Raw genomic sequence first — 111,696 nt, forward strand, 5'->3', positions numbered from 1 at the left:
GCCACGGAGGACGAGAAGAAGTCCCAGCTCGACCGGCTCGCCGACTTCCAGCACCGCCACGCCGAAGACGCTCAGCAGGCGCTGAAGGCCCTGCGTGAGTCGGCGACCCGCGGCGGCAACCTGTTCGGGGTGCTGATGGATGCCGCGCGGGTCTGCTCGCTCGGGCAGATCACCGACGCGTTCTTCGAGGTCGGCGGTCAGTACCGGCGCAACGTCTGACGCGCCTTCGAACGAAAGGGCCGGGTCACGCGCGTTCGGCGGCCAGCTGCCAGGCCGGCGCGCGGATCCGGCCCTGTTCGTCCTGTTCCAGCTTGTCCAACGCGGTGAGGTCGCCGGCCTCGCCCGGCTGGATCGTGCGCGCTGCGTCGCGCAGCTCTTCCAGCGTGAGGGAAGTGGTGTAGAGCGCCGGGTCCAAACTGGTGATCCGCCAGCCGCGGCCGACGGTCTCCCGCAGGTTCCGTTCGCCGATCCGGAACGGCCCGGGGAAGCTCACGGGCACCGCTTCGGAAAAGCAGAGCAGGTGCAGCCGCGCCCCGGGGCGCGTGACCCGGACGAGCGCGGCGACGTAACTGCGCCGCTGCTCTTCGGTCAGGCAGTGGTAGAGCGCGCTGTCGAGGACGGTGTCGAATCGGCCCTCGAAGCCCTCCAGCCGGGTGGCGTCGGCGACCTCGAAGCTGATCTCCAGCCCTTTCGCCGCGGCCCGTGCCCGTGCTTCGCGAAGGGCCGTGGGGGCGCCGTCGACGCCGGTCACGTGGTGTCCGCGCGAGGCGAGGAACACGGCGTTCTCACCGAGCCCGCAGCCGACGTCGAGCACCTCACCGCGGAACCCGCCGGCCCCCTCGAGAGCGACGAGCGCCGGCTGCGGGGCTTTGATGTCCCACGGCACGGTGCCGCCCAACGGGCTCCGTCCCTGGTACACCTGCTCGAAGTCGGTGTTCTCGGCGCTCATGGCGGACCTCCTTTTCAACAAGTGCTGATTTTGATCGTGCCGACTGATCAGGTGAGGTGTCAACCGCGGTGGGAATAGGGCGTCGCCGCATCGGGTAGAACGAGGCATGGACTTCGGGATCTCCACATTCGTGACCGATGAAGGCATCCGCCCCGATGTGCTGGGTGAGGCGCTGGAGGAGCGGGGCTTCGACTCGCTCTTCCTCGCCGAGCACTCGCACATCCCCGTGAGCCGGGAGAGCCCTTACCCCGGTGGCGCTGACCTGCCCGAGAAGTACAAGCGCACGCTGGACCCGTTCATCGCGCTGACCGCGGCCGCGGTGAACACGTCGAACCTCGTGCTGGGCACGGGCATCGCGCTGCTGATCCAGCGCGATGTGATCCACACGGCCAAGGAGGTCGCCTCACTCGACCTGGTGTCGCGCGGCCGGGTGGCGTTCGGCGTCGGCGTGGGCTGGAACCGCGAGGAGATGGCCAACCACGGCACGGACCCGACCACTCGTGGCGCGCTGATCGACGAGCAGATCGAGGCGCTCAAGGCGATCTGGACTCAGGAAAAGGCCGAATATCACGGCAAGCACGTGGACTTCGACCCGATCTTCGCCTGGCCGAAACCCGTGCAGACGCCGCACCCGCCGATCTACGTCGGCGGCGAGAGCCCCGCTGCGCTGCGTCGCCTGGCCCGCCACGGTGACGCCTGGCTGCCGCGCCAGCAGACGCCGTCCGACGAGATCAAGCGCGTGCGCGAATGGCTCGCCGAGCAGGGCCGCACCGACGTGCCGTTCACCGTTTTCGGGGGCGGGCCCGACGCCGACGCGGTGAAGCGCTTCGCCGAAGCCGGCGTGGAGCGCTACACGTTCATGCTGCCGACGCTGCCCGAAGCCGAGACGCTGGCCGCGCTCGACGACCTTGCCCGGCTCGCGGCGGACCACCGGTGAACCGTGGTTCGATGATCTCATGAAGATCGGGATCTCCACATTCGTGACCGACGAAGGCATCCGCCCCGACGTGCTGGGTGAGGCGCTGGAGGAGCGGGGCTTCGACTCGCTGTTCCTGGCCGAGCACTCGCACATCCCCGTCAGCCGGGAGACCCCTTACCCCGGTGGCGGTGACCTGCCGCGGGAGTACTACCGCACGCTCGATCCGTTCCTCGCACTCACCGCCGCCGCGGTGAACACGTCGGACCTCGTGCTGGGCACCGGAGTCGCGTTGCTGATCCAGCGCGATGTGATCCACACGGCCAAGGAGGTCGCCTCACTCGACCTGGTGTCGCGGGGACGGCTGGCGCTGGGCGTCGGCGTGGGCTGGAACCGCGAGGAGATGGCCAACCACGGCACGGATCCGACCACGCGCGGTGAGCTGATCGACGAGCAGATCGAGGCGCTCAAGGCGATCTGGTCCCAGGACAAGGCCGAGTATCACGGCAAGCACGTGGACTTCGACCCGATCTTCGCCTGGCCCAAGCCGGTGCAGACGCCGCACCCGCCGATCTACGTCGGCGGGTCGAGCCCGGCGGCGCTGCGCCGGCTGGTCCGCCACGGCGACGCCTGGATGCCGATCGCGTTCACGGGCAGCGAGGAGATCCGCCGCGTGCGCGGGTGGCTCGCCGAGCAAGGCCGCCCCGACGTGCCCGTCACCGCTTTCGGCGGTGGCGCCGACGCCGAGCTCGTGAAGCGGTTCGCCGCGGCCGGTGTGGAGCGCTACACGGTGCAGCTGCCCACGCTGCCCGAAGCGGAGACCCTCGCGGCGCTCGACGAATTCGCGCGCGTCGCGGCGGACTACGGAACGGCGTCATGAGGTTCGGGATCTTCAGCTTCGTCACCGACGAGGGCATCCGGCCCGACGCGCTCGCGCGCGGGGTCGAGGAACGCGGGTTCGACTCGCTGTTCGTCGGGGAGCACTCGCACATCCCCGCCGACCGGCAGTCGCCGTACCCGGCGGGCGGGGAGCTCCCGCGGATGTACTACCGGATGTACGACCCGTTCGTGGCCCTCACAGCCGCCGCTTCGGTGACCTCGACGCTGCTGCTGGGCACCGGCGTCGCCCTGCTGGCGCAGCGCGACCCGATCCAGACGGCCAAGGAGGTCGCCTCGCTCGATCACCTCTCGGGCGGGCGCGTGGTGTTCGGCGTGGGCGCGGGCTGGAACCTCGAGGAGATGCGCGACCACGGCACCGATCCCGACGCGCGCGGCCGGCTGCTCGACGAGCGGCTGGACGCGATGAAGCAGCTGTGGACGGCGGAGGAAGCGACCTTCCACGGCGAGTTCACGCATTTCGACCGCGCCGTCGCGTACCCGAAGCCGGCGCAGAAGCCGCACCCGCCGATCTACGTCGGTGGAAACAGCCGGCACGCGGCGCGGCGGGCGGCCCGGCACGGCGGGGTGTGGATGCCGAACTCCGTGGTCGTGCCCGAGCGGGTCGGGAAACTCATGGCCCTGCGCGACGAGTTCGCCCCCGGTACGCCGGTGTCGATGTTCGCGGTGGGCAGCAAGAACGAGGCTCTGCTGGAGGCCTACGCCGAAGCCGGGGTGGAGCGCATCACGTTCCTGCTCGGCACGCGGCCCGAAGCGGAGACCCTGAGCAGGCTCGACGCCCTCGTCGAGGTCGTCGAAAAGTACCGGTGAAGGAGCGGAATTCGCGTGAGTGGTGTGCAGATCGGTCTTGCGGCTGCGTTGGAGCAGTTTTCGCCGCGGGAGTCGATTCGGTTGGCGAAGGCGGGCGAGGAGCGGGGCTTTTCGGGGCAGATGGCGGCGGATCACTTCCAGCCGTGGGTTCCGCAGCAGGGTGAGTCGTCGTTCGTGTGGAGCATGCTGGCGTCGCTGGCAGAGAACACCACCGGTGACCTGGGGCCCGGGGTGACGTGTCCGTCGTTCCGGTTGCACCCGGCGATGGTGGCGCAGGCCGCGGCGACGCTGGAGGCCACGTATCCGGGCCGCACGTGGCTGGGGATCGGTTCGGGTGAGGCGCTCAACGAGCACATCATCGGCGGCTACTGGCCCGAGGCACCCGAACGCGTGCGGCGGATGTTCGAGGCGCTGGAGGTGATCCGGAAGCTGTTCACGGGCAAGGACGTCAAGCACAACGGCGAGTTCTTCAAGCTGCACACCACCCGCCTGTGGACGCTGCCGGACACGCCGCCGCCGGTCTACATCGCCTCCGCCGGTCCGTACACCTCGCGCAAGACCGGGGAGCTGGCCGACGGGCTGATCACGCCGGGCGCCTCGATCGAGAAGCTCGCGGGGATCCTGGAGAACTTCAACGCGGGCGCGAAGAAGGCCGGCAAGAACGGCGACGAGATGCCGAAGCTGCTGCAGGTGCACCTGTCCTGGGCCGAGGACGACGAAACCGCGTGGGCCAACGCCATCGACCAGTGGCCCAACGGTGGCATGAAGTTCCCGAAGGCCGACGTGCGTTCGCCGTTCGACTTCGCGCAGATGGCCAAGCTGGTGCGTCGCGAAGACTTCGAGGGCCGCATGGTCGTCTCGTCGGACCCGGACGTGCACCGGGCGGCGCTGCAGAAGTACGTCGACGCCGGCTTCAACCGCATCTACATCCACAACGTCGGCCGCAACCAAGACCAGTTCCTCGACGTGTTCGGCAAGGAAGTCCTGCCGAAGCTGACTGCCTGACTGCCTCAGCCGAGTAGGGCCCGCGGCCTGCGGGCCCTACTTGTCCAGCAGCAGGTGGACCGACAGCTCGAGGCGGTGGGCGACGTCGGCGGCTGACGCCCGGCGCGTCACCCACGCCACGAGGTTGGCCATCCACACGTCGGCGACGACGTGGAAGATGTCGCGATCGGACTCCGTGGGCTCGGCGATGCCCATGGCCTGCGCGAACATGTCCTCCATGAGCCGGCCGACGAGCTCGACCTCGGCCGCGGCGGACGTGTCGGCGAACATGAACGCGCGCACCATCGCCTCGGTCAGGTGCGGGTCGCGCTGCATGAGCCGCGTGTTGCGCCCCAGCACGAACATCAGTCGCTCCGCGGGCGTCTCGCCCGGGATGGCGGCGCGTTCGAGCTTCTCCTGCGCCCGCTCGAACTGCCGCGCGAGGCCGGACACGAGCAGGTGGATCTTCGACGGGAAGTACCGGTAGAGCGTGCCCAATGCGACGTCGGCCCTCTCGGCGACGGCCCGCATCTGCACGGCGTCGTAGCCGCCCTTGGAGGCCAGCGCGAGCGTGGCGTCGATGATGCGGCGGCGGCGGTCGCGCTGCGCCGCGGAGCCGAGCTCGTCGCCGATCGTGCCCAGTCCGGTGCGCGCCTTCGCCGCCGGAGCCTTCGCCTTGCCCGGCATCGGCCTTCTCCTGTCTTGCGGAACTCGTTCCAGTTCTGCGTTCAGCGTACCTTCCCTGGCGAAACGTTCAACTACCGACCCACTGGCCGAAAAACTGTAACACGTTCTACACTCGCGAGTAGTCCCGTACCGCGAGGAGGCCCCGATGGCGGTCGCGCTCACCGGCGAACAGGCGGCGCTGGCCGCCGCGATCCACGACTGGGCCCGGGTACACGATCCGGTCGCGACCGTGCGCGCGGCCGAGGGGACCGGCGCCCAGCTGCCCGCGCGGTTCGCCGACCTGGGGTTGTTCGGGGTCGCGTTGCCGCCGTCGGTGGGTGGCGCCGGCGGCGCTGTCACGGATTTGGCGGCAGGGCTGGCTGCAGCGGCTTCGGCGCTGGTCCCGGGGCCGTTGCTGAGCACGGCGTTGGCCGGGCTGCTGCTCGGTGACGGGGACGTGGTTGAGGCGATCGCGGACGGTGGCGCTCGGGTGGCAGTGCTGCTCGAAGCGCCTTGTGTCGACGGGTTTCTGCAGGGTTCGTCGGGAGCGGTGCCGGGTGCGGATGCGGGCGCGTGGCTGCTGGTGCCGGTGCCGAGCGGTCACGTGCTGCTGCCGCCCGGCGCCGCGGGGGTGTGCGTGGAACCGTTGGCGCCCTTCGACTTCTCGCGTCCGCTCGCGCGGGTGCACTTCGACCGGGTGCCCGTCGCGGACGTGCTGGAGCTGCCGGACGTCTCGGATTTCGCGGCGACGCTGGCCGTGGGGGAGGCGGCGGGGGTCGCGCGGTGGTGCCTGACGACGGCGGTCGAGTACGCGCGGGTGCGGGAGCAGTTCGGGCAGGTGATCGGGGCGTTCCAAGCGGTGAAGCACCTGTGCGCCGAGATGCTGTGCCGCGCCGAGGCGGCGGAGGCACTGGCGTGGGACGCCGCGACCGCGGCTTTCGGCTCGCAGCACGCGGTCGCGGTGGCGAGCGCGGCGGCGGTGGCGCTCGACGCGGCCGTGGACAACGCCAAGGACTGCGTCCAGGTGCTGGGCGGCATCGGCTTCACGTGGGAGCACCCGGCGCACCTGTACTTGCGCCGCGCTCTTGCCTTGCGGCACTGGCTCGGCGGCTCGGCGCGGTGGCGGCAGCGCGCGGCCGACCTCGCGCTGGCGGGGCAGCGGCACACGCTCGACGTGGTCGTGGACGACTCACCGGAGCTCACCCGGCTCGTGGCGGAGATCGCCGCCCTGCCGGAAGACGGCCGTCGTGTCGCGCTGGCCGCCGCGGGACTGCTGGCGCCGCACTGGCCTGCGCCTTTCGGCCGGGACGCCGGAGCCGCCGAGCAGCTGCGCATCGACGCGGCCTTGGCGGAGGCCGGCGTGCGCCGGCCGGACCTCGTGATCGGCGCGTGGGCCGTCCCGACGATCCTCGAACACGGCACCGACGAGCAGCGCGCGCGGTTCACCGGCCCCACGCTGCGCGGCGAGCTGACGTGGTGCCAGCTGTTCAGCGAACCCGGCGCGGGCTCCGACCTGGCGTCGCTGCGCACCGCCGCCCGCCGCGTCGACGGCGGCTGGTGCCTCAACGGGCAGAAGGTGTGGACCTCGCTCGCGCACGAGGCCGACTGGGCCATCTGCCTGGCCCGCACCGACCCCGACGCGCCCAAGCACAAGGGCATCACGTACTTCCTCGTCGACATGCGCTCACCCGGCATCACCACGCGCCCGCTGCGCGAGATCACCGGCGCGAGCGTCTTCAACGAGGTCTTTCTCGACGACGTCTTCGTCCCGGACACCGACGTCGTCGCATCTCCGGGCGACGGCTGGCGCTTGGCCCGCACCACGCTGGCCGGCGAACGCGTGGCCCTCGGCAAGGGCTCCGCGGCGGGGGAGGGTGTGGAGGCTCTGGTGGGTGGCCTGATCGGCTTGGGCTCCGCGCTCGGCTCGTCCACCCGCGAACGGCTCGGGGCCCTCATCGGCTCCGGCAGCGCCTGCTCCGTCCTGGACCTGCGCGCCACCCTCCGCCGCCTCGACGGCCAAGGCCCCGGCGCGGAGTCCTCGGTCGCGAAGCTCCTGGGCGTCCGCCACCGGCAGTCCGTCGCGGAATTCGCCCTCGACCTCGCCCCGGACCTGCTCCCCGACTCCCCGCAGTCCCACGAGTTCCTCCTCACCCGCTGCCTCTCCATCGCCGGCGGCACCACCCAGGTGTTGCTCTCGGCGGTGGCCGAGCGGGTGCTGGGCCTCCCGCGCTGACCCGTTTGTCGTACCCCTGCCCTACGGTGCTGGGCGTGGAGTTCGGCGCACTGACCCAGGCCACCTACCTTCCCTCGGACCCGCCGCGGGAGGGTGTGCTGGCGTTGTGGGGCGACGAGGTCGCGGGGGACACCGCGATCGAGCTCGTGCTGCCCAACGACAAGAAGTTCGCACGCACCAAGGTGGACGCTCGCCTCGTTCCGCTGGCGCGCGCGATCCCGCGGCTGCTGGTGGTGCCCGACGACGTGAGCCCGGCGATCGCCGCGTGGTCGGCGGTGGTGAACGCCGGGGTCAACCTCGTGGCGCGCGGGCGGTTGCGGCCGGCGCTCACGGCCGGTGGTGTGGGGTCGTGGCGGGTGGGGCCGCTGGACGCGGCCGACGAGGAGCTGGTGCGGGGGCTCGCATCGGCGTTGCCGCCGGAGGCGCACGCGTTGCCGTTGTCCGGGGTGAAGCGGATCCGGCTGCATTCGCCGGAGTCGCTGGTCCGGGCGTTGTGGGACGCGGCGGCCGACGTGCTGGTGCGCAGCCCTGCCGCGTCCGTCGGGGCGGGTGTGCCGGAGTTCGCGGAGGCCGAGCCGACGCTGGTCGGGCCGGACGGGGCTGCGTGGCTCACCGAGCTGGACGCCCGCGGGCCCCACGGCGCGCAGCTGATCCTGCGGGTCGAAGCGCGCGAAGACGAGCAGTTCGCGGGCGTGCTGGCCGTGCGGTCCGCGCTGGAGCCGAGCCTGGTCGTCGAAGCCGCGACGCTCTGGGACGCGCCCGACGCCGTGCTGCACCGCCTCGGCGACCAAGTGGAAACCCAGCTGCTGCTCGGCCTGCGCCGTGGCGCGCGAGCGTGGCCGCCGCTCGGTCGCGTGCTCGCCGAAGCCGCGCCGACGGAACTGGCCCTGTCCGATGACGACGTCGTGGACCTGCTCGGCTCAGGCGGCCGCGAGCTGGGTAGCGCCGGCATCGAAGTGTTGTGGCCCAAGGATCTCTTCGCCGGCGAAGTCCGCGCCAAGGCGAGCGCGACGCAGGCGCCGGCCAGCGAGGCGGGCCCCGCGTTCCCCCTCAACGGCCTGCTGGAGTTCCGCTGGCGCCTGTCCCTCGGCGGCGACGAGCTGACCGACGAGGAGGTCGCCACGCTGGCCGAGGCCAAGCGGCCGCTCGTCCGCCTGCGCGGCCAGTGGGTGAAGCTCGACCCGCGCCTGCTCGCCCGGATGCGCGCCAAGCGCAACCGCAAGCTCACCGGCGCCGAGGCGCTGGCCGCGGCGCTCACGGGCGAGCTGGAGCTGGACGGCGAAACCGTGGAGTTCGCCGCGCAGCCCGCGCTCGCCGGGCTGGTCGACCGGCTCAAGGAACGCGACTCCGCGCCGGTCGGCCCGCCCGACGGACTCGCGGCGACCCTGCGGCCGTACCAGCTCGCGGGCGTCGGCTGGCTCGCGACGATGACGGGCCTCGGTCTCGGCGCGTGCCTCGCCGACGACATGGGCCTGGGCAAGACCATCCAGCTCATCGCGCTGCACCTGCACCGCCGCGCACTGAAAGCCGGGCCCACGCTGGTCGTCTGCCCGACGTCGCTGCTCGGCAACTGGGAACGCGAGTTCGCCAGGTTCGCGCCGGACGTGCGGGTACGCCGCTTCCACGGCGGCGGCCGCCACCTCGACGACCTGCTGCCCGACGAGGTCGTGCTCGCCACCTACGGCGTGGTCCGCCGCGACCGCGCGACACTGTCCGAAGTGGACTGGGGGCTCGTCGCCGCCGACGAGGCCCAGCACGTGAAGAACCCGTTGTCCGCCACGGCGAAAGAGCTGCGGAAGGTCCCGGCCGCCGCGCGCGTGGCGCTCACCGGCACGCCCGTGGAGAACCGGCTCACCGAGCTGTGGTCCTTGATGGACTGGACGACACCGGGTCTGCTCGGCCCGCTCGACCGCTTCCGCCGCACCGTCGCGCGGCCCATCGAGCGCGACCGCGACCAGACCGCCACGGAGCGGCTGGCCACGACCGTGCGCCCCTTTCTGTTGCGGCGCAAGAAAACCGACCCGGACATCGCGCCGGAGCTGCCGCGCAAGACCGAGACGGACCGGTTCGTGCCGCTCACGGCCGAGCAGACCACGCTGTACGAGGCCGTCGTGCGCGAGAACCTGGCCGAGATCCGCGCGTCGCAGGGTGTGCAGCGGCGTGGGCAGGTGCTGAAGCTGCTCACCGAGCTCAAGCAGATCTGCAACCACCCCGCGCAGTTCCTCAAGGAGAGCGGGGGTGTCCTCACCGGACGCTCCGGCAAGCTCGCCGCGTTCGAGGAGCTGCTCGACGTGGTCCTCGACGAGGGCGACAGCGTGCTCGTGTTCAGCCAGTACGTGCAGCTGTGCCGCCTGCTCGAACGCCGGCTCGCCGACCGCGGGCTGCCCGTCGCGCTGCTGTCGGGCGAGGTCGGGCCGAAGCGGCGCGACGAGCTGGTGGCGTCGTTCCAGTCCGGCGAGGTGCCGGTGTTCCTGTTGTCGCTCAAGGCGGGCGGCGTCGGGCTCAACCTGACGCGCGCGACGCACGTGATCCACTACGACCGCTGGTGGAACCCGGCCGTGGAGGACCAGGCGACCGACCGCGCGTACCGGATCGGGCAGGACCGGCCGGTGCAGGTCCACCGGCTGATCGCCGAGGGCACGCTGGAGGAGCGCATCGCCACGGTGCTCGAGGCGAAGCGCGGGCTGGCCGAGGCCGTGGTCGGCGCGGGGGAGGACTGGATCACGGAGTTGTCCGACGACCAGCTCGCCGACCTCGTGCGGCTCGGAGGTGGGTGATGCCGCCCCGAAGGACGTTCGGCAACACCTGGTGGGGCCGCGCCTGGGTGGAGGCGCTGGAGCAGCGCGCGAGCGTCGACCCGAACCGCCTGCCGCGCGGGCGCACGTACGCGCGCAAGGACACCGTGAGCGAGCTGCACGTCGGCGCCGGCGAGGTCACCGCGCGCGTGCGCGGGAGCCGGCCCGAGCCGTACCGCGTGACGATCCGGATGCGCGAGTTCTCGCCGCAGCAGTGGGACACGCTGCTCGACGTCGTCGGCCGCCGCCTCGGCCACACCGCCGCATTGCTCGACGGCGAGCTGCCCGAGGAGCTGGCCGCGCAAGCCCGTGAGGCGGGCGCCGACCTGCTCCCCGGACCGGGTGACCTTCGGCCGCGCTGCTCGTGCCCCGACTCGGCGAACCCGTGCAAACACGTCGCCGCCGTGTACTACGTCGTGGCCGACGAGGTCGACACCGACCCGTTCGTGCTCTTCAAACTCCGCGGCCGCCCCCGCGACGAGGTCCTCGCCCGGCTGCGCACGCTGCGCGCCCCCGACCGCCCGCAGCACAAGAAGGTCCACGACCCCGGCCTCACCCCGAAGCGCGCGTACGCCCGCCGCGTCACGTCAGTTCCCCGGTTGCCGCCGGTGCCCGACGTCGCCGGCCCGCCCGCCGTCCTCGACCTCGACCCGCCACCGAGCACGGGCTGGACCTCGGCCACTCTCGCCACCCTCGCCACTGACGCCGCCTCCCTCGCCCGCGACCTGCTCGTTTCGGGCGGCACCGCGGCCGAGCTGACGTTCGAGGAAGACCTGGCCCGCCGCGCCGCCGCCCGACCGCTCGACGAACTCCCCGCCCTGGCCCTGGCTGCCGGTGTCGCGCTGCCCGAACTCACCACCCGGGCGGGCGCCTGGCGCGAAGCCGGCCGCGGCGGCCTCGCCGCCCTGCGCGAAACGTGGTCACCGGGCCCGGGCCCGCTCGCGGACGCTCGCGCCTGCCTCTCGGACACCGGCCTCCCCGACCCCATCACGACCTGGCGCAACCGCGTGACCCAAGGCCCCCTGCAACTCCGCTACGGCCGCGACCACCGCTGGTACCGCTTCCTCCGCACCGGCCCGGCCTGGCAGCTTGACGGCCCGCCGTCCACGAGCGCCCTCGACGTCGCCTACCCGCCGGGCTGATCCGTCCGCAGCTCCACACAGCACCCACCGGGCGCGGGATCGATCAGCACCGCGTCGACACCGGGCACCTCCAGCCCCGCGACGATGCCGCCCAGGAACGCCTGGTTGATCCCGCACACCAGGTCCGGCGCCTTGCCCGCCAGCGGGTGGAATGGGCAGTTGCGCAGCCGTACGCAAGTCGGCGTCTCGCGGCGCGGCTCGAATCCCTGCCGGGCGAGGACGGTTTCGGTGAGCGTCAGGCCGCGTTCGGCGCCGAGGCGGCCGGGGCGCAGGGAGGCGCGTTCGGTGGTGCCCAGTTCCTCGCCCCGCTCACCGGCCACGCGCAGGGCGGCGACGCGGGCGGTTTCGCCCTCGGCTTCGGTGACGACGGCGTCGAGGAGGATGTCGGCGAGCACGCCGTGGCGGCGCGGCGGGATGGTGACGGCGAAGTCGGTGTCGGCGGGTTCGTAGACCTTCGGGGTGCGGCCGACCTTGCGGATGCCGCCGACGGCCTCGTAGCGCGAGCGAAGCAGGCCGGCGTCCACGAGCTTGTCGAGGTGGAACGCGGCGAGCTTGCGCGAGATCCCGACCGACGCGGCGGCCTCGTCGCGCGTGACGGGCCGCACCGAGCCGCGGATGAACGTGTACATCCCGCGGCGCAGGTCCTCCTCCAGCGCGGCCACGGCCTTGATCGCGGGAGCGGCGTGCTCAGTCGTCACGGGTCCACGATAACGCCCATGGAGGTGTCCGCAAGTATCAGTTCACCCTGTTGAACTGGTCACCTTGACCGAGACTGGCAATAAGACCAATACTCATGGACGAAAACCCGCCGAACCCCGAGGGGTCCCCATGCGCTCCGGCTCTGCTCTGCACGTCGTCCACGAACCCGACCCCGGCATCGACCTCGCCGCCGCCGCGCGCGCCGCCGGCGACTTCCTGCGGGCGCTCGGCGTCAGCCTGGACACGGAGAGCCTGCAGGGCACGCCCGAGCGCATGGCGCGCGCGTACGCGGAGTTGTTCACGCCACGCTCGTTCGACCTCACCACGTTCCCCAACGACGAGGGCTACGACGAGCTGGTGCTGGCCCGCGACATCCCCGTACGGTCGGTGTGCGAGCACCACCTGCTGCCGTTCACGGGCGTCGCGCACGTCGGCTACCTGCCGGGCGACCGCATCCTCGGCCTGTCGAAGCTTGCGCGCGTGGTCGAGCACTTCGCGTGCCGGCCGCAGGTGCAGGAGCGGCTCACGAAGCAGGTCGCCGGCTGGCTGGGCGAGCAGCTGAGCCCGAAGGGAGTCGGCGTGGTCATCGAAGCCGAGCACACGTGCATGACGTTGCGCGGCGTGCAGGCCACCGGCTCCAGCACAGTCACCTCGACACTGCTGGGCACGTTGCGGGAGGATGCTCGCTCCCGCCAGGAGTTCTTCGCACTCACGGGCGTCAACGCATAAAGGAGTTGTTTCCTTTGCCAGAGCAGGGTTTTGTCATCGTCGGCGCGGGCCTGGCCGGCGCCAAGGCCGCTGAGGCACTGCGGACCCAGGGGTTCGCCGGACGGGTGACGCTCATCGGCGACGAACCCGACCGGCCCTACGAGCGCCCGCCGCTGTCCAAGGACTTCCTCGCCGGCAAGGCCGAGCGCGACAGCGTGTTCGTGCACGAGGAGGGCTGGTACGCCGAGCACGACGTCGACCTGCGCCTGGGCGCCACGGCCACCGCCATCGACCGCGACAACCACGTGGTCCGCCTCGAGGGCGGCGAGACCGTGGGCTACGACAAACTCCTGCTGGCCACCGGCTCGAGTCCACGGCACCTGCCGATCCCGGGCGCCGACGCCGAGGGCGTGCACTACCTGCGCCGCCTCGCCGACTCCGCGAAGCTCAAGGAGACGCTCACCGCCGGCACGCGCCTGGCCGTGATCGGCGCGGGCTGGATCGGCCTTGAGGTCGCGGCCGCCGCGCGCGAGGCCGGGGCCGAGGTGACCGTGCTGGAGGTCGCGGAGCTGCCGCTGCTGGCCGTGCTGGGCCGCGAGGTCGCCACCGTCTTCGCCGACCTGCACCGCGCCCGCGGCGTCGATCTGCGCCTCGGCGTGCAGGTCGAGGCCATCACCACCGACGGCGGCAAGGCCACGGGCGTCCGTCTCGACGACGGCACCGAGGTCGCCGCCGACGCCGTGCTCGTCGCGGTCGGCGCCGCGCCCAACGTCGAGCTCGCGCAGGCCGCGGGCCTGGCCGTGGACAACGGCGTGGTGGTCGACTCGTCCCTGCGCACCACCGACCCAGACGTCTTCGCCGCCGGCGACATCGCCTCCGCGCTGCACCCGCTGCTCGGCAAGCACGTGCGCGTGGAGCACTGGGCCAACGCCCTCAACCAGCCCGCCGTCGCCGCCGCCGCGATGGCCGGCCAGGACGCCACCTACGACGAGCTCCCGTACTTCTACACAGACCAATACGACCTGGGCATGGAGTACCACGGCCACGTCGACCCGGGTGCCTACGACCGCGTCGTCTTCCGCGGCGACGTCGAGGCGCGCGAGTTCATCGCCTTCTGGCTCCGCGACGGCCACGTGCTGGCCGGCATGAACGTCAACGTCTGGGACGTCGGCGACCAGCTCAAGGCCCTCATCCGCGCCGAAGGCCCGATCGACGCCGACCGGCTCGCCGACCCGAACGCGCCGCTCGAACCCTGATCTACCGGTCCGCCGCGGCCCACGCCCGGTAGGTGTGGTCGAGGAACCGCTCCACGCCCCGGACCACGTGGGCGCTGCGGATCGAGGGGAAGATGTCGAACGCGTGCTGCGCGCCCGCGAGTTCGGCGTAGGCGACGGGTTGCTTGGACGTCGCGCGCAACCGCGCGACGAACTCGCGGGCCTCCTCGACGGGCACGAGCGAGTCGTTGCGGCCGTGGATCACGAAGAACGGCGGCGCCGAGTCGGAGACGCGGTCGAGCGGGGAGGCGGCCACGTAGTCGTCGAGGTAGGTCACCGGGTCGCGGTCGGGGGAGAAGATGCGGCGGGCCAGCAGGCTTTCGAGCCGGTGCTGGCTCTCGGCCGCGCCGCTGGTGGCCGCGATGTCGTAGACGCCGTAGTGCGGCACGCACGCCTGCACGCTGGTGTCGGCGCCGGGGAAGTCCGGTTGCAGGGCCGGGTCGTTCTGGCTCAAGGCCAGCAGCGCGGCGAGGTGCCCGCCCGCCGAACCGCCCGTCACGGCCACGAAGCCCGGATCCCCGCCGTACGAAGCGATGTTCGACCGGATCCACACCAGCGCGCGCTTCGCGGCCTCCACGTGCGCGGGCCAGCGGTGGGCGGGCGCGAGCGGGTAGTTGATCGCCACGCACACCCAGCCGCGGCGCGCGAGGTGGCGCATGAGGGGCTGGCCCTGCTCGTCCTTGGTGCCGATCGTCCAGGCGCCGCCGTGGATCTGCAGCAGCACGGGCGCGCCGGTCACCGGCTTCGCCGGCCGGAACACGTCGAGCAGGAACCGCTTGCCGCCCGGGGCGTACGGGATGTCCCGCTCGCGCACCACGTCCGGGTCATGGCCGCCGCGGAACGGCAGCGCGAGCTGCCCCCACGGCGTCGCCAGGTCGCGGGGGCTCGGCGGGTGCGCCAGCCGCTCGGAGTAGTCCGGGCCGAGGGCCTCGGTGAGCGCCGACTCGACCTCGCCGCGGGCTTTCTGCGCAGTGGCCACGAGCGCGCCCAGCCCGGCCGCCGACAGCGCGGCCAAGGCAACCCCGGCCTTCGACGACCGCCGCCCGTGCCGCGCGATGTGCTGCGCGGTGTCCAACGCGGTGAGCGCCAGCAGCTGCGGAGCCAGCTCGTCGGTGAGCCACGCGCTGAAGAACACCGGGATCGACGTGAGGCGGTGGCGCGGCGGGCGCAGGGCCACGGCGGTGAGGCCGAGCTGCGCGGCCCGGCGAGCGAGGAAGGCCGGTTTCACCTTCCCGATGCTACCGCCGCGACCCGCCCCGTCCGCGGTTCTGAATTACCCTGACGACATGCAGCGACTGAGCGGCCTGGATGCGAGTTTCCTCTACCTGGAGACCCCCGCGCAGGTCCTGCACGTCTGCGGGCTGCTCACGCTCGACGGGTCCACCATCCCCGGCGGCTACTCGTTCGCCGAGCTGCAGCGGCGGCTGGCCGAGCGCGTCGCGCTGATTCCGGAATTCCGCCGCAAACTGCACAATCCACTCTGGAACCTCAGCCACCCGGTTTGGGTCGAGGACGAGGACTTCGACCTCGACAACCACCTGCACCGCATCGGCGTGCCGGGCCCCGGCGACGACCGCGAGCTGGCCGAGCTGTGCGCCCACATCGCCGGCCAGCAGCTCGACCGCGCGCACCCGCTGTGGCAGTTCTACGTGATCGAGGGCTTGTCCAACGGTGGCATCGCGGTGCTCATCAAGATGCACCACGCGAGCATCGACGGCGTCGGCGGCGCCAGCCTGATCACCTACCTCGCGGGCCTCGAGCCGGAGGCACCGCTGCCGGAGATCCCGCGGGACAAGCAGCACAACAGCGGCCTGCCCACGCGCGTCGAGATCCTGCGCGAAAGCGTGGAAGGACTCGTGCATCGCCCGTTCGAGATGGCGAAGCTGCTGCCCGAGCTGGTGGAGCTCGTGCCCCGCTGGCTCGGCAAGACGTTGCGCGGCAAGGGGATGCCGGTCCCGTTCACCGCGCCCCGCACGTCGCTCAACGGCACGATCACCGGCCACCGCAGCGTCGCCTACGCCCAGGTCGACCTCGTCGACGTGAAGCGCGTGAAGAACGCCTTCGGCGTCACGGTCAACGACGTGGTGCTGGCACTCGTTTCCGGTGCGCTGCGGCAGTTCCTGCTCGGCCGCGGCGAGCTGCCGGAAGACCCGCTGGTGGCGACCGTGCCGGTGTCCGTGCACGAGCGCACCGAACGCGACCACGGCAGCAACAAGGTGTCCGCGTTCTTCGCCTCGCTGCCCACCCACCTGGGTGACCCGGCCGCGCGCGTGTTCTTCCTCGCCGAGGCCAACCGCCTGTCCAAGGACCACCACTACGACATCGACGCCGACATGCTCGCGGACTGGGCCCAGTTCTCCCCGGCCACGGCTTTCGGCCTCGGCGTGCGCGCCTACTCCTCGCTGCGGCTGGCCGAGCGCCACCCGGTGGTGCACAACCTGATCATCTCAAACGTGCCCGGCCCGCCGACGCCGCTCTACCTGCTCGGCGCCCGCGTCACCGGCCTGTACCCGCTCGGCCCCGTCTTCCACGGCGCCGGGCTCAACATCACCGTCTTCTCCTACGAGGGCAAGGTCGGCGTCGGCCTGCTCGGCGCCAAGGAGCTGGTGAAGGACCTGTGGCCGCTGGCCGAGGCCCTGCCCGAGGCGATGACGGAGCTGCTGAAGGCCTCGCCGGCTTAGTCGGGCATCCGTTCCGCCACCGCAGCAGATCGCGTGCTCGACGTCGATGTCCCCGCGCTCGGAAGCCCGCCAGCGCTCTTCGATCCGGGCACGGATCTCGGGATCAGGAGTCACAGCCGTACCGTCCTTGCCCTCGGGGTTCGGCGGTCAGCCTATCCGCCTCACGTCTTCCGGCGGCGTTTCGCGGGCTGCGCTGTGGTCTTCTTCTTGGCCACGTAAGGGATGTCGGCGAACTTGAGCGTGGCCTGCAGGCTGCGCACCGCCCGGTCGAGGCGCAGCAGCGCGACCTGTGACAGCGTGAACAGCTCGTCGACGTTCCACGCGCGGCCCGCGGCGGCGAGCACGACGGTGTCCGGCGCCTCGGTCAGCACGCGTCCGTCGTCCGATGTGGACACCTTCTCGGCCAGCTGTGCCAACGCTTCCGGCTCGTCGTGCAGCGCCTCGGCGGACACGAGCGCCTGGGTGTAGAGGTGGCTGGCGGCCGTCGCCCGGCCGAGCCACTTCACGTGGATCAGCTCGTTGCCCGGGCCCAGCAGGTCGCACAGCTCGAAGCGCGGGTGCAGCGGCGTGGTCGCGGTGTCGCGGTCGAGGCAGACGTACCCGTCGATCGTGGCGACCTGGCGGCAGTAGCGGTTCTCGTCGTCGGGCTCCCCGGTGGGTTTCCACGTGAGGTCCGGCCACTCGTACTTGCGCGCCAGCAGTTGCGAGACCTGCTCGCGCATCTGCTCCACGTACGTCTCGCCGATGCGGTACCAGCGGCCCTGGTGGAACACGTAGCGCGTGTGCCCGATCGTCGTCTCGAACACGAGCCACTTCGCGACCTGCACGGGTGACCCGGTCTCCTCCTCGCCGGCCTCGTCGGCGCACGTGACCACGCGCCCGGCGCGCAAGGCCTTCACCCGCTTGTCCTCGGGCAGCTGCGCGAGCCGGCCGGTGAGGTGGTCCAGCTCCAGCCGCGACTCGATGTGCAAGGGCCCACCCGAACCCAAGCCGGTGATGCGGAACGAGCCGGCGTTCTCGGCGTCGTTCACCGCGGTCGCGGGCCACGCCAGGCCGAGTGACGCGTCGGTGTCGCCGCCGAGCGCTTCGGCCAGGCGTGTCTCCAGCGTCGGGACGAGCCGGTGGTGGCGGTCGAGCGGCCGCGTCTGCGCCACGAACCGCAGCGCCGAGGACGCGTCGGGCTCGTCCACCACCGCACCGACGGCGTCGAGATCCGCGAGAAAAGCCTGTGGTTCCTTCGCAAGCGGCACGTAGAGCGAGTTGCCGACGCGGATCCGGTAGCGCTTACCCGTCACGCGCCCGTAGGTGAGGTCGGTCAGGTCCGCGGAGCCGGCCAGCCGGTTCACGAGGTCGCCGTAGGGCTCCAGTCGGAACGCGGAAAGCTCGCCACCGCCCGGGATCGAGATCTGCGTGGCGCGTGCCGAGACGTCGAGCGCGGCGCTCGACACCAGCCCGAGGTCGAACGGGTCGAGGCGGCGGATCCCGAACAGCAGCCCGAAACCCTGCTCCACGTACTCGTCGTTGAGCACCAGGTGCCCGGCGCCCCAGGACACCGCGTATGTCCAAGGTGGACGCGGCACGAGCAGCACGGCGAACGGCAGCGTGGAAGAGAGGTCGAGTTCGCTGCCGGTCAACGCGCTCGCGTGCGGAAGCCATTGCGGGATCTCGGTGTGGAACGCGCCGGCGACCAGCCGCGCGCGCGTGCCGGAGAGGTCCACCGTCGTGTCGGTGGTGACCTGCTCGGGCTTGAGTGACACCAACAGGTCGGACTCGGCGCCGGTGCCGTCGAGACGGAAGAGGGAGACGGGCCGGCTGGGTGCGGACGGGGCAGGCATGACCACCACCGAAGTGTGCTGACGCGTGCGAAGGTCGAGTCAGAATGCGTGATTTTCTTGTCCACCCGGTTAATCACGGAGAGCGAACGTGATGCGGAATGGTGAAGTTCACCTTACTCGGGGTTTCCCGCACTGGCGGATCGCGCAATGATAACGTGATGTGGCGCGGAGCTGGGGACGTTTACGGCATCGCGAAAGATCGGTTTCGGCCCAGCTCAGACGTCCAACGGGTAATCCATTGGTGTCGTATTACCCTACCTGGAATGGCCATTTTGGGAATTCGCTCACATAACTCGAACGGCCCTGTCGAAGGGGGTTCTCCTGGGCTGTTCGAGTCTGTTTCTCCGCATTTTCGTGACCCTGCGTGACGGCGAACGCCGGACGGTGCGTGGACGAATAGGCCGCCCGGGTTTCCCGCCCGCCGGAGGACGGTTCGCGCTGCCGCGTGTGTCCGTCTACGCTGGCCTAGTCGTTTTCCGATCGGCCCGTCCTGGGGGCAGCATGATGACAGTCCCGTCGTTCGCACACGGCGACCGTCTCACCCGTCGGGACCTGGAGGCGATCACGGATGAACGCCATCGATACGAACTGGTGGACGGGACGCTTCTGGTGAGCCCCTCCCCGCGTCCGCTGCACCAAAGGGTCGTCGCGCGCCTGCTCGCGGCGCTCAGCCCGGTGTGCCCCGCGGATTGCGAGGTGCTCCCCGCACCGGTCGACGTCGTGCTCGACGAGTTCACCGTGATGATCCCCGACGTGGTGGTCGGCCGGCGCGAGACCTTCACCGAGCGCGCGCTCGTGGGCGTGCCAGTGCTCGCGGTGGAGGTCGTTTCCCCGTCCAGCCGCTACATCGACCGCCACCTCAAGCCCGCCCGCCTCGCCGCGGCCGGCTGCCCGTTCTACTGGGTCATCGAGCCCAATGAGCCCACGCTCAGCTGTTTTCGCCTGGAGGGCACCGAATTCGTGCTCGACGCCGAGGCCACCGGCGACGAGACCGTGCACCTCGAGGTGCCCTACCGGATCTCCCTCAGCCCCGCGGACTTGGTTTCCAGGTACTGATCTTCACGCCGAGTCGGGTTCTTCTTCGCGCACCCGGGCGGTTTCCTCGTCGGCGATCGCCGCGTGCACCGACGTGCACGCCGCCATCAGCGCGGGCACGAACTGGTTTGCCGCGAGCACGCACGCCGTGTGCCCGGCGGGGATCTCGTACGTCGCCGCGCCCGGGATGCGCCGGGCCAGTGACCGCTGGTGCGCCGGCGCGATGAAGCCGTCGCGGCTGGTCACGACCACCGACGTCGGCACGCGCAGCCTGTGCAGCCACGGCGCGGAGTCGAAGCGGCCGATCTCGTCGAGCGCGACGGCGATGGCCCAGGGGCTCGTGGACCGGAACTCGGCGAGCGCCCACCGGTGGTCTTCCAGGCGCGCGAGCCGTTCGCGGCGCGGGTCGCCGGGTACGAGGCCGATCTTGGCCTGGTCGCGCATGAGCTGCAGCGTGCGCCCGAACAGGTCGAGCGCCACGCGCTGGCGCACGCCGCGGCGGAAGTAGCTCGCCGTCGAGCACAGGACGAGCCCGCTCACGCGCTCGCGCTGCTGGTAGGCGACCATCTGCCCGACCATGCCGCCCATCGAGTAGCCGGCGATCATGAACCGGTCGATGCCGAGCGCGTCGGCCACCGCCACGACGTCGTCGGCGCAGTCCTGCAGCGTGAACTGGTGGGAGCGAATGCCCTGCCCGTGCCAGCGCTGGTCGAACACGACCACGCGGTAGTGCGCGGAAAGCCGGTCCAGCACGGGGTACCAGGTCAGCAGGCCGGTGCAGGCCACGGAGTGCAGCAGGATGATCGCGGGCGCCTGGCGCGGGCCGACGTCGACCACCACGGTCTGGCCGCGGCCCGGCAGCGAAAGCGGCTCCGGGTCCGGCACCCCGGCCGTGGGCGGGATCGTGGCCAGCTTCCGGGTCGCCTGCCAGCCGACGTCGCCCAGCGCGCCTAGGAGAACCTGTTCCGCACCCACGTCGACTCGGCACCCCTCTTTGCTCGACGGCCTGTTCCGCTTCTGGCGTACCCGGTTGCCGAGGCCACCGGGGGTTGCCGATCCCGCCCCTTCAGGTTAAGACTAGAACGTGTTCCACTTGTGGCGGCCATCCGGAGGGAGGGACCGGCGTGGACTTCACCCCAGACGATACGCAGGCCGAGATCGCCGCGCTGACCGCAAGGGTGCTCGGCAAATCCGCCGACCCCGCCGAGCAGTGGCGCGCGCTGGCCGGCGCCGGGCTGCTCGCGCTCGCCCTGCCCGCGGACCTCGGGGGCGACGGGCTCGGGGTCGCGGAGGTCGCCGCCGTGCTGACCGAAGTCGGCCGCGCGGCCGCCGCAGTGCCCGCGTATCCCGTGCTGGCGCTGGGCGTGCTGCCCGTCGAGACGCTCGGCACGCCGCGCCAGCGCGCCCGGCTGCTGCCGCCCGTCGCGGCCGGCGACGAGGTGCTCACGGCAGCGTTGCACGAGCCGTCCGCGCCGCTCACGACCGTTCCCGGCACCGTCGCGGAGGCCGCCGACGGAGTGTGGCAGCTCACCGGCGTGAAGACGGGCGTGCCGTACGCCGCGGACGCCACGCGGATCCTCACCCCGGTCGCGCTGCCGGGTGGCACCGCCGTCGCGCTGGTCGACCCGCGCGCCGACGGCGTCGAGCTCGTCCGCACGCCCAGCTCCAGTGGCTCACCCGAGTACACCGTGCGGCTGGCCGGCGTGCGGCTCGCCGACACGGAGTTCCTGCGCGACCGCTCGCCCGGCCACGCCGTCGCCACGCTGCACCGGTTCGCGCTCGCGGGCGCGCTGGCGCTCGGTGACGGGCTGCTGGCCGGCGCGCTCGCCCTGACTTCGCGCCACGTCGCCGAACGCACGCAGTTCGGCCGTCCGCTGGCCGCGTTCCAGGCCGTGGCCCAGCAGATCGCCGACGTCTACGTGGCCGCCCGGACCGTGCACCTGGCCGCGACGTCGGCCGGGTGGCGGCTGGCGGCGGGCCTCGACGCCGACACGGAGCTCGACGTCGCCGCCTACTGGCTCACCGACCAGGCGCCCGCGGCGTTGGCGACGTGCCACCACCTGCACGGCGGCCTCGGCGTCGACCGCGAGTACCCGCTGCACCGCTACTCCTCGGCGGTGAAGGACCTCGGCCGGGCGCTCGGCGGCGCCGCGCACCGGCTGGGCCGGCTGGGGGAGCGGGTGGCCGGGTGAGCACGCACATCGAGCTGACCGCCGCGCAGCAGGCGTTGCGCACCGAGCTGCGGGAGTACTTCGCGGGCCTGCTGACGCCCGAGGAACGCCGGGCGCTGCTGCGGGAGCGCCACGGGCCGGTGTACCGCGAGGTCGTGCGGCGCCTGGGCCGCGACGGCAAGCTCGGCGTCGGCTGGCCGAAGCGCTACGGCGGCCAGGGGTTCGGCGAGATCGAGCAACACCTGTTCGTGGACGAGGCCGCACGCGCCGACGTGCAGCTGCCGTCGGTGACGCTGCAGACGGTGGGCCCGACGCTGCAGGAGTTCGGCACCGAGGAGCAGAAGACGCGGTTCCTGCCGCGGATCCTCGCGGGCGAGATCCACTTCGCCATCGGCTACACCGAACCCGAGGCGGGCACGGACCTGGCTTCGCTGCGGACCCGCGCGGTCCGTGAAGGCGACGAGTACGTGGTCAACGGCCAGAAGATCTTCACCACCGGCGGCCACGACGCGGACTACATCTGGCTCGCCGTGCGGACCTCGCCGGACGCACCCAAGCACAAGGGCATCTCGATCCTCGTCGTCGACACGCGCGACCCCGGCTACTCGTGGACGCCGATCATCACCTGCGACGGCGCCCACCACGTGAACGCCACCTACTACGAGAACGTCCGCGTGCCGGCGGACCTGCTGGTGGGCCGCGAGAACGAGGGCTGGCGGCTGATCACCACGCAGCTCAACCACGAGCGCGTGATGCTCGGCCCGGCCGGGCGGATCGGCGGGCTGCACGACCGGGTGTGGGCGTGGGCCGCCGCGCGCCGCACCCCGGACGGCCTGCCGTTGCTCGACCTGCCGGACGTGCGCGCGGTGCTGGCCGAGACGTTCGCGGTGGCGCGGGTGAACGAGCTGCTCAACTGGCAGGTTTCTTCGGGGACGGGCCCGGTCGCGGTGGCCGACGCTTCGGCGACGAAGGTGTTCGCCTCCGAGCGCATCCAGCGGATCGGGCGGCTGCTGGAAGAGCTCGTGGGGCGCCACGGCGACCTCGCCGACCCGGAGACGGCCGAGCTCGCCGAGTGGCTCGACGTGCTGGCCAAACGCAACCTGGTGCTGACGTTCGGCGGAGGCGTCGGCGAGATCCAGCGCGAGCTGATCGCCTCCGCCGGGCTGGGACTGCCGAGGGTGCCGCGATGACGACGATCGAGGAAGCCGCCGCGAAGATCGCCGCCGCGGGGCCGTGCGCGCCGCGGCTCGCGCGCGACCCGGTGAACCAGGCCATGGTGAACAACTGGGTGGAGGCGATCGGGGACGCCAATCCCGTCTACGTCGATCCCGCCGTCGCGTCGGCTTCCGTCCACAAGGGACTGGTGGCACCGCCGGCGATGGCGCAGGTGTGGACGATGGCGGGGCTGCACGGCGGGCGCGCGGACGACGACCCGATGGGCGCGATCATGGCGGTGCTCGACGAAGCCGGGTACACGTCCGTCGTCGCGACGAACTCCGACCAGACCTACCACCGCTATCTGCGGCCGGGGGAGCGCGTCGCGGCCACGACGGAGCTGCTGGACGTCGCCGGGCCGAAGCGCACGGCGTTGGGTGAGGGCTGGTTCGTGACCACGCGGACGTCGTGGACGGTGGACGGCGAGCCCGTGGCGGACATGGTGTTCCGGGTGCTGAAGTTCCGGCCGGTCCCGGCCGAACCGGCCGCGCCCGTGCTGCGGCCGGTGATCAGCCGGGACACGGAGTTCTTCTGGGCCGGTCTGTCCGACGGCGAGCTGCGCATCCAGCGGTGGGGCGACACGCTGCGGCACCCGCCGGGTCCGATGCCGCCCGACGGTTCGCTGGAGGCGACACCGGACTACGTCGTCGCGAGCGGGCGCGGCACGGTCTACAGCTACGTCGTGCACCACCACCCGCCGGTGCCGGGCAAGCGGCTGCCGTTCGTGGTGGCCCTGGTGGAGCTGGAGGAAGGCGTGCGCGTGATGGCGGAGCTGCTCGACGTGGCGCCGGACGAGGTGCGGGTCGGGCTGCCGGTGGTCGCCGCGTTCGTGCGGGTGGACGACGAGCTGACCTTGCCGGCGTGGCGGGTGGCGCGATGAGTGACGTGGTGCCGTCGTTGCGGATCGAGGCGACGACGACGTTCGTGGTCAGCACCGCGCTCGCGACCCGCGACTTCCAGGACGTGCACCACGACCGCGACGCCGCCGTCGCCCGGGGTTCGAAGGACATTTTCCTCAACATCCTCACCGACACCGGTCTCGTGCAACGGTTCGTGAGCGAGTGGGCCGGGCCTGAGGCGCTGATCCGCTCGATCAAGATCCGCCTCGGCGTGCCGTGTTACGCGGGGGACACGCTCACCTTTACCGGTCACGTTGTTTCCCGCTCCGGCGACGACGTCGAGCTCGCCGTGTCCGCCATCGGCAGCCTGGGCGAACACCTGACCGGCACGGTAACCCTCACTATGCCTGGTGGTGCGTCGTGACGTTGGCGGGCTCGGCGGCGATCGCCGGAATCGGGGCCACGGAGTTCTCGAAGGATTCGGGCCGCAGCGAACTCCGGTTGGCAGCCGAATGCGTGACGCACGCGCTGGCAGACGCCGGCCTGACGGCGTCCGAAGTGGACGGACTGGTGTCGTTCACGATGGACGGCACCGCGGAGATCGCGCTGGCCCGCGAGCTCGGCATCCCGGAGCTCAAGTTCTTCAGCCGCATCCACTACGGCGGCGGCGCCGCGGCCGCGACCGTGCAGCAGGCCGCGATGGCCGTGGCCACCGGTGTCGCCGACGTGGTGGTGGCGTACCGGGCCTTCAACGAACGCTCCGAACAGCGCTTCGGCCGAGTGTCGGCCGCCGCGGCGACGCAGGTGAACTCGTCCGGTGTGGACAACGCGTTCCACTACCCGATGGGCATCGCGACGCCGGCCGCCACCGTCGCCATGATCGCGCGCCGCTACCTGCACGACTACGGCGCCACGAGCGAGGACTTCGGCCGCGTCGCCGTGGTGGATCGCGCGCACGCCGCGACCAACCCGGCGGCGTGGTTCCACGGCCGGCCGATCACGCTCGCCGAGCACCAGGCGTCGCGCTGGGTCGCGGAACCGCTGCACCTGCTCGACTGCTGCCAGGAGAGCGACGGCGGGGTGGCGCTGGTCGTCACGAGCGTCGAGCGCGCGCTCGACCTACGCCACGCGCCGGCCGTGGTCGCGGCGGCGGCGCAGGGGAGCGGGCCGGACCAGTACGTGATGACCAGCTACTACCGCGACGACCTCGCTGCGCTGCCCGAGATGGGCGTGGTGGGCCGGCAGCTGTGGGCGCGGTCGGGACTCGGACCGTCCGATGTGGACGTCGCGGTGCTCTACGACCACTTCACCCCGTACGTGCTGATGCAGCTCGAGGAGCTGGGCTTCTGCGGCCGCGGCGAGGCGAAGGACTTCATCGCCGGCTACACCCTGACGCTGGACGGCGCGCTGCCGCTCAACCCGCACGGCGGGCAGCTCGGCGAGGCCTACATCCACGGCATGAACGGCATCGCCGAGGCCGTGCGCCAGATCCGCGGCACGGCCGTGAACCAGGTGCGCGACGCCGAGACTGTGCTGGTGACCGCGGGCACCGGCGTCCCGACCAGTGGACTGGTCTTGACTCGTCACTGAGCGCGACAAATACCCTGGCCCCGTACGGGTAGCTCTACGAGGGCGGTAACTCTTGTGGGGCAACGGCTTTCACCTCTTTGCTGGCTGGTGCTCACCCGCCGTGGAATGTCACCGTGGAGCGGAGATCAGCGACGCAGCGTGAAAGCAGGCACGACGATGTCCGGATCCACCGTCCTCGCGGGCTCGCCATGAGTGCACCGGTGCTCGTGGCGTGGTTGCTCACCGCGGTCTTCGCGGTGCTCGCGCTGCCGTGCGTGCTGCGGCTCGTGCGGCTCGACTACGCGCGCCTCGGCTCCGGCATGCGCAACGCCGACCTCGCCGAGCTGCTGCTCGTGGTGGCCATGGTGGCGATGATCTCGCCCGTCGGCGGCCCCATTCCCGCCGCGGGCTGGCAGGCGGTGTTCGTGCTCACGGCGGCCTGGTTCGGGTTCGCCTGGTGGCGCGGGCGCGGTCAGGCGCACGCGGCGCACGCTTCGGGCTGCGGCCACCACGCGCTGTCGGCGGCCGCGATGCTGTACATGGTGAGCGCGATGCCCCACGACGGCATGGTCCACGGCCCGTGGCTCACGATGTCCTCAATGGACGCCCGGCTCGCGGTGCCGCTGCTCGCCGTGCTGGGCGCGGTGTACTTCGTGGCCGACGCCGCACGGTCGGGAGTGGTCGCGGTGCGTACGCGCGGCGCGGCCGCACCCGGGCTGACCTCACGCACGGTGTGCCGCGCGGTGATGGGTGCGGGTATGGGGTACCTGCTGCTGGCTGCGGTGTAACGGACTGTTGCCGGCTCAGCCGATCCGGCGGACCTCGCCGTCGGGCGGTGGCGTGCCGAGGTCCGGCAGCTCGCGCGCCGGGTTCTCCTCGATCCACTTGCGCGTGGAGGCGACGTCACGGTCGAGGGCCTCGATCAGCTCTTCGCCGGAGTTGTACTTCTGCTGCTCACGCAGGTGCGCGCCGAGCCAGACGGTGAGCGTCTCGCCGTAGAGGTCGCCTTTGAAGTCGAGCAGGTGCGCTTCGACGAGCCGGTAGCCGTCGGCGCCGTAGTACGTGGGGCGGCGCCCGACCGACACGGCGGCGGCCACGTGCGTGCCGTCCGCGCGCTCGGCCCAGCCGGCCCAGACACCGTCGCCGACCTGCCCGCTCTGGTTGCGCAGCGCGATGTTCGCCGTGGGGAAGCCCAGCTCGCGGCCGCGCTGGTCACCCGGCTCCACCGGTCCGCGGACCACGAAGAAGGTGCCGCTGTGCTGACCGAGAGCGTGCTCGTCCGCCATCCGCCGTCCCGTCCCTGTTCCGGTGTCCTTTCCGACACCGTAATACTGGCGGTCGGCTCAGCGCGGCACGAGCACTGTGTCGGACAGCACAGGAGCGTCGTCACGCTCCGGAGCGGTCGTGGTCACCAGCAGCCGGTCGCTCTCGCGCCACACGCGCGTGCGCAGCGGTTCGCCCGGAAAGACCACGCCGGCGAACTTCGTCCCGAACGAGCGGATCCGCGTGGGATCGCCGTCGAGGAACGCGTCGGTGAGCGCCTTCGCGACCACGCCGTAGGTGCACAGGCCGTGCAGGATCGGGCGGTCGAACCCGGCGGCTTTCGCGAACGCGGGGTCGGCGTGCAGCGGGTTGCGGTCGCCGCACAGGCGGTACAAAAGCGCCTGCTGGGGCAGCGTCGGGGTGTCGAGCACGGCGTCGGGCTCGCGCTCGGGCCACGCGAGCTTGCGCGACGGCCCGCGCTCGCCACCGAACCCGCCTTCGCCGCGGGCGAAGATGCCGGAACGAGCCGTCCACAGTGGATCGCCCTGGGTGTCGGCCGCCGTGGTCTCCTGCACGAGAACCGCGGCCTTGCCCTTGTCGAACACGTCGGTGATGCGGGTGCGCGCCACCGCTTCGCCGTCGACGGGGATGGGCCGGTGCAGCTCGATCTCCTGCGTGCCGTGCAGCACCTTCGCGAGGTCGATGTCCACGCCCGGGAACTTGAGCGCCGGCGGGGTGAACGTGCGCAGGTTCACCGCGACCGTGGCGAACGTCGGGATCACGCGCAGGTCCTGCTCGTAGGTGTAGCGCAGCTCGCGCTCGTCGACCGGATCGGCGCCGGCGCCCAGCGCGAGGTGGTAGAGCAGCACGTCGGACGGCGTCCAGGCGAACCGCACCTCGCCGAGGTCGGCACCGATCGCGAGCGCGGGGTCGATGGGCACGGGCTCTCCTTGGTTTTCGGCTTATTCGTAGCTGACCGACACCTCGTCCGTGACGGGTAGCGACTGGCAGGCCAGCACGATCCCGTCGGCGAGGTCTTCGGCGTCGAGCACCTCGTTGTTCAGCATCTTCACCTCACCCGACACCAGTCGGCACGCGCAAGCGCTGCACTGGCCTTCGCGGCACGAGTAGGGCGCGTCGAGGCCTTCGGCGAGCAGGTGGTCGAGCAGCTTCCGCTGTCGGGGCCAGGCGACGGTGCGGGTTTCGCCGTCGAGATCGACGGTGAGCCGGGCCGTCTCGCCGCCGTCTGCTTCGAGCTCGGGTTCGACGGAGTGCTCGAAGGGGTTCCCGGTGAGCGAGTGGAACTTCTCGACGTGGACGCGCTCACGCGGCACGCCGAGCTCGGTCAGCGCGGTCCTGGCCGCGGCCATGAACGGCGCCGGCCCGCACACGTACGCGTCGTGGCCGCGGTAGGGCGCGGCGAGGGTTTCGAGCGTGCGCGAGGACGGCAGGCCCTGCAGGCATTCGAGCCAGTGCACGACGGTGAGCCGGTCCGGGTGCTGTGTCACTAGCTCGGCGAGCTGCCGGGCGAAGATGACGGACGCTTCGTCGCGGTTGGCATACACGAGCACGACCTGACCGGTGCCGTGCCGCAGCGCCGACTTGAGGATCGACATCACCGGCGTGATCCCGCTGCCTGCCGCGAACAGCAGGAAGTCGCCGTCCAGGGAGGACGGCACGAATACCCCGGCCGGCGGCAGCACGTCGATCTCCGCGCCGACCCGCAGCTCTTCGCACACCCAGCCGGAGCCAAAGCCCGTGCGCTTCACCGTGACCTGCACCCGGCCTTCGTGCGGCGCGCTCGACAGCGAGTAGCACCGCGCGACGGACCCCGTGCGGTCGCTGGGGATCCGCAGCGTGAGGAACTGGCCCGGCGCGTAGGCGAAGGTCGCTTGATGCTCTTCCGGGATGGCGAACACGATCGAGCGCGCGTCGGCGGTCTCAACGATCACCTCCGCGACGGTCAGTGTCACGACGTCAGCCACCGCGCACCACCTCGGCCGCGCTGCCGTCGCGGGACCGGTCGGCCACGGCGAGGCTCCCGTCACGCACGGCGTCGGTGATGCTGTCGGCCAGGTGCTCGCACGTGTCGAGCAACGCGGGATGCCGGCCGGCGGCCACGTGCGCGGCGAAAACGGGACAGCTGCGGGAAGCGTCGGTGGTCCACTGGATGCTCGTGTGCGTGAGGCTGTTCTTCTTCACCAGCACGCACGTTCCGCAGCTGCGGCACTCGTGCGGCCGCAGTCCGGCGGTGAGGAACTCCGTGACCTCGGCCGTCACACGCCTGCCTCTTCCGCCTCCGCGCGCTGCCGCGCCAGGTTCTCCGCCACCTCCGCGGTCCAAGCCTCGTTGGCCTTGCTGGTGTCGACCTCGAACTCGAAGCGGCGCGTCATGTCCTCGGTGACGTCGTCGGCGTTCACGTAGAACTGCTCGTACCAGCGGCGCAGCTGGTAGACGGGCCCGTCTTCCTCGCACAGCAACGGGTTGTCGATGCGGGTCTTGTTCTTCCAGATCTCCACGTCCTGCAGGAACCCGACGCCGATGCCCTTCGCCAGCCGCGCGGCGATCTTGTCGGCGTGCTCGTCGGAGATCCCGGGCAGCTTCTTGACCATGATCCCCCACTGCAGCACGAACGACGTCGGTGTGACGGGGTAGTGGCAGTTGATGAGCACGTTCTCGATCTCGAAGCCCTGGAACGAGTTCACCAGATGGTTGATCATGTATGACGGCCCGAAGTACGAGGCTTCCGAGTGCAGCAGGTTGTCCTCGCCGCCGTAGTTCGACGCCATGCCCATGTCGGGGCGGCCCTTGGTGTTGAGGAACTGCGTGGCGATGTGGCCTTCGAACACGTTCTTGAAGTACGTGGGGTAGGCGTAGTGGATGTAGAAGAAGTGCGCCATGTCCACGACGTTGTCGATGATCTCGCGGCAGTTGGCGTTCTCGATGAGGATCGAGTCCCAGGTCCAGTTGCTCCACTCGTCGCTGAACGCGCCCTCGACGCGGGGGATCACCGCGTCGTCGGGCGGCGGGTTGCCTTCGGGGTCGTGCCACACGAGCAGCTGCTTGTTCTCCTCCAGCACGCGCCAAGACCGTGTCCGCGCGCGAAGCGGAACCCGCCTGGCGTAGGGGATCGAGACGCATTTGCCGGCGCCGTTCCAGCGCCAGTCGTGGAACGGGCACGCGACCTCGTCGCCCTTCACCGAGCCCTGGGTGAGGTCGCCGCCCATGTGGCGGCAGTAGCCGTCGAGCACGTTGAGCCGGCCCGACGAGTCGGCGAAGACCACGAGCTTCGTGCCGAACGCTTCGATGGCGTGGGGTTTCCCGTCGCGGAAGGTGTCGGCGAGGCCGAGGCAGTGCCAGCCGCGCGCGAAGCGCGTGGGCGGCGTGCCGACGTCGATCGTGCGGACGGTCTCTCGCGGTGGTGACGTCACTGGCTGCCTCCCGTGCCGGTCCGATCTTCGGTCGCGAGCCGCTCGGCCGCAAGGTAGCCGAACACCATCGCGGGCCCGATCGTCGCGCCGGGCCCGGCGTAGGTGCGGCCCATCACGGCCGCGCTGGTGTTGCCCGCCGCGTAGAGCCCGGGGATGATCGAGCCGTCTTCGCGCAGCACGCGGGCGTGCTCGTCGGTGCGCAGCCCGCCCTTGGTGCCCAGGTCGCCGGGCACGATCTTCACAGCGTAGAACGGCGGTTTGGCCAGCGGGCCGAGGCTGGGGTTGGGGTGGTTGCGCGGGTCGCCGTAGTAGTGGTCGTAGGCGCTTCGCCCGCGGTGGAAGTCTTCGTCGACGCCGGTGCGGGCGAAGCCGTTGAAGCGTTCGACGGTGCTTCGCAGGTCTTCGGCAGGTACGTCGATGCTGGCGGCCAGCTCTTCGATCGTCGGTGCCTTCGCGACGATGCCGGCTTTGTACCAACGGCCGGGCAGGGGCTGGCGCGGGCCGATGCCGGTGAACAGGTAGCGGTCCTTGTAGCGCTGGTCGAACACGAGCCACGTGGGGATGTGCTCGGCGGGGCCGTCGCCTTCGCCGTACATCGCGTGGACGGCTTCGACGTAGGGCGCGGACTCGTTGACGAACCGGGCACCTCGCGCGTTGACCATGAGGGAGCCGGGCCGCGACCGCTCGGCGAGGGCGAACCACGGGCCGCCGGTGAGCGGGATCGACGGGCCCCACCACGCGTCGTTCATGAGGTCGGTGGCCGCGCCGAGCTTCAGGCCGGCCGTGATGCCGTCGCCGGTGTTGGCGGCGGCGCCCACGGTCCACTCGGTGCCGATCGGGGCGCGCTGGTACTTGGTGCGCATCTCCTCGTTGTGCTCGAAGCCGCCGCACGCGAGCAGCACGCCGAGGCGGGCGTGGAAGACGGTGCCGGTGGTTCGGACGCCGGTGACGCGGCCGTTTTCGGTGGTCAGCTCGACGAGCGGGGTGTCGAGAAGGACGTCGACGCCGGCACGCCTGAGCCCCAGGAAAAGCCCGGCCGCAAGCGCTTGCCCCATGGCGATCGGCTGCTGCCCGCGGAGCCTCCCCTCGAGCCAGCGCGCGCCGAGCTTGGCAACGCGGGCGAGGCCGCGGGGGTGGCGGGCGAGCAGGCTCAGCCAGCGGTAGTCCGACTGGGTGATCGGGACGCCGAGCGGCGGCGCGCTGTACGGCGGCTCCAGGTGAGCCAGGTCGTCGCCCAGGAGCTTCGCGTCGAGCGGCTTCGGTTCGACGGAGCGGCCTGCGGCGCGTCCGCCGGGGGCTTCGGGGTGGTAGTCGCTGTAGTCCGGCACCCAGCGGAACTCGAGTGGGGTGTGCCGCGTGATGAGCTCCAGGACCTCGGGCCCGTGCGCCAGGAACGCCTCGCGGTTGGCCTCGGGCACGACGTCGCCGACGATCGCGGCCAGGTACTCGCGGGCTTTGTCCGGGGTGTCGTCGATGCCGGCTGCCTTGAGCGCATGGTTGCCGGGGAGCCAGACGCCGCCGCCTGACCGGGCCGTCGACCCGCCGAAGCAGGCCGCCTTCTCCAGCACGACCACGCTGAGGCCCCGGCGGGCGGCGGCGAGCGCGGCGGTCATCCCGGCGGCGCCGCTGCCGGCGACCACCACGTCGTACTCGTTCGCCATGCCACCTCACATGTAACGTGTTATCGCGAGTTCCTGGCCTGTTCGGAGCAGCTTCTGTCACCATAGACGAGAACGTGTTCCAGTTCTAGGGTGGCCGACATGGACGAGCTCGTGGCAGACGTCGTCGTGATCGGAGCCGGCGCGGCCGGCGCGTGCGCGGCCATCGAGGCCGCCGACGCGGGGGCCGAGGTGCTGCTCCTCGACCGGTTTTCGGGTGGTGGTGCGAGCCGGGTGAGCGGTGGCGTCGTCTACGCCGGGGGCGGCACTTCGCAGCAGCTCGACGCCGGGATTTCCGACAGCGTCGACGCGATGTTCGAGTACCTCCGGCTGGAGACCGACGGGGTCGTGTCGTCGCGGACGTTGCGGCGGTTCTGCGAGACGAGCCCGGAGATGATCCGGTGGCTCGAGGGGCTGGGGGTGCCGTTCGAGGGGAGTTTGTGCCCGTACAAGACGTCGTATCCCAGCAACGCGCATTATCTGTACTACTCCGGGAGTGAGGCGTCGGGCGGGTTCCGGGACGCGGCCGCGCCGGCACCGCGCGGGCATCGCGTGAAGGGGCCGGGGACGTCGGGGAAGCTACTGATGGCGCGGTTGCTCGCGGCGGCGCGGGAGCGTGGGGTGCGGGTGGTGCCGCAGACCCGGGCGCGGAGTCTCGTCGTGGACGCTTCTGGTGCGGTCACGGGGGTTGTCGCGGACAGCTTGGCTCCTTCTTGGGCGCGGCGGCGGCATGCGGTGCTGGCTTCGTACGCCGCGAAGCCGGGGATTTATGTGCCACCGTTTCGACGCTCGTTGCACCGGCGCGTGGAGCGGCTGGAAGAGCGGTGTTCGCGTGAGGTGCGGATCGTGGCGCGCCGGGGTGTGGTGCTCGCGGCGGGCGGGTTCATCGCGAATCGTGAGCTGGTGCGGCAGCATGCACCGGCGTATCGCGGCGGGCTCGTGCTGGGAACTTCGGCCGACGACGGTTCGGGTATCGAGCTGGGCTTGTCGGTGGGCGGCCGGGTCGCGGAGATGGGCCGGATCTCGGCGTGGCGGTTCCTCACGCCGCCGGCCGCGTTCCTCGGTGGCCTGCTCGTGGACGTCGACGGGCGGCGGATCATCGACGAATCCCGTTACGGCGCGGCGATCGGCGAGCGGATGATCTCCGCGCACGGCGGACGGGGCTGGCTGCTCGTCGACGAGCCGGTGGTTGCCGAGGCTCGGCGGGACGGGCGCAAGCAGGGGCAGTGGTTCGCGTGGCTGCAGCTGCGGTACCTGCTCGGCCGCGGGCGCGTCACGGGTGCTTCCTTGGAGGAAGTCGCGCGGCGGGCCGGTGTCGACCCGGAGGGTTTGCGGGAGACGCATGCCGCGTATCGGCGAGGTCCGGATCCGCTGGGGAAGCCCGCGGAGTTCGCACGGCCGTTGGACACTCCGCCGTTTTCGCTGATCGACGTGTCGGTGAAGCCGAGCCTCGGCTACCCGTGCCCGATGCTGACGCTGGGCGGGCTCGTGGTCGACGAGGACACGGGCGAGGTGGCCGGCGTTCGCGGTCTGTACGCGGCAGGGCGGACGGCCGTGGGAATCTGTTCCAGGTCCTACGTGAGCGGTCTGTCGCTGGCCGACTGCGTGTTTTCCGGTCGCCGGGCGGGGAAGAGTAGCGCCTTGGAATCCGATCGCGTCGACAAAAACGAGAACGTGTTCTAGTCTTGGTCTCGTCGAACGAGAGGACGGCCGATGAGCGAGCTGGCTGCCGTGATCGCCGGAGTGCGTGACCTGCTTCCGGTGCTGCGGGAACGCGCGCAGGAGACCGAGGACGCGCGGCGCGTGCCGGTCGAGTCCGTCAAGGCGTTGCAGGAGACCGGGTTATTTCGCCTGCTGCAGCCGAAGCCGTACGGTGGGCTGGAAGCCGACCCGGTCACGTTCTACACCGCGGTGAAGCTCGTGGCGAGCGCGTGCGGGTCCACGGGCTGGGTCGCGTCCATCCTCGGCGTCCACCCGTGGCACCTGGCGCTGTTCGACGCACGGGCGCAGGAAGACGTGTGGGGCGAGGACCACGACGTGCGGATCTCGTCGTCGTACGCGCCGATGGGCAAGGCGACGGTGGTCGACGGCGGCTACCGGCTGTCGGGCCGCTGGAGCTTCTCGTCCGGCTGCGACCATTGCACGTGGGTGCTGCTGGGCGCGCCGGCATTCGCGGACGGCGCGTCGGTGGACTTCTGCACGTACCTGCTGCCTCTGTCCGACTATTCCCTTGTGGACGTGTGGGACACGGTGGGCCTGCGGGGGACGGGGTCCAATGATGTTGTGGTGGAGGACGTCTTCGTACCAGCGCACCGCGCACTGTCCTTTGTAGCCACGTCGAAGTGCCGCACGCCAGGCCAGGAGGTGAACCCGGGGCCGTTGTACAAGCTGCCCTACGGTTCGGTGCACCCGAGCACGATCACCGCACCGATCATCGGCATGGCGCAGGGCGCGTACGACGCGCACGTGGAGCACCAGGGACGTCGCGTGCGGGCGGCGTACGCGGGGGAGAAGGCGCAGGACGATCCGTTCGCCAAGATCCGCATCGCCGAGGCCGCCAGCGAGATCGACGCCGCGTGGCTGCAGCTCACGCACAACATCGACGAGCTGTACCAGCTGGCGCGTCGCGGCGAGAAGCTGCCGTTCTCCACGCGGCTGCGCGTGCGGCGCGACCAGGTCCGCGGCACCGAACGCGCGATCTCCGCGATCGACCGCCTTTTCGAGAACTCCGGCGGCCGCGCGCTGCAACGTGGCACCCCGATCCAGCGTTTCTGGCGCGACGCACACGCCGGCCGCGTCCACGCCGCCAACGACGCCGAGCGCGCGTACGTCATGTTCGGCACCGGCGCCTTCGGGCTGCCCGTCGAGAATGCGATGGTGTGATGGGCTCTGTTGTAACCGTCCCGAGTGGACTGTCGCTGCACTACCACGAAGCCGGCTCCGAGCACTCCGAAGCCGTGATCCTCCTCCACGGCGGCGGCCCGGGCGCCTCGGCGTGGTCCAACTTCGGACGCACCCTGCCTGAGTTCGGCAAGGTGTATCGCACGCTGGCCGTCGACCAGCCGGGTTTCGGGCAGTCGTCGAAGCCCACCGAGCACCCCCACTACTTCCGCCACAGCGCCGACGCCATCGTCGGCCTCATGGACACGCTCGGTATCTCGCGCGCCCACTTCGTCGGCAATTCCTTGGGCGCGGGCGCCGCCGTACGCCTGGCCCTGGACCACCCTTCGCGCGCCGGCCGCCTGGTTCTGATGGGCGCGGGCGGCCTGAGCGTGAACCTCTTCGCGCCCGACCCCACGGAGGGCGTGCGCCTGCTGGGCCGCTTCGCCGCTTCCCCCACGCGCGACCGCATGGCCGCGTTCCTGCGCATCATGGTCCACGACCAGTCCCTGATCACAGACGAGCTGATCGACGACCGCTTCGCCGCCGCTTCTTCACCGGAATCCCTGGCCGCCATGCGCTCGTTGGGTCAGTCGTTCGCATCGTCTGTCGAGGACGGCCTCCTCTGGCGCGACGCATACCGCTTACGCCAACGCGTCCTGCTCGTCTGGGGCCGCGAAGACCGCGTAAACCCTCTGGACGGCGCCCTCCTCGCCCTGAAAACCATTCCGCGCGCCCAGCTCCACGTCTTCGGCGGCTGCGGGCACTGGGCCCAGCTCGAAAAGATCGACGAGTTCAACCGCCTCACCCTCGACTTCCTGGGGAGCCCGTGATGGCGACCGATTCCCTGAGCCGCCTCCGCCTCGCCGCCGGTTTCCGTGGGACGCGTGACGGTGATTCGTCCACTGGCACACCTCGGCGTCGCCTTCGGCTTTCTGTGGAGCAAGTGATCGCGATGAGTTCGTTGCGCTACATCCGCTTGGCCGTCGACCTTCCCGGGCGTGCGTAATGGCCATCAGCTCCCTGGGCTACCTCCGCGTCGAAGCAACCGACGTCCCCGCCTGGCGCGTCTATGCGTTGAAGGTCCTGGGCTTGGTCGAAGGCACCGGCCCCAACCCCGACGCGTTGTATCTGCGCATGGACGACTTCCCCGCCCGCCTCGTCATCGTCCCGGGCCCCACCGACCGCCTCGCACAAGTCGGCTGGGAAGCCGCCAACGCCGAGGAACTCGACGACATCCGCACCCGCCTGGCCGCCGCTTCCGTGCCCTACAAGGAAGGCACGCCCGACGAACTGGCCGACCGCCGCGTCGCCGAACTGATCACCTTCGCCGACCCCTCCGGCACCACGCTGGAAGTCTTCCACGGCGTCGCTCTCCAACACCGCCGTGTCGTCAGCCCCTACGGCCACCACTTCGTCACCGGCTCCCAAGGCCTGGGCCACGTCGTCCTGTCCACCCACGACGACGCCGCCGCGCTCGCCTTCTACCGCGACATCCTCGGCTTCCGCCTCCGCGATTCCATGCGCCTGCCACCCCAGCTGGTCGGCCGCCCCGCCGACGGCCCACCCGCGTGGCTGCGCTTCTTCGGCTGCAACCCCCGCCACCACAGCCTCGCGTTCCTCCCGATGCCCACCCCCAGCGGCATCGTCCACCTCATGCTGGAAGTCGAATCCACCGACGACGTCGGCCTCTGCCTCGACCGCGCCCACCGCCGCTCGGTGCCACTGTCGGCCACCCTCGGCCGCCACGTCAACGACCTCATGCTCTCCTTCTACATGAAAACCCCCGGCGGCTTCGACCTCGAATACGGCTGCGAAGGCCGCCACGTCGACGACACCACCTGGCTCGCGCGCGAAAGCACCGCGGTGTCGTTGTGGGGCCACGACTTCAGCGTCGGTTCTCGATGACGACGGCGCTTCGCAGATGTCTCGGCGCGCGCCGGCGTCGCGGTGTCGTTGTGGGGCCGCGGCTTTTGCGTCGGTTCTCGATGACGACGTTGCTTCGCAGTTGTCTCCGCGCGCCGGCGTCGCGGTGTTTTGTGGCGACGGGACCTCGGTGTCGTTGTGGGCCTGCGGCTTCTGTGTCGGTTCCCGATGACCACGCTGCTTCGTAGTCTCTCCGCCCGCGCCCGCGCGCCTTGGCCTCGAAGCCACCGGCGACCTGGCGTCCTACCGCACCGTCGATGAGGCCTGGATGACCGCCGTACTCGATCCGTCTCGATTCCGTGCCGTGCTCGGGCACTTCTGCACCGGCGTCACCATCGTCACCGGGCGCGACGGGGCCACTCCCGTCGGGTTCGCGTGCCAGTCGTTCGCGGCGTTGTCGCTGGATCCGCCGCTGGCGTTGTTCTGCGTGGCCCGCACGTCGCGCACCTGGCCGGTCCTCGCCGCCACGGGTCGCTTCGCAATCAACGTCCTCGCCGAGCACCAGCGCGACCTCAGCGCCACTTTCGGCGCCCGCGGCGACGACAAGTTCGCCACTGTGGCCTGGCACCTCGCTCCGTCCGGCGCCCCGCTGATCCACGGCGCCCTCACGTGGATCGACTGCGCCCTCGAGACCGTGCACCCCGCCGGCGACCACCACGTCGTCATCGGCCGCGTGACCGCTCTCGGCGACACTTCCGACGCCCGGCCGCTGCTCTTCCACCGCGGCCAGTACACCGTCACGGAACCGGTCCCCGACCCGCTCGCGGCTCTCCTGCCCTGGGCCCGCCCGGACGACTGGCTGTAGCGCGCCCCGAGCCTCACTTCCAGCGGAAATGCACGAACACCCGCCCGAAGTTGTCCTTGTCCTTCTCCACCCGGTGGTAGAGCGCCTTGATCTCCTTCTGCTCCAAGAACCGCAGCACGTGCTTCTTCAGCTGCCCGGACCCCTTGCCCGGGATGATCTCCACGAGCGGCGCCTTCTTGGCCACCGCCTCGTCGATCACCGCCCGCAGCGCCCGGTCGATCTCGCCGCTGCGGTTGTAGATGTCGTGCAGGTCGAGTTTGAGCTTCATGCCGTCCAGCGTGCCACGCGCGCCCCGCGAGACGACCGGACCGAGCCTCCGGCGCACCCCTCATGGCGCCGGCGGCTCGGTCCGAAGAGGAGAGATCAGCAGGCGTTGATCTTCCAGGAGTCGGCCTTGTCGTTGGCGCCAGGGATGTCGGCGAGGTTCTTGTAGTCCTTGAACGGGCTGACCTTGAGGATCAGCTTGTCGCCCAGGACGCCGCGGTGGTTGTAGAGGCAGATGGTGCGGTTGCCGTTGTTGATGATCGACGACAGCTGGCTGCGCCGGTCACCCTTGGTCGCTTGCGGCGGGTTGTTGAAGCTCCCCGACGGGGTGGAGCTGTAGTTCAGGTGCCAGCGCTGGTTGTAGACGCCGGCGTTGTAGTCCTTGTCCTGGTAGAAGCAGTAGTAGTTCGCCGGGCAGGGCGCGGTCGCGGCGGAGGCCGGCGCTGCGGCGAGCACGGTGCCGGCGGCGACACCGGCGACGGCGGCCGCGATCGCGGCGGCGGGACGGATCTTCGACATGGCGGTTCTCTCCCCTTGAGCGGTCACTCCCGGAGCGGGCGACCGGATGGCTCAACCGTGGCGAGATCCGTCCTCGCGCCGTCATCACGCCGTCCTCACGCAGGTCAGCGCAGGTATGATCATGGTCCGGGGAGGGACGTGGATGGACTTCTGTGTGCTGGGGCCGTTGGAGATCTGGACGGCCGGGGGACGGTTGTCCCTCCCGGGAACCCGGCATCAGCGCGTGTTGGCGACGTTGCTGCTAACCCCCAACGCCGTCGTCCCCATGGCGAGGCTCATCGGGGCCACGTGGGAGGGCGAGCCGCCCGCCACGGCCACCAAGCAGGTGCAGAACTGTGTGTCGGCGCTACGCGAACGGCTCGGTGACGCCGAGCAGCGCCTCATCGTCACCGACGGTCCCGGCTACCGGATCACCGTCGCCGACGACCAGCTCGACCTGCTCCGCTTCACCAAGGGCATCGCCGACGCGAAGCGGTTCGCGGAGAAGGGCGCCCTGCGCGACGGTGTGCGCGAGATCCGCACCGCGCTCAAGCTCTGGCGCGGTCCCGCACTCGACGGGCTCGACACCCCGGCGCTGGTCAGCCGCGCTGCCCGGCTGGACGAGCAGCGCCTGGACGCGTTCGAGTCGTGCGTCGACTGGCAGTTCGCGCTCGGCCAGCACCGCGAGGTCGTCGACGAACTCGCCGAGGTCGTCGCCGAGCACCCGCTCCGCGAACGGCCGCACGCCCAGCTGATGCTCGCGCTCGATCGCTCCGGCCGGCAGGCAGACGCGCTCAAGGTGTTCCAGCGCCTGCGCACCGACCTCGCCGAAGAGCTGGGCATCGACCCCGGCCACGACGTCCGCGACCTGCACGAACGCATCCTCCGCGGCGAGAACCGCCCGGCCGGCGACGCGCCCGTCACAGCCGCACCCCCGGACGAGCTCGACCGCGCGGCAAAGGAGCTCGCCGCGGCGATCACCCGGCAGTGGACCGCCGAAGCCGAGATGCGCTCGCTCAAGCGGCCGGAGCCGGTGCCGTTGAACTGGTCGAGCACCGAGCGCGAGGTCGCCGCCGCCGCGTCAGCAGTGCTCGGCGCCCGCCCCGGCGAGGGCCCGGACCGCCTCGTGCTGAGCGGCGATCTGACCGACGTCGTCGCGAAATTCCGGCAGGTCCCGGCCCGGCAGCTCGTGGTACTCGGCGAGCCCGGCGCCGGAAAGTCCGTGCTGGCAATCCTCCTCACTCTCGGCTTGCTTACCGACCCGCCACCGGGCGAGCCGGTGCCGGTGCTGTTGCCGCTCGCCTCCTGGAACCCTCGCCGTGAGCACCTGCACACCTGGCTGGCGCGCAAGCTGGTCGAGGAATACCCGGGCCTCGCGAACACCGCCGCCTACGGCGAGGACGCCGGCCTGCGCCTGGTCCTCGAAGGCCGGATCGTCCCCGTCCTCGACGGCCTCGACGAAACCCCGCCCGGCCTCCACACCGCCGCCATCGACGCGCTCGACCAGGCCGTCGGCGCCGGCCGCCCGCTGGTGGTGACCTGCCGCAGCGCCGAGTACGAGCTCGCGGTCCGCCAAGCGGGCTCCTTCCTGACCCGGGCCGCGGTGGTCGAGATCGAGCCGGTCGAGATCGAGGACACGATCGCCTTCCTCACCGCACGCCGACGCTCCGGCGAGACCCGCTGGGACCCGCTCGTCCGCCGCCTGCGCCGCGAGCCGACCGGGCCGCTCGCCCAAGCCCTGCGCACGCCGCTCATGGTCGATCTCGCCAGGACCGCCTACGCGAACCCCGCCACCGACCCCGGCGAACTCTGCGACGCCACGCGATTCCCGGACCGCGCATCCGTCGAACGACACCTCCTCGACGCGTACCTCCCTGCCGTCTACACCCGCAAACCCGCACCTCTCGCTCAGCTCGCCCGCCCACACCGGCCGCGCGACTACGACCCCGAGGAGGCCGAGCGCTGGCTCACCTTCCTCGCGCGGCAGCTCGAGCGCGAACGCACCCGCGACCTCGCCTGGTGGCAGCTCGACCGCGCCGTGCCGAGCCTCGTCGTCGGCCTGTACCTCGGCTTGCCGCCCGCAGTGCTGTTCGCCCTCACCGGCTGGCTGGCCGCCGGCCCGGTGATCGGGGTGATCTACGGAGGCTCCTTCGCGATCGCGGGCTGCGTTACGCACAGCGTCGGGCGCCGGCCAGGACCGTTGCGAGTGGAACCGAGGTTCGCCGGCACCGCCGGCCGCTTCGCCCGCCGGTTCGCGGTGGGCGCCGTGATCGGCGTCTGCCTCGGCCTCGGCTGGTCGCTCCCGGCCTGGGTGATCAGCCTGCTCGCGCTCGTGTTCGGCCTGGCCATCGGCGTGCACGTCTGGCTGGGCACGCCGCTCGACGCGAACCGGGTGTCCAGTCCGGAGACCGTGCTGCGCCACGATCGTGCTGCGGCTCTCTCGTTCACGTTGTCATTCATGGTCTCCCTGGGTCTCTTCTACGGTTTGGCACTGGCTCTCACCCCCGCCGAGTCCACCTTCGAAGTGCTGAACGGGCACTACGACGTGGTGCTCGGGCTGACGGGCGGGGTGGCCGCCGGGCTGCTGGGCCGGTACCTCGTGGCGAACCTGGGTGGTGTCGCCTACGGAATCGCCGGAGCGGTCATCGGTGGACAGGTGTTCCTGCCTGCGACCAGCGCGGTGCAGGCAGTGGCAGGTGGCGGTCTGTTCGGCCTTTCGGTCGGCGTGAGTGTGTGTTTGGCCCGGGCGTGGGGCGCATTCGCGTTCACCCGGCTCTGGCTGGCGTCGCGGGGCCGGATTCCGTGGGGATTCATGGCTTTCCTCGCCGACGCGCACCGGCGCGGGGTGTTGCGTCAGGTCGGCGAGGTGTACCAGTTCCGGCACGCGAGGCTGCAGGAGCGGCTTGCCGACGCGGGATCCACAGCCGGTGGGCACCCAGTCATGAGTGACGAGTAAGGATCACTGGAGCAGCACCGTTCCATCATGCCCACGGTGATTCGCAGATGTCATCGATTCGAACACATGTTCGCACGATCGGGTGGTCACTCGGGTGAAGGGCGGCAATCGCCGCCTGGGGCGCGCTAACCTCGGATTCATCAAAGCAGCCGGACGCGGTGCGACTCCGCCCCGTCCTCATCGGCGCGGAAATCCTTCAGCAGCAACAATTTCTGCACTCGAGCAGCACATCTCGAGCAGGACACCGACACATTCACGTGAGAACGGATCAGCGATGTACCCAGCAGAGGTCGATTCGGCGGCGCGCAAGAAAGCTCGTCCCCGCTGGAGACCGGAGCGCCGCCTCACGGACGGCGAGCGAAGACCCAGGGCGTCACCCCAGGGTCTGCCACCAACCGTCCACAGCGGGCGGGTTCGCCACGTCGATCCGCTGGCCAGGCTTCGGCACGGCGAGGGCGAGGTCGTTCGCCTTGGCCTCGCGCCATACGCGGTCCGCGGGCTCGCCCCAGGGGTGCATGGCGAGGGAGAACGTCGCCCAGTGCGCGGGCACGAGCAGGCCGCCGCGAACGTCGATGTGCGCGGCGATGCCCTCTTCGGGCGTCATGTGGATGTCCGGCCAGTGCGGGGCGTACGCACCGACCTGGATGAGCGTGGCGTCGAACGGGCCGTACTCCTCGCCGATCTTGGCGAAGCCGTCGAAGTAGCCGGTGTCCCCGCTGTAGAACACCTTGTGCTGCGGCCCGGAGATCACCCACGACGTCCACAGGGTGCTGTCGTTGCCGATGCCGCGGCCGGAGAAGTGCTGGGCCGGCGTGGCCACGAACCGGATGCCGGCGACCTCGGCTTCTTCGTGCCAGTCGAGCTCCACGATCCGCGAAGCCGGCACGTGCCACCGCTCCAGGTGCGCGCCGACCCCCAGTGGCACGAGGAACGGCGCGTCGTGCGCCTCGAGCAGGGCGCGCACGGTGGCGAGGTCGAGGTGGTCGTAGTGGTCGTGCGAGATCACGATCGCGTCGACCCGGCCGACCGCGTCCAGTGGCACCGGTGCGGCGTGCAGGCGGCGCGGGCCCGCGAAAGCGGCGGGCGACACCCGGTCGCTCCACACCGGATCGCACAGCACGCGGGCGCCGTCGATCTCGACGAGCGTCGAGGCGTGGCCGAACCAGGTGAGGAACAGGCCTTCGGCGGAGTCGGCGGCGGCGTCGGCCACGAGCGGGATCTCCCCGGCGGGCTTGCGGCGGTCGCGGTCGTCGCCGAAGAGCAGCTCGCGCAGGATGCCGCCCGCGGCCGAGGGCGGAGGGGTCGAGCGCGTGGGTGAGGCATTGTGGAAGACGCCGTCGGCGTACTGCGGCGAGCGGCGCATCCTCTCGGCACGCGCGCCGGTGGCCTTCGCGCCGAAGGCCACCGGGAGGTCACCGAGTGCCGAGACAGTTTTCCTGAGCATGCCCCCGAGTCTACGAACGCTTCCTGAGAGGAGCCCCAGCTTCGTGGAGGTGGGTCAGCGCCTGCCGGTAGGACTCCACGAGGCTCGTCTGCAGGTAGGGAATGCCGAGCTCGGCGCAGTAGCCCTGCACGATCGGCTGCGCGCGTCGCAAGTGCACCGATGGCATGCTCGGGAAGAGGTGGTGCTCGATCTGGTAGTTGAGGCCGCCGAGGGCGACGTCCACGACGGTGCCACCACGGACGTTGCGCGACGTGAGCACCTGCTTGCGGAGGAAGTCGAGCTGGGGGCGGCCGGTCAGCGTTGGCATGCCCTTGTGGTTCGGCGCGAAGATCGATCCCATGTAGACACCCCACAGCCCCTGGTGGACGGCGAAGAAGACCAGAGCCAGGCCCGGCGGGAGGACCACGAACAACGCGGTGAGGTAGGCCGCGAAGTGCAGCGCCAGGAGAGTGGCCTCGAGGCCACGGCGGCGCAGGCCGGGTCGGGCGACCGCGCGGATGCCGGACCAGTGCAGGTTCAGGCCTTCGAGTGTGAGCAGCGGGAAGAACAGGAACGCCTGGTGCCGCCCGATGAACCGGGGCACGCCGCGGCTGGCGCGGGCCTGGTCTTGCGACCACACGAGGATGTCGGGGTCGACGTCGGGATCCAGCTCCTCGTGGTTGGGGTTCGCGTGGTGGCGGGTGTGCTTGTCCATCCACCAGCCGTAGCTCATGCCCACGCCCAGGTTGCCGGCGAGGAGCCCGGCGGCTTCGGTCGGGCGTCGCGTGCGGAACACCTGGCGGTGGGCAAGATCGTGGGAGAGCAGGGCGATCTGGCCGAACATGAAGGCCTGGAACGCGGCGACGGCGAGCTGCCACCACGAGTCTCCGAGGAGAGCGAAGGCGAGCCAGCCGCCGGCGAACAGCGTGGTCACCACGGCGATCCTGGCCGTGTAGTAGCCGGGGCGCCGCGCGAGCAGCCCCGCGTCGGTGATGCGGCGGGAGAGGCGGGCGAAGTCGCTGCCGGGACCGGCCGCGGCCGGGAGAACGAGATTGTCTGTGGTCACCTCGTCGAGTTTTTCGGGGAAGCCGGCCGAGCAGAACCCGGCAGACCCCAGAACCCGTGCGGGGGGTGGCCCCACCCCGCTAGGGGTGGACGCGCGAACGGTGGTGATGGGGTGCGCCGAATAGCTGCGCGGCCGCGTGTGCTCGTTTGAAGTACCGGTGCGCGGGATGGTCCCAGGTGATGGCGATGCCGCCGTGCAGCTGGATCATCTCGGCGGCGACCTCGGCGAACGCTTCGCTGCAGTGCACCTTCGCCACTGCCGCGAGCCGGGACGACGCCGGCGCAGCGTAGGCGGCGGAGCGCGCGGTCTCCACCAGCACGTGGAGGTCGGCCATCCGGTGCTTGAGCGCCTGGAAGCTCCCGATCGGGCGGCCGAACTGCACCCGGTGGCGCGTGTACTCCACGGTGAGCTCCAGCGCCCGTGACGCTGCCCCTACCTGTTCGGCGGCCAGTACGGCGCAGGCGACGTCGCGGACCCGTGCGAGGTCGACACGTCCTAGCGGACGCGCGCGGACGCGGTCGAGCGTCACGTTGGCGAGGTGGCGAGTCTCGTCCATCGTCGGCACGGGTTCGCAGCGGACGCCGGGGTGTGCGGGATCGACCTCGAAGAGAGCGGGGCCGTCAGGGGTCCTGGCGGCGGCCAGGAGGACGTCGGCTCCGGCGGCGTCGAGGACGTAGTGGGCGGTTCCGTCCACTGTGGACTCCTTGGCGGTGAAGGCGGGCTGCAGCGGGTCCCAGCGTCCGTCGGCGGTCCAGGCGAGAGCGCCGACGGTGCCCTCGGCCAAGGCCGGGAGCAGGCGGGCCAGGCCAGGGGCCTCGGTGTTGGTGGCGTTGGTGTTGGTGGTGGCGAGAAGGGAGGTGACGGCGAGGACGGAGGAACCGAGGAACGGCACGTCGGTGAGGTTGCGGCCGAGCTCTTCCGCGACGATCTGCACCTCGGTGAGGCCGATGGACTGGTCCGGATGGGCTCGGTCGGCCGAGTCGGTGGAACTGGACGGGCGGATCGGGCCGGCGCGGTGGGTTGGGTCGGCCGGATCGGCCGGCTGGGTCGTCGGTTCGGTGGCGAACCCGCCGAACCGCTCGGGCACCGTGAGGGCGGTGACGCCGACCTGAGCGCAGAGGGCGGGCCACGGCTCGGCCTCACGGTCGAGGAGCTTGCGGACGCTGGCACGGAGCTCGTCCTGCTCGGACGTGAACGTCACGGTGCGATCGCCGCCAGGACACGTCGGCGGTGTTCGGCTGGGGTGCCCCATGCGCCGACGAGGGCGCGGACGCGCGTGAGGCGCAGGCCGAGCGGGTGTTCGGCGGTGTAGCCGATGGCGCCGTGGACCTGGAGGGCCGTCCGGGCGGCGAGGTGGGCGGCGTCGCCGCAGGCGGTCTTGGCGGCGGAGACGTCGGCGGGATCGCCGGTGACTGCGGCGCCGTAGAGGAGGGGTGTCGCGAGTTCGAGGGCCGTGGCGACGTCGGCGAGGAGGTGCTGCACGGCCTGGTAGCGGCCGATCTCGCGGCCGAACTGGCGGCGGGTGAGGGCGTGGGTGACCGAGGCTTCGAGAAGCCACCGGCCGGCGCCGAGGATCTGGGCCGCGGTGAGAAGGGCTCCGAGGTCGAACGCGCGCGCCGGTGCGAGCGCAGGGCCGACGTCGGCGCCGGGCACGGGCTCGAACAGGCGGCGTGCTGCGTCGAGAGAGGAGAGGGCATCGCCGGGTGTGAAGCGGCGGAGGCGGGTGCCGTCGACGAAGTAGCGGGCGTCGGCGATGTCGGCGTCGAGGGCATAGGGAACGTAGGGAGGGAAGGCGAGCGATACGAGGGTTTCGCCGGCGGCCACCGAGGCCAGCACGTCGCTGTCGAGCAGCAGCGGCAGTACCGCGGCGTCGGTCCACGGGCCGGGCGGGCAGAAGCGGCCGAGCACCTCGAAGGCGACGACGGCATCCACGACGTTCGCGCCTGAGTCGCCGACGTTGGCTGGAGTGTGATCATCGGCTGAGCCGCTGTCGCGGGTCGGGGTGAGATCGCCGGGTGACCCGTTGTCGCGGGCGGAAGCGCTGAGCTTGAGCGAAGCGCCGGCGCTGGCCGAACCGTGGTCGGTTGCCGAGGAGCGAGCGGCGCGCGAGGCGACATGGTTGGCTGAACGGCCGTCGGTGGCTGAAGTGCGCTCGTCGGCCGAGCGGCCGAGGTCGGTTGAAGCGGTGTGGTGGGTCGAGTGCCTGTGGGCGGTTGAAGCGAGGTGGTCGGCTGAGTGGCTGTGCGCGGTTGAAGCGACGTTATCGGCGGGACGGTCGTTGGCGGCCGAAGCGCGATCGCTGGGCCGACGGGCGCTGGTGGCTGAAGTGCGATCGCTGGGTCGAGGGGCGCTGGTGGCTGAAGCGCGATCGCTGGGCGGAAGTGCGCCCGCGGCTAGCCCGCCGTGGTGGGTGGGGATGGTGAGGGATTGGAGGCCCTGGTCGGCGAGGCGGCGCCAGATCTTCAGGCCCGGGCCGGGGTTGCCGGTGGACCAGGCGCGGGTGGCGGCGTCGCAGTCGAGGGTGTTGAGCAGGGCCGTGAGGGAGGTGGCGAAGTCGCGGTGGTCGGGGGAGAGGGTGAACCTCATCGGTCTCCTCTCGGGAGGCCGAGCAGGCGCTCGGCGATGATGCCGCGCTGGATTTGGTCGGTGCCGCCGTAGAGGGGGCCGGCGAGGGAGAAGAGCCAGCCGTCGGGCCAGGGGCCGCGGAGTTCGGCGGACGGGCCGAGGAGGTCGAGAGCCGTTTCGTGGAGGGAGAGGTCGAGGTGTGACCAGAAGAGCTTGGTGACGCTGGCTTCCGGGCCGGGTGGGGTGCCGTCGGCGAGTCGGGTGACGGTCGCGAACGTGTGGAGCTGGTAGGCGCGGGCGCCGATCCAGGCGTCGGCGACGCGGGCGGCCGTGGCGTCGGGGCGGCCCGACGTGGACCACAGGTCGGCCAGACGTCGCGCGGCGGCGAGGAAGCGGCCGGGGCTGCGGAGGGAGAGGCCGCGTTCGTTGGCGGCGGTGGTCATGGCGACGCGCCAGCCGTCGCCGGGGGTGCCGATGATGTCGGCGTCCGGGACGAAGGCGTTGTCGAAGAAAATCTCGGCGAAGGCGGGCTCGCCGTCGAGCTGGGGGATGGGGCGCACGGTGACGCCGGGCGCGCGCAGGTCGGCCATGAGGTAGGTGAGGCCGCGGTGGCGCGCCGAGCCGGGTTCGCTGCGGAACAGGCCGAAGGCCCGGTCCGCGAAGGCCGCGCGGGAGCTCCAGGTCTTCTGGCCGTTGAGGAGCCAGCCGTCGTCGGTGCGGGTGGCGTTGCTGCGCAGGGAGGCGAGGTCGCTGCCGGCCTCCGGTTCGGACCACGCCTGCGCCCACACTTCTTGTGAGCGCGCCATTCTGGGCAGGATCCGGGCGAGCTGCTCGGGGGTGCCGTGGGAGAAGAGGGTGGGGGCGAGCATGAAGATGCCGTTCTGGTTCACCCTTGCGGGTGCGCCGGCGGCGTAGTACTCCTCCTCGAACAGGACCCACTCGAGCAGGCTCGCGTCGCGGCCGCCGAACTCGCGGGGCCAGGAGACGACGGACCACCGGGCGTCGGCGAGCTTCTCTTCCCAAGCCCGGTGTGCTGCGAAGCCCTCGGCGGTGTCGAACGAGGGCAAAGCCTCGCGGGGCACGTGGGTGGCCAGCCACTCGCGGGCCTCGTCGCGGAATGCCTCGGCGGCAGGCCCTAGTTCGAGATCCACCGGGCTCACGCTCGGCTTTCGGCCGCGCCGCCGGCAGGCTCGGGTCCGGGACCGACCGAGCTGCCGCGGGTCGCGGGGCGGCCGGCGGATGCGGGACCGGTGTTGCTCGCGGTGCCGTGATCTGTGGGGCGGTCGGCGGATGCGGGACCGGTGTTGCCTGTGGTGCCGTGATCTGTGGGGCAGCCAGAGGGTTCGGGATTGGTGTTACTTGGGTTGCGGCGATCCGTGAGGTGGCCGTCGGGTTCTGGGCTATCGAGGGCTGAGGTCGGGTGGTCGCCGGGTTCGGGGCTGCTGTTGCTTGTCGTACCGTGATCTGTCGCGTGGTCGGCGGACGCGGGGCTGGTGTTGCTTGTGCTGCCCTGATTTGTGAGGTGGTCGGCGGGTTCGGGACTGGGGACGCCCGAAGCGTGGCGGTCCGTGGCGTGGTGGGCGGCGGTGGTCGGCTCTGGATGGGGCGGCGGCGGTGCGGGGTGGCGCATGGAGCGGGCGGTGTGGCCGCCGAGGGAGTCGCCGGAGGTTTCGGCGTTGTGGGCGTGGGCGAGGTGGTGGAGGGCGAATGCGGAGTCCATGCCGTTGCGCAGGCCCATAAGGTCTTCGGCTTGGTTGACGGCTTTTTTGGCGAGCGCGAGGCCGAAGCGGGGCATCTCGGCGATCTGCGCGGCCAGTGAAAGGGTCTCGGATTCCAGGGAGTCGCGGGGGACGACGCGGTTGACCATGCCCCACGCCAGCGCTTGGTCGGCGGAGAAGCGTGCGCCCGTGAAGAGGACTTCCTTGGCGGTGCGCGGGCCCAGGACCCAAGGGTGGGCGAAGTACTCGACGCCGGGAATTCCCATGCGTACCACGGGGTCGGCGAAGAAGGCGTCGTCGGAGGCGACGATGAGGTCGCACGTCCAGGCGAGCATGAGGGCGCCGGCGATGCAGGCGCCCTGGACGGCGGCGATTGTGGGCTTCGGCAGGTCCCGCCAGCGGCGGCACATGCCGAGGTAGACCTCCGATTCGCGCGCGAAGCGCTGGTCGGCGCCGGGGGCGTCGACGTGGTCCCACCAGGTGACGGCGCGGCGGGGGAACGACAAGTCGGCATCACGGCCGGGGGAGCCGATGTCGTGGCCGGCGGAGAAGTGCTTGCCCGCGCCGGCCAGGACGATGACCTTCACCTCGAAGTCCTCGACGGCGCGGGTGAAGGCATCGTCGAGGGCGTAGGTCATCGCGGAGTTCTGGGCGTTGCGGTACTCCGGCCGGTTCATGGTCACGACGGCGGTCGGGCCGCGGCGCTCGTAGAGGACTTCAGGCATCGGTGTGTTCTCCCCGGTTGCGGTGCTCCGGCCGGTTGACGGTGAGAATGGCAGTCGGGTCATGGCGTTCGTGCTCGACTTCAGACATCGCTGTGTTCTCCCCGGTTGCGGTGGTCGGGCCGGTTCACGGTGAGAATGGCGGTCGGGTCATGGCGTTCGTGCTCGACTTCAGGCATCGGTGGGTTCTCACCCGTTGCGGTGGTCGGGCTGGTCCGTGATGACGAGGGTGATGGGGCCGCAGCGTTCGTGGGGAACTTCAGGCGTCGGTGCGCTCGCCGGGGTTCCAGCGCGGGCCGATTCGCGGAGTCGGTGGGGCCGCGGTGGTTGTGCGGCAGTTCGCGCATGCCTGCGCTGCGGCTGGATGCGGTCGGGTCTGCGCGGCGTGATGGCGGGGCCGCCACGTCCAGGAACTCAGGCATGTGGGCGCTCCTGCGGTGGGGACGGGCCGGCGGTCGCTTTGTCGACGGGGTCGGGCATGGGGGTCTCGCGGAGAAGGCGTTTGAGGACTTTGCCTGACGGGTTGCGCGGGAGCGCAGGGACGAACTCGACTGAGCGCGGCACCTTGTAATTGGCCAGATTCTCCTTGCAGTACGCCAAAACAGCCTCGGCGGTCAGACCGGCGCCGGGGTGGGGGACGATGTAGGCGCGGCCCACTTCGCCCAAACGGGTGTCGGGGAGGCCGACGACGGCGGAGTCGGCGATGGCGGGGTGGGTGGCGAGCACCTGTTCGACTTCGGCGGGGTAGACGTTGAAGCCGCCGCTGACGTAGATGTCCTTGAGGCGGTCGGTGATGCGGAGGTGGCCGTCGGCGGACAAGGACCCGACGTCGCCGGTGTGGAGCCAGCCGGCGGGGTCGATGGCGGCCGCGGTGGCGGCGGGGTCGTCGAGGTAGCCGAGCATGACGTTGGGGCCGCGCAGGAGAATCTCGTCGTGGTCGCCGAGGCGGATTTCGAAGCCGCCGGTGGGGCGGCCGGAGAAGTGGGAGACGACGTCGAGGGAATCGGTCGGGCTGCTCATGGTGGCGACGACGGCTTCGGTCAGGCCGTAGGCCGTCAGCACCGTGTCGAAGCCAAGGTCGGAGTGCATGCGGGCCACTAGAGGTGCCGGGACCGACGCCGCGCCCGTGACGGCCAGGCGCAACGAGGACAGGTCCCGGCGTGAACGGTCCGGGGCGTCGAGCAGCATCCGGTAGACGGTCGGGGCGGCGGGCAGCACGGTGATGCGTTCCTGCTCGATCAAGCGCAACGTCGAGGAAGCGTCGAAGACGCGCTGCGGAACGATCGTGGCGCCCGTCAAGACGCAGGCCAGGATGCCTGCCTTGTAGCCGAAACTGTGGAAGAACGGGTTCACCACCAGGTAGCGGTCCCCAGGAGACAACCCGGCGCACGACGCCCAAGCGGCCGCGACACCGAGGGCCTGACGGTGTGCGCTCATCGCGCCCTTGCTGCGGCCGGTGGTGCCGGAAGTGAAGAGGATGTCACTCACGTCGTCCGGGGTCACCGCTGCCGAACCGAAAGTACCGTCCACATCGGACCATTCGACGACGCCCGGCACCGGCGGCTCCGCGGCTTCGACCGGCACGCGCACCACCAGGGGTGGCAAGGAGTCCAACGCAGCGAGCCGCGAAGTCCCCAGGAAACGGCCCGTGATCACCAAACCCGAGAGCCGCGCCCGCGAGAGCACATCCAGGGTTTCCCGCGCGGTGAACCGGGTGCTCACCGGAACGAGTGTCGCGCCCGCGTAGAGAATGCCCAGGCCCGCCACGACCCAGTGCCACGTGTTGGGAGAGCACACCGCGACGCGCGCGCCGGTGCCCACGCCGTGCGAAGACAAGAAGCCCGCGAAAGCCCGCACGCGTGAGCGCAGGGCGGCCCACGTCAGCCGGACGTCGCCGTCGGCCACGGCTTCGCCCGTGGGGTCCCGCTCCGCGGCCGCGTCGAGCGCTGCGGGAACGGTCAGCGGCAGCGTCATCGCAGACCTCCCTAGCAAGTGCTTGGTAGGGTAACCTACGGACGAGCCCCGGGGCCAGAGAGGAGAACGCGGTGGACGAGTTCCGGATGCGGATCCGCTCCTGGCTGGCCGAGCACCTCGACCCCGCGCTCAAGGGTCTCGGCGGGCCGGGCCGGGAGCATGAAGCGTTCGAGGAACGCCGGGCCTGGGAACGGAAACTCGGCGCCGCCGGGTGGAACGGGTTGGGCTGGCCCCCAGGGCACGGCGGGCGCGGCGCGACGATCGAGCAGCAGGTCGCGTTCCACGAGGAGTACGCCTGCGCAGACGCGCCCGCGCGGGTGGGTCACCTCGGGCAGGAGCTGCTGGGGCCGGCGCTCATCGCGTTCGGCACCGAAGCCCAGCAACGCCGGTTCCTGCCGAAGATCCTCGCGGTCGACGAGCTGTGGTGCCAGGGCTACTCCGAACCCGGCGCCGGGTCCGATCTCGCCGCGGTCGCCACGAAAGCGCGACTCCGCAACGACGAATGGGTGATCACCGGCCAAAAAGTCTGGACGTCGCTGGCCCACGTCGCCGATTGGTGCTTCGCGCTCGTCCGCACCGAGCCGGACAGCAAGCGCCACCACGGGTTGTCCTTCTTGCTCATCCCGATGCACCAGGACGGCGTGGAAGTCCGGCCGATCCGCCAGCTCACCGGCACCGCCGAGTTCAACGAGGTCTTCTTCACCGAAGCCCGCACCGCCAAGGATCTCGTGATCGGCGCGCCCGGCGACGGCTGGCGGGTCGCGATGGGCGTGCTCGGGTTCGAACGCGGCGTCGCCACGCTCGGTCAGCAGGTCGGATTCCGGCGGGAGCTGGAGGCGATCACGGAACTCGCCGAAACGTCCGGCGTGGCAAGGGATCCGCACGTCGCCGAGGCCATCGCGCGGGCGTGGGTGGGCCTCGAGGTCATGCACGCGCACGCGCTGCGCGCCCCCGGCGGACCCGGCGCCGCCTCCGTTGCGAAGCTGGTCTGGGCCGGCTGGCACCGCAAGCTGGGCGAGCTGGCCATGCTCGTGCGCGGCGCCGCGGGCCTGGTCGCGACCGAAGACCGCTGGCAACGCTTGTTCCTCTTCTCCCGCGCCGACACGATCTACGGCGGCTCCGACGAGATCCAGCGCACCGTGATCGCCGAGCGCGTGCTCGGCCTGCCCCGGGAGGCGCGGCCGTGATCACCATCCCGAAGTACCCCAGTGGCAACAACCTGCTCAAGGACAAGGTCGTCGTGGTCACCGCGGCCGCCGGCACAGGCATCGGCTCGGCCGCCGCGAAACGCTGTCTCGAAGAAGGCGCGCACGTCCTCATCAGCGACCGCCACGAACGCCGCCTCAAGCAGACCGCGCAAGACCTCGGCGTCCCCGGCGTGCCCTGCGACGTCACCCGCGAAGAAGACGTGCAGCACCTCATCGACGCGGCCGTCGAGCACTACGGCCGCCTCGACGTGCTCGTCAACAACGCCGGCCTCGGCGGTACCGCCTCCATCCTCGACATGACCGACGACGAGTGGTCCCGCGTGCTCGACGTGACGCTCACCGGCACCTTCCGCGCCACGCGCGCCGCCCTGCGCCGGTTCGCGCAACAGGGCACCGGCGGCGCCATCGTCAACAACGCGAGTGTGCTCGGCTGGCGCGCGCAGGAGGGCCAAGCCCACTACGCCGCCGCCAAAGCCGGGGTGATGGCCCTGACACGTTGCGCCGCCGTGGACGCCGCGCCGTACGACGTGCGCGTGAACGCCGTCGCGCCCAGCCTCGCGATGCACGCCAACCTCGCGAAGGTGACCAGCGACGAGCTGCTCGCCGAGCTCACCGCGCGCGAGATCTCGGGGAGGGCGGCGCAGCCGTGGGAGGTCGCGAATGTGATGGTGTTCCTGGCCAGTGAGTACGCCTCGTACCTCACCGGCGAGGTGGTGTCGGTCAGTGCCCAGCACGCGTGAGGTGGAACGAGTGAAGAACGCCCCCGGATCCCGGCGAGCCGAGCTGCTCGCGCTCGCCGCGAAGCTGTTCGCCGAGCGCGGGTACGTGTCCACTACGGTCCGCGACATCGCCGACGCCGCGGGCATCCTGTCCGGCAGCCTCTACCACCACTTCGACTCGAAGGAGTCGATGGCCGACGAGATCCTGTCCGGCTTCCTCGACGAGCTGTTCGGGGCCTACGCGGAGATCGTCGCGGAGCGAAAAGGCCCGCGCGAGACGCTGGAAGCCGTGGTCGTCGCCTCGTTCGACTCGATCCACCGGCGTCCCGCCGAGGTCGCGATCTACCAGAACGAAGCCCAGCACCTCATGCAGCTGCCGCGCTTCGCGTACCTCAACGACCGCAACGCCGAGTTCCGCAAGCTCTGGAACGGCATCCTCACCGATGGCGTCGAGGCCGGCGTCTTCCGCCCCGACCTCGACGTGGAGCTCGTCTACCGCTTCATCCGCGACACGGTCTGGGTCGCCGTGCGCTGGTACAACCCCGAAGGCGCGCTGAGCGCTCACGACGTCGCCGACCAGTACCTCGGCATCCTGCTCGACGGCATCGCGAAACGGAGGCGCCGTGGCTGAGGCCTACGTGCTCGACGCCGTGCGCACGCCCGTCGGCCGGCGCGGCGGCGCGCTCGCCGCGGTGCACCCGGCCGACCTCGGCGCGCACGTGATCAAAGCGGTCGTCGATCGCACAGGCGTGGACCCCGCGCTGGTCGACGACGTGATCCTCGGCTGCGTCGACACGCTCGGGCCGCAGGCCGGCAACCTCGCGCGCACCGCGTGGCTCGCCGCCGGGTTCCCCGACCACGTGCCGGGAGTGACGGTCGACCGCCAGTGCGGTTCGAGCCAGCAGGCCGTGCACTTCGCTGCGCAGGCCGTGCTCAGCGGCACCGCCGACCTCGTGCTCGCGGGCGGGGTGCAGAACATGTCGGCCGTGCCGATCGGCTCGGCGATGCTCGCCGGGCGCGAGCTGGGGTTCCCCGACCCGTTCTCCGGTTCGAAAGGCTGGCAGGAGCGCTACGGCGCCGAGGACGTGTCGCAGTTCCGCAGCGCCGACCTCATCGCGCGCCACTGGGACCTCTCACGCGCGCAGCTGGAGAAGTTCGCGCTGCGCAGCCACGAACGCGCGGCCGCCGCCATCGACGAAGGGCGCTTCGACGCCGAACTCGTGGCCTACGGTGACTTTCGCGTGGACGAAGGTCCCCGCCGCGACACCAGCCTCGAGAAGATGGCCTCGCTGAAGCCACTCTCCGACGGCTCCCGCATCACGGCCGCCGTCTCCAGCCAGCTCTCCGACGGCGCGAGCGCGACGCTGCTGGCCTCGGAAGCGTTCGTGCGGGAGCACAAGCTCAAGCCCCGAGCGCGCATTCACCACCTTTCGGTGCGCGCCGCCGATCCGGTCTGGATGCTCACCGGACCGATCCCCGCGACCGCGCACGCGCTGCGCAAGACCGGCCTCACGATCGGTGAGATCGACCTGTTCGAGGTCAACGAGGCGTTCGCCAGCGTCGTGCTCGCGTGGCTCGACGAGACCGGCGCGGACCCGGACCGCGTGAACGTGAACGGCGGCGCCATCGCGCTCGGCCACCCGATCGGCGCGTCGGGCACGAAACTGTTCGCCACGCTCCTGCACGAGCTCGAACGCCGGGACGCGCGGTTCGGCCTGCAGACGATGTGCGAAGGCGGCGGCACCGCCAACGTCACCATCGTCGAACGGCTGTAGCCGCGTCTGAAAACCGAAGGGCCGGTCACCACACCGCCCAGCCGCTGGGACGGTGTGGTGACCGGTGGAAGGGGGCGGCCGCCGCGCGCGGCCACCCCCGGCTCTCACCGAGCGAAGTCCTCCGCGGCGTCGAACTCGTCGGCGAACTGCGCGTAGAACTCCTGGGTGTCAAACCTCTCGTCGGGGTAGAACCGCTCATCGGTGTCGAACTGCTCGTCGGGCCAGGTCTCGACGGGCTCGGGTGAGGCCAAGGACGGCGTGTACTCCGGCACCGGCAGCCGCCGGTCGAGCTCGGCTGTCCAGTCGAGCATCGCGCGCGGCTTGTCCCACGCCGTGATGCCCACGAGCTGCCCCGCGCGGATGAACCCGGTGATGCCGTCGGCGAGCGACACGGTGTCCTCGCCGAGCGAGGGCATGCCCGCCATCTGCAGCCGTACGTCGTAGAGCGTCGACCACGCCCGCGGCAGCGGCGCGAACGGCGTGGCCGCCGACCGGCCCGCGATCAGGTTCTCCGCGGCCGCGCGCGACGACTCCACGGCGTTGATCCAGTGCTCGACGCGGCGCGGCACCTCGTCGAAGCGCAGGTTGGGCCAGCGCGCGAGGTCACCCGCCACCACCACGTCGTCGGCGCCCTCGGCGAACAGCGTCGGCTCGCACAGGACACCGTCCTCGACGTCGAGGCCTGAGCCGCGCAGGTAGTCGACCGCGGGGACGCTGCCGATCGCGAGCACCACGCAGCTGGCCACGAGCAGCTTGTTGTTCGTCAGGTGCAGCCCGACGGTGTCGTCGGTGCTGATCCAGTGCCGCACCTCCGAGCCCATCGCCAGCTTCGTCCGGTGCTCCTTGTGCAGCTTCACCACCGCGTCGGAGATCCGGCTGCCGAAGCGGTGCAGCGGCGCCTTCGCGTGGCCGACGAGCGTGACGTCGCGGCCGAGGTGGCGCATGCTCGCGGCGAACTCGTTGCCGATCAGGCCGCCGCCGATCACCACGGCCGGCTTGTTGCTCGCGTGCAGGCAGTGCCGCACGGCCAGCGCGTCGTCGATCGTGCGCAGTACCCGCACGCGCGGGTCGTGGCGCGGCGAGCCGGGCAGGTGCCGCGGCACGACGCCGGTGGCCAGCACGAGCCCGTCGTACCAAAGCGATTCACCGCCGGGCAGGTGCACGACGCGCTCGACGGTGTCGAGGTGCGTCGCGCGCGTGCCGAGGCGCCAGTGGACGTCGAGGTCGCCGTAGGCACGCAGCGTGGTGTCCGGCGGTCGCGCCGCTCCCATCACGAGCTGCTTCGAGATCATCGGCCGGTGGTACGGGCGGCGGGCCTCGTCGCCCACCACCACGATCTCGCCGTCGAAGCCGAGCTCACGCAGTCGTTCCGCCGCGCGCAGGCCGGCGACACCTGCGCCGACGATGACGATCCGGTCGCCGTCAGCCATCAAGTTCCCCTCTCAGCACGACCGCCTGCATCGGGCACACCCGGGCCGCGGCGATCGCTTGGGTCATGTCTTCGGGCTCGAGCAGGCGCTTGCGGAAGCGCAGGCGCCCGTCCCGGCCGAGGTCGAAGAGGCCGGGGGCCTCCATCGCACAGATTCCGTAGAGCTCGCACCGGTCGTTGTCGACACTCACGCGCGGCCCGCTGCCGGGGAGTTTCACGCCACCTGCTCCTCGACGAGCCCGATCCGCTCGAGCGTCCGCGGCGGCAGGAACCGCAGCAGCGCCAGCGTGACCGGGGGGACGAGCAGGGTGATGCCGACGAGCCACATCGCGGCGAGGTGACCGTTGGCGATCGCGCCCAGGAACGCGTGCAGCGCGGTAAGCGCGACGGCCGGGTACGCCAGCCGGTGCAGCCAAAGCCAACGCCGGTACGACGTCCAGCGCTGCACGCAGGTGGTGAGCGCGATGGCCAGCATCAGCTCCAGCCCGACGATGCCGAACGTGTGGCGCGCGAGCGTCCCCGGCATGAACGGGACCGTGATGTAGGCCAGCGAGAACGGGTTCACGGTGAGGTAGAGGAACCCCAGTGCGTGGAGACAGCCGAACGCGAGCGCGAGCGTCGACAGCGTCAGGTGGCCGCTGCGCAGCGCCTTGCGACCAGTGACCGAGCGCACCCAGCCCGTGGCGGTGAGCACGCCCCAGCACAGCGTGAGGCACATGAACGCGTAGGACAGCCTCGCCGAGAGCGCCGCGATGCCGCGTGCGGCCGGATCGGTGGACTGCTGAGCGAGGGTGGTCACCGCCTCGTGGACGGTGTCAACCATGGGTTTCTCCTGAGTTCGGACGGAGCCGGCCGCCGCGCAGGCGGCCCGACTTCGCGTAGCGGACTCCGAGCAGCGTCGCGCCGCCGACCAGCACGAAGAGCAGTGCGGCGGTGAGCACGTCGGAGGTCCGGAGGTCGAGCGCGCTGCCGGCGGGCGCCGCGGAATCGGCCACCGCGCTCGACGGCAGCGCGGAGAAGTCCACGTAACCGGTGCTCTCCAGCAGCGTCATGTGCCGCAGCACGGCCTGGTTCGCGACGGTCGCGTACGCGCGGATCTCGGGGTTGCGGGTGCCGGCGCGGACCTGGGCGATCACGGAGAACACCTGGCCGTGGGCCGCGCGCAGCAGGTTGGCGAAGAGGCGGTCGAAGTCCTGCGGGGTGGGGGCCTTCTGCAGTTGGTCGAGCCAGCCCATCTGCTGGGCCGACGGCTCGGCGGGCAGCACGACGCCGAGCTTCGCGGCGAGCTGGCGGGTGAGCACGTCGAGCCGGCCGTGGTCGACCATGATCGCCGCGCCGACTTCGCGCACCTTCGGGTCCGCGCCGCGGGTTTCGGCCCACGTGCCGGCCGGCATCTCCCACAGCCCGGCTTGGCGCACCTTCACGAGCAGCAGCTGGTCCCCGGCGTCGACGCTCGTCTGGGCCGACGCGGGGGCCGGCACCATCACGAGCGCGGCGAACACGACAAGCACGAGACGCAGGGCCTTGCGGAGGCGATCAGATCCGGAACGCATCGGCCCGCCAGGTATCGGTGGTGGTCTCGATCTTGCCGCCCTCGGGCGTCAGCGGGAACCACGCGCGGCCGGTGCCCTGCCCGGCGGTCTGCCCCGGCATCTCGTCGCCGGTGTAGCGGTAGAGCGGCCAGCCGGCGAGAGTGACCTGATCCGTGCCGTCGGGGCGAGTGACGCTGCCCACGAGATCACGGTCGATGCCGGTGAGTTTCACATCACCACTGGCACGCACAGGCAGCCACTTCTCGGCGCACTCGTCGGTGCAGCGCGAACGCGAGGGCTTCGCGCTGTCGCGGTCGTACCGGTAGACGGCGAAACCGCTACCGTCCACGACAACGTCTCCGAGGTCGAACGCGCGGGCGGCCCGCAGCTCGGCTTTCGCCGGGTCGGTCTGGTCGGCCGGCATCTGCATCGGCATGCTCATCGGGCCCGCGGGGCTCGGGAGATAGCCACCGGGAGCGGTTCCGGACTGACATGCGGTCAATACTGTGAATGCGGCCAGGCACACAGCGGGGGGTGCCGCTGTGCGGAACAAGCGGTTCACGGCTTCCTCCAGGGGGCGGAACTGCGCGCCGTCGCGGGGGAACGACGGGAAAAGGGCGCAGTTGATCCACTGTGGACAGTGAGCCCAGGGTGAATGCGGTGCGTCGCGGGGGAACGGCGCGTTGTCGGGGTCTTCGACGGGGGATACGGACACAGGTTCGACACGGTTCAAAAAACTTTCGTGACCAAAGCCTGTGATTTTGGTACTGGACGAAATGGCGTCGTTGCCACAAAGATGTCCCGCGTGGGACGGCACAATCGAACGCTGAGCCCGACGGACGATCATGAAACCGAAACCCCCGGAGTTCATGACGACCTGGCCAAAGCGTTGTACCAAGAGTTCGGCGGAGCCTTGATGGGCTTCGCGCTGCGCCTGACCGGTCACGACCGGCAGTGGGCGGAGGACGTGGTGCAGGAGACGTTGATCAAGGCTTGGCGCAACGCCGACAAGCTCGACCGGAGGCCGGCGATGCTGCGCGCGTGGCTGTTCACCGTCGCTCGGCGCATCGTCATCGACGGCTGGCGCAGCCGCAGTGTCCGTCCGCAGGAGCTCGAGGAGATCGAGTCCGACTCCGTGTTCGTGTCCGACGAGTCGGACAAGACGGTGGCGGCCATGATCCTCTACGAGGCGCTGCAAGGGCTTTCGCCCGAGCACCGGGAGGCGGTGCAGCAGACGTACCTGGCCGACCGGACCGTGAACGAGGTCGCCGCCACCCTGGGGGTGCCGCCCGGCACCGTCAAATCGCGAATCCACCACGCCGTCCGCGCCCTGCGGAAGGCCATGCGCGAGCGGGGGTGAGGTGACCGTGCCCGGACCCCCGCACACCGACCTTGCCGCGTACGTGCTCGGCGTGCTCAGTGAAGCCGACAACACGCGGTTCGAGGAACACCTGCTCGACTGCCCGCATTGCCAGCTCGACCTCGTCGAGCTTCACCAGCTGCCCGACGTGCTCGACCTCGTGAAGAAGAACTGGCCGGAGCCGCCGGTACCGGTCACGCCGGGGCGCACGCTGGCGCCCGGCCCTCGCGTGCTGCGCGCGCTGATGGCCGAGGCGACGGTGAAGCGCAAGCGGCGCCGGCGCATCGGGCTCGTCGCCGCGGCGGCCGCGGCCGCGCTCGTGGTGGCGGGTCCGCTCGTGACGCTCGCGGTGCGCCCAGCCGACGCCGCGGGTCCCACCGTGAGCCTGGCAGCGCCGACTTCGGTCCCGCCGGCGCCGTCTTCCTCGCTGTCCGCGCCCGGTGGTGGCACGTCGTCTGGTCAGGGCGCTTCGGCCGTGACAGCGCGCGTGTCCTTGACGCCGCGCGAGTGGGGCAGTTCCGTGGACCTCGAGCTGAGCGGGGTCGCGGGACCGATGAACTACCAGCTGCTCGCCATCTCCTCAGCCGGAGACATCCGCACGGTCACGGGCTGGTCCGTGCCCGCGAAGGGCTACGGGATCCCCGGCTCGCCGGGCCCGCTGAAGGTGACGGGCGGCACGTCGCTGCCTGCCGGCCAGATCACGCGATTCGAGGTCCGGGCCGACGACGGCACGCTGCTCGTGGTCGTCGACCGCTGACCCTCCCCGCTGGGGAAATGCTCTGTCCTTTATGGATTTTCGGGGCCGACCTGCCGATCACGTGCGGATAACGCGGCGATTTCTTTTTGAACCACTTCGCCTTCCCGTCCGTATTCCCCAGTGCCGGCACCGGATTCCCCCGCATCCGAGCTGCCGAGCGTCTCGACTCCAAGTAGTTCACACCCGGGCCGCGGCCGTAGTTCGGCGCGCCCGGAGGATCGAACGAGGTGAGCACAGCACCATGACCAGGAACCATCCCCGTCACCGGTCGGCGAAGCGCGTCACGATCGTCACCGGTGCGCTCGGCCTGGCCCTCGCGGTCGGCGCGCTGGCCGTGAACGCGACGTCCGGCCAGCCCGACCGCGCCGGCGCCGACCCGGCCGACAAGTCGTTCTTCCTGGACATCACCAAGGTCCCGAAGGGCTCGAACGTGAGCCGGACGCAGAACCGCGGCGCGCGCGGCACGTTCACCGTCGACTGTGGACGCAACGAGAACGGCCACTTCAACCCCGACAACTTCATCGCGCAGCCGGGTGTGCGCAACGGCGCCCAGCACCTGCACGACTACGTCGGCAACCTTTCCACGAACGCCGACTCGACCAACCGCAGCCTCGCCCGCGCCGGCACGACGTGCAAAAACGGCGACAAGTCCACCTACTACTGGCCGGTGGTCCGCATCGACACCGACGACGAGGAGGAGGAAGCCCCGGCGTCTTCGGAAGCCGCCGCCCCGGCCGAGGGTGACGACGTGGCCGCGGACCGCGCCGACGCGGCCAAGGACGCCGCCGAGCCGCAGGTCGAGTGCCCCGACGTGGCGAGCGAGCTGCCCGATGTGCCCGACGCGGCCATGGACGCGGTCAACACCGAGCTCGACGCGATGGACTCGCAGGTCGACCAGGCCGACAAGCAGGTCGAGGCCGGGCAGGACGCCGATGCGGTGCTGAAGTCGTTGAAGGGCAAGCGGTCCGCGTCGCTGAAGAAGATCTCGGACACGATGTCCGCGCAGGGCGCGAAGCCGGAAGACTCGGACTCGCTGGCCGGCTGCGCCGTGCAGGACTCCGACAGCACGGGCCTCGACAACGGCGGCGCCAACAGCGATCCGGACGCCGGCGAGAGCGCCAGTGACCAGAAGCAGAAGCAGGACAACGGCGCGGCCGCTGAGCTCCCGGGCGTGAACGGCGAGAACGAGGTCGCCGGCAACGACGGCGAAATCCAGCGCGTGGTGTCCGCGACGCTGTCCTTCGGCAGCGGTGGCGCTCGCAAGGTCGTGGCGATGCCGCGGTTCCTGCGTGTGCTCTACGGTGACGCGAAGGAAGGCGCCAACGGTCCCGCCAACGCCCGCGCGAGCTGGACATGCTCCGGCTTCGAGGACCGGCTGACCGACCACTACCCGATCTGCCCCGACGGCAGCAAGGTCGAGCGCATCCACGCCTTCCCGAACTGCTGGGACGGCAAGAACATCGACAGCGCCAACCACCGCACCCACATCGTCTTCTCCGACGCGAACGGCAACTGCAAGCGCGGCTTCAAGGCCGTGCCGCAGCTGAAGATCACCCTGGTCTACAACATCCCACACGACGTGCAGGTCAAGGGCCAGTACAAAGTGGACGCGTTCCCCGAGGAGAAGCACAACCCCCGCTCGGATCACGACGACTTCGCCAACGTCATGACGCAGTCCCAGATGAACCGCGTGGTCTCCTGCATCAACACGGGCAAGCGCTGCAAGGAATGACCCGGGACCGGCGGCCCGGTGCGGTGCCTCGCTCGGGCACCGCTGGGACCCGGGCCGCCCCCGCCCGGCGCCACACCCCCTCACGGCACCCGTGGCGCCGGCCGATGCAGACCCGACCAGACTGGAAAAGGAGTTTCGATGCGGATCTCCCCGAGCCACGCGGAGTTCACGGCCCGACGGGGTCGGCATTGGGTGGGAACCCGGGTGCTGCGCTTCCGCCGCCCGGACCGGCGGCGCGGTGTGGTGCCTCGCTCGGTTTCTGAGCGAGCACCCTTGGCGTTGACGGAACACGGAAACATCCAGGAGCAGTCATGAATTTCCCTTACCACGCCGAGGATTTCGACCGCGACGGTCGCGAGGATCCGGCCGGCGCGGTGCGCGACACCGCTGCCGAGCTGCCGTGGCGTGAGGGCGGCGGAAGGGCAGCAGGTTCCGGGCGGTTCTCCGGTGTGTTGCCGGTGCCCCACGTGTCCACATCGGAAACCGGCTGACCCTCCCATAAAAAGCTCCGATTCGGCGAGGTTCCCTCTCCTTCACCCACCCCCCACTCGCCGGGTCGGGTTCCTTGCCGGTCCGGCGGGCGCTTCCCTCCCACATCCCCCCGCACCCGCCGGACCGGTCAAGGGTTTTTCGTCACCGCGGACCAGAAGTCCAGGGGGAGGTGGCCGGCGGCGAGGCCCTCGTCGTCGAGCAGGTGGCCCATGAGCTTGATCCCGCGCAGTGTCACGGCGCGGTCGACGATCTCCAGCCACGGCAGCTTGGCCGCGAGCGAACCCTCCAGCGGCAGCAGGTCGTGCTGGGAACCCAGCCACACCACCAGCATCAGGTTCGCCGCCCCGCTGAGGGCGGCGCACATGCGTACCTCCGGCAGCATCGCGAGCGAGCGCGCGGTCGTCTCTAGCTTGTCGGGCGGAACGCGCAGCCAGAGCATCGCCGTGACGGGCGCGGGGGACAAGGGCCGCGCGATCTCGCAGCGCAGCCGGACGGCGCCGCGGGCCAGCAGGGCGTCGAGACGGCGCCGGACGGTGCTCGCGCCCACGCCCAGCTCCACCGCCAGCGAAGCGGCCGACGCCCGGGCGTCCTCCCCGAGCGCCAGGATCAGCGCCCGGTCCAGCTCGCCGAAGCGCAAAGGTCCGGACGTCCGCGCCGAGGGCGACACCAGAGCCTCCCGCTCGCCCGGCGAGATCGCGCGGACGCGCCACCGGCTGCCCTCGGTGAACAAGCGCGGCGACACCACCGTGCGCGTCGCCGTGACGCCCGGCAGCGCCGACAGCCGGTGCAGCACGTAGTCGGAGATCGCGCGCAGCGTTGGCGCCACCAGGTGGATGTGCAGGTCGCAGTGCCCGGCCAGGTACTCCACCGTCGCCACGTGCGGGTCGGCCGCGAGGCGCTGGGCCACCGCCAAAGCCGAACCCGGCGCGCAGTCGATCTCCACGAACGCCAGCGCCAGCTGCGCCACCAGCTCGCCGCCCGGGTACGCGGTGAGCCAGGCCTGCCCGCGCGCCACCAGCGCCTCCCAACGCCGCGCGGCCGTCACCGCCCCGATGCCCAGCGCCTGGCCCAGCACGGCCCACGTCGCGCGCGGCCGGGTCTGCAGCGCGTCGAGGAGTTTGAGGTCGCTCTCGCTCAACATGGCCGATCCTTCGTCCGCGCGGCGCCGATTTGGCGGATTCCTGCGATCCGGCCGGCAGGAGCGTTCCACACTCGCATCATCTTCGGGCCAGCATATGTCGATGTTCCAGCGAGGGAGACCCATGTCCTTGCGCTCCGACGCCACAGCGCTCCGCCCCGACCTCATCGCGCTCCGCCGATCGCTGCACCGAACCCCCGAGATCGGTCTCGACCTGCCCCGCACCCAGGAAAAGGTGCTCCAGGCCCTCGACGGCCTCGGCCTCGAGATCAGCCTCGGCCGCGACCTGTCGTCGGTGACTGCCGTGCTGCGCGGTGGCGGCGGACCCGGCGGCACCGTGCTGCTGCGCGGCGACATGGACGCGCTGCCCGTCACGGAAGCCTCCGGTGAGGAGTTCTCCTCCGAGATCGACGGCGCCATGCACGCCTGCGGCCACGACCTGCACACGGCCGGGCTCGTCGGCGCCGCGCAGCTGCTCGTCTGCCGCCGCGACCAGCTGGCCGGCGACGTCGTGTTCATGTTCCAGCCCGGCGAAGAAGGCTGCGACGGCGCGAGCTACATGATCGACGAGGGCGTGCTCACCGCGTCCGGCCGCCAGGTCGACGCCGCCTACGGGCTGCACGTTTCGTCTTCGCGCCACGCGCGGGGCCTGTTCACCTGCCGGCCCGGGCCGCTCATGGCCGCGTCCGACGCGGTGAAGGTGCGCGTGGTCGGCGCCGGCGGCCACGGTTCGGCGCCGGAGGCTTCGCGTGACCCCATCCCGGCCGCGTGCGAGATGGTCACCGCTCTCCAGACGCGCATGACCCGGGCGTTCGGCGCGTTCGAGCCGGTGGTGCTCACCGTCGGCAGCTTCCACGCCGGCACGCGGCGCAACGTGATCCCGGACGACGCCGTGTTCGAGGCGACCGTGCGCTCGTTCGACCCGGAGGTGCGCGAGCGCATCCGCGCGCAGGTCGTGCGCGTGTGCGAGGGCATCGCCGCCGCGCACGGCCTGGACGTCGAGATCACCTATGACGCCGAGTACCCCGTGCTGGTGAACCACGACTCCGGCCACGAGTTCATCGCCGGCACGGTGCGTGAGGTCTTCGGCGAGGAACGGTTCGAGCTGCTGGAAGATCCGATGACGGGGTCGGAGGACTTCTCCCGGGTGCTCGGGAAGGTGCCGGGCGCGTTCGTGTTCCTCGGCGCGTCGCGGTCGGACGATCCAGTCGGCGCGCCGAACAACCACTCGCCGCGCGCCGCGTTCGACGACTCGGTGCTCGCCGACGGCGCGACCCTGCTCGCCGCGCTGGCGTGCCGGCAGCTCGCGGTCCTGGCAGCGTGATCACATGCGCAGCTACCACCTCCCGCCGATCATCCCGGTGATCGCGCTGGTCCTCATGCCGTTCCTGCCGTTCGTCAACTCCACCGGGCTGTGGCTCGGCCTGCCGAAGATGCTGGTGTGGGGCGCTTTCTGGTGCCTCATGTTCACCCCGGCCCTGCTGCTGAGCGAGCGCATGATGGCGCGCGCGGGGGCGGGTGACGACTGATGATCCTGACCTTCACGCTCATCGGCATCGTCCTCATCGGCGTGCTCGGCTTCGTCGGGCGGCGCAAGCCCGCGGCGGATCTCAGCGAGTGGACCGTCGGCGGCCGCAAGTTCGGCGCGCTCACGATGTGGTTCCTGCAGGCCGGCGAGGTGTTCACCACCTTCACCTTCCTCGGCATGGCGGGGCTCGCCTTCTCCGGCGGCGTCGCGGCGATGTACGCGCTGCCATACGTGCCGATCGCCTACGTGGTCCTGTTCTTCCTGGCCAAACGCCTGTGGCGGATGGGCAAGGACCGCGGGTACCTCACGCAGGGCGATTTCCTCGAGGACCGCTTCTCCAGCAAGTTCCTCGGCACGCTCTCGGCCGTGCTCGGCGTGATCTTCGTGCTGCCCTACCTGCAGCTGCAGATCACCGGGCTCGGTCTGATCGTGCGGCTCGTGACCGGCGACGCGGCGTCGGGCAACCTGAGCATGGTGCTCGGCAGCGTGCTGATCGTCGCGTTCGTGCTGTGGGCCGGGCTGCGGGGCGTGGCGGCGACGTCGTACTTCAAGGACGCGATCATGCTCGTGGTCCTCGTGGTGCTGATCATCGCGGTGCCCGCGCACTTCGCCGGCGGCGTCTCGGGCGTGTTCCACAAGATCGAGCAGCTGCACCCGGAGAAGCTGTTCATCCACGCCGGCAGCAACGACCACACGTGGTTCATCACCAGCATGATCGTGAGCGCGATCGGCGTCGGCCTGATGACGCTGCCGCACTCGTGGCCCGCGCTGATGGCCGCGCGCGACCCGAAGGTGCTGCGGCGCAACTACACGTGGATGCCGATCTACGAGCTGTGCCTGCTGCTGCCGATGATCATCGGGTTCGCCGCGATCCTCGTGGTGGACAAGACCAGCGACCCCAACGGCGTGCTCCTGACCCTGAGCAAGGACGCGCTGCCGGGCTGGGTCACGGGGCTGGTCGTCGTGGCGGCCACGGCCACCGCGATGGTGCCCGCGGCCGGCATCCTCATCGGGATCTCGTCGCTGGTGGCCCGCAACATCGTGCGGGTGCGCGGGGAGCGCAGGCAGTTCTGGATCAACCACGGCACGGTCGTGCTCGCGAGCGCGCTCGCGTTGGTGCTCGGCATCTTCCGGCCCGACCTGCTCGCGAACCTGCTCCTGCTCACGTACTCCGGCTCGGTGCAGCTCGCGCCGGCCAACCTGCTGGGCTTCCTCAAGAAGGTGCCGGTCGGTAAGGGCCCGGTGCTCGCCGGGCTGATCGCCGGCGAGATCGTGGTCATCTGGCTGACCTTCTTCGACACGCAGTTCGCCGGCACCGTGAACGTCGGCCTGATCGGGCTCGCGGCCAACGTCGTGGTGCTCTCGGTGGCCACCGGCATCGAGCGGGCCGTGACGCGGCCCGGTGTTCCCGTGAAGACAGGAGAACCGGTATGACCCGCACGGTGTTCAGCGGCGGCTCGGTGTTCGACGGCACCGGCAGCGCCCCCGCCCCGGCCGACGTCGTGGTGGAGGACGGCCGGATCGTCGAGGTCGGCACCGGCCTCGACGGCGACCGTTCGGTCGACTGCACCGGCGCGACGCTGTTGCCCGGTTTGTTCGACTGCCACGTGCACGTGACGGTGTCGGACCTCGGGTTGCTGCCGCGCGTGCAGAAGCCGTTCTCGTACCAGTTCTACGAGGCCGCCCGCAACCTCTGGACCACGCTCAAGCTCGGCATCACGACCGTGCGCGACGCGGCCGGCGCCGACCTCGGCATCAAGCAGGCCGTGGCCGACGGGCTGATCCCCGGGCCGCGGCTGCAGATCGCCATCGGCCTGATCAGCCCCACCGGCGGCCACGGCGACGGCTGGATGCCCTCGGGCCACTGCCTTCCGCTGTCGCTGCCCCACCCCGGCCGCCCCGACGCGACGGCCGACGGCCCGGACGAGATGCGCCGCGTCGCGCGGACGTTGCTGCGCGCCGGCGCGGACGTGCTGAAGGTCTGCACCACCGGCGGCGTCCTGTCACCCCGCGACGACCCGCGGCACTCGCAGTTCACACTGGAGGAGCTCGACGTCCTCGTCACCGAGGCCCAGATGCAGGGCCGCGCCGTGATGGCCCACGCTCAGGGCGCGGAGGGCATCAAGAACGCCGTGCGCGCCGGCATCCGCTCCATCGAGCACGGCATCTACCTCGACGACGAGGCCATCGAGCTCATGCTGGCCCGCGGCACCTGGCTTGTGCCGACGCTGGTGGCGCCGGTCAACGTCATCCGCGCGGCCGCGGCGGGTGCTTCGCTGCCGGACGCCGTGGTGCAGAAGGCCAAGGAGGTCGCGGAGGTCCACGCCGACTCGGTGCGCCGGGCGGTCGCCGCGGGCGTGCGGATCGCGATGGGGACGGACAGCGGGGTGGGTCCCCACGGGACGAACCTGGAGGAGCTGGAGCTGATGCGCTCGTGCGGTATGAGCCCGGCCGACGTGCTCGTGGCGACCACGTCGTCGGCCGCCCGGTTGCTCGGCATGGAGGGCGAGCTGGGCCGGCTCGCTCCCGGTCATCGCGCGGACATCGTGGTGGTGGCCGGGGATCCGTACGACTTCGCCGACCTGGCGGCCAACGTCCGCGAGGTCTGGCAGGACGGCGTGCGGGCGGTGTGACGCTTCGCGGTGCTTCGGCTCGTCCGGGGCCGAGGCACCGCGGTGTCGTCGCCGGCATGCTCGGCTGATGGGCATGAGCAGAGTCCCGAAGTGCGCCCGGGCGCCCAAATCACCGCCCAGGAAATCTGCTGCTGCCGGTTCTCCGGCGCCATCGCCGAGGACTGCGAGCTCTCTGCACAGGCGCGGCCACCGCTGTCAGCCGCGCTGGGTGCCGGGGATCAGGGCTGATCATCCGCGGATGCTCGCGAATCGGGGCACCACAACGAAAGCCGCCCTCTTGCCGATGCTCGACGGGTTCGCCGTCGAGCGGTGCCTCCTCATCTCGTCCGGCTAGAACGCGCCGAGTCCCACCGGGACGCCCAGACCGGTCGGGCCGTCCCAGCCGAGGCCGGCGGAGCAGACGACGGGCTTGAACTGCGCGCAGTCGGCGGGGCCGTGCTGGGCGTTGGAGCCGGAGGAGACGTCGGCGATCGTGCCGGGAGGGGCGCTGTACAAGGTGTTCGGACCGTCCACACCGGACAGCCGACCGCCGCGGGCGTAGAGGCCGGCGACGAAGGGCGAGGCGGCGCTGGTGCCGCCGACGATGAGCCAGCCGGCTTTGCCGCCGTTGGGCGCGTAGGAGCGGTAGACGGCGACGCCGGTGAGCGGGTCGGCGACCGCGGAGACGTCGGAGCCCGCGCGGTGGCCCGAGCAGTTGGCGGCGATGGCGGCCGGCTGGCCTTGCGCGGGACCGAGGTCGAGGGCGCAGCCGCTGCCGGCGCCGACCCAGCGCTGCTGCTCGCCGTGTGGGGTGAACAGGCTGCCCCAGGCCTTCTGCACGAACGAGCCGCCGGAGCCGCTCAGCGACGTGCCGCCGACCGACGTGACCCACGGCAGTTCTTGCGGCCACAGCTGCGGCCCGCCGAGATAACCCTTGTCGCCGGACGCGGCGACCACTGCCATGCCCGGGTGGTGCAGCGCCACGGCGGGCGCGCCGGCGCCGAGGTAGTCGCCCTGCAGTCCGGTGGGCACGCCGTAGCTCATGCTCACGGCGCTCGAACGCAGGCTCGCCGCGTAGCTCACGGCGGTGCCGAAGTCGTCGGCGAGCTGGCCGGGCAGCTGCAGCAGCACGGCGTTGAGCAGGCGCCCGACGTCCATCGGGATCTGGACCATGGTGATGCGGCACATCGGGCACGCGGCGGAGGCGAGGTCGACGTCGAGCGCGGTCTCGGTGGCGTAGGCCTCCTCGATCTCGCCGAGCCCGTCGACGGGCTTGAGCGCCGGCCCGCCGTGGTAGTCGGTGATCTTGAGGCAGCCGTCGGCCGTGGTGCACTCGGGCAGGCCGAACTGGCCGCGGTAGGTCGTGAGGTCGGCCTCCAGCGTCGGGTACGCGCCGATGCCGACGATCGTCACCATGCCGCGTTCGCCGGTCTTCGCGTCCGGCAGGTGGTAGGCGCGCGCCAGATCGGCGGGCGAGAACCCGGCCGGCGCGGGGGTGGTGAGGGGATCGGCCGACGCCTTGTCGCGCGTGACGACGTTCGTCAGGCAGCCGAGATCCACCTGGTGCCCCTGTACGACCCCGGTGCACGAGTCGGCGACGCCGTGGTCCTGGCCCAGCGTGCCCGCGCGCACCGCCTGCGCGACCTGGGCCGTGGCGGCGTCCGGCGGCGTGGCTGTGGCAGGTGCGGCGAGCGGAACAGCGACGACAACGGCCAGTACGAGCGCCCGACCCAGCTTCATGCTCACTCCCCTCGGCGGCGACCTCCTCAGGCCTACACCGCCGAGCCGGGCGCGGCAGGGGCGGACGCGTCCTCGCACCCGCACGAGTGAACAGTCACCGGCCGAACGTGACCGCCGCCCGAACCGCGGCGGGGACTTTCGCGCGCAGCTCGGGGTCCGGAGCCGCGCCGAGGGCGTCGTTGACCGTCGCGAACGCCAGCCGCAGCGCGATCCACGTGGTGGCCTCGAAGATCTCGCGGTCGTCCAGACCGGCGGCGCGCAGCGCGGCCACGTCCTCGGCAGTCGTCGCATTCGGGTCGCCGAGGACTTTTCGGGCCCACCCCGCGAGCGCCGACTCCCGTTCGGACACCTGCGCCGGCTCGCCGCGCAGCACGGCCGCCGCGGTGGCGTCGTCGGTCAGGCTCGCCAGCCGGGCGCCCCACGCGAGTGCGCAGTAGGAGTCGCCGCGCGCGGCCGCAGTGGCGGCCACCAGCACCGCCGCCTCCCGCGCGGACAGGCCCGAGGAACCCATGAGTGTCGCGCGCAGTTCGCTGAACGCGACGAGCACATCGGGCCGCCAGGCCCACACGCGCGTGAGGTTGTTGACGTACCCGTCGGAACCGAGGTCCTCGCCGTACACCGCTTCGACGGCGAGGCCCGGGGGAGGTTCGGTGAGGAAGGAGTGTCTCATCGAGTCAGTGTGCGCGCGTCCGTCCGGTCGCGACAGTCCCACCAATCCAGCACCCGCATCGCATGAAAGGTCAGCCACTTCGACGGTTCCCCGCCCGGCACGTCGATCTCGAACCAGACTTCACCAGGATGACGCCGGGCCTGCAGCCATGTTCCGTCGGGCTGCCGTTCCGTGCGGATGATCTCGACGGCTTCGGCCATCCGCGGATCCGGGGCGGTGCCGTCGAACAGCGCGGCGGCGCGGAAGTAGTCCGCCGCGTTGAGGAGGTTGTAGAACCAGCGGAACGGGTAGCCGAAGTGCCGGACCCACGGCGCGATCGGCTCACCCGTCGACAGCCGCCGGAACAGGCTGCGGGACAACAGGTACTCCTCGCCGCCGCGGCGCGCGTCGTCGACAGAGCCCACCGGACCGCCGGCTTTCTCGTAGTCCAGCAAGGCCTTCAGCGCGTTGAGGGTCGAGTGGACGGACGAGCGCTCGGCTCCCTCGACCCAGAGGCAGTTCCAGCCGCCGTCGACCAACCGGTGCTCCATGAACCACCTAGCGATGCCGTGGACGTCGGCGCCCAGCCACAGGCCGTTGGACAGCGTCCACGAGTTGATGCAGACGTCGACCTCGCCGTCCCAGTACGGCAGGTTCTCGTACTCCCACCGGCTGTTGCGCGCCAGCAGTTCGGCCGTGCCGTTGAGCACCGACGCGTCGAGGCCCCAGTCGCGCAGCGAGTTGAGCGACCACGTGGTCGCGGTCCACGGCTGGCCGTCTTCCGGCGAGCCCTGGAACTCGGCGGGGAAGAACGCGCCGCCGGCCCACTGGCCGTCCGGGTCCTGCAGGGCGAGCAGCCGCGCGCCGAACCCCTCCGTGGCGACGCGGGCGCGCGTCGCCTCCCAGACCTCCGGTGGCGAGCCCGCGAGGTCGCGTTCGACCTGCCAGCGCAGCGCCGGGTCGGAGTCGAGCAGCCACGGAAGCACCTCAGCCATGGGCCGACTCTACGGCGGCCTCAGCCCGAAGTCAGCCCGTGGCGGTAGGCGTATCCGACGGCCTGCGCCCGATCACGTGCGCCGATCTTGCCGAGGATGCGGTTGATGTGGCTCTTCACCGTGGCTTCGGCGACGAAGAGCCGGTGCGCGATCTCGGTGTTGGACAGGCCGTCGGCGATCAACGTCAGCACGTCCACCTCGCGTGGCGTCAGGCCGTCGGGCGCTTCGGCGGACGGCGGGCGGGGCGCGCCGGCCGTGAGCGCGTCCACGAGGTGGTGCTGCACCGCGGGGTCGATCACGGCCGCGCCGCGCGTCACCTGGCCCAGGGCGCGGCGGATGTCGTCGGCCCCGGCGTCTTTCGTGAGGTAGCCGCGGGCGCCGGCCTGCAACGCGTCGAGCACGGACTTGTCGTCGGCGTACGTGGTGAGCGCGACGACCTGCACGTCGTGGTCGCGGGCGCGGATGCGGCGCGTGGCCTCGATCCCGTCGCAGCGCGGCATGCGCAGGTCCATCAGCACGACGTCCGGCTTCAGCTGCCCGGCCAGCTCGGCTGCCTGGTCGCCGTCGGCCGCCGTGCCGACGACCTCGACGCCCGGGAGCAGCCCGAGCAGCATCGACAGGCCGTCGCGCACCACGCGCTGGTCGTCGGCCACCAGCACGCGGATCACGCCGGTGCCCACAGGCTCACCCGGAACCCCGTGCCGGTCGGCGCGGCCTCGAGCTGCCCGCCCAGCAGCTCGGCGCGCTCGCGCATGCCGCTCACGCCGTAACCGTGGTCGCCGGGTGCCGCGCCCGGGCTGCCGAGATCCTCGACGGTCAGCAGCGTGCCGCCCGGTTCGTAGCTCAGCCGCAGGTCCACGCGCTCGGCGTCGGCGTGCTTGCGGACGTTGGTCAGCGCCTCCTGCGCCACCCGGTACAGCGTCAGCCGCGTCTGCGCGGCCAGCTCCGGCGCCTGCCCGCTCACGGTGACCTCGCACGGGATCCCGGTGTCGCGTTCGAACTCCGCCGCCAGCACCGGCAGCCGCTCCGGGCCCGGCAGGTCCTCGCCGCGCAGCGCGCCGATCGCCTGGCGCGCCTCGGCGAGCCCGCTCTGCGCGAGCTGGTGGGCGCGTTCCACGGTGTCGGTCAGCCGCGGGTCCGCTCCACTGTGGACGGACAGCAGCCGGGCTCCTTCGAGGTGCAGCAGCAGACCGGACAGCGAGTGGGCGAGCACGTCGTGCATCTCTCGCGCGAGCCGCTGCCGCTCGGCCAGCGCCGCCGCCCGGACCTGGGCCGCGCGGGTCTGTTCGAGCTCCTCCGTGCGTTCACGCAGCTTCCGCATGTAGACGCCCAGGCGGTAGAACGCCAGCACGCCGAACGCGCTCAGCAGCGTCGGAACGGCCTCGTGGCGCGCGCCGAACAGGCTCGCCGCCACGAGCGTCGCCACGACCAGGCCGGCGACGATCCCGCCCCTGCGCGGAGCCAGCCGCGCCGACGCCGTGGCCGCCAGCAGGAACCCGCCGAAGAACCCCGTGCCGTTGGGCTCGAGCCACACCAGCGTCACGGAGCTGGCCAGCACGAGGAGGAACAAGCCGATCTCGACCGGCACCGGCAGCCGCCACTGCTGCACGCCGTACATCAGCATCGCCCCGCCGAGCAGCACGCCGAGCAGGCCGAGCAGCACCCCGAGCCCCTGGCCGTGCAGCGCGGGGCGTGGTTCGGACTTCGCCGCGAGCCACGTGAGCAGCACCAGGATGAGCACCGAGACCAGCCGCTGGACGCGGTGGTCGGCGCTGTTCACGGGTGCGTCGGACACCCGGCCGACGATATCGGCGGTGTACGCGGGAGTCGTCAACCCTCGGGTGTAGATCCGCGGGCCGCGGCCATACTGTCGGCCATGACCACGATCGAGAAGAGCGAGGAGCGGCACGCCTCCTGGCTCGAACTGTTCTTCGACCTGGTGGCTGTGGCCGGGGTCGCGCAGCTGGCGCACCTGGTGCACGGCAGCACGTCCTGGGGCGACGTCGGACTGTATGTGGTGTGCTTCCTGGCTTTCTGGACGGCGTGGATGTGCTTCACCGTCTACGGCAACGTCGCGAAGGGCGCCGCCCGCACGATGCCCGTGCTGCTGGCGATGGCCGGGCTCGCGTTCATGGCCGCGTCCGTGGAGGGCATCCACGGCGAGCACGCGAAGGTGTTCGCCATCGCCTACATCGCCGTGCGCGCCCTGGCCGACCGCGTGTGGGAGAGCCGCCGCGGCGGTGTGCGCGTGATCGTCGACTGGCCGGTGGCTCAGCTGGGGTTCGGCGTGGTGCCGTGGGTGGCCTCGCTCTGGGTCGACTCGCCGTGGCGCTACGGGCTGTGGGCGCTGGGGCTGGCGCTCGACCTGGTGATCACGTTCGCGGTTTCCGGCGACCGGCTCGTCGCCAACATCACCGCGAAGCTCGCGCACCGCGACGGCCCCCGCCCGCGCCCGACGCTCGCCCGCCTCGACACCGTGCACTTCGGCGAACGGCTGGGCCTGTTCACGATCATCGTGCTCGGCGAAGGCGTCCTCAACGTCACCGACGCGATGGCCGCAATCCCCGAATGGAACCACTCCCGCGTGTTCCTGACGGTGATCGCCGCGCTGGCCCTGCTCGCGACCCTCTGGGGAACCTCGCTCAACCAGGGCTTCGGTGGCATTCCGTACCTGGCCGCCGACGCTCTCGGGCCGCGCCTGTTGCTGCCCCTGCACTGCCTGGTGGCCGGCTTGCTGGCCGCGTTCGCGGGGGCGCTGGGCGACGCCGTCGAGTCGGTCTCCGAGGGCCATCTCCCCACGTCCACGCGCTGGCTCCTGTGCGGCAGCATCGCGGCGTTCGCGGTGATCGGCTCCCTCGCCGGGCTGGCGGCGGGCCGCGGGGTCCAGTGGGCCGTGGTGACGGTGATCCCGGGCCTGGCGATCCCGCTGACGCTGGGACTGGCGGGTCAGACGCTGGCCCCGGGGGTGTTCCTGTGGCTGCTGGTCGTGGCCGCGGGCGCGGGCCTGCTGCGACGCCGTTCCGCGGAGCCGGCGGCCGCGTAGACCCGTGGGTGGAGAAGGATTTCCCACCCTGGAGCCGACGCGGTGAGGGGGCGCCGAAAGCCACGCTGAGCAGGTCCGAATCACCGAAGGGGAGGACCTGCTCGTGAAACCCGAACTGCTGCGCCGGCTGCTGCCGAGCCTGGTGCTGAACATCGCGCTGCCGCTGGTGGTGTACGTGGTGCTGAAGCCTGTCGTGGCGAGCGAGGTGGTGGCGCTGGCGATCTCCGCGGCCATCCCGCTGCTCGTCACGGTCGGCGAGTTCGCCGTCCGGCGGCGGCTGGATCCGGTCGGGGTGGTGGCGATCGCGGGGTTCGTGGTGATGCTCGTGGTCCTGGGGCTCACGGGCGGCAACGAGCTCGTGCTGAAGCTGCAGGACGCCGTGTTGACCGGGCCGGTGGGGATCGTGCTGATCGGCTCGGCGGTGGTCGGGAAGCCCTTGCTGCTCCTGGGTCTCCGGTTCACGGGCCGTCCCACGCCCGCACCGGCTCAGCGCAGGGGGATCACCGTGATGACGGCTCTGCTCGGCGGGGTTCTCGCCCTCCACGCGGCGGTGCTGCTGGTGCTGGCGATCTCCCTGCCGACCACGACGTTCCTGGCCGTGGGCAAGCCCGTCGGCTGGGCCGTGATCGGCGCCGGGTTGCTGGCAATGTTCGTCTACCGCAACCGGCTGCGTGCGGCGTGAGTGAGCCGTGGGTCGTGCGGAGGTCAAGCGGCTCTTCGCCGACCCACGGCTCGAGCCGCCGCCCGCCCCACCGCCGGTCACCGCGCGTTCGGCCACGGCCCGTACCTCTGCCTCGGCGCTCCGCAGGCCCGGCTGGAGCTGCAGGCGGTCTTCACGGCCCTGCCGCGGCTGGTGCCGGACCTGCGCCTCGCCGTGCCGGCCGACGACCCGCGGTTGCGCGCCGACGTCGGGCACACGGCGTTCGCCGAGCTGCCCGTGACGTGGTGAGCGGTCAGGCCTGCGCCGACGCGAGCAGCTCGCGCAGGGCGGCCGCGAACTTCGGCGCGTTGCGTTGCGGCGCCAGGTGCGCGCCGGGGACCTCGACGAACGGCAGGCCCAGCTCGAGCGCCAGGATCTTCGCCGGCTGGTAGTGGTAGCGGCCGCGGCTGGCTTCGCCGGCGACGGGAACGATCTCGGTGCTCGCGCGGCGCAGGGCGCGCAGGTCCGGCAGGTAGTCGAAGAACTCGGCGAGCTCGCGGTCGAACAGGCGCAGCCAGTCGGCCTCGTGCGGCAGACGAAGATTGGGCAGATCGGGCAGCGCCGCGCCAGCGATGCCGTCGGAGAAGCGCGTGACGGCGCCCATCAGATCACCCGAACGGGCCAGCCGGATCTGGTCGTTCGCGGCCTCGAGCCAGCCCGTGGCGTCGGGCATCAGCTGCACCGCGGGCGGTTCGTGCGCGACGAGCACGGAAACCCGGTCGGGGTGGCGCCCCACGAGGTCGAGGCCGATCTGCGCGCCGGCGCTGGTGCCGAACACAGGGACCGGGCCGGCGCCGACATGGTCGAGCACGGCGAGCGCGTCGTCCGAATGCAGCGAAACCGGCACCGGGCCCGTGGTGGTGTCGGTGCTGGCGAAGTGGCCGCGCCGGTCGTAGGTGACCACGGTGTGGTCCGTCTGCAGTTGCTTGACGAGCGCGCGCAGCGAGTCCGCGCCGCCGGTGCCCCCGGGGATGAGCAGCAGCATCGGGCCCTCGCCACCGATGCGGACGGCGAGCTCGCCCTCCGCGACCGGGCAGCGGCTTTCCGAGATCATGCCTTGAAGTCAAGCACAACCGCCGTCGCCGAGGCGGCGCAGGATCGCCTCCGCGTCGGCCACGATTCCCCCGATCAGGTCCGCCACCGACGGCAGGTCGTGCAGCAGCCCGACGACCTGCCCGGACGCCAGCACGCCGGCCGCCGGGTCGCCGTCGACGAGGCCCGCGCGCAGCAGCATCGGCGTGTTGGCGGCCATCAGCACTTGCGCCCGCGTTCGCCCGCTTGTGCGCAGCCGCAGGCCCTCGCGCACGAGCGCGGCCCACGAAAGCCCGCTCGACCGGCGGAACCGGGCGGCGTTCCCGGCGGCGCGCGCGAACCCGGCGAGCGGACCGGACTTCTCCAGCGCGTCGACGAGTTCGGTGCGCAGAACGCGGTGCGCGACGCCGTCGACCTTGCGCGTGACGACGGTGCCGGCGAGGTCGTGGTCCAGGTACAGCTGCTTCACCGCGTCGGGCACCGTGCTTTCGCGCGTGAGCAGGAACCGGGTGCCCATCGCGATCCCGGCCGCGCCGTACGCGAGCGCGGCCGCCAGGCCCCGGCCGTCGAAGAAACCGCCCGCGGCGACCACGGGGATGTCGACGGCGTCGAGCACAGCGGGCAGTAGCAGCGTCGTGGCGACGCCGCCGGTGTGCCCGCCGCCTTCGCCGCCCTGCACGACGACGGCGTCGGCGCCCCAGGCCGCGACCTTCTCCGCGTGCCGGGTCGCGCCGACCGACGGCACGACGACCACGCCGTGGTCCTTGAGCTTGGTGATCAGCTCCCGCCTTGGAGCCAGCGCGAAGGACGCGACTTTCACGCCTTCGGTGATCAGCAGATCGACGCGCCGGGCGGCGTCTTCGGCGTCGGCGCGGAGGTTGACGCCGAACGGGTTTTCGGTGCGGGACCGGGTTTCCTTGATCGCGGCGGCCAGCTCGTCGTAGGTCATGGTGGCCGAGGCGAGGATGCCGAGGCCCCCTGCTTCGGCGGTCGCGGACACGAGCCGGGGGCCCGCGACCCAGCCCATGCCGGTCTGGACGACGGGCTGGCGGACGCCGACGAGGTCGGTCAGCGCGGTTCTCACGACGGAACTTCCTTGTCGCGCAGGGACTTCGGGTCCAGGACTTCTCGGATCAGCCGTAGTTCGTCGTCGCCGGGTGCGCGGGTCTGTCCGGTGCCGGAGGTGTCGAGCGGGAACGACGTCGCCGCGGTGGCGTCCTCGACGGAAACCCCGGGGTGCACGGAAAGCAGCCGCGGCGCGTGGTCCGCGCCGCCGAAGTCGAGCACGCCGAGGTTGGTCACCACGCGGTACACGTCGTGGTACGGAAGGGAAGCCGCCCGCGCGTAGCCGACGCCGGACACCACGTCCACGCGGTCGACGAACACCCGCCGGCCGTGGCGTGGCACCCAGTAGCTCGTGCGGTGGTTCACGGTGTTGCCGGGTCCGCCGCGTACGCCGAGAAGCTGCTTCGCGGGCTTCGCGTGCGAGCCGATGGCGGAGATGTTCTGGTTGCCTTCGCGGTCGATTTGGTTCGCACCCATCACGACGTGCCGTTTTCCGTGCGGCACCACGGTGTCGAGCACCTTGCGGAACGGCTGCCAGCCTTCGACGACGCCGTCGGCCGTCACGAGGGACGCCTCGCCGTCGGTGAGCAGCAGATCAGGCTCGAACGTCAGCCGGGCGAGTTTCGCACCCAACGCCGGGACGAAACCCATGGGGCTGACCAGGATCTCGCCGTCGCCGCGGAACAGCTCGGCGCACGCGATCACGGCGTACTCGGCGCGCGTCACGTCGGTCATGCCGCCTCCTCGGCGAAGCGGGCGACTTCCCGCTGGTATTGGGCTTCGTCGCCCGAGAGGAACCGGTCGGCGAAACTCGGCCACCTGTCCGGGTCCTTGGCCGAGGCCGCGTAGTGGCGCTGGAAGTTCTCGTCGCGGCCGTACTCGGGCACGGCGCTGGTGAAGTGCGCGCCGTGCGGGGTTTCGACGACGCCGTGCACGCTCGCGCGGTTGAGCAGCAGGCTCTGCAGGGGCGCGGCGGACAGTTCCGCAGTGGGGACAACGCGTTCGGCGGAGACGTAACAGCGGTCAGCGGCGAGGGCGAACAGCTCGTCGAAGTACGGGTCGGGGCCGAGGTACTGGGCGTTGCCGCGGGCGTCGGCGCGGTTGAGGTGGACGAGCGCCGCGTCGAGCTTGAGCGCGGGGACGGCCAGGAACTCCTCGCCGTCGGCGTAGGGGGAGCGGATCGTGCGCAGGTGCGGGTTCAGCGTCACGACGTCGGAGCCGAGGCCGGCGCGGGTCGGGAGGAACGGAAGCCGTTGGGCCGCGGCCGATAGGCCGGTGCCGAGCACGCCCTCGTCGTACTCCGTGACCTCGAACGCGCCGGCTTCGCGGGCGCGGGTGAACCACGGGTCGTACGGGATCGAGTCGAGCGTGACGAACCCGAAGACCAGCCGGCGGATCTTGCCCGCGGCGGCGAGGAGGCCGACGTCCGGGCCGCCGTAGGAGACGACGGTGAGGTCCTTCAGCGGGGAGCGCAGAATCGCGCGGACGAAGGCCATCGGCTTGCGCCGCGAACCCCAGCCGCCGAGGCCGACGGTCATGCCGTCGCGCAGCTCGGCGACCACCTCGTCGGCTGTCATCCGCTTGTCGCTCAAGGCTTCACCCCTCCGTCGAGGAACTGCTGCCGGGCGGCGCCGGACACGCCGGCGAGGTTGAGCTGGAAAGTGAAGCCCTGCTCGAAGCGGTAGCTGCGGTGCACGGGCTGCACGTCGATGCCGTTGATCGCTTGTTTGGCCGCGCGGATCACGCGGGTGTCCTTCGCGGCGATCCTGCGCGCGAGGGCCAGGGCTGTCGCGTCGAGCTCTTCGCGGGGTACGACCGCGTACACGGAACCGTGGTGGTGAAGCTGCTTCGCGGAGATCGTTTCGGCTGTGTAATACAGCGCGCGCATGAGGTGCTGCGGGACGAGCCGCGCGAGGTGTGTGGCCGCACCGAGCGCGCCGCGGTCGACCTCGGGCAGGCCGAACTCGGCGTCTTCGCTGGCCACGACGACGTCGGCGTTGCCGGCCAGCCCGACCCCGCCGCCGAGGCAGAACCCTTGCACGGCCGCGATCACCGGGACCGCGCAGTCGTACACGGCGGAGAAGGCGGCGGCGCAGCCCTCGTTCGCGCCGATGAGTGCGGTGTGACCGGGGTCGTGCTGGATCTCCTTGATGTCGACGCCGGCGTTGAAGCCGCGGCCCTCGGCGCGCAGCACCACGACGTGGGTTTCGGGGTCGCGGCCCGCGTTCGTGACGGCTTCGGCGAGGGCGAACCAGCCGTCCGCGGTGAGCGCGTTGACCGGCGGAGCGGCCACCGTCACCACGGCGACGCCGGGCTCCGGGGAGTGCGTGGACACGGTCATGGTCACCTCTGACGGGTTACAAACCTAGCACTTGCTTGGTACGTTAGCACGGCAACGGCGACGCGGCGGGAGGGCGTGAGTGGCACTGGATCTACAGCTCGACGGCGCCGTCGTGCTGGTCACCGGCGGGACGCGCGGGGTCGGGGCAGGGATCGCCGCGGTGTTCCGCGACGCGGGTGCACGGGTGGTCGTGTGCGCGCGAAGTGGTGCCGGCGCGGATTTCGTGCGGTGCGACGTGCGTGAGCCGGCGGAGGTCGCGCGGCTGGTTTCTTTGGTGGTGACGGAGTACGGACGGCTGGACGTGCTGGTGAACAACGCCGGAGGAGCGCCGTTCGCGGACACAGCCACGGCGTCGGCGCGGTTCCACGAGAAGGTGGTCGCGTTGAACCTGCTGGCGCCGCTGGGGGTTGCGCAGGCGGCGAACGCCGTGATGCAGCAGCAGGAAGGTGGCGGGGTGATCGTGAACGTGAGCAGTGTCAGTGCGACGCGGCCTTCGCCCCGGACGGCGGCGTATGGGGCGGCCAAGGCGGGGCTCGACAACTTGACGGCGACCTTGGCGGTGGAGTGGGCGCCGAAGGTGCGGGTGAACGCGCTCGACGTGGGGATGGTCGGGACCTCGCCCGAGTTGTATGACTCCTCGGTTGCCGCGACCGTGCCGTTGGGACGGTTGGCGACGCCGGCGGAGGTGGGGGCGTGTGCGGTGTTTTTGGCTTCTCCGTTGGCTTCGTACGTGAGTGGTGCGCGGCTGGCGGTGCACGGCGGTGGTGAGGCGCCGGCGTATCTGCGGGCCGGTTCGGAAGGGGTGTGACGTGGGGCTGGTCGACGGTCGGGTCGTGGTGGTCACCGGTGCGGGGCGCGGGATCGGGCGGGCGCACGCGCTGGCGTTCGCGGCCGAGGGCGCGCGGGTGGTGGTGAACGACGTCGGGGCTTCGCCGGACGGCAGCGGGGGTACGGCGGGTCCGGCGGGGCTGGTGGTGTCGGAGATTCGCGCTCTCGGCGGGGAAGCGGTGGCGAACACGGACGACGTCGCCGATTGGGACGGTGCGGCGCGGCTGGTGTCGGCGGCGGTGGACTCGTTCGGTGGGCTGGACGTGCTCGTGGCCAACGCCGGGTTCCTGAGGGACCGGATGCTGGTGAACCTGTCGGAGGAGGAGTGGGACGCCGTCGTGCGGGTGCATCTGAAGGGGCACTTCGCGCCGTTGCGGCATGCTGCCGCGTACTGGCGCGCGGAGGCGAAGGCGGGGCGCGCGCGGTCGGCGCGGGTGGTGCTGACGAGCTCGGGCGCGGGCCTGTTGGGGAGTGTCGGGCAGGGCAATTATTCGGCGGCGAAGGCGGGGATCCTGGGGCTCGCTTCTGTCGCCGCGGCCGAGCTGGCGCGGTACGGGGTGCTGGTCAACGCGATCGCGCCGGCCGCGCGGACGCGGATGACGGAGGGGACGTTCGACATGACGGCGCCGGCGTCGGGGTTCGACGCGATGGCGCCGGAGAACGTGTCGCCTTTGGTGGTGTGGCTGGGTTCCGTCGAGTCGGCCGGCGTCACGGGGCGGGTGTTCGAAGTGGACGGTGGCCGCGTGTCCCTCGCGGACGGCTGGCGCCACGGCCCGTCGCGCGACAAGGGCACACGCTGGGAGCCGGCCGAACTGGGCCCGGTGGTGGCTTCGTTGCTCGCTTCCGCGCCTTCACCTGAACCGGTGTACGGCGCTTGAGCTTGTTTTGTCGGTGGCGCGTGCTTGACTCGTTCGCATGACCACCTGGCAGACCTTCGCGGCGGCCGCCCCCTCGCTGGCCGAGCGCATCCACGAACGCTTCCTCAGCGGCGAGTCCCACGTCCTGGCCACCCTGCGCCGCGACGGCTCACCTCGCGTGAGCGGCTCCGAAGTCTCCTTCCGCGACGACGGCTCCCTGTACGTCGGCTCGATGCTCGACGCCCGCAAAGCCCGCGACCTCCAACACGACGGCCGCTTCGCCCTCCACGCCTTCCCCGGCATCGAAGAAAACGGCCCAGGCGACGCGAAACTCGCCGGTGTCGCCCGGGAAATCACCGACGACCGCGCCGACTCCGGCAGCCACCTCTTCGAACTGGACATCGACGAAGCGGTCTACACGTGGGTCGCGGACAACACGCTGTTCGTCGAGTCTTGGCACGCGGGGGGTGCTTGGGTGCGTTTCGCGCGACCGGACAACGGCCCGGTGGAGCGCACGGTGCTGGGTTGAGTGTTGCGCGGTTGCGCGAGGGCTGCCGCGGCGGTCGTTCGGGACAGGCGGTGCCGGGGTGCTTGAGCCCGATCGGTTTTGGCTGAGTGCGTTGGGGTGTCTTCCGGTGGCCTTGGGTAACGCCGGGTTCGGCCTGTCCGCCGGTGGATCACGCGTGCGGTGACGGCGCTGGGCCGGGTGGTTGAATGCGGGGATGCGTCTGGTGGAGGACCTGGTCGACGAGCCCGGCACGCTGCTGATCATCGGGCCGTCGAAGGCCAAGGTCACCGGCGGCAGTCCCAGTCCGGCGGCTCGTGCGGACTGGCCCGAGGAACTGCTCCGGGCTCGTGAGGAACTCCTGCCCCGGTCCGCTGTCGACGACCGGACGCGGCTGCCGGCGTGGCAGCGCTACAACGGTCACTTCTACCGGCACGTCGGCGACGCGCTGCCCGACGCCGCGGCGTCCGGACGACTGCTCATCCTCAGCGGTGGCTACGGCGTCGCGAGGGCGGACGAGCCGATCGCGTTCTACGACCGGAAACTCCGCCTGCGCGACTGGCCGCCCGGCACGCTCGAGGCCGCGATCCAGTACGAGGTGCACCGGCTCGGTGCCCGGCGGGTCCTCGGGTTCGGGTCCGCGAGCGCGGACTACGCGAAGCTGCTGCGCCGCGTGCCCTGGGAGGTCGAGGCGACGTTGGTGACCGTCGACTTCCACGGAGGCGGCGCGCAGGTCGAAGTTCCGAAGCGGCTCGCCCACGCCTTCGCCGCGGCGTGGCGGCGTGAGCCTGGGCGGAGGCCGCCGGGGGTCGTCGCCGTGCCGCTGTCGTGAGCCGGTTCAGGCCCGGACCCACAGGCAGAACGGGTGCCCGGCCGGATCGAGGTACACGCGGACGTGCTTCTGCGGCTGGAACGGCGCGAGCCGCGCCCCGGCCGCGACGGCTTTCGCGCCTGCCTGCGCCAGATCGTCGACTTCGATGTCCAGGTGCAGCATCATCTGCTGGTACCCGGGCTCCTGCGGCCACCTCGGCGGCACCAGCTCACGTTCCAGCTGGAAGGACAGGCCGGGCCCACCCTCGGGCGGCCGCAGCGTGACCCAGTCCGGCTCGTCCACGCCGAGGGGCCACCGCAGCAGCGCCTGGTAGAACTTCGCCAGCGCCCGCGGGTCGGGCGCGCCGAGCACGGTCGCGGTCAGTTTCATCGCCCCAGCGTAGGCCGATCCGCGCCCGGGGTCAGAGGCGTTCGATGATCGTCGCGGTCGACATCGCGCCGCCGGCGCACATGGTGATGAGGGCGGTTGCGGTGTCGCAGCGTTCGAGTTCGTGCAGCGCGGTGGTGAGGAGGCGGGCGCCGGTGCTGCCGACAGGGTGGCCGAGGGCGATGGCACCGCCGTTGACGTTCACGCGCGTGGGGTCGGGGGAGTGAGTGCGTTGCCAGGAGAGGACGACGGAGGCGAACGCTTCGTTGACTTCGAACAGGTCCGGGTCGCCGATGGTCATACCGGCCTGGGCCAGCACGCGGTCGGTGGCCTGGATGGGGCCGTCGAGGTGGTAGTACGGTTCGGCGCCGACCAGGGCCTGGGCCAGGATGCGCGCACGGGAGCGCAGGCCGAGGGAGCGCGCCAGCGTGGCGTCCATGAGCAGGAGCGCGGCGGCGCCGTCGGAGATCTGGGAGGACGTGCCGGCGGTGTGGACGCCGTCGGGCAGCACGGGTTTCAACCGGGCCAGACCGTCCACAGTGGTCTCTCGAAGGCCCTGGTCCCGGCTGATCAGGCGGGGTTCCCCGGATGCCGGGTCGGGGGCCTTCACCGGGACAATCTCGCGGTCGAACCGACCGGCAGCCCACGCGGCTGCGGCCTTCCGCTGTGAAGAAGCACCGAACTCATCGACGTCCGCGCGCGTGAGGCCGCGCCGCACCGCGATGCGTTCGGCCGCGCGGTACTGGTCCGGCATGTCGATCGACCACGACTCCGGCCGCGGCGATCCGGTGGAGACGCCGGAGCGGGCGGGGCCATCCGCTCCCACCCACCGGTTCGCCCCCAACGGCACCCGGCTCATCGACTCCACCCCACACGCCACTCCGGCCGAAATGGCACCAGCTGCGATCAGCCCCGCGATCAGGTGCGTGGCCTGCTGAGCCGAGCCGCATTGCGCGTCGATGGTGGTGGCGCCGGTGGTCGGCGGCAGGCCGGCGTAGAGCCAGGCCGTGCGGGTGACGTTGCCGGCCTGTTCGCCGGCCTGGGTCACGGCGCCGCCGATGACCTGCTCGACCAGTGCGGGGTCGATGCCGCTGCGGTCGAGCACCGCGAGGTGCGCCGCGCCCAGCAGTTCGGCCGCGTGCAGGCCCGAGAGCCAGCCGCCGCGTTTGCCGATCGGCGTGCGCACCGCCGCCACGATCACGGGCTCGCCGGGAGAGCTAACAGTGTTCACCCACCCAAAATTAGAACATGTTCCAGTTAAACACAAGAACTCCCAGCTGCCGGACAATCTTGATCTTCACCAACTGAGCGCTCGTTCACCAGCGCAGAATCGGTAAAGTAAACGGGTATTACCAAACGGGGTTCCGTAAGTTAACACCGTATGCTCCAATGATCCATAGAACGTGTTGCAGTGCGCGAATCATCGCCGATCCCGTGCAGGAGGCAGCCGTGGCCGCTCCGCTTTTGCCCGCCGGTTTCGACTTCACGGACCCGGACCTCTACGCGAACCGCCTGCCGCTGGAGGAGTTCGCCGAGCTCCGGCGCACGGCGCCCGTGTGGTGGAACCCGCAGCGCCGCAACACCGCCGGCTTCGGCGACGACGGCTACTGGGTTGTCACGCGCCACGCCGACGTCAAGGAGGTCTCGCGCGACAGCCAGCTGTACTCGTCGTGGGAGAAAACCGCCATCATCCGCTTCGACGACCAGATGACGTCGGAGAACCTCGACGCCAACCGCCTCGTGCTGCTCAACATGGACGCCCCGCAGCACACGAAGCTGCGTCGCATCGTCTCGAAGGGCTTCACCCCGAAGTCCATCGCCAAGCTCGAGGACACTCTGCGCGAACGCGCCGAGCGCATCGTCGCCGAAGCCCGCAGCAAGGGAGAAGGCGACTTCGTCACCGACGTCGCGTGCGAGCTGCCCCTGCAGGCCATCGCCGAGCTCATCGGCGTGCCGCAGGAGGACCGCATGAAGATCTTCGACTGGTCCAACCAGATGGTGGCCTACGACGACCCCGAGTACGAGCTCGAACCCCTCACCGCGAGCGCCGAGCTCGTCGGCTACGCCTGGAACATGGCCGAGGAACGCCGCCGCTGCCCGGTCGACGACATCGTCACCAAGCTCGTGCAGGCCGACGTCGACGGCGAAGCGCTCGGCTCCGACGAGTTCGGCTTCTTCGTGATCCTGCTGGCCGTCGCGGGCAACGAGACCACACGCAACGCCATCACCCACGGCATGAAGGCCTTCCTCGACCACCCCGACCAGTGGGCGCGCTACCGCGCGGAAAAGCCCAAGACCGCGCCCGATGAAATTGTCCGCTGGGCCACGCCCGTGGTCGCGTTCCAGCGCACAGCCACGCGCGACACCGAGCTCGGCGGCGCGCACATCCGCCGCGGCGACCGCGTCGGCATGTTCTACAGCTCCGCCAACTTCGACCCCGACGCGTTCGACGAGCCCGAGCGCTTCGACGTCTTCCGCGGGGACAACCCCCACGTCGGCTTCGGCGGCACCGGCTCGCACTACTGCCTCGGCGCCAACCTCGCCCGCCTCGAGATCGACCTCATCTTCTCCGCGATCGCCGACGTCATGCCCGGCATCGCCGAGGTCGCGCCCCCGCGGCGCCTGCGCTCCGGGTGGCTCAACGGCATCAAGCACTACCCGGTCCGCTACGCCTGAGCGGGCCTGATCCGCCCAAAACCGGCATGATGGCCAGGTGGCGCAACGCGTGACGGTCGACGTCGAGTTCGGCGTCCGGGTGGCGAAGCCCGGTCTCGCCGCGATCTCGGTCGCCGCCGTCCACGCCGACACCGACGAGCTCACCGTCTCCGCCGCCGGCGCACCCCGCACCGTCGAGCTCGACCACGGCACGCGCGCCGAGGTGTTCGACCTCCCCACCGGCGAGCACCGCGTGACCTACCACGGCGAACGCACGCTCTGCCGCGCCACCCCCGAGCCCGTCACGCTCGCCGACCTCGCGCGCTACACCCGCCCGAGCCGCTTCTGCCCGTCCGACCGCATGGCCGCCCTGAAACCGGACCACGGCGACGACCGCGTCCGCGTCCGCGCCATCGCCGACCACGTCCACGAGCGGCTGAGCTACCTCCCCGCCACCCCCGAAGGCCGCGACGCCGCCGCCACCCTGAAAGCCGGCGAAGGCGCCTGCCGCGACTTCGCCCACGCCTGCATCGCGCTCTGCCGAGCCGTGGGCATCCCCGCCCGCTTCACCACCGTCTACGCCCCCGGCCTGAAACCCATGGACTTCCACGCCGTGTTCGAGGCCGGCGTCTGCGGGCGCTGGCTCGTGTTCGACGCGACCCGCCTCGCCCCGCGCCCGGTGATGCTCCGCATCGCCACCGGTCGCGACGCCGCCGACACCGGATTCCTCACCCCGCTCGGCTGCGAGCTCGACTTCCTCGGCGCCACCGTGTTCGCGACCACCGACGCCGTGCCGCCGCCCGACGATCACGACAAACCCGTGGTCCTGGCGTGAAAGGTGTGTCCGGTGCGACAAACCCGGCCGCGGCTGGGTAGACAGTGACCGTGAACCGTCAACTGCCTGGGCCGAGCCGGTGGGCCCGCGCGCGTGCCCGGTACCGCTGGCTCGACCACCTCGCGCTCGCCACAAACCGGTACCTCGAGTACGGGGGCTACCACTACGTCGCCTCGATCACGTACTTCAGCCTGCTCTCGCTGGTGCCGATCCTGATGCTGGCGTCGTCGGCCGCGGGGTTCGTGCTGGCCACGCAGCCGCACCTGCTCGACCAGATGCTGCACGCCATCTCCGGCACGCTGCCCGGGGCGCTGGGGGAGAAGGCCTCGGACCTGCTGACGGGGTTCGTGGAGCAGCGCACCAGCGTCGGCGTAGCGGGTCTCGTCGTCGGGCTGTACTCCGGGTGGAACTGGATGAACTCCCTGCGCGACGCGCTCACCGCCATGTACGGCCAGAACCGCTCCGACGGGCCGCTGCTGCGCACGATTCTCATGGACGTGCTCGCGCTGCTGGGGCTCGCGGCCGCGCTGCTGGTGTCGTTCGGCATCACCGTGTCGGGCACGGCCATGGGCCGTTACCTGCTGAAACTAGTCGGCGTCGACGACACCAGCTGGGGCCATTCCGTGCTCTCGGCCACGTCGGTGCCGCTCGCGTTGCTGGCCGACTGGCTGGTGTTCCTGTGGGTGCTCACGCGGCTGCCGCGCGAGCGCGTCGGCTGGCGCAGCGCGATGCGCGGCGCGGTCGCTGCGGCGCTGGGCTTCGAGCTGCTGAAGCAGGCGGGCGGCATCTACCTGAACTTGATCAGCGCGTCGCCCTCGGGCGTCGCGTTCGGCTCCGTGATCGGTCTGCTGTTCTTCATCTCCCTGATCGCGCGCATGCTCGTGTACATCACGGCCTGGACGGCCACTGCTCGAGACGCGCCGCAGAAACCGGTCCCGCCGCCGTCGCCCACGGAGCTGCGGCCGGTCATCGCACCGCGCCAGCACACGGCCGGTCCCCTCGCGCTGGGCGCGGTGCTCGGGGCGCTGGGCACGTTGTTCGCGCTGCGCGGCCGCCGCCGGTCATGAGCCGGGCTTGGCCGAGCCCACCACCCACATGCTGAAGTACTGCGAGCCGCCGCCGTACGCGTGGCCGAGCGCGACACGCGCGCCGTCGACTTGGTAGTCGCCCGCGCGGCCCATCACCTGCTTGGCCGCCTCGGAGAACCGCAGCATCCCCGACGCGCCGATCGGGTTCGACGACAGGACCCCGCCCGACGGGTTCACCGGCAGCCGGCCGCCGAGCGCCGTGTCGCCGGCCTCGGTGACTTTCCAGCCCTGGCCCTCCGGCACGAACCCGAGGTTCTCCAGCCACATCGGCTCGAACCAGGAGAACGGCACGTAGATCTCGGCGACGTCCACTTCGGACAGTGGATCGGTGATCCCGGCCTCGTGCCACAGCGCTTTCGCCGCGTCGCGCCCGGCCTGCGGGTTCACCTGGTCGCGGCCGGCGAACGTGGTGGGCTCCGTGCGCATCGCCGTGGCGTGGATCCACGCGGCCCCGCCCGGCACGGCGTCGCCCGCGGCTTCGTCGCCGAGCACCATGGCGCAGGCGCCGTCGGAGGAGGGGCAGGTCTCGTCGTAGCGGATCGGGTCCCACAGCATCTGCGACGCCTGCACCGAGTCCACGGTGATGTCGGCCTGGCGCAGGTGCGCGTACGGGTTGAGCGCCCCGTTGCGCCGATCCTTCGCGGCGACGATCGCCCCGACGTGCGCCGGCGCGCCGGCGCGCCGGATGTAGGAGCGCACGTGCGGCGCGAAGTACCCGCCCGCGCCGGCGCCCACCGGCATCTGGAACGGCGGCAGGATCGAGAGTCCCCACATCGCGTTGGACTCCGACTGCTTCTCGAACGCCACCGTCAGCACGCGGCGGTGCACGCCGGCCTGGATCAGCGACGCGGCGACCAGTGCGGTCGAGCCGCCGACCGAACCCGCGGTGTGCACGCGCAGCAACGGTTTCCCGGTCGCGCCCAGCGCGTCGGCCAGGAACAGCTCGGGCATCATCACGCCTTCGAACAGGTCGGGGGCCTTGCCGAGCACCACGGCCTCGATGTCGGCCCAGCCGACCTGCGCGTCGTCCATCGCGCGGTCGATGGCCTCGCGAAGCAGGCCGGGCATGGACACGTCGGTGCGCTTCGCGCGGTGGTGCGTCTGGCCGGTGCCGAGCACGGCGGCGAGCTGCTTGGTCATCGCGCCTCCAGCACGGCGAGGAGGTTCTGTTGCAGGGCCGGGCCGCTCGTCGCGTGGGCGAGCGCCTTGCCCGCCTCGCCGCGGTGGATGCGCGCGGCCGCCTCGCCGATGCGGGCGAGGCCGGCGGAGAACATCGGGTTGCCCGTGAGCGCGCCGCCCGAGGGAGTGATCCGCACACTGTCGCCGAGCCCGAGCGCGGTGCGGACGATGAGCTCCTGGTGCGTGAACGGCGTGTGCAGCTCGGCCAGCTCGACCCCGTCGAGATCGAGGTTTCGGGCGGCTTGTTCGATTGACGGTGACCGAGTCAGGTCGCGGGCTCCGAGCACGGGGGAGTCGACGCGGTGCTCGACGCCGGTCAGGATGGCCGGCCGGTCGACGAGGTCCTTCGCGCGTTCGGCGCCGGCCAGCACGAGCACGGCCGCGCCGTCGGTGACGGGCGCGATGTCGTGTGCTCGCAACGGATCCGCGACGTACGGGGTGTCGAGCAGGGCGGCGACGTCGACCTCGCCCGAGAGCTGCGCGGCGGGGTTGCCGGCGGCGTCGGCGCGGCTGCGGGCGGCGACCTCCGCGAGGTCCTTTTCGGACCACAGCCCGGCGTCCAGGCCCAGGCGCGCTTGCAGGCCGGCGATGGCGAGCGAATCGGGCCAGAGGGGAGCGAGCACGTACGGGTCGAGCTGCAGCGCGAGCACCCGGCGCAGCTGCCCGGCGCTGGCCTTGCCGAAGCCGTAGACGAGCGCGGTGTCGACCTCACCCATGCGGATCTTCAGCCAGGCCTCGTACAACGCCCACGCGGCGTCCATCTCCACGTGCGACTCGTGGATCGGTGGGAAGGCGCCGATGGCGTCGACGGCCGCGATGAAGGAGAACGCGCGCCCGGCCAGGTAGTCCGACGAGCCGGAGCACCAGAACCCGATGTCCTCTTTGGATAGACCCGTGGCGGCGAACACCTCGGCCAGGATCGGCACGAGCATCTCGACGCCGTTCGTGGTGCCGGCGGTCTCGCGGACGTTCGGTGCCTGCGCGAACCCGGCGACGGCGACTTCGGGCATGCGTCCCCCTCACAGGTGGTGGGCGAAGGATTCGAACGGCGCGTCGGGCTCGCCGGTCGGTTCGAAGTGGCTGATGTTCTCCAGCGACGTCCACCACTCGTCCCGCGGGCGCCACGCCGCGCGCACCCGCATCCCCATCCGCACGTCCTCGGCGGCACAGCCGAGCACGAGGTGCAGGAAGGCGATGTCGGCGCCGTCGAGCAGCACGTAGGCCGCGACGTACGGCGGTTTGATGCGCTGGCCGAGGAAGGGGACGTTGACGATGCAGAAGGTGGTGACGATGCCGGTGTCGGGCAGCTCGACCTCGTCGGTGGTCGGCACGCCGTCGGTGGGGCACGCGCCGCGCGGCGGGATGTAGACCTTCGCGCACGCGGGGCAGCGCTGGCCGATCAGGCGGCCTTCCGCGAGCGCGCGCAGGTAGCGGCTTTCCTCGGGTGACGCGGAGTGGCGGTAGTGCAGGTGGACCGGGGTGATGACCACCTCGACGGGGGCACCTTCGTCGCGTTTCGCCACCGGGGGTGGGGGTTCGGTCGGTTGTGTTTCGGGTGCTTCCGCGGGCAGGAAGTACGCGATGTCGCGGATGTGGCCGACGGTTTCCTCCGCCCAGCGCACTTTGACGCGCTGTCCGGTGTGGACGTTGGCGGCTTCGCCGGCGTCGAGGGAGTGCAGCAGGGTGGTGTCGGCGCCGTCGAGCTTGACCAGGACCCACGCGAACGGACGGGACAGCGGCTGGCCTTCCAGCGGGTTGGCGCACCACGACCAGGAGACGACGGTGCCCTCGGCGCTCACCGGCACGAACTCGGTGAGTGCTTCGGCGGTCACGGGGTCGTACTCGGGCGGGGGCACGTGGAAGCGCCCGTCGCTGCCCCGGATGCCCTCGATCCGTCGCTCGCGCAGGGCGTTCACGAACCGGCCGAGCACGGGCCCGGTCGAGCGGGTGTAGTCGAATCCGACGTCGAGCGGCGCCGAGAGCGGGGTGTCCGTCACGTTTCCGAGTGAAACACGTTCTCGAATTCGAGGCAAGATGGCTGTTGTGCGTATGTGGAACGCGTTCTAGATTTGGAGTCATGGACCTGGGACTGTGGAGGATCGCCGCGGCCGAGCCCGACCGCGTGGCACTGGTGGATCCCGACGGCCGCGAGGTCGGCTATGGCGAGCTGGCGGCGAAAGCCAACCGCTACGCGCTGGGCCTGCGCGAGCTCGGGCTCGAGGCCGGCGACGCGATCGTGCTGCTGCAGCCCAACGGCGACGAGCTGCTGGCCGCGTACTTCGCCGCGATCGAATCGGGGCTGTACGTGGTGGTGGTCAACTGGCACCTCGTCGCGCCGGAGGTCGCGTACATCCTGGCCGACAGCGGCGCGAAGGCTTTCCTCGCGCACGAGCGGTTCGCGGACGTCGCCGTGGCGGCCGCGGACGAGGCCGGGATCACGGCACGGTTCGCCGTGGGCGACGTGCCCGGCTTCCGGAGGATGGAAGAGCTGGGCGCGGGCCTGGGCGACGGGCGGCCGTCCGGCCGGACGGCGGGGTCGCCGATGCTCTACACGTCGGGCACCACGGGCCGGCCCAAGGGCGTCCGGCGGCCGCTGACGGGCGCCGACCCGGACGAGGTGCCGGCGGCGTCGACGTGGTTCTTCGGGATCTTCGGCCTGGCGCCTTTCGACGGGCACGTGCACCTGTGCGGTTCGCCGCTCTACCACACGGCCGTGCTGAACTTCGTCGCGATTTCCGTGCAGCTGGGCCACACCGCGGTGCTCATGGACCGCTGGGACGCGGCCGACATGCTGCGCCTGATCGAGCGCCACCGCGTGACGCACAGCCACATGGTGCCCACGCAGTTCCGCCGCCTTCTCGCCCTGCCACCCGACGTGCGGTCGGGTTTCGACCTTTCCTCGCTGCGCGTGATGATCCACGGCGCCGCCCCCTGCCCGCTGGAGGTCAAGCGCCGGATGCTGGACTGGTGGGGCCCGGTCGTCACGGAGTACTACGCCGCCACGGAAGGCGGCGGCACCGTCATCGTGGGCGAGGAGTGGCTGCGCAAGCCGGGCTCCGTCGGCCTGCCCTGGCCGGGCTCGACCGTGCGCGTCCTGGACTCCGCCGGCGCCGAGGTGCCCGCCGGCGAAGTCGGCACGGTGTACTTGAAGATGGGCGACTCGTCCTTCGAATACCACCGCGACAGCCTGAAAACGCAACGCTCCCGCGTCGGCTCGCTCTTCACCCTTGGCGACATCGGCCACCTCGATTCCGACGGGTACCTGTACCTCCACGACCGCGCCGCCGACCTCATCATCTCGGGCGGCGTGAACATCTACCCGGCCGAAATCGAGGGCGAGCTCGTGATGCACCCGAAGATCGCGGACATCGCGGTGTTCGGCATCCCGCACGAGGACTGGGGCGAGGAGATCAAGGCGGTGGTGCAGCCGGCTCCCGGCGTCTCTCCTTCTGCCGACCTGACTTCGGAACTCCTGGCCTTCGCCGCGACGCGGTTGGCGCGGTTCAAACTGCCGCGGTCGGTGGATTATCTGGAGGAGCTGCCCAGGGATCCGAATGGGAAGCTGTACAAGCGGAGGTTGAGGGAGCGGTACGTTTCCTGAGCGGTGAGGCCGGGTCCCGGCCTCACCGGACGTCCGGCTCAGCGACCCTCGAACCGTGGCTTCCTCTTCTCCGCAAACGCCCTCGGCCCCTCCTTCGCATCTGCCGAGGCGAAGACCTCGATGCCGTACTTCGCGTCCAGTTTGAAGGCGTCGTTTTCCGGCAGGGCTTCCGTGTCGCGCAGGGTGCGGAGGATGGCGCGGACGGCGAGGGGGCCGTTGGCGTTGATGAGCGACGCCAGCTCCAGTGCGCGGGACAGGGCGGTGCCGTCCGGGACGACGTGGCCGATGAGGCCGCAGGCCAGAGCTTCGGAGGCTGACAGGTGGCGGCCGGTCAGCAGGAGGTCCGCCGCGAGCGTGTAGGGGATCTGCCGGGGGAGGCGCACGGCGGAGCCGCCCATCGGGAACAGGCCCCAGCGGGCCTCGGAGACGCCGAAGCGGGCGGACTCGCCGGCGACGCGGATGTCGGTGGCCTGGAGGATTTCGGTGCCGCCGGCGATGGCGGGGCCCTCGACGGCGGCGAGGAGCGGTTTCGTCAACCGGCGGCCTTTCAGCAGGCCGTCGATGCGGCTCGGGTCGAAGGCGCCCGAATCGAACGCGTCCGACGGGGCGTTGCGGGACATCGACTTCAGGTCGGCGCCCGCGCAAAAGGCGCCGCCGGCGCCGGTGAGGATGCAGGAGCGCACCTCGGGATCGGTGTCCACGCGGTCCCACGCCGAGGTCATGATCGCGAGCATCTCGCCCGTGAGCGCGTTGCGGGCCTCGGGGCGGTTCATCGTGACCACGAGGGTCTGGCCTTCCAGGGACACGAGAGCGTGGGGCGCGGCCAAGGAAACCTCCCGGAGAACGCGGGCATTGCCCAGAACGATAACATGTTCTACTTTGAGTGGTGTGGCACTCAACATCGCGGATCTACTCGAGCACGCCGTCGACGCCGTGCCGGAGCGTGTCGCGGTCGTGTGCGGCGCGAGGCAGGTGACGTTCGCCGAGCTGGAGGCTCGCGCGAACCGCCTGGCGCACCACCTCGCCGCCCACGGCGTGGGACCCGGGTCCCACATCGGTGTCTATTCCCGCAACTCCATCGAGGCCCTGGAGTCGATGTTCGCCGCGTACAAGCTGCGCGCCGTCGCGGTGAACGTGAACTACCGCTACGTGCACGGCGAGCTGAAGTACCTGTTCGGCAACGCGGATCTGGTCGCCCTCGTGCACGAGCGCCGCTTTGCCGACAAGGTGGCGAAAGTCCTCCCCGAGACGCCGAAACTGAAACACGTTGTCGTCGTCGAAGACGGGTCGGACGCGCCCTTCGAAGGCGTTGCGTACGAGGAAGCGCTGGCGCAGAACAACCCCTGCCGAGACTTCCCCGAACGCAGCGCCGACGACCTCTACATCCTCTACACCGGCGGCACCACCGGCTACCCGAAAGGCGTGCTCTGGCGCCACGAGGACATCTGGCGCGCGCTCGGCGGCGGCATCAACTTCGTCACGGGTGAGTACGTGCCCGACGAGTGGACGCTCGCCGAGCAGGGCAAGGCGGGCGCACTCGTCCGGCTGCCCGCCGCGCCGCTCATCCACGGCGCCGCGCAGTGGGCCGCCTTCGGTGCGCTGTTCGCCGGCAGCCCGGTGGTGTTCGTGCCGCAGTTCGACGCGCACGACGTGTGGAAAGCCGTGCAGGAGCACAAGGTCCAGGTGCTGACCATCGTCGGCGACGCCATGGCGCGCCCGCTCGTGGAGGCCTACCGCGAGGGCGGCTACGACGCTTCGTCGCTCGTCGCCGTCTCCAGTCACGCCGCGCTGTTCTCGCAGTCGGTGAAGCAGGAGCTGCTCGGCCTGCTGCCCGGCGTCGTGCTCACCGACGCGATCGGCTCGTCGGAAAGCGGTTTCACCGGGATCGGTATGGTGGGCAAGGACTCCGACCACAGCGCCGGCACGCGGGTCGTGTTCGGCAAGGACGCGATCCTGCTCGACGAGGACGGCGCGGTCGTCGAGCGGAAGCCCGGCGCCGTCGGGCTCATCGGCCGCCGCGGCCACGTGCCCCTCGGCTACTACAACGACCCCGAGAAGAGCCGCACGATGTTCGCCGACGTCGACGGCGTGCGCTACGTCGTGCCCGGCGACTACGCCCGCTACGAGGACGACGGCACCGTCACCCTGCTCGGGCGCGGCTCGCAGTGCGTGAACACCGGCGGCGAGAAGGTGTACCCCGAAGAGGTCGAGGGCGCGCTGAAATCCCACCCCGACGTGTTCGACGCGCTCGTGATCGGCGTGCCGGACGAGCGCCTCGGCCAGCGCGTGGCCGCCGTGGTGCAGCCGCGGCCTGGGGTGGCGCCCGACCTCGCGGCGATCGAGGCGCACGTGCGCACCGAGATCGCGGGCTACAAGGTGCCGCGCACGGTCTGGCTCGCCGACGAGATCGGCCGCTCGCCCAGCGGCAAACCCGACTACCCGTGGGCCCAGCGCTACGCCGCCGAACACGAACCCGCCTAGGAGCGCGCATGCGAACTTCCCTCTGCGACCGGCTGGGCATCGAGCTGCCGATCGTCGGCTTCACGCCGTCGGAGCACGTCGCCGCCGCGATCAGCCGCGCGGGTGGCCTCGGCGTGCTCGGCTGCGTGCGGTTCAACGACGCCGCCGAGCTCGACTCCGTGCTGTCCTGGATGGACGAGAACACCGGCGGAAAGCCTTACGGCGTCGACATCGTGATGCCCGCGAAGATCCCCGCTGAGGGCACCCAGGTCGACCTCGCGAAGCTCATCCCCGACGCCCACCGGTCCTTTGTCGACAAAGTGCTGCGTGACCTCGCCGTGCCCCCGCTGCCCGACGACACCGACGAACGCGCCGGCGTGCTCGGCTGGCTGCATTCGGTCGCGCGGTCCCATGTGGACGTCGCGCTGAAGCACCGCATCAGCCTCATCGCCAACGCGCTGGGCTCGCCGCCCGAAGACGTGATCGAGCGCGCGCACGCCGCCGGTGTGCCCGTCGCGGCGCTCGCGGGCAAGGGTGAGCACGCGGCCCGCCATGTCGCCCGCGGCGTGGATCTCGTGGTGGCACAAGGGTACGAGGCCGGCGGGCACACCGGCGAGATCGCGTCGATGGTGCTGGTGCCGGAGATCGTCGACGCCGTCGGCGCACAGGTCCCGGTGCTCGCGGCCGGCGGCATCGGCTCCGGCCGGCAGGTCGCGGCCGCGCTGGCGCTCGGCGCGGCGGGGGTGTGGATGGGCTCGTTCTGGCTCGCCACCGAGGAGTACCGCCGCACCATGCCGGGCTCCGGCGCCATGCAGACGGCGCTGGTCAACGCGACGTCGGCCGACACCGTCCGCACCCGCATCTACACCGGCAAACCCGCCCGTCTGCTCAAAACGCGCTGGACGGACGCCTGGGCCGCTCCCGACGCGCCCGAGCCCCTGCCGATGCCGCTCCAGAACCTCCTGGTTTCCCACGCCCACAACCGCATCCACGCCGCGGACGACCCGGCCGTGGTGTCGATGCCGGTCGGGCAGATCGTCGGCCGGATGGACCGGGTCCGCCCGGTGGCCGAGGTGATGGCAGAGCTGGTGAGTGGCTACGAGGAAACGTTGGCACGGCTCGACAAGACGCGGTGAGGTCCTTTCAGGACGATCCGCCTGAAAGGACCTCGCCCCCGTCAGCCGCAGGCCACCGGGCCAGAGCTGAAGCTGAAGTGGTCGATCGAGTGCGTGCCCATCACCAGCGTGCCGCTCACGTGTGCGCAGTGACCGTTGGCGCCGGTGACCAGCACGCCGCCCGCGTAGGTCTCGAAGGTGCCCGAGTCCTGTCCCGAGCCGGGAATCCCGTCGACCGTCATGGTCACGCTCATGGCGTGCTTGCCTGACGCGTTGTCGTAGACCTTCGCGCAGTTCGTGCCCCCGTTGGCACTGGAATACCTGAGCTCGACGGTGCCCTGCGTCTCGTCGACCGTGTTTTGCAAAGTCTTCGGGAAGCCACTGACCATGCTGCCCGGGCACATGCTGACGATCGAGTACCGCCCGGCCGCCTGTCCGGCCGGTGCTGCCGCCAAGACCGCGGTACCGACGAGCGCCACGGCACTGGCGAGCGTGAGAATCCTGCGCATTGAAATCCTTCCCCAGACCGGGTCGCCCCTCGACCCGTTCGTCCCACCTTCGCGGCTGCCGGAGAGACGCGGCGAGTGATTTTCCGGCCAATGTCCGGTTCCGGCCACCGGGTGACCGCGCTACACCCAGCCGCGCTTGGCGGCAGCCACACCGGCGGCGAATCGGCTCTCGACCCGCAGGATTTCGAGGATCGCGCACACGTGCCGGCGCACGGTCCGCTCGCCAGTGCCGGTGCTGCGGGCAATCGCCTCGTCGGTCAGCCCCGCGGCGAGCAGGGACACCACCCGGCGACGGGCGGGGGTGAGCTCGTCGCCGTCGGCACCGTCGAGCGGCACGGTGTCCGGCGCGGCCCACAGTGCGTCGAACAGTGTCTTCGGCCCCGGCTCCGCCGGGGCGTGCGAGATCGCCTTTGAGCCGGCCTCCGGATTGTGCGGTCGGATCGGCCGGGGGCCGATCGCACCGCACAATCCGGAAGCCGGCGCGATCTCGCGCGTGGGGTGACGGCGTCGTCCACGTGCATCATCGGCATCCTCACCTGCTCCGACTTACGGACCTGCGCCCGCCGCGAGGGCGTCGGCGGGCGGCAGCAGCACACCCTCGCTCACCCGGTGCCCGCCAGTGCTGCCGGTGAACGTGGCACGCAGCAGCTGCCGCGGGGAGCGGTAGAGGCCGGACGCGAGCCGGGTCAGCTCGTCGTGGTCCTCGATAGCGCGAACCCCTTCGCGGTCGACCGCGGTGAAGCCGCCGGTCGGAGCGACGAGTGCGGTGAACCGTTCCCAGGTGCCCGCGAGATCGGCCTGCAGCTCGGAAATGTGCCGGTGCTGCCGATCGAGCAGTCGCCGCAACGCGACGGCCGGTGGTACGGCACGCGCGAACCGGTCCGCGCCCGAACCGCCGAAGCTGATCACCCCCGCCTCCTGCAGCTCACGCTCGGCCGGGGGCGTCCGGGTCGAATGCGCCCACGCCGACCGGCAGCCGGCCTGCGGCGTGAAGCCGGTCGTACGCCTCGCCGCCTCGGCCGAGACCAGGCCCGCGAGGACCTCCGTCCGTGTGCTCCCGCGCATGCCGCCCCCTGTGGTTCGCCCCTTTCCGGCAAGTCGGGTAATCGGCTGCTCACGTTACGGAAGCGGCGTGCCCGAACGGTGCACGCCGCTTCCGGTCCGCAGGAGGTCAGATCTTCGAAGCCGCCGAAGCGATCGCGCTCGCGAAGCTTGTCACCTCGGTGTACACGCCGGGCGCGTGGGCGCGGGCGCAGCCGGTGCCCCAGCTCGTGATGCCGACCTGCACCCACTCGCCGGCGGTGTCGCGGCGGAACATGGGGCCGCCGGAGTCGCCCTGGCATGTGTCGACGCCGCCGGCCGAGACGTTGCCCGCGCAGATCTCCGCGTTCGCGATGAGGCCGGAGTAGTCGCCGCCCTGCGCCTTGCACGTCGAGTCGCTGACGAACGGCACCTGCGCCTTCAACAGGTAACGCTGCTGCGCGCCGCCCTCGGTCGCGGCACCCCAGCCCGCGACGGTGAACGTGCCGGTGTTCAGGGAAGCGCTGGAGGCGAGCGGAAGCCTCGGGACGCCGCTGACGGGGCTCGCGAGCTTGATCAGCGCCCAGTCACCGCCGGTCGTGTCATACGTGGTGGACCGGTAGACGTAGCTGGAGCGCACCTTCTTCGCGCTGGAGCTCTGCAGGTCGACCACGCCGAGCGTCGCCGTGATCGACGTGTTCGAGCCGGTGCGCGTGACGCAGTGGGCGGCGGTGAGCACGATCTGCGGCGTGTACAGCGCACCGCCGCAGCCCATGGAAAGCCTTACCATCCAAGGAAACTCACCTTGCGCTGCCCGGCTGCCGCCCACCACCTGGGTGCCGTTCGTCGACGGCGGCGGGCCGGCCACGGCGGGGGTCGCGAGCCCGACCGCGGCGGCCAGCGCCGTGACGCCGACGAGAGCTTTTCCGAGCAGGGTGAACCGTCTCTTGAAGGTCATGGGGGTTCCGTCCTTCCGGTGTCCACATGGGAACGGGGATACGGGGAGTGATGACTCGACTACATCAGACCCCGAGCAACCGGACAACCAACTTTCTTCGGATCTTTCGGGCGAACGGTCCCCTCGCGTCACAGAACCGGTTCAGTGCCGGCCGGTGGCCCGCCGCACGGCGTAGGCCAGCGCCCCGAGCGCCAGCGCCGCGCACCCCGCCACCACCGACGGCCACGGCAGGCTGAACGCCAGCACCGCACACCCGACGAGCCCCAGAATCGCGACGACCCGCGGCGCCGGGTTCTCGTCCGCCCGCAACCGCAACGCCGCCGCGTTGGCGATCGCGTAGTACGCCAGCACCGCGAACGACGAAAACCCGATCGCCCCACGGAGATCCACTGTCGTCGCGAGCACCGCCACCACCACGCCCACCGCCAGCTCCGCGCGCTGCGGCACCTCGAACCGCGGGTGCACCACGGCGAGTCCGCGCGGCAGGTGCCCGTCACGGGCCATCGCCAACGTCGTGCGCGAGACGCCGAGCACCAGCGCCAGCAACGAACCCAGCGACGCCAGCGTCGCGCCGGCCCGCACGACCGGCGAGAGCCACGGCGCCGCCGCTTCCGCGATCGGGTCCGCGCTCGCCGCCAGCCGCTGCGGCCCGAGCGTGAGCAGCAGGGCGACGGCGACCACGGCGTAGACCACCAGCGTCAGCCCGAGGGCCAGCGGGATCGCTCGCGGAATGGTCCGCGCGGGGTCTCGCACTTCCTCCCCGAGCGTCGCCAGCCGCGCGTACCCGGCGAACGCGAAGAACAGCAACCCCGCCGCCGTCAGAACGCCGCCGCCGTCAAACGGTGCGAACGGCTCGGCCACGAACCCACCTGAGGTCGCACTCACGACCGCCACCGCCAGCACCACCAGCGTGACCACCACGATCACCCGCGTCGCCAGCGCCGACCGATGCACCCCGAGGCAGTTGACCCCCGTCACGGCCGCCACGACACCGACGGCGATCACCGCGCGCCACGGCTGCCCCACGCCGGGCGCCGCGTAGGCCACGACCGTCAGCGTCATCGCCGCGCAGCTCGCCGTCTTGCCGGTGACGAACCCCCAGCCCGCGAGGTACCCCCAGAACTCGCCGAGCCGCGCCCGCCCGTACACGTAGGTGCCGCCCGATTCAGGGTGCCGCGCCGCCAGCCGCGCCGACGACGTCGCGTTGCAGAACGCCACCACCGCCGCGATCCCCAGCGCGGGCAACAGGCCGGCCCCCGCGGCGCCGGCCGCGGGCGCGAACGCCGCGAACACTCCCGCGCCGACCATCGACCCGAGTCCGAGGAACACGGCGTCGGTCAGCCCCAACCGGCGTGCGAGCGGCATCGTGGGTTCCTCTCACCGGTGACGGGCAGCGACAGCCAACCACAGCGGACGGCCGACAGAGGTCGACAAATCACCTCTGTCACACCTCGCGGCTCTCCCTCGTTCCCTCCGCGACCGCCCTTCGAAGGGAGACCCCATGAACGCCGCACTCTGGGCTGGGCAGATCGTCCTGGCCCTGCTCTTCGCCCTGTCCGGCTCGCTCAAGTCCACGATGTCGCGCGAGCGGATGCTCGAAACGGGCCAGACCGGCGCCGCCGCCTACCCGCTGCCAGTGGTCCGGTTCACCGCGATCTGCGAGCTCATCGCCGTGGCCGGCCTCATCCTGCCCCAGCTCACGGGTGTCGCGCCGAGTCTCACGGGCTGGGCCGCCGCCGGCCTCGTCGTGGTGATGATCGGCGCCATGGCCATGCACGCGCGCCTCGCGATCGTCCAGCACAAGGCCGCGGAGTGGCGCAACGTCACGGTCAACGCCCTGATCCTCGCCGTCGCGGTGTTCGTCGCCACCGGCCGCCTCTGACGGATACAACCCCGAGTCACTCCACCGCACGTCTTCACTCTCCGTTCCCCACCGCGAAACTCCCCATTCCCACCGCTGAACGACTGTGGCCCTCGTGCGAATCCTCATCGTCGGTGGCGGCGTCCTCGGCACGATGCACGCGTGGCAGGCGATCCACCGCGGCCACGACGTCGTCCACCTCGAACGCGAGCCCGAAGCCCGCGGCGCCTCCGTGCGCAACTTCGGCCTCGTCTGGGTCAGCGGCCGCGCGGCCGGTCCGGAGCTCGCCACGGCGTTGCGCGCTCGCGAGCTCTGGCAGACGATCGCCGAGCAGACGCCGGCGCTGGGGTTCCGGGCCAACGGCTCGCTCACGGTCCTGCGCACCGAAGCCGAGCGTGCCGTCGCCGAAGCCGCGACCACGAACGCCGACGCGGCCGAGCGCGGCTTCAAGCTCCTCACCCCGGCCGAGACCCGCCGGCTGAACCCGGCACTGCGCGGTGACTTCACGGCCGCCCTGTGGTGCGAGCGCGACGCGGCCGTCGAACCCCGCACCGCCCAGCCCGCCCTGCGCGCGGCGCTGCGGAAGACCGGCCGCTACACCTGGCTGCCCAGCCGCGAAGTCCGCACGCTGACCAACTCCGGCGTCACCGACGACCACGGCGACCACCACGAAGGCGACGTCACGATCTTCTGCACCGGCGCCTGGCTCGGTGGTCTCGTGCGCGAGCTCGCCGGCGAGGTCCCCGTCCGCCGTGTGCGGCTGCAGATGGCACAGACCGAACCCCTCGGCGAGACGCTGACCACGAGCGTCGCCGACGCCGACAGCTTCCGCTACTACCCGGCCTTCCGCGGCGACGCGCTCGCCGAGCTCGGCCGCACCCAGCCCCAGGGCGACGTCGCCGCCGCCCACAAGATGCAGCTGCTGATGGTCCAGCGCCTCGACGGTTCTCTCACCATCGGCGACACGCACGAGTACGACCAGCCCTTCGGCTTCGACGTGACCGAAGACCCGTACGAGCACCTCGCCGAAGTCGCCGGCGCTCTGCTGGGCCGGCCGTTGCCGCGCATCCGCCGCCGCTGGGCCGGCGTGTACGCCCAGGCCCTCGACCCGGCCGCGATCGTGCACCGGGAACGCTTGGCGGACAACGCTTTCCTCGTCACCGGGCCTGGCGGGCGCGGCATGACGTGCTCGCCGGCGATCGCCGACGACACCGCGCGGGAGCTGGGCCTGTGACGACCGAGCTCGTGGTGCTGGACCTCGCCGGCACCACCGTCGTCGACGACGGTCTCGTGGTACGCGCCTTCACGGCCGCGATCGCGAGCGCCGGAGTGTCCGAAGTAGACGAACGCTTCCCGGCGATGCTCGCCCACGTGAACGCCACCATGGGCCAGTCGAAGATCACCGTCTTCCGCGCCCTGCTGCCGACCGAGGACCTCGCGCAGCGCGCCAACGCCGAGTTCGAACGCGCCTACGCCAACCTCGTCGCGGCGGGGGAGTGCGAGCCCGTGCCCGGCGCGGAGGACGTGATCCGCGGGCTGCGCCACGGCGGCGTGAAGGTCGCGCTGACCACCGGCTTCGCGGCCGTTACGCAGCAAGCCATCCTCGAGGCGCTGGGCTGGCGCGACCTCGCGGACCTCGCGCTCGCCCCGGGCGAGGGCTTGCGTGGCCGCCCGTACCCCGACCTCGTGCTCACGGCCGTGCTGCGCCTGGGCGTCACAGACGTGCGTTGCGTCGCCGTCGCCGGGGACACGCCGTCGGACGTGCGCACCGGCTTGTCCGCGGGCGCGCGCGTGGTGGCCGGGGTGCTGACCGGCGCCGGAACGCGCGCCGAGCTCACCGGGGCCGGGGCGACGCACGTGCTGGACTCCGTGCGCGACCTGCCGGACGTGCTCGACTGAAGTTTCCGAAGTTTCCGGCCGGCCCGTGCAACCACCCCGGCCCGGATTCCGTCCGCACGGTATGCGGACAACGGTGAAAGTCCTGGGTGTGAGCGTTCTGCTGCTTTCGGCCGCGGCGTGCGGCGGCGGAGGGGCCGCGCCGGCGGGACCGGGCGCGGCGAGCTCGTCGCCTTCTCCGGCGACGTCGTCGGTGCCGTCGGTGCCGCCGTCAACCACGCTGCCCCCGCCGATGCCGCTGCCGTCCCCGTCCGGCCCGCCGCAGACCCATCCGACGCAGGGCCCGCCGCCCGGCGACACGGCACCGGCCGCAGGCCAGATCGACGCGTCGGCGCTGCCCGCCGGCTACCCCCACGACGTGACACTCGCGCAAGGCGGCAAGGTCGTCGTGATCCACGCCGACGAAGCCGGCTGCGACCACATCATGGCCGCCGCCGGCGGGGAGACCGCGCAGCAGGCCGTCGTGGTCGTCACCGTCACCAAGGCGCCTCACGGCCAGATGTGCCCCATGCACGTGCGCGAGGTGTCGCTGCCCGTGCCGCTGGCCGAGCCGCTCGGCGGCCGCCAGCTGGTGCTGCGCCCCGGTCCGTGAGCGGATGCAACCGGATACGGCCCCCGTTCCGTCCTTGGCTCATGAGGTACTTGACGAAGCTGGTCGGCACAGGCTTGATCCTCGCCACGGTGACAGCCTGCGGCGCCCAGGGGACCATGGCCACGAACCCCGCGTCCGGAGGCGACTCCGTGGCGCCGAGCGGCAGCATCTCGACCTCGCCGTCGCCGGTGCCGAAGCCCCTGCCCAACCCGCCGGGCAAACCGCGGCTCGAGGTGCCGGCCGGCAGCACGCCGGTGCCTGCGGACAAGGTCGATGCGAAGGCCCTGCCGCCGGGCTTCCCGCACGAGGTCTACACGGCCAACGGCGGCACGATCATCAACGTCCGCGCCGAAGAGGGCGGCTGCGGCCACGCCCTCGGCGAGGCGATCGAGCAGACCGCGCAACACGTGGTGCTGGATCTGAGCGAGACCAAGGCGCAGACCGGCCAGATGTGCACGATGGACCTGCGTTACCCCTACATCTCCGTCGCGCTCGCCGCGCCGCTCGGCGAGCGGACGGTGGTCCTGAAGCAGTCACCGCCTCGGTGACGGCTTCACGAAGGCCGGCGCTGCGCGGCTCGCTCGGGGGGTTACCGGCCCGAGCCGCCGGGCACCGGCCGGGCGGTCACCCGGGTGCCACCTCCCACCGTGGCACCTGGGTGATCTCCCTCGCGGCGCCCGCCGGCCGAATCGTGGGCGCACCGGCGGAGCCCTAGTCTCACCGGGCATGGGTACCCGCCAGATCTCGCGCACCGCCGTTGTCGCCGCCTCTCCGAAGCAGCTCTTCGACCTGCTCGCCGATCCCGCCAACCACCCGCTGATCGACGGGTCCGGCACCGTTCGCGCCGGCCGTGACGGCGCTCCCTCGCGGCTTTCGCTCGGCGCGACGTTCGGGATGGACATGAAGATGGGCGCGCCGTACCGGATCAGCAACACCGTGGTGGAGTTCGAGGAGAACCGGCTCATCGCGTGGCGCCACTTCGGGGGCCACCGCTGGCGCTGGCTGCTGGAGCCCGCGGGCGACGGCCGGACCACCGTGACCGAGACGTTCGACTACTCCACCGCCCGGTCACCGCTGGCACTGAAGCTGATGGGCTACCCCAAGCGCAACGCCGACGGCATCGAGAAAACCCTCGCCCGGCTTACGAAGATGTTCCCCGGCTGACCGCAATGCGGAGTGAGCTGTACCGCGTTCGGCGGTAGGCGCGGACAGTTAGTTGTAGTGTGCTAAATGTTAGGATTCTACAACTACCTTCCGACTTTGAGGGGTGCCGTGCCGGAGCTCAGCCGTCGGCGGCGGCAGATCGTGCTGGCGGTCTGCTGCATGAGCCTGTTCATCGTCGGGCTCGACAACACGATCGTGAACCTGGCGCTGCCCTCCATCCAGCACGACCTGGGCGCGTCGGTGTCGAGCCTGCAGTGGACGATCGACGCCTACACGCTCGTGCTCGCGAGCCTGCTGATGCTGTCGGGGTCGACGGCCGACCGGCTCGGGCGGCGGCGGACGTTCCAGACGGGCCTCGTGCTGTTCGGCGTCGGCTCGCTGCTCTGCGGTGTCGCCCCCAGCGTGGGACTGCTCATCGCGTTCCGCGCGTTGCAGGCCATCGGCGGCTCGATGCTCAACCCGGTGGCGATGTCGATCGTCACCAACACCTTCACGGACCCGAAGGAGCGCGGGCGCGCGATCGGCATGTGGGGCGCCACGATGGGGCTGTCCATGGCCGTGGGCCCGGTGCTGGGCGGTGTCCTCGTGGGCGCGGCCGGCTGGCGGTCGATCTTCTGGATCAACGTGCCGGTGGTCATCGCGGCGGTCGTGCTCACCGCGGTGTTCGTGCCGGAGTCGCGCGCGCCGCGGCCGCGCCGGATCGACCCGGTGGGCCAGCTGCTGGTGATCGTGTTCCTCGCCGGGCTCACCTACGGCATCATCGAAGGCCGCGACCTCGGGTACGGCTCGCCGCGGATCCTCGTCGCGTTCGTGCTCGCGCTGGCCTCGCTGGCCGTGTTCGTGCCGTACGAACGAAGGCGGCGGGACCCGTTGCTGGAGCCCCGGTTCTTCCGCAGCGCGCCGTTCTCGGGCGCGACACTCACGGCGGTGTCCGGCATCGCGGCGATGGCCGGGTTCCTCTTCCTCAACTCCCTGTACCTGCAGGACACCCGCGGCTACAGCGCGCTGCACGCGGGCCTGTTGACCCTGCCGATGGCCATCATGTGCGCGATCTGCGCGCCCATCTCCGGCCGGCTCGTGGGCACCCGCGGCGCGCGGCTGCCGCTGGTGGGCGCGGGCATCGGCACCGTGATCGGCGCGCTGCTGATGCTCGACCTGTCTTCGACCACGCCACTGTGGCGGCTGGTCATCGCCTACGTCGTGTTCGGCATCGGGTTCGGGCTGGTCAACGCCCCGATCACCTACGCGGCGGTGTCCGGGATGCCGCGGGCGCAGGCCGGTGTGGCCGCGGCGATCGCGTCGACGAGCCGGCAGGTCGGCACGTCACTCGGTGTGGCGGTGATCGGCGCGGTCGTCACCGCCCGCGTCCACGGCTCGTTCGCCGAGGGCCTCGCGGCCGCCAGCCACGCCGGCTGGTGGATCATCGGCGGCTGCGGGCTGCTGGTGATCGTGCTCGGACTCGTCACCACCACGCCCTGGGCGTACGCCACGGCGCGGCGTGTGGGCGTCGAAGAGGAAGCCGACACGGGACTGGTGAAGGCCTGACATGAGCGCCGACGACCACGAGATCGCGACCCGTGTATGGGCCCGGCTGCGGGCGCTCGTCCTCGACCGGCACGAGCGCAAACGCGAGGTGTGCGAGGCGCTCGGCATGAGCTTCATCAAGATCAAGGCCCTGCGCCGGGTCGCGGCGCGTCCGCTCACCATGAGCGAGCTCACCGAGCAGCTGAACACCGACCGGCCCTACACCACGCACGTCGTGGACGAGCTCGTCCGGCGCGGCCTCGTGCTGCGCGAGCCGCACCCGGAGGACCGGCGCAGCCGGGTCGTCACCGTCACGGCCCCGGGCGCCGTGGCCGCGGAACGGGCCGAGCGCATCCTGGGGGAGCCGCCGAAGTCGATGCTCGCGCTGTCGTCGGCGGAGCTGGCCGAGCTCGACCGCCTCACCGCGCAGATCACCGACGACTGACACAGCCGCGCCCCGCTCACCGGGCTCGGTGGGCGGGGCGCGGCTGTGTTCGGCTAGCGGAAGCTGATCTGCAGCACCGGTTCGCTGGTGGCGGCGAAGAAGTCGTTGCCCTTGTCGTCGATGACGATGAAGGCGGGGAAGTCCTCGACCTCGATCTTCCACACGGCTTCCATGCCGAGCTCGGGGTACTCGAGCACGTCGACCTTCTTGATGCAGTCCTTGGCCAGCCGCGCGGCCGGGCCGCCGATCGAGCCGAGGTAGAAGCCGCCGTGGTTCTGGCACGCGGCCGTGACCTGCTTGGAGCGGTTGCCCTTCGCGAGCATCACCATCGAGCCGCCCGCGGCCTGGAACTGCTCGACGTAGGAGTCCATGCGCCCGGCCGTGGTGGGGCCGAACGAACCGGACGCGTAACCGTCGGGCGTCTTCGCCGGGCCGGCGTAGTACACCGGGTGGTCCTTGAGGTACTGCGGCATCTCCTCGCCGGCATCGAGCCGTTCGGCGATCTTCGCGTGCGCGATGTCGCGCGCGACGACCAGCGGCCCCGACAGCGACAGCCGCGTCTTCACCGGCAGCTGCGAGAGCTGCGCGCGGATCTCGTCCATGGGGCGGTTGAGGTCCACGCTCACGACCTCGTCGGACAGGTCGTCCTCGGTCACGTCCGGCAGGAAACGCGCGGGGTCGCGTTCGAGCTGCTCGATGAACACGCCGTCGGCCGTGATCTTGGCCTTGGCCTGGCGGTCGGCCGAGCACGAGACGGCGATGCCGACCGGGCAGCTCGCGCCGTGGCGGGGCAGGCGGATCACGCGCACGTCGTGGCAGAAGTACTTGCCGCCGAACTGCGCGCCGATGCCGAACTGGCGCGTCATCTCCAGCACCTGCTGCTCGAGGTTCGGGTCGCGGAACGCGTGCCCCAGCTCGGAACCCTCGGTCGGCAGCGTGTCGAGGTAGCGCGCCGAAGCGAGCTTCGCGACCTTCAGGTTGAACTCCGCCGACATGCCGCCGACGACGATCGCCAGGTGGTACGGCGGGCAAGCCGCGGTGCCGAGGCTGCGCAGCTTCTCGTCCAGGAACCGCGCGAGCCGCTTGGGGTTCAGCACGGCCTTGGTCTCCTGGTACAGGAACGTCTTGTTCGCGCTCCCGCCGCCCTTGGCCATGAACAGGAAGTCGTAAGAAGGATCTGACGATTCCCCGGCTGTGTTGTCCTTGTGGTAGAGCTCGACCTGCGCCGGCAGGTTCGTTCCCGTGTTGCGCTCGTCCCAGAAGCTGGTCGGCGCCATCTGCGAGTAGCGCAGGTTCAGCTGCTGGTAGGCGTCGAAGATGCCCTCCGACAGGGCCCGCTCGTCGTCACCGCCGGTCAGCACGCCCTCCGAGCGCTTGCCGATGACGATGGCCGTGCCGGTGTCCTGGCACATCGGCAGCACGCCGCCGGCCGAGATGGCCGCGTTGCGCAGCAGGTCCATCGCGACGAACCGGTCGTTGCCGCTCGCCTCGGGGTCGTCGACGATCGCCCGCAGCTGCTGCAGGTGTGACGTACGCAACAGGTGCTGGATGTCCGTGATGGCCGTGCGAGCGAGCGTGGTCAGCGCCGCGGGGTCGACCTTGAGGAACTTCCGGCCGGCCGCTTCGACGGTTTCGACGCCGTCGGCAGTGACCAGCCGGTACTCGGTGGTGGTGTCCTTGCCGAGCGGCAGGACTTCGGTGTGCTGAAACGTGGTGGACGGCACAGCCAGGCTCCTTTGCCCTGATCGGGATCCGACCACGGTACTCAGCGGCCCCCGGTTCCCCGCACACCCGCGCGGCGACTGTGTTGCAGGGCACTCGGCCCGGGTCGTTCGCGGCGGTTTCCCGGCCGTCCGCGCGGCCCCCGGAGTTTGGTTCGGGAGGCCGGGTCCACCCCGACGGACCCGACCTCCCGGGGAAAGCGGACGGATGCGTACACCCGTTCCGCGTGGCTCACCTGGCGTTCCGTTCGCCTAGCACGACAGTCTCGTGACGTAGGTCATAAGTCAACGCGGCCGAACGGGTGCTGCCCACACCTTGCTACCCAGTCACCAACCACCTCAAACGCCGGTGATCGTTCCCCGGTCCGCGTGGGGAACCGGGAAAACGCCGAAGGCCCCGCGGACCGGTGGTCCGCAGGGCCTTCACTTCGACACGTTCGCTTTACTCACCAAGGTGACCACCTTGGGGGTCCAGGGGGCTTGCCCCCTGGCGGGGGGTCTGGGGGTTCGACCCCAGGGGACACACTGAAGCGGGTCTGGGCGAGCGTTCTCCGCGAGCACGGCTCGCCCTAACCCCCGCTTCAGCTGGCGTACGCGCGGAGCCGGTCGGCCCGCTCGCCCTGGCGGAGCTTCGCCATGACCTCACGCTCGATCTGACGCACGCGCTCGCGTGAGAGGCCGAAGTGCTTGCCGATCTGGTCCAGCGTGCGGGGCTGGCCGTCGTCCAGGCCGTAGCGCAGGCGGATGACGTGCTGCTCGCGGTCGTCGAGCGTCGCGAGGACGCGGCGCAGGTCGTCCTGAAGGAGACCGGAGATGACGGCGCTCTCGGCGTCGGTCGCTTCGGAATCCTCGATGAAGTCGCCCAGCGGGGCGTCTTCCTCGGCGCCCACGGGCATGTCGAGGCTCACCGGGTCGCGGGACTGGTCGAGCAGGTTCGCGATCTTGTGGACCGGGATGCCCGACTCGGCGGCCAGCTCGTCGTGCGTCGCGTCACGGCCGAGCTGCTGGTGCAGGTCGCGGCGGATGCGGGCGAGCTTGTTGACCTGCTCCACGAGGTGGACCGGCAGCCGGATGGTGCGACCCTGGTCGGCCATCCCCCTGGTGATGGCCTGGCGGATCCACCAAGTGGCGTAGGTCGAGAACTTGAACCCCTTGGAGTAGTCGAACTTCTCCACCGCGCGGATCAGACCCAGGTTCCCCTCCTGGATCAGGTCGAGCAGCGGCATCCCCCTGCCGGTGTAGCGCTTCGCGAGCGAGACCACGAGGCGGAGGTTGGCCTCCAGCAGGTGGTTCTTCGCCACGTGCCCGTCGCGCACCAGTGCGGTGAGCTCGGTGCGGCGTTTGGTCGTGAGGTCTTCGGCGGAGTCGAGCATGTGCTGCGCGAACACTCCCGCCTCGATGCGCTTGGCCAGCTCGACCTCGTCGGCCGCGGTGAGCAGCGCGGTCTTGCCGATGCCGTTCAGGTACACACGCACCAGATCGGCGGCTGGGCTTTGGGCGTCGAGGTCTGCGTCCGTGAACGTCCCCACACTCACGGGCTCCTCGTTCTGCTGTGCTGGAATCCCACGCTCGCGAATCCCGCGCGCTTCGCGTTCGAGAGTCTGGACTGACATTCTCTGCCTCCCCGGTCACGGGCTGAACGTGTCTCGCCGGTGCTGTGCCTTCGGTGTCGGGCCCTGTGGAAACCCTGGCCTCCGGCCCAGCCGGCTTAGCTGGACACTTGTGGTAACGCGCCGGGTTTCCAAAACGTTCCCGGCTTCTGAAGAAAGGACGGGCACACCCGTCGCCCGGTTGCTCCAGCAACACTGAGCTTTTGCTGAGAAGCGCGCCACAGCGGGAATAATCATGAGAATTCCATGAGAATCCGCGCACGGGGTGAACCATTCGGTGCCCGGTTACGTTCCCGGGCACCGAGAGTGGCAGCGTGACAGTGGTCTAGACCTCAATGAGAACGGTGAACGGACCGTCGTTCACGCTCTCCACGGCCATCATCGCGCCGAAGCGCCCGGTGGCCACGGATGCCCCACGGTCACGCAACTCCTGCACCACGGCGTCCACCAGGGGCTCGGCCACTTCCGGGCGCGCGGCGGCGACAAAGGACGGCCGGCGGCCCTTGCGTGTGTCGCCGTAGAGCGTGAACTGGGACACCACCAGCAACGGCGCGCCCGCACTCGCGCAGGACTGCTCGTCGCGCAGGATCCGCAGTTCGTGGAGCTTGCGGGCCATCGTCGCCGCTTTCACCCGATCGTCGTCGGCGTGAATTCCCAGCAGCACCAACAGTCCCGGTTCTTCGAGGGCGCCCGTCACCGCTCCGTCGACCGTCACACTCGCCCGGGTGACGCGCGCCGCGACGGCCCTCACTGTGACGTCAGAGTCAAAGTCGAAGCAGAAGCCGGCACCAGCATCCCGTGCCGAACGAGTTCGCGCACCACGGGCAGCGCGGCGGCGGCCAGCTCGGCCGGGTCGAGGCCCTGCGCGGCCGCCAGCAGCTCGACGAGGTCCTCCAGCGCCAGCACGCCCCGGCAGCCCGCCAGCAGCCGCGTGGCGAGCTCGTCGACCTCGTGCTGCCACCCGGGTCCGTCGGTGCGGTGCAGGCGCCGCACGGTGGTCTCCCAGCCCTCGTCGCCGGGGGAGTCGACGCGTTCCAGCAGCACGCTGTCGGGCACGCGGAAGGCGGTGCCCATGAGCTCGTCGCCGTGCGTGCGCAGCCAGTCGACGCGGTCGAGCCAGTTCGCCGCCTCCGGGCCCAGCGGGTCGTCGTAGGCCTGGCGCAGGTCTTCGCACACCACGGTCGGCGTCTTCCCGGCCGCGCGGCGCAGCGTGACGAAGCCGAAGCCGATGCCCTGCACGCGGTTCTCGGTGAACCAGTCGAGCCACGCGGCGGCCTTCACCCGGCCTTCGGGCGAGCGCGGGTCGATGCCCTCGTCGCGCAGCCAGGTGCCCACGTACAGCGCGGGGTCGGCGACATCGCGCTGCACGAACCACGCGTCCGTTTCCGCCGGCAGCCAGCGCGCCACCCGATCGGCCCAGTCCTCGCCACCCGTGTGGAGCCAGGAAGCCAGCAGCTGCCCGGTGCCGCCGTCGTTGAGGAACCCCGGCAGCTGGCGCACGACGAGCGCGCTGGCGTCGTCGCCGGCCAGGCCCGAATCGCGATAGGTGTAGTCCACGCGCGGTGGTCCGACCACGAACGGCGGGTTGCACACGATCTGGTCGAACCGGCGCCGCGCGACCGGCGCGAACCACTCGCCGCGCACCAGTTCCACGTCGAGCTCGTTGAGCCGGAACGTGCCGGCGGCCAGCGCGAGCGCCCGCGCGGAGACGTCCGTGGCCGTCACGCGCTGGGCGTGGCGCGTGGCGTGGAGGGCCTGCACGCCGTTGCCGGTGCCGACGTCGAGCAGCGTGCCGACCGGGCGCCGGCTGGTGGCGCGGATGAGGCTGAGTGACGCGTGGCCGACGCCGAGCACGTGGTCCTCGGGCACGACGTGGCCGAGCAGGTCGGCGTCGAGGTCGGCCACGACCCACCAGGAGCCCTCCTCGTCGCCGTGCGGGCGGATGTCGAGGGCGGCTTTGTACCCGTCGCCGTCGGCCGCGAGGATCCCCGCCGCGACGGCGGCTTCCGGTGTCAGTGGCGAAAAAGCGGACTCAACGGACTTTTCGGACTCGGTGAGCCCTAGCAGGAACAGCCGCACGAGCGTGCCGAGGTCGCCCGCGTCGAGGCTCGCGCGCCGGGCGGGCTCGGGCTCACCGCGGCCGAGTGCCGCGTGGGCCGCGCCGCCGAGGGCGTCGACCACCCCGTCGGCGTCGTAGTCGGCGCGCCGGAAGGCCTCGCGCAACCGCGCGCAGACGTCGTCGGACAGGTCGGGCAGAGGCGTGTTCGTGCTCACGGTGGGTAAGCCTGCCACGATGGGTTCCGTGACCTCCCATGCAGTCGAACGTGTCCTCGCCCCGCTCGCCGCGGCCCTGCCCGGCCTGGAGGCGCTCTACGTCGACTTCCACCGCCACCCCGAGCTGGCGTTCGCCGAGACCCGCACCGCGGCCGAGCTGGCGCGCCGGCTCGAGGCCGACGGGTTCGAGGTCCACCCCGGCGTCGGCCGCACCGGCGTGGTCGGCGTGCTGCGCAACGGCGAAGGCCCCACGGTGATGCTGCGCGCCGACATCGACGCGCTGCCGGTCGAGGAGAAGACCGGCCTCGAGTACGCGAGCACCGCGCGCGGCGTCGACGAGTCGGGCAACGACGTGCCCGTGATGCACGCCTGCGGGCACGACATGCACGCCACCTGGCTGTCGGGCGCCGCGAGCCTGCTCGCCGCCGCGCGCGAGGACTGGTCGGGGACGTTGCTGGTCGTGTTCCAGCCCGCGGAAGAGGGAAACGGCGGCGCCTCCGAAATGATCGCCGACGGGCTGTTCGACCTCGCCGGTCGCCCCGACGTGGTCTTCGGCCAGCACCTCGTGCCCGGTCCGGCCGGCTGGGTCCTCACCAGGCCGGGTGTGCTCATGGCGGCCTCCGACACGCTGCGCATCACGCTGCACGGGCGCGGCGGCCACGGCTCGCGGCCCGAGACCACCGTCGACCCGGCCGTGATGGCGGCGTCGGTGGTGCTGAAGCTGCAGACGGTGGTCTCCCGTGAGGTCGCGGCCACCGAACCGGCGGTGGTCACCGTCGGCTCGCTGCACGTCGGCTCGGTCGGCAACGTCATCGCCGACGACGCCGTGCTCGAAGTCAACACCCGCGCGTTCGGCGACGGGGTGCTGCTGCGGCTGCGCGCGGCCATCGAGCGCATCGTGAACGCCGAGGCCGTGGGCGCGAACGCGCCGAAGCCGCCGACGATCGAGCTGCTCAACTCCTACCCGGCGACCTCGAACGACGAGACCGCTTCCGACGAGCTCACCGAGGTGTTCCGCGGGCACTTCGACGACGGCACCGTGCTGCCGGCGCCGCTCGTGACCGGTAGCGAGGACTTCGGCGAATTCGGCGCGGCGGCCGGGGTGCCGTCGGTGTTCTGGCTGGTCGGGGGCCTCGAACCACAGGAAGTGATCACGGCGATGACCGAGGGGCGGTTCGAGAGCGACATCCCGTCGAACCACTCGCCGCGCTTCGCGCCGATCCTGCACCCGACGCTGCGCGCGGGCGTCGAAACGCTCGTCGTGGCCGCGTTGTCACGGATGTCCCACCCGGGTGTCGGATGACGGCCCGGAGTGGGAGCATGAGCGGTGGAGGTGGTGCTGTGAACGAGCCCGCCCGAGGTTCCGATCCCCGCCCGGCTCCGGTGC

General features: G+C 71.2%; 110 protein-coding genes and 1 pseudogene (2 of these 111 cut by a window edge). 59 read left to right on the top strand and 52 right to left on the bottom strand.

Annotated elements, in window-relative coordinates; all coding sequences use genetic code 11:
• Positions 1-219 carry the 3' portion of a fused isobutyryl-CoA mutase/GTPase IcmF gene (icmF, locus tag K1T34_RS30510; RefSeq protein ID WP_220238212.1) on the top strand. The gene continues 3,018 nt to the left of window position 1, outside the view, so only the last 219 of its 3,237 coding nucleotides appear in the window; the start codon falls outside the window, past its left edge; the stop codon is at positions 217-219.
• Between the two features lie 25 nt (positions 220-244).
• On the opposite strand, the gene K1T34_RS30515 is transcribed toward icmF, so the two are convergent.
• Entirely contained in the window at positions 245-949 is a 705-nt protein-coding gene (locus K1T34_RS30515; protein WP_220238213.1) for a class I SAM-dependent methyltransferase, read from the bottom strand.
• 106 nt (positions 950-1,055) lie between these two features.
• On the opposite strand from K1T34_RS30515, the gene K1T34_RS30520 reads away from it, so the two are divergent.
• The 4 genes from K1T34_RS30520 to K1T34_RS30535 are packed head-to-tail and all read left to right on the top strand — an operon-like array spanning position 1,056 to position 4,577.
• On the top strand, positions 1,056-1,886 hold the full coding sequence (locus K1T34_RS30520; RefSeq protein ID WP_220238214.1) for an LLM class F420-dependent oxidoreductase: 831 nt from the start codon (positions 1,056-1,058) through the stop codon (positions 1,884-1,886).
• Between the two features lie 19 nt (positions 1,887-1,905).
• Complete coding sequence (locus K1T34_RS30525) at positions 1,906-2,745, top strand: LLM class F420-dependent oxidoreductase (protein WP_220238215.1); 840 nt, start codon at positions 1,906-1,908, stop codon at positions 2,743-2,745.
• Entirely contained in the window at positions 2,742-3,572 is an 831-nt protein-coding gene (locus tag K1T34_RS30530) for an LLM class F420-dependent oxidoreductase (protein WP_220238216.1), read from the top strand. Before K1T34_RS30525 ends, K1T34_RS30530 begins: the two co-directional genes overlap by 4 nt.
• 15 nt (positions 3,573-3,587) lie before the next feature.
• Positions 3,588-4,577: a TIGR03557 family F420-dependent LLM class oxidoreductase gene (locus K1T34_RS30535; protein WP_220238217.1), complete on the top strand. Its 990-nt coding sequence runs from the start codon at positions 3,588-3,590 to the stop codon at positions 4,575-4,577.
• 36 nt (positions 4,578-4,613) lie between these two features.
• Here the strand turns inward: K1T34_RS30535 and kstR are convergent, their stop codons facing one another.
• A complete protein-coding gene (gene kstR / locus K1T34_RS30540) occupies positions 4,614-5,243 on the bottom strand; it encodes a cholesterol catabolism transcriptional regulator KstR (protein WP_220238218.1) in 630 nt (209 codons plus the stop codon).
• Between the two features lie 145 nt (positions 5,244-5,388).
• Between kstR and K1T34_RS30545 the strand changes: the two genes are divergently transcribed.
• The 3 genes from K1T34_RS30545 to K1T34_RS30555 are packed head-to-tail and all read left to right on the top strand — an operon-like array spanning position 5,389 to position 11,392.
• Entirely contained in the window at positions 5,389-7,455 is a 2,067-nt protein-coding gene (locus K1T34_RS30545; RefSeq protein ID WP_220238219.1) for an acyl-CoA dehydrogenase, read from the top strand.
• Between the two features lie 35 nt (positions 7,456-7,490).
• A complete protein-coding gene (locus tag K1T34_RS30550) occupies positions 7,491-10,232 on the top strand; it encodes a DEAD/DEAH box helicase (protein ID WP_370643410.1) in 2,742 nt (913 codons plus the stop codon).
• On the top strand, positions 10,232-11,392 hold the full coding sequence (locus K1T34_RS30555) for an SWIM zinc finger family protein (RefSeq protein ID WP_220238221.1): 1,161 nt from the start codon (positions 10,232-10,234) through the stop codon (positions 11,390-11,392). The genes K1T34_RS30550 and K1T34_RS30555 overlap by 1 nt, the downstream gene beginning before the upstream one ends.
• Here the strand turns inward: K1T34_RS30555 and K1T34_RS30560 are convergent.
• Entirely contained in the window at positions 11,377-12,021 is a 645-nt protein-coding gene (locus tag K1T34_RS30560; protein ID WP_255638804.1) for a metalloregulator ArsR/SmtB family transcription factor, read from the bottom strand. The two genes, K1T34_RS30555 and K1T34_RS30560, sit on opposite strands and share 16 nt — an antisense overlap.
• 199 nt (positions 12,022-12,220) lie before the next feature.
• Here K1T34_RS30560 and folE point away from each other — a divergent pair, with 199 nt between their 5' ends.
• Together folE and K1T34_RS30570 are read left to right on the top strand one after the other, a co-directional pair.
• Complete coding sequence (folE, locus tag K1T34_RS30565) at positions 12,221-12,820, top strand: GTP cyclohydrolase I FolE (protein WP_220238222.1); 600 nt, start codon at positions 12,221-12,223, stop codon at positions 12,818-12,820.
• Positions 12,821-12,834: 14 nt separating this feature from the next.
• Positions 12,835-14,055, top strand: a complete 1,221-nt coding sequence (locus K1T34_RS30570; protein ID WP_220238223.1) for an NAD(P)/FAD-dependent oxidoreductase — start codon at positions 12,835-12,837, stop codon at positions 14,053-14,055.
• Between the two features lies 1 nt (position 14,056).
• On the opposite strand, the gene K1T34_RS30575 is transcribed toward K1T34_RS30570, so the two are convergent.
• Positions 14,057-15,301: an alpha/beta hydrolase gene (locus K1T34_RS30575; RefSeq protein ID WP_220238224.1), complete on the bottom strand. Its 1,245-nt coding sequence runs from the start codon at positions 15,299-15,301 to the stop codon at positions 14,057-14,059.
• A gap of 58 nt (positions 15,302-15,359) precedes the next feature.
• Here K1T34_RS30575 and K1T34_RS30580 point away from each other — a divergent pair, with 58 nt between their 5' ends.
• On the top strand, positions 15,360-16,754 hold the full coding sequence (locus tag K1T34_RS30580) for a wax ester/triacylglycerol synthase family O-acyltransferase (RefSeq protein WP_220238225.1): 1,395 nt from the start codon (positions 15,360-15,362) through the stop codon (positions 16,752-16,754).
• Positions 16,755-16,915: 161 nt separating this feature from the next.
• Here K1T34_RS30580 and K1T34_RS30585 read toward each other — a convergent pair whose 3' ends face one another.
• Positions 16,916-18,589, bottom strand: a complete 1,674-nt coding sequence (locus tag K1T34_RS30585; RefSeq protein ID WP_220238226.1) for a TIGR04141 family sporadically distributed protein — start codon at positions 18,587-18,589, stop codon at positions 16,916-16,918.
• Between the two features lie 504 nt (positions 18,590-19,093).
• On the opposite strand from K1T34_RS30585, the gene K1T34_RS30590 reads away from it, so the two are divergent.
• A complete protein-coding gene (locus K1T34_RS30590; protein ID WP_220247496.1) occupies positions 19,094-19,645 on the top strand; it encodes a Uma2 family endonuclease in 552 nt (183 codons plus the stop codon).
• 3 nt (positions 19,646-19,648) lie between these two features.
• Here K1T34_RS30590 and K1T34_RS30595 read toward each other — a convergent pair whose 3' ends face one another.
• Positions 19,649-20,599 carry an alpha/beta fold hydrolase gene (locus K1T34_RS30595; protein WP_220238227.1) on the bottom strand — a complete coding sequence of 317 codons (951 nt, stop codon included), beginning with the start codon at positions 20,597-20,599 and terminating at the stop codon, positions 19,649-19,651.
• Positions 20,600-20,748: 149 nt separating this feature from the next.
• On the opposite strand from K1T34_RS30595, the gene K1T34_RS30600 reads away from it, so the two are divergent.
• The 6 genes from K1T34_RS30600 to K1T34_RS30625 all read left to right on the top strand — a co-directional run bounded on the left by K1T34_RS30600 (position 20,749) and on the right by K1T34_RS30625 (position 26,206).
• Positions 20,749-21,816, top strand: a complete 1,068-nt coding sequence (locus K1T34_RS30600) for an acyl-CoA dehydrogenase family protein (RefSeq protein WP_220238228.1) — start codon at positions 20,749-20,751, stop codon at positions 21,814-21,816.
• Complete coding sequence (locus K1T34_RS30605; protein WP_220238229.1) at positions 21,813-22,985, top strand: acyl-CoA dehydrogenase family protein; 1,173 nt, start codon at positions 21,813-21,815, stop codon at positions 22,983-22,985. The genes K1T34_RS30600 and K1T34_RS30605 overlap by 4 nt, the downstream gene beginning before the upstream one ends.
• Positions 22,982-23,890, top strand: a complete 909-nt coding sequence (locus K1T34_RS30610) for a bifunctional MaoC family dehydratase N-terminal/OB-fold nucleic acid binding domain-containing protein (protein ID WP_220238230.1) — start codon at positions 22,982-22,984, stop codon at positions 23,888-23,890. The genes K1T34_RS30605 and K1T34_RS30610 overlap by 4 nt, the downstream gene beginning before the upstream one ends.
• Positions 23,887-24,273: a MaoC family dehydratase gene (locus tag K1T34_RS30615; protein WP_220238231.1), complete on the top strand. Its 387-nt coding sequence runs from the start codon at positions 23,887-23,889 to the stop codon at positions 24,271-24,273. Before K1T34_RS30610 ends, K1T34_RS30615 begins: the two co-directional genes overlap by 4 nt.
• Positions 24,270-25,439: a lipid-transfer protein gene (locus K1T34_RS30620; protein ID WP_220238232.1), complete on the top strand. Its 1,170-nt coding sequence runs from the start codon at positions 24,270-24,272 to the stop codon at positions 25,437-25,439. Before K1T34_RS30615 ends, K1T34_RS30620 begins: the two co-directional genes overlap by 4 nt.
• A gap of 188 nt (positions 25,440-25,627) precedes the next feature.
• Positions 25,628-26,206, top strand: coding sequence for a DUF5134 domain-containing protein (locus tag K1T34_RS30625; protein WP_220238233.1), 579 nt, complete (start codon positions 25,628-25,630; stop codon positions 26,204-26,206).
• Between the two features lie 15 nt (positions 26,207-26,221).
• Here K1T34_RS30625 and K1T34_RS30630 read toward each other — a convergent pair whose 3' ends face one another.
• The 6 genes from K1T34_RS30630 to kstD are packed head-to-tail and all read right to left on the bottom strand — an operon-like array spanning position 26,222 to position 31,773.
• Positions 26,222-26,704 (bottom strand): riboflavin kinase, encoded by a 483-nt coding sequence (locus tag K1T34_RS30630; RefSeq protein ID WP_220238234.1) that lies wholly within the window; start codon positions 26,702-26,704, stop codon positions 26,222-26,224.
• Between the two features lie 57 nt (positions 26,705-26,761).
• On the bottom strand, positions 26,762-27,622 hold the full coding sequence (locus tag K1T34_RS30635; protein WP_220238235.1) for a MaoC/PaaZ C-terminal domain-containing protein: 861 nt from the start codon (positions 27,620-27,622) through the stop codon (positions 26,762-26,764).
• A gap of 21 nt (positions 27,623-27,643) precedes the next feature.
• Positions 27,644-28,666: a ferredoxin--NADP reductase gene (locus K1T34_RS30640; RefSeq protein WP_220238236.1), complete on the bottom strand. Its 1,023-nt coding sequence runs from the start codon at positions 28,664-28,666 to the stop codon at positions 27,644-27,646.
• Complete coding sequence (locus tag K1T34_RS30645) at positions 28,659-28,961, bottom strand: hypothetical protein (RefSeq protein WP_220238237.1); 303 nt, start codon at positions 28,959-28,961, stop codon at positions 28,659-28,661. Before K1T34_RS30645 ends, K1T34_RS30640 begins: the two co-directional genes overlap by 8 nt.
• A complete protein-coding gene (locus K1T34_RS30650) occupies positions 28,958-30,112 on the bottom strand; it encodes a Rieske 2Fe-2S domain-containing protein (RefSeq protein ID WP_220238238.1) in 1,155 nt (384 codons plus the stop codon). Before K1T34_RS30650 ends, K1T34_RS30645 begins: the two co-directional genes overlap by 4 nt.
• Positions 30,109-31,773: a 3-oxosteroid 1-dehydrogenase gene (kstD, locus tag K1T34_RS30655; protein ID WP_220238239.1), complete on the bottom strand. Its 1,665-nt coding sequence runs from the start codon at positions 31,771-31,773 to the stop codon at positions 30,109-30,111. The genes K1T34_RS30650 and kstD overlap by 4 nt, the downstream gene beginning before the upstream one ends.
• A 99-nt stretch (positions 31,774-31,872) precedes the next feature.
• Between kstD and K1T34_RS30660 the strand changes: the two genes are divergently transcribed.
• From K1T34_RS30660 to hsaB, 5 genes are all read left to right on the top strand, one after another.
• Complete coding sequence (locus K1T34_RS30660; RefSeq protein ID WP_220238240.1) at positions 31,873-33,453, top strand: FAD-binding protein; 1,581 nt, start codon at positions 31,873-31,875, stop codon at positions 33,451-33,453.
• Between the two features lie 30 nt (positions 33,454-33,483).
• Complete coding sequence (hsaA, locus tag K1T34_RS30665) at positions 33,484-34,653, top strand: 3-hydroxy-9,10-secoandrosta-1,3,5(10)-triene-9,17-dione monooxygenase oxygenase subunit (protein ID WP_220238241.1); 1,170 nt, start codon at positions 33,484-33,486, stop codon at positions 34,651-34,653.
• Positions 34,653-35,483, top strand: a complete 831-nt coding sequence (hsaD, locus tag K1T34_RS30670; protein WP_220238242.1) for a 4,5:9,10-diseco-3-hydroxy-5,9,17-trioxoandrosta-1(10),2-diene-4-oate hydrolase — start codon at positions 34,653-34,655, stop codon at positions 35,481-35,483. Before hsaA ends, hsaD begins: the two co-directional genes overlap by 1 nt.
• 175 nt (positions 35,484-35,658) lie before the next feature.
• Positions 35,659-36,558, top strand: coding sequence for an iron-dependent extradiol dioxygenase HsaC (gene hsaC, locus K1T34_RS30675; RefSeq protein WP_220238243.1), 900 nt, complete (start codon positions 35,659-35,661; stop codon positions 36,556-36,558).
• A 286-nt stretch (positions 36,559-36,844) separates the two neighbouring features.
• Complete coding sequence (gene hsaB, locus K1T34_RS30680; protein WP_220238244.1) at positions 36,845-37,381, top strand: 3-hydroxy-9,10-secoandrosta-1,3,5(10)-triene-9,17-dione monooxygenase reductase subunit; 537 nt, start codon at positions 36,845-36,847, stop codon at positions 37,379-37,381.
• Between the two features lie 13 nt (positions 37,382-37,394).
• On the opposite strand, the gene K1T34_RS30685 is transcribed toward hsaB, so the two are convergent.
• Positions 37,395-37,649, bottom strand: coding sequence for a Smr/MutS family protein (locus K1T34_RS30685; protein WP_220238245.1), 255 nt, complete (start codon positions 37,647-37,649; stop codon positions 37,395-37,397).
• A 95-nt stretch (positions 37,650-37,744) separates the two neighbouring features.
• Complete coding sequence (locus tag K1T34_RS30690; protein WP_220238246.1) at positions 37,745-38,164, bottom strand: peptidase inhibitor family I36 protein; 420 nt, start codon at positions 38,162-38,164, stop codon at positions 37,745-37,747.
• A 142-nt stretch (positions 38,165-38,306) separates the two neighbouring features.
• On the opposite strand from K1T34_RS30690, the gene K1T34_RS30695 reads away from it, so the two are divergent.
• Positions 38,307-41,099 (top strand): BTAD domain-containing putative transcriptional regulator, encoded by a 2,793-nt coding sequence (locus K1T34_RS30695; protein ID WP_220238247.1) that lies wholly within the window; start codon positions 38,307-38,309, stop codon positions 41,097-41,099.
• Positions 41,100-41,472: 373 nt separating this feature from the next.
• Here K1T34_RS30695 and K1T34_RS30700 read toward each other — a convergent pair whose 3' ends face one another.
• The 7 genes and pseudogenes from K1T34_RS30700 to K1T34_RS30735 all read right to left on the bottom strand — a co-directional run bounded on the left by K1T34_RS30700 (position 41,473) and on the right by K1T34_RS30735 (position 50,567).
• Positions 41,473-42,543 (bottom strand): MBL fold metallo-hydrolase, encoded by a 1,071-nt coding sequence (locus tag K1T34_RS30700; RefSeq protein WP_220238248.1) that lies wholly within the window; start codon positions 42,541-42,543, stop codon positions 41,473-41,475.
• Positions 42,544-42,553: 10 nt separating this feature from the next.
• The gene (locus K1T34_RS30705) at positions 42,554-43,588 is read right to left on the bottom strand and encodes an acyl-CoA desaturase (protein ID WP_220238249.1); all 1,035 of its coding nucleotides are present in this window, start codon (positions 43,586-43,588) and stop codon (positions 42,554-42,556) included.
• A gap of 79 nt (positions 43,589-43,667) precedes the next feature.
• Entirely contained in the window at positions 43,668-44,789 is a 1,122-nt protein-coding gene (locus tag K1T34_RS30710; protein WP_255637683.1) for an acyl-CoA dehydrogenase family protein, read from the bottom strand.
• Positions 44,786-46,174 carry an acyl-CoA dehydrogenase family protein gene (locus K1T34_RS54490; protein ID WP_266118358.1) on the bottom strand — a complete coding sequence of 463 codons (1,389 nt, stop codon included), beginning with the start codon at positions 46,172-46,174 and terminating at the stop codon, positions 44,786-44,788. Before K1T34_RS54490 ends, K1T34_RS30710 begins: the two co-directional genes overlap by 4 nt.
• Positions 46,171-47,304, bottom strand: a complete 1,134-nt coding sequence (locus K1T34_RS30725) for an acyl-CoA dehydrogenase family protein (RefSeq protein WP_220238250.1) — start codon at positions 47,302-47,304, stop codon at positions 46,171-46,173. The genes K1T34_RS54490 and K1T34_RS30725 overlap by 4 nt, the downstream gene beginning before the upstream one ends.
• Before the next feature lie 473 nt (positions 47,305-47,777).
• A pseudogene (locus tag K1T34_RS30730) lies at positions 47,778-48,596 on the bottom strand (enoyl-CoA hydratase); the annotation flags it as partial.
• Between the two features lie 411 nt (positions 48,597-49,007).
• Entirely contained in the window at positions 49,008-50,567 is a 1,560-nt protein-coding gene (locus K1T34_RS30735) for a FadD3 family acyl-CoA ligase (protein WP_220238251.1), read from the bottom strand.
• An 86-nt stretch (positions 50,568-50,653) separates the two neighbouring features.
• Between K1T34_RS30735 and K1T34_RS30740 the strand changes: the two genes are divergently transcribed.
• From K1T34_RS30740 to K1T34_RS30755, 4 genes are read left to right on the top strand one after another with little or no spacing between them, the layout of a single operon-like run.
• On the top strand, positions 50,654-51,754 hold the full coding sequence (locus K1T34_RS30740; RefSeq protein WP_220247499.1) for an acyl-CoA dehydrogenase family protein: 1,101 nt from the start codon (positions 50,654-50,656) through the stop codon (positions 51,752-51,754).
• Positions 51,751-52,515, top strand: coding sequence for an SDR family oxidoreductase (locus K1T34_RS30745; RefSeq protein ID WP_220238252.1), 765 nt, complete (start codon positions 51,751-51,753; stop codon positions 52,513-52,515). Before K1T34_RS30740 ends, K1T34_RS30745 begins: the two co-directional genes overlap by 4 nt.
• Positions 52,516-52,525: 10 nt before the next feature.
• A complete protein-coding gene (locus K1T34_RS30750) occupies positions 52,526-53,125 on the top strand; it encodes a TetR/AcrR family transcriptional regulator (protein WP_220238253.1) in 600 nt (199 codons plus the stop codon).
• On the top strand, positions 53,118-54,269 hold the full coding sequence (locus K1T34_RS30755; protein ID WP_220238254.1) for an acetyl-CoA C-acetyltransferase: 1,152 nt from the start codon (positions 53,118-53,120) through the stop codon (positions 54,267-54,269). The genes K1T34_RS30750 and K1T34_RS30755 overlap by 8 nt, the downstream gene beginning before the upstream one ends.
• Before the next feature lie 104 nt (positions 54,270-54,373).
• Here the strand turns inward: K1T34_RS30755 and K1T34_RS30760 are convergent, their stop codons facing one another.
• The 5 genes from K1T34_RS30760 to K1T34_RS30780 are packed head-to-tail and all read right to left on the bottom strand — an operon-like array spanning position 54,374 to position 58,176.
• Complete coding sequence (locus tag K1T34_RS30760; RefSeq protein WP_220238255.1) at positions 54,374-55,699, bottom strand: NAD(P)/FAD-dependent oxidoreductase; 1,326 nt, start codon at positions 55,697-55,699, stop codon at positions 54,374-54,376.
• Positions 55,692-55,916: a ferredoxin gene (locus K1T34_RS30765; protein ID WP_220238256.1), complete on the bottom strand. Its 225-nt coding sequence runs from the start codon at positions 55,914-55,916 to the stop codon at positions 55,692-55,694. Before K1T34_RS30765 ends, K1T34_RS30760 begins: the two co-directional genes overlap by 8 nt.
• Positions 55,913-56,521: a ferric reductase-like transmembrane domain-containing protein gene (locus K1T34_RS30770; RefSeq protein WP_220238257.1), complete on the bottom strand. Its 609-nt coding sequence runs from the start codon at positions 56,519-56,521 to the stop codon at positions 55,913-55,915. Before K1T34_RS30770 ends, K1T34_RS30765 begins: the two co-directional genes overlap by 4 nt.
• Positions 56,514-57,251, bottom strand: a complete 738-nt coding sequence (locus K1T34_RS30775) for a DUF4142 domain-containing protein (protein ID WP_220238258.1) — start codon at positions 57,249-57,251, stop codon at positions 56,514-56,516. The genes K1T34_RS30770 and K1T34_RS30775 overlap by 8 nt, the downstream gene beginning before the upstream one ends.
• The gene (locus tag K1T34_RS30780) at positions 57,235-58,176 is read right to left on the bottom strand and encodes a hypothetical protein (RefSeq protein WP_255637684.1); all 942 of its coding nucleotides are present in this window, start codon (positions 58,174-58,176) and stop codon (positions 57,235-57,237) included. The genes K1T34_RS30775 and K1T34_RS30780 overlap by 17 nt, the downstream gene beginning before the upstream one ends.
• On the opposite strand from K1T34_RS30780, the gene K1T34_RS30785 reads away from it, so the two are divergent.
• The 4 genes from K1T34_RS30785 (at position 58,147) to K1T34_RS30800 (ending at position 61,570) form a co-directional block, all read left to right on the top strand.
• On the top strand, positions 58,147-58,590 hold the full coding sequence (locus K1T34_RS30785) for a sigma-70 family RNA polymerase sigma factor (RefSeq protein ID WP_255637685.1): 444 nt from the start codon (positions 58,147-58,149) through the stop codon (positions 58,588-58,590). The genes K1T34_RS30780 and K1T34_RS30785 overlap by 30 nt on opposite strands.
• A 7-nt stretch (positions 58,591-58,597) precedes the next feature.
• A complete protein-coding gene (locus K1T34_RS30790) occupies positions 58,598-59,347 on the top strand; it encodes an anti-sigma factor (RefSeq protein WP_220238260.1) in 750 nt (249 codons plus the stop codon).
• A gap of 241 nt (positions 59,348-59,588) precedes the next feature.
• A complete protein-coding gene (locus tag K1T34_RS30795) occupies positions 59,589-61,079 on the top strand; it encodes a DUF1996 domain-containing protein (protein ID WP_220238261.1) in 1,491 nt (496 codons plus the stop codon).
• A gap of 311 nt (positions 61,080-61,390) precedes the next feature.
• Entirely contained in the window at positions 61,391-61,570 is a 180-nt protein-coding gene (locus K1T34_RS30800) for a hypothetical protein (RefSeq protein ID WP_220238262.1), read from the top strand.
• Between the two features lie 128 nt (positions 61,571-61,698).
• Here the strand turns inward: K1T34_RS30800 and K1T34_RS30805 are convergent, their stop codons facing one another.
• On the bottom strand, positions 61,699-62,712 hold the full coding sequence (locus K1T34_RS30805; RefSeq protein WP_220238263.1) for an Lrp/AsnC family transcriptional regulator: 1,014 nt from the start codon (positions 62,710-62,712) through the stop codon (positions 61,699-61,701).
• 121 nt (positions 62,713-62,833) lie between these two features.
• Between K1T34_RS30805 and K1T34_RS30810 the strand changes: the two genes are divergently transcribed.
• The 4 genes from K1T34_RS30810 to K1T34_RS30825 are packed head-to-tail and all read left to right on the top strand — an operon-like array spanning position 62,834 to position 66,870.
• Positions 62,834-64,033 carry a M20 family metallopeptidase gene (locus K1T34_RS30810; protein WP_220238264.1) on the top strand — a complete coding sequence of 400 codons (1,200 nt, stop codon included), beginning with the start codon at positions 62,834-62,836 and terminating at the stop codon, positions 64,031-64,033.
• 4 nt (positions 64,034-64,037) lie between these two features.
• Positions 64,038-64,238, top strand: coding sequence for a hypothetical protein (locus K1T34_RS30815; protein ID WP_220238265.1), 201 nt, complete (start codon positions 64,038-64,040; stop codon positions 64,236-64,238).
• The gene (locus K1T34_RS30820) at positions 64,238-65,671 is read left to right on the top strand and encodes a sodium:solute symporter (protein ID WP_220238266.1); all 1,434 of its coding nucleotides are present in this window, start codon (positions 64,238-64,240) and stop codon (positions 65,669-65,671) included. Before K1T34_RS30815 ends, K1T34_RS30820 begins: the two co-directional genes overlap by 1 nt.
• Positions 65,668-66,870, top strand: a complete 1,203-nt coding sequence (locus K1T34_RS30825) for an amidohydrolase family protein (RefSeq protein ID WP_220238267.1) — start codon at positions 65,668-65,670, stop codon at positions 66,868-66,870. Before K1T34_RS30820 ends, K1T34_RS30825 begins: the two co-directional genes overlap by 4 nt.
• A gap of 330 nt (positions 66,871-67,200) precedes the next feature.
• On the opposite strand, the gene K1T34_RS30830 is transcribed toward K1T34_RS30825, so the two are convergent.
• The 5 genes from K1T34_RS30830 to K1T34_RS30850 all read right to left on the bottom strand — a co-directional run bounded on the left by K1T34_RS30830 (position 67,201) and on the right by K1T34_RS30850 (position 72,028).
• Complete coding sequence (locus tag K1T34_RS30830) at positions 67,201-68,589, bottom strand: S8 family serine peptidase (protein WP_220238268.1); 1,389 nt, start codon at positions 68,587-68,589, stop codon at positions 67,201-67,203.
• Positions 68,590-68,683: 94 nt separating this feature from the next.
• Positions 68,684-69,259: a carboxymuconolactone decarboxylase family protein gene (locus K1T34_RS30835; protein WP_220238269.1), complete on the bottom strand. Its 576-nt coding sequence runs from the start codon at positions 69,257-69,259 to the stop codon at positions 68,684-68,686.
• Positions 69,256-70,233, bottom strand: coding sequence for a squalene cyclase (locus K1T34_RS30840; RefSeq protein WP_220238270.1), 978 nt, complete (start codon positions 70,231-70,233; stop codon positions 69,256-69,258). Before K1T34_RS30840 ends, K1T34_RS30835 begins: the two co-directional genes overlap by 4 nt.
• A 20-nt stretch (positions 70,234-70,253) precedes the next feature.
• A complete protein-coding gene (locus K1T34_RS30845) occupies positions 70,254-70,913 on the bottom strand; it encodes a response regulator transcription factor (RefSeq protein WP_266118359.1) in 660 nt (219 codons plus the stop codon).
• The gene (locus K1T34_RS30850; protein ID WP_220238271.1) at positions 70,898-72,028 is read right to left on the bottom strand and encodes a sensor histidine kinase; all 1,131 of its coding nucleotides are present in this window, start codon (positions 72,026-72,028) and stop codon (positions 70,898-70,900) included. Before K1T34_RS30850 ends, K1T34_RS30845 begins: the two co-directional genes overlap by 16 nt.
• A gap of 81 nt (positions 72,029-72,109) precedes the next feature.
• On the opposite strand from K1T34_RS30850, the gene K1T34_RS30855 reads away from it, so the two are divergent.
• The 3 genes from K1T34_RS30855 (at position 72,110) to K1T34_RS30865 (ending at position 74,225) form a co-directional block, all read left to right on the top strand.
• The gene (locus K1T34_RS30855; RefSeq protein ID WP_220238272.1) at positions 72,110-73,276 is read left to right on the top strand and encodes a low temperature requirement protein A; all 1,167 of its coding nucleotides are present in this window, start codon (positions 72,110-72,112) and stop codon (positions 73,274-73,276) included.
• Positions 73,277-73,379: 103 nt separating this feature from the next.
• Complete coding sequence (locus tag K1T34_RS30860; RefSeq protein ID WP_220238273.1) at positions 73,380-73,958, top strand: VC0807 family protein; 579 nt, start codon at positions 73,380-73,382, stop codon at positions 73,956-73,958.
• Positions 73,959-74,225 (top strand): hypothetical protein, encoded by a 267-nt coding sequence (locus tag K1T34_RS30865; RefSeq protein WP_220238274.1) that lies wholly within the window; start codon positions 73,959-73,961, stop codon positions 74,223-74,225.
• Positions 74,226-74,229: 4 nt separating this feature from the next.
• On the opposite strand, the gene K1T34_RS30870 is transcribed toward K1T34_RS30865, so the two are convergent.
• From K1T34_RS30870 to K1T34_RS30890, 5 genes are read right to left on the bottom strand one after another with little or no spacing between them, the layout of a single operon-like run.
• Entirely contained in the window at positions 74,230-75,030 is an 801-nt protein-coding gene (locus K1T34_RS30870) for an alpha/beta fold hydrolase (RefSeq protein ID WP_220238275.1), read from the bottom strand.
• A 9-nt stretch (positions 75,031-75,039) separates the two neighbouring features.
• Positions 75,040-76,092 (bottom strand): nitronate monooxygenase family protein, encoded by a 1,053-nt coding sequence (locus K1T34_RS30875; protein WP_220238276.1) that lies wholly within the window; start codon positions 76,090-76,092, stop codon positions 75,040-75,042.
• Positions 76,089-76,808 (bottom strand): CoA-transferase, encoded by a 720-nt coding sequence (locus tag K1T34_RS30880; protein ID WP_220238277.1) that lies wholly within the window; start codon positions 76,806-76,808, stop codon positions 76,089-76,091. Before K1T34_RS30880 ends, K1T34_RS30875 begins: the two co-directional genes overlap by 4 nt.
• Positions 76,805-77,665, bottom strand: coding sequence for a CoA transferase subunit A (locus tag K1T34_RS30885; protein ID WP_220238278.1), 861 nt, complete (start codon positions 77,663-77,665; stop codon positions 76,805-76,807). The genes K1T34_RS30880 and K1T34_RS30885 overlap by 4 nt, the downstream gene beginning before the upstream one ends.
• The gene (locus K1T34_RS30890) at positions 77,662-78,414 is read right to left on the bottom strand and encodes an enoyl-CoA hydratase family protein (RefSeq protein ID WP_220238279.1); all 753 of its coding nucleotides are present in this window, start codon (positions 78,412-78,414) and stop codon (positions 77,662-77,664) included. The genes K1T34_RS30885 and K1T34_RS30890 overlap by 4 nt, the downstream gene beginning before the upstream one ends.
• 79 nt (positions 78,415-78,493) lie before the next feature.
• Here K1T34_RS30890 and K1T34_RS30895 point away from each other — a divergent pair, with 79 nt between their 5' ends.
• The 4 genes from K1T34_RS30895 (at position 78,494) to K1T34_RS30910 (ending at position 81,436) form a co-directional block, all read left to right on the top strand.
• Positions 78,494-79,222: an SDR family oxidoreductase gene (locus tag K1T34_RS30895; RefSeq protein WP_220238280.1), complete on the top strand. Its 729-nt coding sequence runs from the start codon at positions 78,494-78,496 to the stop codon at positions 79,220-79,222.
• Position 79,223: 1 nt separating this feature from the next.
• Positions 79,224-80,120 (top strand): SDR family oxidoreductase, encoded by an 897-nt coding sequence (locus K1T34_RS30900; RefSeq protein WP_220238281.1) that lies wholly within the window; start codon positions 79,224-79,226, stop codon positions 80,118-80,120.
• A 37-nt stretch (positions 80,121-80,157) separates the two neighbouring features.
• Positions 80,158-80,628 carry a pyridoxamine 5'-phosphate oxidase family protein gene (locus K1T34_RS30905; RefSeq protein WP_220238282.1) on the top strand — a complete coding sequence of 157 codons (471 nt, stop codon included), beginning with the start codon at positions 80,158-80,160 and terminating at the stop codon, positions 80,626-80,628.
• 193 nt (positions 80,629-80,821) lie between these two features.
• Positions 80,822-81,436, top strand: a complete 615-nt coding sequence (locus K1T34_RS30910; RefSeq protein ID WP_220238283.1) for a hypothetical protein — start codon at positions 80,822-80,824, stop codon at positions 81,434-81,436.
• Positions 81,437-81,442: 6 nt separating this feature from the next.
• Here the strand turns inward: K1T34_RS30910 and K1T34_RS30915 are convergent, their stop codons facing one another.
• Complete coding sequence (locus K1T34_RS30915) at positions 81,443-81,805, bottom strand: VOC family protein (protein WP_220238284.1); 363 nt, start codon at positions 81,803-81,805, stop codon at positions 81,443-81,445.
• 31 nt (positions 81,806-81,836) lie between these two features.
• Positions 81,837-83,033: a steroid 3-ketoacyl-CoA thiolase gene (locus K1T34_RS30920; RefSeq protein ID WP_220238285.1), complete on the bottom strand. Its 1,197-nt coding sequence runs from the start codon at positions 83,031-83,033 to the stop codon at positions 81,837-81,839.
• A 218-nt stretch (positions 83,034-83,251) separates the two neighbouring features.
• On the opposite strand from K1T34_RS30920, the gene K1T34_RS30925 reads away from it, so the two are divergent.
• Genes K1T34_RS30925 through K1T34_RS30935 form a run of 3 tightly spaced genes read left to right on the top strand, consistent with a single transcriptional unit; the run spans position 83,252 to position 86,359 of the window.
• Positions 83,252-84,478, top strand: a complete 1,227-nt coding sequence (locus K1T34_RS30925; RefSeq protein ID WP_220238286.1) for a cytochrome P450 — start codon at positions 83,252-83,254, stop codon at positions 84,476-84,478.
• 37 nt (positions 84,479-84,515) lie between these two features.
• Complete coding sequence (locus tag K1T34_RS30930; protein ID WP_220238287.1) at positions 84,516-85,292, top strand: transglutaminase family protein; 777 nt, start codon at positions 84,516-84,518, stop codon at positions 85,290-85,292.
• A gap of 50 nt (positions 85,293-85,342) precedes the next feature.
• Positions 85,343-86,359 carry a YhjD/YihY/BrkB family envelope integrity protein gene (locus K1T34_RS30935; RefSeq protein ID WP_370643413.1) on the top strand — a complete coding sequence of 339 codons (1,017 nt, stop codon included), beginning with the start codon at positions 85,343-85,345 and terminating at the stop codon, positions 86,357-86,359.
• Here the strand turns inward: K1T34_RS30935 and K1T34_RS30940 are convergent.
• The 3 genes from K1T34_RS30940 to K1T34_RS30950 are packed head-to-tail and all read right to left on the bottom strand — an operon-like array spanning position 86,354 to position 89,556.
• Positions 86,354-87,520: a thiolase domain-containing protein gene (locus K1T34_RS30940; protein WP_220238289.1), complete on the bottom strand. Its 1,167-nt coding sequence runs from the start codon at positions 87,518-87,520 to the stop codon at positions 86,354-86,356. The genes K1T34_RS30935 and K1T34_RS30940 overlap by 6 nt on opposite strands.
• The gene (locus K1T34_RS30945; RefSeq protein WP_220238290.1) at positions 87,517-88,569 is read right to left on the bottom strand and encodes a thiolase domain-containing protein; all 1,053 of its coding nucleotides are present in this window, start codon (positions 88,567-88,569) and stop codon (positions 87,517-87,519) included. The genes K1T34_RS30940 and K1T34_RS30945 overlap by 4 nt, the downstream gene beginning before the upstream one ends.
• Before the next feature lie 9 nt (positions 88,570-88,578).
• Positions 88,579-89,556: a Zn-ribbon domain-containing OB-fold protein gene (locus K1T34_RS30950; RefSeq protein ID WP_220238291.1), complete on the bottom strand. Its 978-nt coding sequence runs from the start codon at positions 89,554-89,556 to the stop codon at positions 88,579-88,581.
• 80 nt (positions 89,557-89,636) lie between these two features.
• Between K1T34_RS30950 and K1T34_RS30955 the strand changes: the two genes are divergently transcribed.
• Entirely contained in the window at positions 89,637-91,160 is a 1,524-nt protein-coding gene (locus tag K1T34_RS30955) for an acyl-CoA synthetase (protein ID WP_220238292.1), read from the top strand.
• A gap of 38 nt (positions 91,161-91,198) precedes the next feature.
• On the opposite strand, the gene K1T34_RS30960 is transcribed toward K1T34_RS30955, so the two are convergent.
• Complete coding sequence (locus tag K1T34_RS30960; protein ID WP_220238293.1) at positions 91,199-91,987, bottom strand: crotonase/enoyl-CoA hydratase family protein; 789 nt, start codon at positions 91,985-91,987, stop codon at positions 91,199-91,201.
• Positions 91,988-92,048: 61 nt separating this feature from the next.
• Here K1T34_RS30960 and K1T34_RS30965 point away from each other — a divergent pair, with 61 nt between their 5' ends.
• Together K1T34_RS30965 and K1T34_RS30970 are read left to right on the top strand one after the other, a co-directional pair.
• Positions 92,049-93,641, top strand: coding sequence for an acyl-CoA synthetase (locus K1T34_RS30965; protein WP_220238294.1), 1,593 nt, complete (start codon positions 92,049-92,051; stop codon positions 93,639-93,641).
• An 8-nt stretch (positions 93,642-93,649) separates the two neighbouring features.
• Positions 93,650-94,756 (top strand): nitronate monooxygenase family protein, encoded by a 1,107-nt coding sequence (locus K1T34_RS30970; protein WP_220238295.1) that lies wholly within the window; start codon positions 93,650-93,652, stop codon positions 94,754-94,756.
• Between the two features lie 41 nt (positions 94,757-94,797).
• Here K1T34_RS30970 and K1T34_RS30975 read toward each other — a convergent pair whose 3' ends face one another.
• From K1T34_RS30975 to K1T34_RS30995, 5 genes are all read right to left on the bottom strand, one after another.
• Complete coding sequence (locus tag K1T34_RS30975; RefSeq protein WP_220238296.1) at positions 94,798-95,244, bottom strand: hypothetical protein; 447 nt, start codon at positions 95,242-95,244, stop codon at positions 94,798-94,800.
• Between the two features lie 120 nt (positions 95,245-95,364).
• Positions 95,365-95,712, bottom strand: a complete 348-nt coding sequence (locus K1T34_RS30980) for a response regulator transcription factor (protein ID WP_220238297.1) — start codon at positions 95,710-95,712, stop codon at positions 95,365-95,367.
• Between the two features lie 78 nt (positions 95,713-95,790).
• Positions 95,791-96,309, bottom strand: a complete 519-nt coding sequence (locus K1T34_RS30985) for a hypothetical protein (RefSeq protein ID WP_220238298.1) — start codon at positions 96,307-96,309, stop codon at positions 95,791-95,793.
• A 106-nt stretch (positions 96,310-96,415) separates the two neighbouring features.
• Entirely contained in the window at positions 96,416-97,222 is an 807-nt protein-coding gene (locus tag K1T34_RS30990) for a trypsin-like serine protease (RefSeq protein ID WP_220238299.1), read from the bottom strand.
• Between the two features lie 141 nt (positions 97,223-97,363).
• Positions 97,364-98,587 carry an APC family permease gene (locus K1T34_RS30995; RefSeq protein WP_220238300.1) on the bottom strand — a complete coding sequence of 408 codons (1,224 nt, stop codon included), beginning with the start codon at positions 98,585-98,587 and terminating at the stop codon, positions 97,364-97,366.
• 136 nt (positions 98,588-98,723) lie between these two features.
• Here K1T34_RS30995 and K1T34_RS31000 point away from each other — a divergent pair, with 136 nt between their 5' ends.
• The 8 genes from K1T34_RS31000 to K1T34_RS31035 all read left to right on the top strand — a co-directional run bounded on the left by K1T34_RS31000 (position 98,724) and on the right by K1T34_RS31035 (position 104,704).
• Complete coding sequence (locus K1T34_RS31000) at positions 98,724-99,104, top strand: DoxX family protein (protein ID WP_220238301.1); 381 nt, start codon at positions 98,724-98,726, stop codon at positions 99,102-99,104.
• A 94-nt stretch (positions 99,105-99,198) separates the two neighbouring features.
• A complete protein-coding gene (locus tag K1T34_RS31005; RefSeq protein WP_220238302.1) occupies positions 99,199-100,317 on the top strand; it encodes a TIGR03364 family FAD-dependent oxidoreductase in 1,119 nt (372 codons plus the stop codon).
• Complete coding sequence (locus tag K1T34_RS31010) at positions 100,314-100,982, top strand: phosphonatase-like hydrolase (RefSeq protein ID WP_220238303.1); 669 nt, start codon at positions 100,314-100,316, stop codon at positions 100,980-100,982. The genes K1T34_RS31005 and K1T34_RS31010 overlap by 4 nt, the downstream gene beginning before the upstream one ends.
• Before the next feature lie 88 nt (positions 100,983-101,070).
• On the top strand, positions 101,071-101,571 hold the full coding sequence (locus tag K1T34_RS31015) for a hypothetical protein (RefSeq protein ID WP_255637687.1): 501 nt from the start codon (positions 101,071-101,073) through the stop codon (positions 101,569-101,571).
• 41 nt (positions 101,572-101,612) lie between these two features.
• Positions 101,613-102,119 (top strand): hypothetical protein, encoded by a 507-nt coding sequence (locus K1T34_RS31020; RefSeq protein ID WP_255637688.1) that lies wholly within the window; start codon positions 101,613-101,615, stop codon positions 102,117-102,119.
• A gap of 178 nt (positions 102,120-102,297) precedes the next feature.
• Entirely contained in the window at positions 102,298-102,735 is a 438-nt protein-coding gene (locus K1T34_RS31025) for an SRPBCC family protein (protein ID WP_220238305.1), read from the top strand.
• A 108-nt stretch (positions 102,736-102,843) separates the two neighbouring features.
• Positions 102,844-104,280, top strand: a complete 1,437-nt coding sequence (locus K1T34_RS31030) for an MFS transporter (protein ID WP_220238306.1) — start codon at positions 102,844-102,846, stop codon at positions 104,278-104,280.
• 1 nt (position 104,281) lies between these two features.
• Complete coding sequence (locus tag K1T34_RS31035) at positions 104,282-104,704, top strand: MarR family winged helix-turn-helix transcriptional regulator (RefSeq protein ID WP_220238307.1); 423 nt, start codon at positions 104,282-104,284, stop codon at positions 104,702-104,704.
• 53 nt (positions 104,705-104,757) lie between these two features.
• On the opposite strand, the gene K1T34_RS31040 is transcribed toward K1T34_RS31035, so the two are convergent.
• From K1T34_RS31040 to K1T34_RS31055, 4 genes are all read right to left on the bottom strand, one after another.
• Positions 104,758-106,428: a fumarate hydratase gene (locus tag K1T34_RS31040; protein WP_220238308.1), complete on the bottom strand. Its 1,671-nt coding sequence runs from the start codon at positions 106,426-106,428 to the stop codon at positions 104,758-104,760.
• 578 nt (positions 106,429-107,006) lie between these two features.
• Positions 107,007-108,038: a sigma-70 family RNA polymerase sigma factor gene (locus K1T34_RS31045; RefSeq protein WP_255637689.1), complete on the bottom strand. Its 1,032-nt coding sequence runs from the start codon at positions 108,036-108,038 to the stop codon at positions 107,007-107,009.
• A 322-nt stretch (positions 108,039-108,360) separates the two neighbouring features.
• Positions 108,361-108,786, bottom strand: coding sequence for a D-aminoacyl-tRNA deacylase (gene dtd, locus K1T34_RS31050; RefSeq protein WP_220238309.1), 426 nt, complete (start codon positions 108,784-108,786; stop codon positions 108,361-108,363).
• Positions 108,783-110,309: a class I SAM-dependent methyltransferase gene (locus K1T34_RS31055; RefSeq protein ID WP_220238310.1), complete on the bottom strand. Its 1,527-nt coding sequence runs from the start codon at positions 110,307-110,309 to the stop codon at positions 108,783-108,785. The genes dtd and K1T34_RS31055 overlap by 4 nt, the downstream gene beginning before the upstream one ends.
• A 19-nt stretch (positions 110,310-110,328) precedes the next feature.
• Between K1T34_RS31055 and K1T34_RS31060 the strand changes: the two genes are divergently transcribed.
• Both K1T34_RS31060 and K1T34_RS31065 read left to right on the top strand, forming a co-directional pair.
• Positions 110,329-111,612 (top strand): amidohydrolase, encoded by a 1,284-nt coding sequence (locus K1T34_RS31060; RefSeq protein ID WP_220238311.1) that lies wholly within the window; start codon positions 110,329-110,331, stop codon positions 111,610-111,612.
• A gap of 38 nt (positions 111,613-111,650) precedes the next feature.
• Positions 111,651-111,696: the 5' portion of a DUF3099 domain-containing protein gene (locus K1T34_RS31065; protein WP_370643415.1), read on the top strand. Its footprint extends 281 nt past the window's final position; the window shows 46 of its 327 coding nt (coding positions 1-46); it begins with the start codon at positions 111,651-111,653; its stop codon lies off the right edge, out of view.

The organism is Amycolatopsis sp. DSM 110486, from assembly GCF_019468465.1.
Taxonomy (GTDB): Bacteria; Actinomycetota; Actinomycetes; order Mycobacteriales; family Pseudonocardiaceae; genus Amycolatopsis.

Bases quoted from the DNA above. Each gene is read 5' to 3' on its own strand.
- K1T34_RS30660 (WP_220238240.1), top strand. From the start codon at position 31,873: ATGGACGAGCTCGTGGCAGACGTCGTCGTGATCGGAGCCGGCGCGGCC.
- hsaA (WP_220238241.1), top strand. From the start codon at position 33,484: ATGAGCGAGCTGGCTGCCGTGATCGCCGGAGTGCGTGACCTGCTTCCG.
- K1T34_RS30530 (WP_220238216.1), top strand. From the start codon at position 2,742: ATGAGGTTCGGGATCTTCAGCTTCGTCACCGACGAGGGCATCCGGCCC.
- K1T34_RS30520 (WP_220238214.1), top strand. From the start codon at position 1,056: ATGGACTTCGGGATCTCCACATTCGTGACCGATGAAGGCATCCGCCCC.
- K1T34_RS30695 (WP_220238247.1), top strand. From the start codon at position 38,307: ATGGACTTCTGTGTGCTGGGGCCGTTGGAGATCTGGACGGCCGGGGGA.
- K1T34_RS30795 (WP_220238261.1), top strand. From the start codon at position 59,589: ATGACCAGGAACCATCCCCGTCACCGGTCGGCGAAGCGCGTCACGATC.
- K1T34_RS31025 (WP_220238305.1), top strand. From the start codon at position 102,298: ATGGGTACCCGCCAGATCTCGCGCACCGCCGTTGTCGCCGCCTCTCCG.
- K1T34_RS30945 (WP_220238290.1), bottom strand. From the start codon at position 88,569: ATGCCCGAAGTCGCCGTCGCCGGGTTCGCGCAGGCACCGAACGTCCGC.
- K1T34_RS31020 (WP_255637688.1), top strand. From the start codon at position 101,613: ATGAGGTACTTGACGAAGCTGGTCGGCACAGGCTTGATCCTCGCCACG.
- K1T34_RS30560 (WP_255638804.1), bottom strand. From the start codon at position 12,021: ATGTACACGTTCATCCGCGGCTCGGTGCGGCCCGTCACGCGCGACGAG.
- K1T34_RS30775 (WP_220238258.1), bottom strand. From the start codon at position 57,251: ATGCGTTCCGGATCTGATCGCCTCCGCAAGGCCCTGCGTCTCGTGCTT.
- K1T34_RS30590 (WP_220247496.1), top strand. From the start codon at position 19,094: ATGACAGTCCCGTCGTTCGCACACGGCGACCGTCTCACCCGTCGGGAC.
- K1T34_RS30610 (WP_220238230.1), top strand. From the start codon at position 22,982: ATGACGACGATCGAGGAAGCCGCCGCGAAGATCGCCGCCGCGGGGCCG.
- hsaD (WP_220238242.1), top strand. From the start codon at position 34,653: ATGGGCTCTGTTGTAACCGTCCCGAGTGGACTGTCGCTGCACTACCAC.
- K1T34_RS30800 (WP_220238262.1), top strand. From the start codon at position 61,391: ATGAATTTCCCTTACCACGCCGAGGATTTCGACCGCGACGGTCGCGAG.
- K1T34_RS30955 (WP_220238292.1), top strand. From the start codon at position 89,637: ATGGACCTGGGACTGTGGAGGATCGCCGCGGCCGAGCCCGACCGCGTG.
- K1T34_RS30985 (WP_220238298.1), bottom strand. From the start codon at position 96,309: ATGCGCGGGAGCACACGGACGGAGGTCCTCGCGGGCCTGGTCTCGGCC.
- K1T34_RS30910 (WP_220238283.1), top strand. From the start codon at position 80,822: ATGCGTCTGGTGGAGGACCTGGTCGACGAGCCCGGCACGCTGCTGATC.
- K1T34_RS30805 (WP_220238263.1), bottom strand. From the start codon at position 62,712: ATGTTGAGCGAGAGCGACCTCAAACTCCTCGACGCGCTGCAGACCCGG.
- K1T34_RS30840 (WP_220238270.1), bottom strand. From the start codon at position 70,233: ATGGCTGAGGTGCTTCCGTGGCTGCTCGACTCCGACCCGGCGCTGCGC.
- K1T34_RS30835 (WP_220238269.1), bottom strand. From the start codon at position 69,259: ATGAGACACTCCTTCCTCACCGAACCTCCCCCGGGCCTCGCCGTCGAA.
- K1T34_RS30995 (WP_220238300.1), bottom strand. From the start codon at position 98,587: ATGCCGCTCGCACGCCGGTTGGGGCTGACCGACGCCGTGTTCCTCGGA.
- folE (WP_220238222.1), top strand. From the start codon at position 12,221: ATGCGCTCCGGCTCTGCTCTGCACGTCGTCCACGAACCCGACCCCGGC.
- K1T34_RS30625 (WP_220238233.1), top strand. From the start codon at position 25,628: ATGAGTGCACCGGTGCTCGTGGCGTGGTTGCTCACCGCGGTCTTCGCG.
- K1T34_RS30585 (WP_220238226.1), bottom strand. From the start codon at position 18,589: ATGCCTGCCCCGTCCGCACCCAGCCGGCCCGTCTCCCTCTTCCGTCTC.
- K1T34_RS30870 (WP_220238275.1), bottom strand. From the start codon at position 75,030: ATGATCTCGGAAAGCCGCTGCCCGGTCGCGGAGGGCGAGCTCGCCGTC.
- K1T34_RS30830 (WP_220238268.1), bottom strand. From the start codon at position 68,589: ATGAAGCTGGGTCGGGCGCTCGTACTGGCCGTTGTCGTCGCTGTTCCG.
- K1T34_RS31035 (WP_220238307.1), top strand. From the start codon at position 104,282: ATGAGCGCCGACGACCACGAGATCGCGACCCGTGTATGGGCCCGGCTG.
- K1T34_RS30815 (WP_220238265.1), top strand. From the start codon at position 64,038: ATGCGCAGCTACCACCTCCCGCCGATCATCCCGGTGATCGCGCTGGTC.
- K1T34_RS30890 (WP_220238279.1), bottom strand. From the start codon at position 78,414: ATGACCGTGTCCACGCACTCCCCGGAGCCCGGCGTCGCCGTGGTGACG.
- K1T34_RS30820 (WP_220238266.1), top strand. From the start codon at position 64,238: ATGATCCTGACCTTCACGCTCATCGGCATCGTCCTCATCGGCGTGCTC.
- K1T34_RS30880 (WP_220238277.1), bottom strand. From the start codon at position 76,808: ATGACCGACGTGACGCGCGCCGAGTACGCCGTGATCGCGTGCGCCGAG.
- K1T34_RS30630 (WP_220238234.1), bottom strand. From the start codon at position 26,704: ATGGCGGACGAGCACGCTCTCGGTCAGCACAGCGGCACCTTCTTCGTG.
- K1T34_RS31060 (WP_220238311.1), top strand. From the start codon at position 110,329: ATGGGTTCCGTGACCTCCCATGCAGTCGAACGTGTCCTCGCCCCGCTC.
- K1T34_RS30580 (WP_220238225.1), top strand. From the start codon at position 15,360: ATGCAGCGACTGAGCGGCCTGGATGCGAGTTTCCTCTACCTGGAGACC.
- K1T34_RS30690 (WP_220238246.1), bottom strand. From the start codon at position 38,164: ATGTCGAAGATCCGTCCCGCCGCCGCGATCGCGGCCGCCGTCGCCGGT.
- K1T34_RS31000 (WP_220238301.1), top strand. From the start codon at position 98,724: ATGAACGCCGCACTCTGGGCTGGGCAGATCGTCCTGGCCCTGCTCTTC.
- K1T34_RS31045 (WP_255637689.1), bottom strand. From the start codon at position 108,038: ATGTCAGTCCAGACTCTCGAACGCGAAGCGCGCGGGATTCGCGAGCGT.
- K1T34_RS30700 (WP_220238248.1), bottom strand. From the start codon at position 42,543: ATGCTCAGGAAAACTGTCTCGGCACTCGGTGACCTCCCGGTGGCCTTC.
- K1T34_RS30975 (WP_220238296.1), bottom strand. From the start codon at position 95,244: ATGCGCAGGATTCTCACGCTCGCCAGTGCCGTGGCGCTCGTCGGTACC.
- kstD (WP_220238239.1), bottom strand. From the start codon at position 31,773: ATGGCGAACGAGTACGACGTGGTGGTCGCCGGCAGCGGCGCCGCCGGG.
- K1T34_RS30915 (WP_220238284.1), bottom strand. From the start codon at position 81,805: ATGAAACTGACCGCGACCGTGCTCGGCGCGCCCGACCCGCGGGCGCTG.
- hsaB (WP_220238244.1), top strand. From the start codon at position 36,845: ATGACCGCCGTACTCGATCCGTCTCGATTCCGTGCCGTGCTCGGGCAC.
- K1T34_RS54490 (WP_266118358.1), bottom strand. From the start codon at position 46,174: ATGAGGTTCACCCTCTCCCCCGACCACCGCGACTTCGCCACCTCCCTC.
- K1T34_RS30855 (WP_220238272.1), top strand. From the start codon at position 72,110: ATGACCACGATCGAGAAGAGCGAGGAGCGGCACGCCTCCTGGCTCGAA.
- K1T34_RS30555 (WP_220238221.1), top strand. From the start codon at position 10,232: ATGCCGCCCCGAAGGACGTTCGGCAACACCTGGTGGGGCCGCGCCTGG.
- K1T34_RS30905 (WP_220238282.1), top strand. From the start codon at position 80,158: ATGACCACCTGGCAGACCTTCGCGGCGGCCGCCCCCTCGCTGGCCGAG.
- K1T34_RS30685 (WP_220238245.1), bottom strand. From the start codon at position 37,649: ATGAAGCTCAAACTCGACCTGCACGACATCTACAACCGCAGCGGCGAG.
- K1T34_RS30825 (WP_220238267.1), top strand. From the start codon at position 65,668: ATGACCCGCACGGTGTTCAGCGGCGGCTCGGTGTTCGACGGCACCGGC.
- K1T34_RS30735 (WP_220238251.1), bottom strand. From the start codon at position 50,567: ATGACGCTGCCGCTGACCGTTCCCGCAGCGCTCGACGCGGCCGCGGAG.
- K1T34_RS30545 (WP_220238219.1), top strand. From the start codon at position 5,389: ATGGCGGTCGCGCTCACCGGCGAACAGGCGGCGCTGGCCGCCGCGATC.
- K1T34_RS30990 (WP_220238299.1), bottom strand. From the start codon at position 97,222: ATGACCTTCAAGAGACGGTTCACCCTGCTCGGAAAAGCTCTCGTCGGC.
- K1T34_RS30770 (WP_220238257.1), bottom strand. From the start codon at position 56,521: ATGGTTGACACCGTCCACGAGGCGGTGACCACCCTCGCTCAGCAGTCC.
- K1T34_RS30615 (WP_220238231.1), top strand. From the start codon at position 23,887: ATGAGTGACGTGGTGCCGTCGTTGCGGATCGAGGCGACGACGACGTTC.
- K1T34_RS30970 (WP_220238295.1), top strand. From the start codon at position 93,650: ATGCGAACTTCCCTCTGCGACCGGCTGGGCATCGAGCTGCCGATCGTC.
- K1T34_RS30760 (WP_220238255.1), bottom strand. From the start codon at position 55,699: ATGGCTGACGGCGACCGGATCGTCATCGTCGGCGCAGGTGTCGCCGGC.
- K1T34_RS30740 (WP_220247499.1), top strand. From the start codon at position 50,654: ATGCGGATCCGCTCCTGGCTGGCCGAGCACCTCGACCCCGCGCTCAAG.
- K1T34_RS30810 (WP_220238264.1), top strand. From the start codon at position 62,834: ATGTCCTTGCGCTCCGACGCCACAGCGCTCCGCCCCGACCTCATCGCG.
- kstR (WP_220238218.1), bottom strand. From the start codon at position 5,243: ATGCCGGGCAAGGCGAAGGCTCCGGCGGCGAAGGCGCGCACCGGACTG.
- K1T34_RS30525 (WP_220238215.1), top strand. From the start codon at position 1,906: ATGAAGATCGGGATCTCCACATTCGTGACCGACGAAGGCATCCGCCCC.
- K1T34_RS30785 (WP_255637685.1), top strand. From the start codon at position 58,147: ATGGGCTTCGCGCTGCGCCTGACCGGTCACGACCGGCAGTGGGCGGAG.
- K1T34_RS30515 (WP_220238213.1), bottom strand. From the start codon at position 949: ATGAGCGCCGAGAACACCGACTTCGAGCAGGTGTACCAGGGACGGAGC.
- K1T34_RS30940 (WP_220238289.1), bottom strand. From the start codon at position 87,520: ATGACCAAGCAGCTCGCCGCCGTGCTCGGCACCGGCCAGACGCACCAC.
- hsaC (WP_220238243.1), top strand. From the start codon at position 35,659: ATGGCCATCAGCTCCCTGGGCTACCTCCGCGTCGAAGCAACCGACGTC.